The sequence below is a fragment of the Paraburkholderia caledonica NBRC 102488 genome, from assembly GCF_000685095.1.
GTDB lineage: Bacteria > Pseudomonadota > Gammaproteobacteria > Burkholderiales > Burkholderiaceae > Paraburkholderia > Paraburkholderia caledonica.
On the sequence record NZ_BAYE01000004.1, the window covers coordinates 1 to 115,343 of the forward strand.

Annotated in this window: 100 protein-coding genes, 1 tRNA gene and 2 pseudogenes (1 of these 103 running past the window's edge); 52 read left to right on the forward strand and 51 right to left on the reverse strand. The window is 61.8% G+C overall.

From position 1 onward, the window contains the following. Positions 1-35: 35 nt before the first annotated feature. Both BCA01S_RS09445 and BCA01S_RS09450 read right to left on the reverse strand, forming a co-directional pair. Positions 36-1,061 carry a sulfate ABC transporter substrate-binding protein gene (locus BCA01S_RS09445; protein WP_027776692.1) on the reverse strand — a complete coding sequence of 342 codons (1,026 nt, stop codon included), beginning with the start codon at positions 1,059-1,061 and terminating at the stop codon, positions 36-38. 189 nt (positions 1,062-1,250) lie between these two features. After that, on the reverse strand, positions 1,251-1,853 hold the full coding sequence (locus BCA01S_RS09450; RefSeq protein ID WP_027776693.1) for an RBBP9/YdeN family alpha/beta hydrolase: 603 nt from the start codon (positions 1,851-1,853) through the stop codon (positions 1,251-1,253). A gap of 309 nt (positions 1,854-2,162) precedes the next feature. Between BCA01S_RS09450 and BCA01S_RS09460 the strand changes: the two genes are divergently transcribed. The 6 genes from BCA01S_RS09460 to BCA01S_RS09485 all read left to right on the forward strand — a co-directional run bounded on the left by BCA01S_RS09460 (position 2,163) and on the right by BCA01S_RS09485 (position 6,339). Continuing rightward, on the forward strand, positions 2,163-3,104 hold the full coding sequence (locus BCA01S_RS09460; protein WP_027776694.1) for a 2-hydroxyacid dehydrogenase: 942 nt from the start codon (positions 2,163-2,165) through the stop codon (positions 3,102-3,104). A gap of 76 nt (positions 3,105-3,180) precedes the next feature. Further along, positions 3,181-4,107 (forward strand): hydroxymethylglutaryl-CoA lyase, encoded by a 927-nt coding sequence (locus BCA01S_RS09465; protein ID WP_027776695.1) that lies wholly within the window; start codon positions 3,181-3,183, stop codon positions 4,105-4,107. Positions 4,108-4,168: 61 nt separating this feature from the next. Then, entirely contained in the window at positions 4,169-4,690 is a 522-nt protein-coding gene (locus BCA01S_RS09470) for a YbaK/EbsC family protein (protein ID WP_027776696.1), read from the forward strand. Positions 4,691-4,694: 4 nt separating this feature from the next. Then, positions 4,695-4,922, forward strand: coding sequence for a DUF1289 domain-containing protein (locus BCA01S_RS09475; RefSeq protein ID WP_027776697.1), 228 nt, complete (start codon positions 4,695-4,697; stop codon positions 4,920-4,922). Beyond that, positions 4,919-5,404, forward strand: coding sequence for a MaoC family dehydratase (locus BCA01S_RS09480; protein ID WP_027776698.1), 486 nt, complete (start codon positions 4,919-4,921; stop codon positions 5,402-5,404). Before BCA01S_RS09475 ends, BCA01S_RS09480 begins: the two co-directional genes overlap by 4 nt. Before the next feature lie 5 nt (positions 5,405-5,409). After that, positions 5,410-6,339 carry an MBL fold metallo-hydrolase gene (locus tag BCA01S_RS09485; RefSeq protein WP_027776699.1) on the forward strand — a complete coding sequence of 310 codons (930 nt, stop codon included), beginning with the start codon at positions 5,410-5,412 and terminating at the stop codon, positions 6,337-6,339. A 377-nt stretch (positions 6,340-6,716) separates the two neighbouring features. Here BCA01S_RS09485 and BCA01S_RS09490 read toward each other — a convergent pair whose 3' ends face one another. Continuing rightward, positions 6,717-7,616 carry a DMT family transporter gene (locus tag BCA01S_RS09490; RefSeq protein ID WP_027776700.1) on the reverse strand — a complete coding sequence of 300 codons (900 nt, stop codon included), beginning with the start codon at positions 7,614-7,616 and terminating at the stop codon, positions 6,717-6,719. Positions 7,617-7,729: 113 nt separating this feature from the next. Between BCA01S_RS09490 and BCA01S_RS09495 the strand changes: the two genes are divergently transcribed. Further along, positions 7,730-8,200, forward strand: a complete 471-nt coding sequence (locus BCA01S_RS09495) for an Lrp/AsnC family transcriptional regulator (RefSeq protein WP_027776701.1) — start codon at positions 7,730-7,732, stop codon at positions 8,198-8,200. A gap of 10 nt (positions 8,201-8,210) precedes the next feature. Here the strand turns inward: BCA01S_RS09495 and BCA01S_RS09500 are convergent, their stop codons facing one another. After that, positions 8,211-9,101, reverse strand: a complete 891-nt coding sequence (locus tag BCA01S_RS09500) for an alpha/beta fold hydrolase (protein WP_027776702.1) — start codon at positions 9,099-9,101, stop codon at positions 8,211-8,213. 290 nt (positions 9,102-9,391) lie between these two features. Here BCA01S_RS09500 and BCA01S_RS09505 point away from each other — a divergent pair, with 290 nt between their 5' ends. After that, the gene (locus tag BCA01S_RS09505; RefSeq protein ID WP_027776703.1) at positions 9,392-10,351 is read left to right on the forward strand and encodes an NAD(P)H-dependent flavin oxidoreductase; all 960 of its coding nucleotides are present in this window, start codon (positions 9,392-9,394) and stop codon (positions 10,349-10,351) included. Positions 10,352-10,391: 40 nt separating this feature from the next. Here the strand turns inward: BCA01S_RS09505 and icmF are convergent, their stop codons facing one another. The 4 genes from icmF to BCA01S_RS09530 form a co-directional block, all read right to left on the reverse strand. Further along, the gene (gene icmF, locus BCA01S_RS09510) at positions 10,392-13,790 is read right to left on the reverse strand and encodes a fused isobutyryl-CoA mutase/GTPase IcmF (protein ID WP_027776704.1); all 3,399 of its coding nucleotides are present in this window, start codon (positions 13,788-13,790) and stop codon (positions 10,392-10,394) included. Positions 13,791-13,911: 121 nt separating this feature from the next. Further along, positions 13,912-14,847 carry a LysR family transcriptional regulator gene (locus BCA01S_RS09515; protein ID WP_027776705.1) on the reverse strand — a complete coding sequence of 312 codons (936 nt, stop codon included), beginning with the start codon at positions 14,845-14,847 and terminating at the stop codon, positions 13,912-13,914. 208 nt (positions 14,848-15,055) lie between these two features. Then, positions 15,056-16,141, reverse strand: a complete 1,086-nt coding sequence (locus tag BCA01S_RS09520) for a porin (RefSeq protein ID WP_027776706.1) — start codon at positions 16,139-16,141, stop codon at positions 15,056-15,058. A gap of 588 nt (positions 16,142-16,729) precedes the next feature. Continuing rightward, positions 16,730-17,185, reverse strand: a complete 456-nt coding sequence (locus BCA01S_RS09530; protein WP_027776708.1) for a hypothetical protein — start codon at positions 17,183-17,185, stop codon at positions 16,730-16,732. Positions 17,186-17,747: 562 nt separating this feature from the next. Here BCA01S_RS09530 and BCA01S_RS09535 point away from each other — a divergent pair. From BCA01S_RS09535 to BCA01S_RS09575, 9 genes are all read left to right on the forward strand, one after another. Next, positions 17,748-18,773 carry a bile acid:sodium symporter family protein gene (locus BCA01S_RS09535; RefSeq protein WP_027776709.1) on the forward strand — a complete coding sequence of 342 codons (1,026 nt, stop codon included), beginning with the start codon at positions 17,748-17,750 and terminating at the stop codon, positions 18,771-18,773. 311 nt (positions 18,774-19,084) lie between these two features. Further along, complete coding sequence (locus tag BCA01S_RS09540; RefSeq protein ID WP_027776710.1) at positions 19,085-20,941, forward strand: EAL domain-containing protein; 1,857 nt, start codon at positions 19,085-19,087, stop codon at positions 20,939-20,941. Between the two features lie 259 nt (positions 20,942-21,200). Beyond that, positions 21,201-22,187 (forward strand): LacI family DNA-binding transcriptional regulator, encoded by a 987-nt coding sequence (locus BCA01S_RS09545; protein ID WP_027776711.1) that lies wholly within the window; start codon positions 21,201-21,203, stop codon positions 22,185-22,187. Next, positions 22,184-23,467: an AGE family epimerase/isomerase gene (locus BCA01S_RS09550; protein ID WP_027776712.1), complete on the forward strand. Its 1,284-nt coding sequence runs from the start codon at positions 22,184-22,186 to the stop codon at positions 23,465-23,467. The genes BCA01S_RS09545 and BCA01S_RS09550 overlap by 4 nt, the downstream gene beginning before the upstream one ends. Further along, a complete protein-coding gene (locus tag BCA01S_RS09555; protein WP_027776713.1) occupies positions 23,464-24,375 on the forward strand; it encodes a carbohydrate kinase family protein in 912 nt (303 codons plus the stop codon). The genes BCA01S_RS09550 and BCA01S_RS09555 overlap by 4 nt, the downstream gene beginning before the upstream one ends. Positions 24,376-24,506: 131 nt before the next feature. Further along, on the forward strand, positions 24,507-24,737 hold the full coding sequence (locus BCA01S_RS09560; protein WP_027776714.1) for a hypothetical protein: 231 nt from the start codon (positions 24,507-24,509) through the stop codon (positions 24,735-24,737). Between the two features lie 59 nt (positions 24,738-24,796). Continuing rightward, positions 24,797-25,042: a hypothetical protein gene (locus tag BCA01S_RS09565; protein ID WP_027776715.1), complete on the forward strand. Its 246-nt coding sequence runs from the start codon at positions 24,797-24,799 to the stop codon at positions 25,040-25,042. Between the two features lie 240 nt (positions 25,043-25,282). Further along, a complete protein-coding gene (locus tag BCA01S_RS09570) occupies positions 25,283-26,245 on the forward strand; it encodes an ion channel (protein WP_027776716.1) in 963 nt (320 codons plus the stop codon). Between the two features lie 262 nt (positions 26,246-26,507). After that, complete coding sequence (locus BCA01S_RS09575; protein WP_027776717.1) at positions 26,508-30,095, forward strand: indolepyruvate ferredoxin oxidoreductase family protein; 3,588 nt, start codon at positions 26,508-26,510, stop codon at positions 30,093-30,095. Between the two features lie 96 nt (positions 30,096-30,191). Here BCA01S_RS09575 and BCA01S_RS09580 read toward each other — a convergent pair whose 3' ends face one another. Together BCA01S_RS09580 and BCA01S_RS09585 are read right to left on the reverse strand one after the other, a co-directional pair. Next, positions 30,192-30,896 (reverse strand): copper homeostasis protein CutC, encoded by a 705-nt coding sequence (locus BCA01S_RS09580; protein WP_027776718.1) that lies wholly within the window; start codon positions 30,894-30,896, stop codon positions 30,192-30,194. A 44-nt stretch (positions 30,897-30,940) separates the two neighbouring features. Then, on the reverse strand, positions 30,941-32,209 hold the full coding sequence (locus BCA01S_RS09585) for a sensor domain-containing phosphodiesterase (protein ID WP_027776719.1): 1,269 nt from the start codon (positions 32,207-32,209) through the stop codon (positions 30,941-30,943). A 461-nt stretch (positions 32,210-32,670) separates the two neighbouring features. Here BCA01S_RS09585 and BCA01S_RS09595 point away from each other — a divergent pair, with 461 nt between their 5' ends. Continuing rightward, a complete protein-coding gene (locus BCA01S_RS09595; protein ID WP_027776720.1) occupies positions 32,671-34,320 on the forward strand; it encodes a Na+/H+ antiporter in 1,650 nt (549 codons plus the stop codon). Between the two features lie 66 nt (positions 34,321-34,386). Here BCA01S_RS09595 and BCA01S_RS09600 read toward each other — a convergent pair whose 3' ends face one another. The 4 genes from BCA01S_RS09600 to BCA01S_RS09615 all read right to left on the reverse strand — a co-directional run bounded on the left by BCA01S_RS09600 (position 34,387) and on the right by BCA01S_RS09615 (position 40,073). After that, the gene (locus BCA01S_RS09600) at positions 34,387-35,694 is read right to left on the reverse strand and encodes a solute carrier family 23 protein (protein ID WP_027776721.1); all 1,308 of its coding nucleotides are present in this window, start codon (positions 35,692-35,694) and stop codon (positions 34,387-34,389) included. A gap of 166 nt (positions 35,695-35,860) precedes the next feature. Continuing rightward, entirely contained in the window at positions 35,861-37,426 is a 1,566-nt protein-coding gene (locus BCA01S_RS09605) for a methyl-accepting chemotaxis protein (protein WP_027776722.1), read from the reverse strand. A gap of 397 nt (positions 37,427-37,823) precedes the next feature. Further along, positions 37,824-38,450, reverse strand: coding sequence for a DUF2239 family protein (locus tag BCA01S_RS09610; RefSeq protein ID WP_027776723.1), 627 nt, complete (start codon positions 38,448-38,450; stop codon positions 37,824-37,826). Positions 38,451-38,534: 84 nt separating this feature from the next. Then, positions 38,535-40,073 carry a sensor domain-containing diguanylate cyclase gene (locus tag BCA01S_RS09615; protein ID WP_084166838.1) on the reverse strand — a complete coding sequence of 513 codons (1,539 nt, stop codon included), beginning with the start codon at positions 40,071-40,073 and terminating at the stop codon, positions 38,535-38,537. A gap of 502 nt (positions 40,074-40,575) precedes the next feature. Here BCA01S_RS09615 and BCA01S_RS34710 point away from each other — a divergent pair. Next, positions 40,576-42,105, forward strand: a complete 1,530-nt coding sequence (locus tag BCA01S_RS34710) for a methyl-accepting chemotaxis protein (RefSeq protein WP_244145979.1) — start codon at positions 40,576-40,578, stop codon at positions 42,103-42,105. A gap of 224 nt (positions 42,106-42,329) precedes the next feature. Continuing rightward, a complete protein-coding gene (locus BCA01S_RS09625; protein ID WP_027776725.1) occupies positions 42,330-43,460 on the forward strand; it encodes a site-specific integrase in 1,131 nt (376 codons plus the stop codon). 84 nt (positions 43,461-43,544) lie between these two features. Here the strand turns inward: BCA01S_RS09625 and BCA01S_RS34715 are convergent. The 11 genes and pseudogenes from BCA01S_RS34715 to BCA01S_RS37000 all read right to left on the reverse strand — a co-directional run. Further along, positions 43,545-44,084 (reverse strand): annotated as a pseudogene (locus BCA01S_RS34715) (GIY-YIG nuclease family protein); the annotation flags it as partial. 162 nt (positions 44,085-44,246) lie between these two features. After that, positions 44,247-45,155, reverse strand: a complete 909-nt coding sequence (locus tag BCA01S_RS09635; protein ID WP_027776726.1) for a restriction endonuclease — start codon at positions 45,153-45,155, stop codon at positions 44,247-44,249. 22 nt (positions 45,156-45,177) lie between these two features. Further along, entirely contained in the window at positions 45,178-46,281 is a 1,104-nt protein-coding gene (locus BCA01S_RS09640) for an HNH endonuclease signature motif containing protein (protein WP_027776727.1), read from the reverse strand. Continuing rightward, positions 46,274-48,076: an AAA family ATPase gene (locus BCA01S_RS09645; RefSeq protein ID WP_027776728.1), complete on the reverse strand. Its 1,803-nt coding sequence runs from the start codon at positions 48,074-48,076 to the stop codon at positions 46,274-46,276. The genes BCA01S_RS09640 and BCA01S_RS09645 overlap by 8 nt, the downstream gene beginning before the upstream one ends. Then, on the reverse strand, positions 48,076-50,016 hold the full coding sequence (locus tag BCA01S_RS09650; protein WP_027776729.1) for a restriction endonuclease subunit S: 1,941 nt from the start codon (positions 50,014-50,016) through the stop codon (positions 48,076-48,078). The genes BCA01S_RS09645 and BCA01S_RS09650 overlap by 1 nt, the downstream gene beginning before the upstream one ends. Continuing rightward, positions 50,013-52,472, reverse strand: a complete 2,460-nt coding sequence (locus tag BCA01S_RS09655; protein ID WP_027776730.1) for a type I restriction-modification system subunit M — start codon at positions 52,470-52,472, stop codon at positions 50,013-50,015. Before BCA01S_RS09655 ends, BCA01S_RS09650 begins: the two co-directional genes overlap by 4 nt. A gap of 20 nt (positions 52,473-52,492) precedes the next feature. Next, entirely contained in the window at positions 52,493-55,231 is a 2,739-nt protein-coding gene (locus tag BCA01S_RS09660; protein ID WP_042318424.1) for a type I restriction endonuclease subunit R, read from the reverse strand. A 21-nt stretch (positions 55,232-55,252) separates the two neighbouring features. Beyond that, the gene (locus tag BCA01S_RS09665) at positions 55,253-55,639 is read right to left on the reverse strand and encodes a type II toxin-antitoxin system RelE/ParE family toxin (RefSeq protein ID WP_027776732.1); all 387 of its coding nucleotides are present in this window, start codon (positions 55,637-55,639) and stop codon (positions 55,253-55,255) included. Further along, the gene (locus BCA01S_RS09670; protein ID WP_027776733.1) at positions 55,632-55,955 is read right to left on the reverse strand and encodes a type II toxin-antitoxin system Phd/YefM family antitoxin; all 324 of its coding nucleotides are present in this window, start codon (positions 55,953-55,955) and stop codon (positions 55,632-55,634) included. Before BCA01S_RS09670 ends, BCA01S_RS09665 begins: the two co-directional genes overlap by 8 nt. A 528-nt stretch (positions 55,956-56,483) precedes the next feature. Further along, a complete protein-coding gene (locus BCA01S_RS09675) occupies positions 56,484-57,434 on the reverse strand; it encodes a tyrosine-type recombinase/integrase (RefSeq protein ID WP_027776734.1) in 951 nt (316 codons plus the stop codon). Continuing rightward, a complete protein-coding gene (locus BCA01S_RS37000; protein WP_084166842.1) occupies positions 57,431-58,210 on the reverse strand; it encodes a DUF29 domain-containing protein in 780 nt (259 codons plus the stop codon). Before BCA01S_RS37000 ends, BCA01S_RS09675 begins: the two co-directional genes overlap by 4 nt. A gap of 149 nt (positions 58,211-58,359) precedes the next feature. On the opposite strand from BCA01S_RS37000, the gene BCA01S_RS09685 reads away from it, so the two are divergent. The 3 genes from BCA01S_RS09685 to BCA01S_RS09695 are packed head-to-tail and all read left to right on the forward strand — an operon-like array spanning position 58,360 to position 60,635. Next, a complete protein-coding gene (locus BCA01S_RS09685; protein ID WP_027776736.1) occupies positions 58,360-59,475 on the forward strand; it encodes a hypothetical protein in 1,116 nt (371 codons plus the stop codon). Positions 59,476-59,530: 55 nt separating this feature from the next. Continuing rightward, positions 59,531-59,809, forward strand: coding sequence for a hypothetical protein (locus BCA01S_RS09690; RefSeq protein ID WP_027776737.1), 279 nt, complete (start codon positions 59,531-59,533; stop codon positions 59,807-59,809). Positions 59,810-59,852: 43 nt separating this feature from the next. Next, positions 59,853-60,635: a hypothetical protein gene (locus BCA01S_RS09695; RefSeq protein WP_027776738.1), complete on the forward strand. Its 783-nt coding sequence runs from the start codon at positions 59,853-59,855 to the stop codon at positions 60,633-60,635. Between the two features lie 174 nt (positions 60,636-60,809). Here BCA01S_RS09695 and BCA01S_RS09700 read toward each other — a convergent pair whose 3' ends face one another. From BCA01S_RS09700 to BCA01S_RS34720, 5 genes and pseudogenes are all read right to left on the reverse strand, one after another. Then, positions 60,810-61,106, reverse strand: a complete 297-nt coding sequence (locus BCA01S_RS09700) for a hypothetical protein (protein WP_156955042.1) — start codon at positions 61,104-61,106, stop codon at positions 60,810-60,812. Between the two features lie 221 nt (positions 61,107-61,327). Then, the gene (locus BCA01S_RS39630) at positions 61,328-61,552 is read right to left on the reverse strand and encodes a recombinase family protein (RefSeq protein WP_425176306.1); all 225 of its coding nucleotides are present in this window, start codon (positions 61,550-61,552) and stop codon (positions 61,328-61,330) included. 202 nt (positions 61,553-61,754) lie between these two features. Beyond that, complete coding sequence (locus BCA01S_RS09710) at positions 61,755-62,072, reverse strand: hypothetical protein (RefSeq protein ID WP_244145980.1); 318 nt, start codon at positions 62,070-62,072, stop codon at positions 61,755-61,757. A 206-nt stretch (positions 62,073-62,278) separates the two neighbouring features. Continuing rightward, entirely contained in the window at positions 62,279-64,756 is a 2,478-nt protein-coding gene (locus tag BCA01S_RS09715) for a DEAD/DEAH box helicase (protein WP_027776741.1), read from the reverse strand. 286 nt (positions 64,757-65,042) lie between these two features. Next, positions 65,043-65,702, reverse strand: a pseudogene (locus BCA01S_RS34720) (tyrosine-type recombinase/integrase); the annotation flags it as partial. Between the two features lie 123 nt (positions 65,703-65,825). On the opposite strand from BCA01S_RS34720, the gene BCA01S_RS09725 reads away from it, so the two are divergent. Beyond that, positions 65,826-65,978: a hypothetical protein gene (locus BCA01S_RS09725; protein ID WP_156955043.1), complete on the forward strand. Its 153-nt coding sequence runs from the start codon at positions 65,826-65,828 to the stop codon at positions 65,976-65,978. Positions 65,979-66,116: 138 nt separating this feature from the next. Here BCA01S_RS09725 and BCA01S_RS09730 read toward each other — a convergent pair whose 3' ends face one another. Then, complete coding sequence (locus tag BCA01S_RS09730; protein ID WP_027776743.1) at positions 66,117-67,931, reverse strand: ATP-binding protein; 1,815 nt, start codon at positions 67,929-67,931, stop codon at positions 66,117-66,119. Between the two features lie 856 nt (positions 67,932-68,787). Between BCA01S_RS09730 and BCA01S_RS38705 the strand changes: the two genes are divergently transcribed. Beyond that, the gene (locus BCA01S_RS38705; RefSeq protein WP_052369447.1) at positions 68,788-69,156 is read left to right on the forward strand and encodes a hypothetical protein; all 369 of its coding nucleotides are present in this window, start codon (positions 68,788-68,790) and stop codon (positions 69,154-69,156) included. 87 nt (positions 69,157-69,243) lie between these two features. Here BCA01S_RS38705 and BCA01S_RS09745 read toward each other — a convergent pair whose 3' ends face one another. Then, positions 69,244-69,675, reverse strand: coding sequence for a ribbon-helix-helix domain-containing protein (locus tag BCA01S_RS09745; protein ID WP_027776745.1), 432 nt, complete (start codon positions 69,673-69,675; stop codon positions 69,244-69,246). 374 nt (positions 69,676-70,049) lie between these two features. Between BCA01S_RS09745 and BCA01S_RS09750 the strand changes: the two genes are divergently transcribed. After that, positions 70,050-70,535, forward strand: coding sequence for a hypothetical protein (locus BCA01S_RS09750; RefSeq protein ID WP_027776746.1), 486 nt, complete (start codon positions 70,050-70,052; stop codon positions 70,533-70,535). A gap of 77 nt (positions 70,536-70,612) precedes the next feature. Here BCA01S_RS09750 and BCA01S_RS34730 read toward each other — a convergent pair whose 3' ends face one another. Together BCA01S_RS34730 and BCA01S_RS09760 are read right to left on the reverse strand one after the other, a co-directional pair. Continuing rightward, the gene (locus BCA01S_RS34730; protein ID WP_156955044.1) at positions 70,613-70,873 is read right to left on the reverse strand and encodes an antitoxin VbhA family protein; all 261 of its coding nucleotides are present in this window, start codon (positions 70,871-70,873) and stop codon (positions 70,613-70,615) included. Between the two features lie 23 nt (positions 70,874-70,896). Beyond that, positions 70,897-71,142 carry a hypothetical protein gene (locus BCA01S_RS09760; protein WP_027776747.1) on the reverse strand — a complete coding sequence of 82 codons (246 nt, stop codon included), beginning with the start codon at positions 71,140-71,142 and terminating at the stop codon, positions 70,897-70,899. 409 nt (positions 71,143-71,551) lie between these two features. Here BCA01S_RS09760 and BCA01S_RS09765 point away from each other — a divergent pair, with 409 nt between their 5' ends. After that, positions 71,552-72,499 (forward strand): hypothetical protein, encoded by a 948-nt coding sequence (locus BCA01S_RS09765; RefSeq protein WP_027776748.1) that lies wholly within the window; start codon positions 71,552-71,554, stop codon positions 72,497-72,499. A 166-nt stretch (positions 72,500-72,665) separates the two neighbouring features. Here BCA01S_RS09765 and BCA01S_RS34735 read toward each other — a convergent pair whose 3' ends face one another. The 6 genes from BCA01S_RS34735 to BCA01S_RS34740 form a co-directional block, all read right to left on the reverse strand. After that, a complete protein-coding gene (locus BCA01S_RS34735) occupies positions 72,666-73,580 on the reverse strand; it encodes a replication initiator protein A (protein WP_255218471.1) in 915 nt (304 codons plus the stop codon). Positions 73,581-74,153: 573 nt separating this feature from the next. Next, a tRNA-Ala gene (locus tag BCA01S_RS09780) sits at positions 74,154-74,229 on the reverse strand. 63 nt (positions 74,230-74,292) lie between these two features. Then, a complete protein-coding gene (locus BCA01S_RS09785) occupies positions 74,293-74,643 on the reverse strand; it encodes a c-type cytochrome (RefSeq protein ID WP_027776749.1) in 351 nt (116 codons plus the stop codon). Further along, complete coding sequence (locus tag BCA01S_RS09790; protein WP_027776750.1) at positions 74,640-75,431, reverse strand: BON domain-containing protein; 792 nt, start codon at positions 75,429-75,431, stop codon at positions 74,640-74,642. The genes BCA01S_RS09785 and BCA01S_RS09790 overlap by 4 nt, the downstream gene beginning before the upstream one ends. Positions 75,432-75,450: 19 nt before the next feature. Then, entirely contained in the window at positions 75,451-76,044 is a 594-nt protein-coding gene (locus BCA01S_RS09795) for a phosphoheptose isomerase (RefSeq protein ID WP_027776751.1), read from the reverse strand. Between the two features lie 237 nt (positions 76,045-76,281). Then, positions 76,282-76,752: a YraN family protein gene (locus BCA01S_RS34740; protein ID WP_408257476.1), complete on the reverse strand. Its 471-nt coding sequence runs from the start codon at positions 76,750-76,752 to the stop codon at positions 76,282-76,284. Positions 76,753-76,789: 37 nt separating this feature from the next. Between BCA01S_RS34740 and rsmI the strand changes: the two genes are divergently transcribed. Continuing rightward, the gene (gene rsmI, locus BCA01S_RS09805) at positions 76,790-77,668 is read left to right on the forward strand and encodes a 16S rRNA (cytidine(1402)-2'-O)-methyltransferase (protein ID WP_027776753.1); all 879 of its coding nucleotides are present in this window, start codon (positions 76,790-76,792) and stop codon (positions 77,666-77,668) included. Positions 77,669-77,806: 138 nt separating this feature from the next. On the opposite strand, the gene BCA01S_RS09810 is transcribed toward rsmI, so the two are convergent. After that, positions 77,807-78,412: a septal ring lytic transglycosylase RlpA family protein gene (locus BCA01S_RS09810; RefSeq protein ID WP_408257359.1), complete on the reverse strand. Its 606-nt coding sequence runs from the start codon at positions 78,410-78,412 to the stop codon at positions 77,807-77,809. Between the two features lie 644 nt (positions 78,413-79,056). Here BCA01S_RS09810 and BCA01S_RS09815 point away from each other — a divergent pair. The 3 genes from BCA01S_RS09815 (at position 79,057) to BCA01S_RS09825 (ending at position 80,876) form a co-directional block, all read left to right on the forward strand. After that, positions 79,057-79,701: an MBL fold metallo-hydrolase gene (locus tag BCA01S_RS09815; protein WP_027776755.1), complete on the forward strand. Its 645-nt coding sequence runs from the start codon at positions 79,057-79,059 to the stop codon at positions 79,699-79,701. Further along, positions 79,698-80,327: a 3'-5' exonuclease family protein gene (locus BCA01S_RS09820; RefSeq protein WP_027776756.1), complete on the forward strand. Its 630-nt coding sequence runs from the start codon at positions 79,698-79,700 to the stop codon at positions 80,325-80,327. The genes BCA01S_RS09815 and BCA01S_RS09820 overlap by 4 nt, the downstream gene beginning before the upstream one ends. Positions 80,328-80,417: 90 nt before the next feature. Continuing rightward, complete coding sequence (locus tag BCA01S_RS09825) at positions 80,418-80,876, forward strand: Lrp/AsnC family transcriptional regulator (protein WP_006050474.1); 459 nt, start codon at positions 80,418-80,420, stop codon at positions 80,874-80,876. A gap of 150 nt (positions 80,877-81,026) precedes the next feature. Here BCA01S_RS09825 and BCA01S_RS09830 read toward each other — a convergent pair whose 3' ends face one another. From BCA01S_RS09830 to BCA01S_RS09840, 3 genes are all read right to left on the reverse strand, one after another. Continuing rightward, the gene (locus tag BCA01S_RS09830; RefSeq protein WP_027776757.1) at positions 81,027-82,265 is read right to left on the reverse strand and encodes a cation diffusion facilitator family transporter; all 1,239 of its coding nucleotides are present in this window, start codon (positions 82,263-82,265) and stop codon (positions 81,027-81,029) included. A gap of 296 nt (positions 82,266-82,561) precedes the next feature. Next, on the reverse strand, positions 82,562-82,864 hold the full coding sequence (locus BCA01S_RS09835; RefSeq protein ID WP_020067195.1) for an H-NS histone family protein: 303 nt from the start codon (positions 82,862-82,864) through the stop codon (positions 82,562-82,564). Between the two features lie 396 nt (positions 82,865-83,260). Then, the gene (locus BCA01S_RS09840; protein WP_027776758.1) at positions 83,261-83,923 is read right to left on the reverse strand and encodes a HugZ family pyridoxamine 5'-phosphate oxidase; all 663 of its coding nucleotides are present in this window, start codon (positions 83,921-83,923) and stop codon (positions 83,261-83,263) included. A 233-nt stretch (positions 83,924-84,156) separates the two neighbouring features. Between BCA01S_RS09840 and BCA01S_RS09845 the strand changes: the two genes are divergently transcribed. Further along, on the forward strand, positions 84,157-85,368 hold the full coding sequence (locus tag BCA01S_RS09845) for an MFS transporter (protein ID WP_027776759.1): 1,212 nt from the start codon (positions 84,157-84,159) through the stop codon (positions 85,366-85,368). Between the two features lie 105 nt (positions 85,369-85,473). Here BCA01S_RS09845 and BCA01S_RS09850 read toward each other — a convergent pair whose 3' ends face one another. Further along, positions 85,474-86,619, reverse strand: coding sequence for a branched-chain amino acid ABC transporter substrate-binding protein (locus BCA01S_RS09850; RefSeq protein WP_020067198.1), 1,146 nt, complete (start codon positions 86,617-86,619; stop codon positions 85,474-85,476). Between the two features lie 444 nt (positions 86,620-87,063). Continuing rightward, positions 87,064-88,164, reverse strand: a complete 1,101-nt coding sequence (locus BCA01S_RS09860) for an NAD(P)H-dependent flavin oxidoreductase (protein WP_027776760.1) — start codon at positions 88,162-88,164, stop codon at positions 87,064-87,066. A gap of 305 nt (positions 88,165-88,469) precedes the next feature. On the opposite strand from BCA01S_RS09860, the gene BCA01S_RS09870 reads away from it, so the two are divergent. Both BCA01S_RS09870 and BCA01S_RS09875 read left to right on the forward strand, forming a co-directional pair. Further along, on the forward strand, positions 88,470-89,168 hold the full coding sequence (locus tag BCA01S_RS09870) for a dienelactone hydrolase family protein (protein ID WP_027776761.1): 699 nt from the start codon (positions 88,470-88,472) through the stop codon (positions 89,166-89,168). A gap of 207 nt (positions 89,169-89,375) precedes the next feature. Further along, entirely contained in the window at positions 89,376-90,914 is a 1,539-nt protein-coding gene (locus BCA01S_RS09875; protein WP_027776762.1) for an amidase, read from the forward strand. On the opposite strand, the gene BCA01S_RS09880 is transcribed toward BCA01S_RS09875, so the two are convergent. From BCA01S_RS09880 to BCA01S_RS09895, 4 genes are all read right to left on the reverse strand, one after another. Further along, positions 90,898-91,089 carry a hypothetical protein gene (locus tag BCA01S_RS09880; protein WP_027776763.1) on the reverse strand — a complete coding sequence of 64 codons (192 nt, stop codon included), beginning with the start codon at positions 91,087-91,089 and terminating at the stop codon, positions 90,898-90,900. The genes BCA01S_RS09875 and BCA01S_RS09880 overlap by 17 nt on opposite strands. 193 nt (positions 91,090-91,282) lie before the next feature. Further along, positions 91,283-91,594, reverse strand: a complete 312-nt coding sequence (locus BCA01S_RS09885; protein ID WP_020067203.1) for a high-potential iron-sulfur protein — start codon at positions 91,592-91,594, stop codon at positions 91,283-91,285. A 155-nt stretch (positions 91,595-91,749) separates the two neighbouring features. After that, positions 91,750-92,856, reverse strand: a complete 1,107-nt coding sequence (locus tag BCA01S_RS09890) for an NAD(P)/FAD-dependent oxidoreductase (RefSeq protein ID WP_027776764.1) — start codon at positions 92,854-92,856, stop codon at positions 91,750-91,752. Between the two features lie 233 nt (positions 92,857-93,089). Then, positions 93,090-94,067 (reverse strand): AAA family ATPase, encoded by a 978-nt coding sequence (locus BCA01S_RS09895; RefSeq protein ID WP_027776765.1) that lies wholly within the window; start codon positions 94,065-94,067, stop codon positions 93,090-93,092. Positions 94,068-94,358: 291 nt separating this feature from the next. On the opposite strand from BCA01S_RS09895, the gene BCA01S_RS09900 reads away from it, so the two are divergent. Together BCA01S_RS09900 and BCA01S_RS09905 are read left to right on the forward strand one after the other, a co-directional pair. Then, on the forward strand, positions 94,359-94,889 hold the full coding sequence (locus BCA01S_RS09900; protein WP_027776766.1) for a hypothetical protein: 531 nt from the start codon (positions 94,359-94,361) through the stop codon (positions 94,887-94,889). Between the two features lie 109 nt (positions 94,890-94,998). After that, positions 94,999-95,796: an endonuclease/exonuclease/phosphatase family protein gene (locus BCA01S_RS09905; protein WP_027776767.1), complete on the forward strand. Its 798-nt coding sequence runs from the start codon at positions 94,999-95,001 to the stop codon at positions 95,794-95,796. 103 nt (positions 95,797-95,899) lie between these two features. On the opposite strand, the gene BCA01S_RS09910 is transcribed toward BCA01S_RS09905, so the two are convergent. Next, positions 95,900-96,883 (reverse strand): aldose 1-epimerase, encoded by a 984-nt coding sequence (locus tag BCA01S_RS09910; protein WP_042318380.1) that lies wholly within the window; start codon positions 96,881-96,883, stop codon positions 95,900-95,902. A gap of 342 nt (positions 96,884-97,225) precedes the next feature. Here BCA01S_RS09910 and BCA01S_RS09915 point away from each other — a divergent pair, with 342 nt between their 5' ends. The 16 genes from BCA01S_RS09915 to BCA01S_RS09995 form a co-directional block, all read left to right on the forward strand. Further along, a complete protein-coding gene (locus BCA01S_RS09915) occupies positions 97,226-98,278 on the forward strand; it encodes a LacI family DNA-binding transcriptional regulator (RefSeq protein ID WP_027776769.1) in 1,053 nt (350 codons plus the stop codon). Positions 98,279-98,387: 109 nt separating this feature from the next. Then, positions 98,388-99,419 carry an ABC transporter substrate-binding protein gene (locus BCA01S_RS09920; RefSeq protein WP_027776770.1) on the forward strand — a complete coding sequence of 344 codons (1,032 nt, stop codon included), beginning with the start codon at positions 98,388-98,390 and terminating at the stop codon, positions 99,417-99,419. A 191-nt stretch (positions 99,420-99,610) separates the two neighbouring features. After that, positions 99,611-101,263, forward strand: coding sequence for a sugar ABC transporter ATP-binding protein (locus tag BCA01S_RS09925; RefSeq protein ID WP_027776771.1), 1,653 nt, complete (start codon positions 99,611-99,613; stop codon positions 101,261-101,263). Continuing rightward, entirely contained in the window at positions 101,253-102,314 is a 1,062-nt protein-coding gene (locus BCA01S_RS09930; RefSeq protein WP_027776772.1) for an ABC transporter permease, read from the forward strand. Before BCA01S_RS09925 ends, BCA01S_RS09930 begins: the two co-directional genes overlap by 11 nt. A gap of 19 nt (positions 102,315-102,333) precedes the next feature. Further along, a complete protein-coding gene (locus BCA01S_RS09935) occupies positions 102,334-103,299 on the forward strand; it encodes an ABC transporter permease (protein WP_027776773.1) in 966 nt (321 codons plus the stop codon). Between the two features lie 584 nt (positions 103,300-103,883). Then, positions 103,884-104,654, forward strand: coding sequence for a ferredoxin--NADP reductase (locus BCA01S_RS09940; protein WP_020067214.1), 771 nt, complete (start codon positions 103,884-103,886; stop codon positions 104,652-104,654). Positions 104,655-105,072: 418 nt separating this feature from the next. Then, positions 105,073-105,933 (forward strand): sensor histidine kinase, encoded by an 861-nt coding sequence (locus BCA01S_RS09945; RefSeq protein ID WP_027776774.1) that lies wholly within the window; start codon positions 105,073-105,075, stop codon positions 105,931-105,933. 10 nt (positions 105,934-105,943) lie between these two features. Then, positions 105,944-106,600 carry a response regulator transcription factor RqpR gene (rqpR, locus tag BCA01S_RS09950; protein ID WP_027776775.1) on the forward strand — a complete coding sequence of 219 codons (657 nt, stop codon included), beginning with the start codon at positions 105,944-105,946 and terminating at the stop codon, positions 106,598-106,600. A 195-nt stretch (positions 106,601-106,795) separates the two neighbouring features. Beyond that, positions 106,796-108,187: a branched-chain amino acid transporter BcaP gene (bcaP, locus tag BCA01S_RS09955; RefSeq protein ID WP_027776776.1), complete on the forward strand. Its 1,392-nt coding sequence runs from the start codon at positions 106,796-106,798 to the stop codon at positions 108,185-108,187. A gap of 168 nt (positions 108,188-108,355) precedes the next feature. Further along, positions 108,356-108,898, forward strand: a complete 543-nt coding sequence (locus BCA01S_RS09960) for a (2Fe-2S)-binding protein (protein ID WP_027776777.1) — start codon at positions 108,356-108,358, stop codon at positions 108,896-108,898. 10 nt (positions 108,899-108,908) lie between these two features. After that, positions 108,909-111,296: a xanthine dehydrogenase family protein molybdopterin-binding subunit gene (locus BCA01S_RS09965; protein ID WP_027776778.1), complete on the forward strand. Its 2,388-nt coding sequence runs from the start codon at positions 108,909-108,911 to the stop codon at positions 111,294-111,296. A 22-nt stretch (positions 111,297-111,318) separates the two neighbouring features. After that, the gene (locus tag BCA01S_RS09970; protein WP_027776779.1) at positions 111,319-112,116 is read left to right on the forward strand and encodes an FAD binding domain-containing protein; all 798 of its coding nucleotides are present in this window, start codon (positions 111,319-111,321) and stop codon (positions 112,114-112,116) included. A 156-nt stretch (positions 112,117-112,272) separates the two neighbouring features. Beyond that, positions 112,273-113,160 carry an AAA family ATPase gene (locus tag BCA01S_RS09980; RefSeq protein WP_027776780.1) on the forward strand — a complete coding sequence of 296 codons (888 nt, stop codon included), beginning with the start codon at positions 112,273-112,275 and terminating at the stop codon, positions 113,158-113,160. 5 nt (positions 113,161-113,165) lie between these two features. After that, complete coding sequence (locus BCA01S_RS09985) at positions 113,166-114,491, forward strand: vWA domain-containing protein (RefSeq protein ID WP_027776781.1); 1,326 nt, start codon at positions 113,166-113,168, stop codon at positions 114,489-114,491. Continuing rightward, a complete protein-coding gene (locus tag BCA01S_RS09990) occupies positions 114,482-115,090 on the forward strand; it encodes an SRPBCC family protein (protein WP_027776782.1) in 609 nt (202 codons plus the stop codon). Before BCA01S_RS09985 ends, BCA01S_RS09990 begins: the two co-directional genes overlap by 10 nt. Beyond that, on the forward strand, positions 115,063-115,343 hold the 5' portion of the coding sequence (locus BCA01S_RS09995; protein WP_027776783.1) for an XdhC family protein. It continues 742 nt past the right edge of the window; 281 of the gene's 1,023 nt are visible here — the first part of the coding sequence; its start codon is at positions 115,063-115,065; its stop codon lies off the right edge, out of view. The genes BCA01S_RS09990 and BCA01S_RS09995 overlap by 28 nt, the downstream gene beginning before the upstream one ends.

A 115,343-nucleotide genomic window follows, 5' to 3' on the forward strand; every position in this document is an offset into this window, starting at 1 on the left:
TATGAAGCGGCCTTTTTTATCTCCAGCCGAGCAAGTTACTTCTTGTCGACGATGATCTGATCGAACGTCCCACCGTCCGAGAAATGCGTTTGCTGCGCTTTCTGCCAGTTGCCGAACATTTCTTCGACGGTGAACGTCTTGATCGGCTTGAACTCGGCGGCGTGCTTCGCGAGTATGTTCTTGTCACGCGGACGCAGATGATGTTGCGCGATGATCTCCTGCGCGGCCGGCGACCACAGATAGTCCAGATAAGCCTGCGCCTCCTTGCGCGTGCCGCGCTTGTCGACCACCTTGTCGACGATCGATACCGGCGGCGCCGCAAGCAGGCTCACCGACGGATAAACCGCTTCGAAATTGCCCGCGCCCACGCCGGTATTCATCAACGCGACTTCGTTTTCGAATGTCACCAGCACATCGCCGATGCCGCGTTGCGTGAACGTCGTCGTTGCGCCGCGGCCACCCGTGTCGAGCACCGGCACATTCTTGAAGATCGCTTTTTCGAAGTCGAGCGCCTGTGCGTCGCTGCCGCCGTGCTGCTTGCGATAACCCCACGCGGCCAGATAGGTATAACGTCCGTTGCCCGAAGTTTTCGGATTCGCGATCACCACTTGCACGCCGGGCCTGGCCAGATCATCCCAGTCCTTGATGTGCTTCGGGTTGCCCTTGCGTACGAGGAACACCATCGTAGTCGTGTACGGTGCACTGTCGTCCGGCAGACGCGTGCGCCAGTTGGCAGGGACCAGTTGGCCTTTTTCCGCGAGCAGGTCGATGTCGTTCGGCTGGTTCATCGTCACGACGTCCGCCTGCAAACCCTGCAATACCGACAACGCCTGCGCGCTCGACGCGCCATGCGACTGGCGAATCGATACGCTCTCGCCGCTCTTCTGCTTGTACGCGGCGATGAAGCCGGCATTGATGTCCTTGTACAACTCGCGCGTCACGTCGTAAGACACGTTCATCAATGACGTCTCTGCGTGCGCTGCCGACACGCCGCCGAGCGCAAGCGCGGCTGCCGTAAAACCGGCCGCCAGCCAGCGCGTTGTCCCCGTCCTGTATGCCATGTTGTCCCCGCTATCGATGATAAAAACCTGTGGCCGCGCAATAGCGCAGCGTGAAGCGGGATTCTAGCGGATCGCCTGTGCGCGCCGCGGCCGAAGCGGGCTCGCGATAGTCGTCGCATGCCGGGCATCGAGCGGCGCACGATTAGAAGCCGAACAGATCTGCCGAACGAACGGGCCAGAACCAGCGCGTCAAACCAGCGCCTGCTGGCCAATCTCGAGTGCTTCGTCGCGAAAGCGCAGCGGCGCTGCGCAATGCACCAGTGTGTCGACGAAATACTTCGCCCTCGGCCACGGGCCGAACCCGGCTGCGGTGTTGATATGCCCTGCGTCGCCCAGATTGACGAACGCACTGCCGAAGCGCTGCGCGAGTTCGCGAGCGCCGGCGAGCGGCATCCACGGATCGGTTTCACTGCCGATCAGAATGGACGGAACGCCGACACGCCGCGCCTCGAACGGTCCCGCGAAAGCGAATTTGTGCGGGCTTGCGGGCGCGACGAACAGCACGCCGACTACCTCGTTTGCATACGACGCCTGCTGCAACGCGTGCGCAGCCGCGAGGCAGCCGAAGCTATGCGCGGCGAGCACGAACGGCCCCCGTTCACGCGCGAGCAGTTCGCGCAGCGAGTTCGCCCAACCTGCGACATCCGGTGCATCCCAGTCGGCCTGCTCGACGCGCAACGACCGCGCGAACTGGCGCTCGAGCCAGGTTTGCCAATGTGCGCCCTCACTGCCGTGCAGGCCGGGAACGGTCACGAGCCGCGGCGGCCACGGCGCTGTGGTGCATGAAAGCATGTCTGTCCCTCGCTACGGGAAACCGGGAGGCCATTGTCCCGCCGCGCGACGCGTGGACGAACCAAGTTTTTGTGCTTTGTTTATGGAGTGGATCGCAGCAACGGGCGGCGCATTGGCCCGCGACGCGCACGGTCGTGCGCAACCGCGCGGGATTGCCGGCGAAAAAGTAGAATGAAGCCTATCCATAAAAGGAGGAGCCCTCATGTTGCCAGCGTCGTGCGCCGCGCCGCAGCCGCCGGAAGCCTCGCAGCCATGCTGCCGCCCGTCTCGCGCGAAGCGGCGCGATCGCGCATTCAACGGCGAGGCCGCATGAAAATCCTCTTTTACATGCCGAACGCCGAAGCCGCCGCCTGGCTGCACGACTTCGCCCGTGCGCTGCCGGAGGCCGATTTGCGCGAATGGCAGTCCGGCGACACCGCGCCCGCCGATTTTGCCGTCGTATGGCGCCCGCCTCGCGACATGCTGGTCGGCCGCAGCGATCTGCGGGCGATTTTCAATCTGGGTGCGGGCGTCGACGCGATTCTCGCGCTCGAACGCGAGCAGCCCGGCACGTTGCCCGGCAACGCGCAGTTGGTCCGTCTCGAAGACAGCGGCATGGCGCCGCAAATGGCCGAATACGTAACGCACGCGGTGCTGCGCTATCTGCGGCGCTTCGACGAATATCAGACGCTGCAACGCGAGGGTCGCTGGCAAGTACTCGATCCGCATCCGCGCGAGACGTTCACGGTGGGTGTGCTCGGACTCGGCGTGCTCGGCGCACATGTCGCACAAGCTGTCGCCGCGCTCGGCATGCCGGTGCGCGGCTATAGCCGCAGCGCGCGGCACGTCGAAGGCATCACGACGTTTGCTGGCGCGGCGCAATTCGACGCGTTTCTCGACGGCGTGAAGGTGCTCGTGAATCTGCTGCCGCATACGCCGGATACCGCCGATGTGCTAGGCGCGCGCACGTTTTCGCGGCTTGAGCGTGGCGCGTATCTGATCAACGTTGCACGCGGCGCGCATCTCGTCGAAGCAGATCTGCTCGACGCGCTGGCAAGCGGTCAACTGGCCGCGGCCACGCTCGACGTGTTTCGCGAGGAACCGTTACCCGCCGATCACCCGTTCTGGCAGGAGCCGCGCATTACCATTACGCCGCACATCTCCGCGCTAACGTTGCGCGAAGAAAGCGTCGCGCAGATCGCGGAAAAAATGTTGGCATTGGAGCGTGGTGAAGCGGTCGGGGGCGTGGTGGACATCGAACGCGGATATTGACATCGTCGAATTGCATGAGCAGGAGCAGGTGCCAAACCGCCAACTCCGATCGACTACTGTGTATGAGGAGACAATCATGGCCGTACCGCAGCAAGTGAAAATCGTCGAAGTGGGCCCGCGCGACGGCCTCCAGAACGAGAAGGAGTTCGTGCCGACCGCCACGAAGATCGAACTGATCAACCGGCTCTCCGCAGCGGGTTTTCGCAACGTCGAAGCGGCGTCGTTCGTGTCGCCGAAATGGGTGCCGCAGATGGCCGACGGCGCGCAAGTCATGTCCGGCATCGAGCGCCGCCCCGGCACCATCTATTCGGTGCTCACGCCTAACCTGCGCGGCTTCGAAGGCGCGCTTGCCGCACGCGCGGACGAGATCGTGATCTTCGGCGCCGCGAGCGAGGCGTTCTCACAGAAGAACATCAACTGCAGCATCGCGGAAAGTATCGAACGATTCGCACCGGTCGCGCAGGCAGTCAAGGAGCACGGCCTGCGCATTCGCGGCAGCGTGTCGTGTGCGCTCGGTTGTCCGTATCAAGGCGAGGTGCCGGTCGCGTCGGTGGTCGACGTGGTGCAACGCTTTGCAGCGCTCGGCTGCGACGAAATCGACATCGCGGATACGATCGGCGTGGGCACGCCGAAGCGCACGCGCGAAGTCTTCGAAGCGGTGACGCAGGTGTTTCCGCGCGAGCGTCTGTCCGGGCACTTTCACGACACGTATGGCCAGGCGCTGGCCAACATCTACGCGGCGCTGCAGGAAGGCATCGAAATCTATCACGCGTCGGTGGCGGGGCTCGGCGGTTGTCCGTATGCCAAGGGCGCAACCGGCAACGTCGCGACCGAAGACGTGCTGTATCTGATGAACGGCCTCGGCATCGAGACCGGCATCGACCTTGCTCAAGTCGTGGCAATCGGCGATTTCATTTCCACGTCGATCGGTCGGCCGAACGTTTCGCGCGCGGGCAAGGCGCTGCTTGCGAAGGCGCGCAGCGAAGCGGCCAACTGCGTTTGAGCCCGCGTCGAAAATCTTCCTCAAGACATTGCCCGACACCAGACTATCAGGACCTGACACGATGACGCACCAAGCTTCTCTCGACCCGGACGATCTCACCGCATTACCGGACTCTGCACGCCGCGTTGCACTGCTGCTGCGCGAGCGCGGACACAGTGGCCGGATCGTCATGCTGCCGGAGACCGGCAAGACTTCCGCCGAAGCCGCCGCCGGCCTTGGCTGTTCAGTCGCGCAGATCGCAAAGTCGATACTGTTTCGCCGTCGCGAAGACGATGCGCCGGTGCTGGTGGTCGCAAGCGGCGCGAATCGCGTCGATGAAAAGAAGGTGGCGGCGCAGGTGGGCGACATCGGCCGCGCCGACGCGAAGTTCGTCCGCGAAAAGACCGGCTATGCAATTGGCGGCGTGTGTCCGGTCGGTCATGCGGTCGAGCCGGTCACGCTGATCGATGAAGACCTGCTCGCGCTGGACAGCCTGTGGGCGGCCGCCGGACACCCGCATGCGGTGTTCAATCTGAGCGCCCAGGAACTGGTTGCATTGACGGGCGCGCCGGTAGTCGACGTGGCGCTGCGCGAGACGGCCTGAAGCGATGACAGCGGTAATCGACAAAGCAACGGATGCCGGCGGCGTGCCGTCGCCGTGCATCAACGTGTGCCGGATGAATGCGTCGACCGGCTGGTGCGAAGGTTGCCTGCGCACCATCGACGAAATCGCCGGCTGGTCGATCTACGACGATCACGAGAAGCGCGCCGTGTGGAACGAACTGGATGCCCGGCGCGCCCGGTTGATCGCAGGCCAGGCAAAGGTGCAGCCATGAACGCGCCGCCGCGCATTGTCACCATCGGCGAGACGTTCAGCTCGACGCTCACGTTGTCGGTGGATTCGGTGAAGTCGTTCGCAACGCTCGTCAACGACATGAACCCGCTGCATCACGACGAAGCCTACGCGGCGCAAAGCCGCTTCGGCGGTCTCATCGCGTCGGGCACACAGCCCACTGCTCACTTCATGGCGCTGCTCGCGACGCATTTTTCGACCTATGCGCAGCCACTCGGACTCGACTTCGATATCAAGCTGAAAAAGGCCGCGCACGCAGGCGACACGCTCACCATGACCTGGCGCGTGCGCGATGCTTACTGGAAGCCGAGCCTGAACGGAGACCTGACGCATCTCGAGGGCTCGGTCAAGAATCAGCGTGGTGAGGTTGCAGTGGTCGGCACGTCGACTATTCTCGTGATGCCGAAAGCCGAGGCATCCGTGAGCGCAGGCGTAGCAGCCGACTCGGGCACGGGCACGCTATGAACGCATTGCCCGCATTGCCTGCGTCGATCCGCGTCTTCGAGCGCGGCTGGCTTTCGTCGAACAACGTGCTGCTCGTCGACGACGACTGCGCCGCTATCGTGGACACCGGTTACGCGACGCATGCGCATCAAACGTTGGCGCTCGTCCAGCAGGCGCTCGGCGAGCGGCCGCTCGATCTGATCGTCAACACGCATCTGCATTCCGACCATTGCGGCGGCAATGCGCTGCTGCAGTCTTCGTGGCCCTGCGGCACGCTCATCCCGGCCTCCGAAGCCGGCGCCGTGAGCGACTGGGACGATGCGCGGCTGAGCTTCCGCGCAACTGCGCAGACCTGCGAGCGCTTCGGCTTCACAGGCACAATCGCACCGGGCGCGACGCTGCGCCTGGGCGCACTCGACTGGCAGGTGCTAGGCGCGCCCGGTCACGATCCGCATTCGCTGATGCTGTACTGCGCTGACGAACGCGTCCTGATCAGCGCCGACGCGCTGTGGGAGAACGGCTTCGGCGTGATCTTTCCGGAGCTCGAGGGCGAAAGCGGCTTCGCGGAGGAGCAGGCGGTGCTCGAAGCTATTGCAGCGCTCGACGTGCGCCTTGTGATTCCCGGCCATGGCGCGCCGTTCACGAACGTGGGACAGGCGCTGGACCGGGCTTTCTCCCGCGTGGCGTGGTTGCGCGCCGACCCGGCACGCAATGCGAAGAATGCGCTCAAGGTGCTGATTGTCTTCAAGCTGCTCGACGTCCGCGCGATGAGCTTTGCGACGCTGCTGCAAATGCTCGACGACGCAGCGGTCATGCGTGCGGCCGCTTCAATGCTGATGCCGCGTGGCGAATGGCCCGCACTCGTCAAAACGCTTGTCGATGAACTGGCTGCCGGAAACGGACCGCTAATGGTGGATGGCGAGCGGATCGTCGCGCGTGCGGCTCAACGGGCGTAAGCGCCTACGTTGCCTGGAGTGATCGAAAGTCCGGCCACTGGTAGCCGGCGCATGCGCGTTGGCAAGCGCGCCAGCTTCGGCGGGTCGGCAAAAACGCCGCCACAAAAAGAAAGCCGCTCGACCTATGAAGGCGAGCGGCGGAAATTCTGTCGGACGTGATCAGCGTCTGGTCGAATGATACGCGCGCGCGATTTTTGACCGCATCAGTGATTTCCCTACAGACGCTTGACGGCGGCCGTTGACCCGCATGCGGTCGGAAAGCAACGGAACCGCGCCGAGCCTGGCGAAGTTTGATCCGCTTATATGAGCAAACGTCCGCGCATATGGTTTGCAATCCATAGCATTGCGGCTTACCCCGTTGGCCGGACGCGCGGCGCTCAGACGGACGGCACGCGCCTTTGCGGCACGATGCGCCAGCCGAGATTGACGCCGGCAGCCGCAACGAGGATCAGCACCGCGCCCAGCACCTGAATCCACGCTAGTGCCTGACCAAACGCGACGCGGTCGACGATGATCGCCACCACCGGATAAATGAATGACAGCGCTCCGGTCATGGAGGTCGGCAGCTTCTGAATAGCGCCGTACAGCAACACATACATGAGGCCGGTGTTCACAACGCCCAGCACGACCAGTTCGAGCCATTGCGCGCCGGTGGCGGGCAGCGCGTCGAAACGCACGAACGGCGCCAGCATGACCACGCCGAGCGAGACCTGGATCAGCGCAATCAGATGCGGCGGCGTGCCCTTCAACCGCTTCGTGATAATCGAGGAAACCGCATACATTGCCGCCGCGCCCACCGCATAGGCGATACCCACCAGATATTGCCCCGGCACCGCCAGTACCGCCGGTTCGACCTTGACGACAAACACGAGCCCGATAAATGCGATCAGCAGCCACACGACCGTGGACGCGCTGATGCGCTCACGAAACACCAGCGCGCCGAGCGCCACCAGCATGAACGGCTGCGTGTTGTAGACGGCAGTCGCCATCGAGATCGACGCGCGCGAATAGGCGGCGAACAGCAGCACCCAGTTCGCGACAATCGCCGCGCCGCCGAGCAACGCGAGCCCGAGCATCTTCCACGAGAACAGCTTGCGCCTGAAGAAACCGAGCACGGCGCACACCAGCGCGAGCGTTGCTCCGCCGAAAATGCAGCGGAAAAACACCACGTTGAACGGACTCTGCTGCGACGACACCACCAGCCAGCCAATCGTGCCCGACATCAGCATTGCGATGCTCATCTCCGCCGCGCCGCGCCGGATTTCGTTTGAAGCCATGATCCGATCCTCGATTCAATTCTGCCTGACGAGCAGTGTAGATAATCCGCTGTCACGAATACATGGCTAAACTTAAGCAATATCACGATCCAACCTAATAATCGAAGGCCGTCATGACAAAACGCCTCGCGCAGCCCACGCCTGCAGCGCTCGACGACACGGACCGCGCGCTCCTCGCCGCGCTCGCCGAAGACGCGCGCCGGCCAGTCAGTGAACTTGCTCGCCTCGTCGGACTATCGGCGCCGAGTACGGCCGAGCGCATTCGACGGCTGGAAGCGCAAGGCGTGATCGAACGCTTCACCGTCCAGCTGGATCCGCGCGCGTTGGGTTTCACGCTGCAAGCTATCGTGCGCGTGAAGCCTTTACCCGGCCAGTTGCATCTGGTGGAAGAAGTGATCCGGCGAATCCCGGAGTTCGTGGAATGCGACAAAGTGACGGGCGACGATTGCTTTATCTGCCGCCTCTATCTGCATTCGATCGAGCACCTCGACGAGATTCTGTCGAAGGTCGCCGAGCGGGCGGAGACCAGCAGCGCGATCGTCAAATCGACGCCCATCAAGCGGCGCCTGCCGCCACTCGGTTAAGCGAGCAACGCTACCTTTCGAGCGCTTCGAAGAAGGACAGCATTTCGGCGACCAGTTCGTCAGGCGCCTCTTCGGGTATGTAGTGGCCGCACGACAGCGAACGGCCGCTCACGTCGCGCGCCACGTGACGCCATTCGTCCAGCGCGTCGAAGCATTTTTCGATCACGCCCTTGTCGCCCCACAACACGCGCAACGGGCAGGCGATCTTCTGTCCGCGCTCAATGTCAGCGCGGTCGTGCTCAAGGTCGATACTCGCCGACGCGCGGTAGTCCTCGCACATTGCATGCACCGCACCGGGTTGCGCGAGCGCCGAGCGGTAAGCGTCGAGCGCGGCCGGGTCGAACGGCGCGAGACCTGCGTGACGGCTTCCCATGACCGCATCGACATAAGCAGCCGGGTTTGCGCCGATCAGCGTTTCGGGCAGCGGCTCCGGTTGAATCAGAAAGAACCAGTGGAAATAATGCGTGGCGAAGGTACGGTCGGTCGCTTCGTACATTGCCAGTGTCGGTGCTATGTCGAGCAGCATCAAACGTTCGACGGCGTCCGCATGATCGAGCGCCATGCGATGCGCGACGCGCGCGCCGCGGTCATGCGCGCAGACGAGAAAGCGCTCGAACCCGAAGTGCCGCATCACTGCGACCTGATCGGCGGCCATGGTGCGTTTCGAATACGGCGCATGCGTGGCGTCGCTCTGCGGTTTTCCCGATACGCCATAGCCGCGAAGATCGGTGGCAATGACCGTGAAGTGCTGAGCCAGCTGGTCCGCGCAGCGCGCCCAGATCAGATGCGATTGCGGATGGCCGTGCAGCAGTAGAAGCGGCGGCCCCGCTCCGCCCTTTACTCCGAAGATATCTGCATCGCCCGCGGCGACGCGAAAGGGCGTGAAATTTTCGAAGGCCATGGCCGGCATCTCTCGTCGTTTGAAGTCAGTGCATTGTAAAAGCTCAATGTGTCCGGACCGGGTGGGACAACCCACGCAAAGCATAGAACCCGAACACTCATTCGAACCGTTCTAAACGAACCGGCGAACGCAAAGCACACGCCTGCCTTATAATCGAACGATCGTTCTTAAACGTTCGAGCGGCCCTATGCGCGGGCTGTCAGCTTCGCCACGGCGCAAGCCGCATGCCGCTACACTCATCAACAGCCGGGCGCTTTGCGCACCGGTCAGTCAATCAGGAGACCCGCACTATGGCATTGCCCGCCGTTCTACAAAATCTGGCGTTGCCTGTCGTCGCCTCGCCGATGTTCATCGTCAGCTATCCGGAGCTCGTGCTGGCGCAGTGCAAGGCCGGCATCGTCGGTTCGTTCCCCGCGTTGAATGCGCGCCCCGCCGAACTGCTCGACGAATGGCTCACGCAACTGCAGGCGCAACTCGCCGAACATAAGGCGGCGAATCCCGACTCGGTAATCGGACCGATTGCCGTCAACCAGATCGTCCATCAATCGAATACGCGGCTCGAACATGACGTGCGGGTCTGCGTCGAGCACAAGGTGCCCATCTTCATTACGAGCCTGCGCGCGCCGGCGCGCGAGATTGTCGATGCAGTGCACAGCTACGGCGGAATCGTGCTGCATGACGTGATCAATCTGCGGCACGCGCAGAAGGCGCTGGAAGCGGGCGTAGACGGTCTGATTCTGGTTGCGTCGGGGGCGGGCGGTCATGCGGGCACTACCTCGCCGTTCGCGCTGGTCGGCGAAGTGCGGCGCATTTTCGACGGCCCGATCGTGCTGTCGGGATCGATTGCGAACGGCGGCTCGATTCTGGCCGCGCAAGCCATGGGCGCCGACCTTGCGTACATGGGAACGCGCTTCATCGCGACGAAAGAGGCGCATGCGGTGGACAGCTACAAGCAGGCTATCGTCAATTCCACCGCGTCGGACATCATCTACACGAACCTGTTCACGGGTGTGCACGGCAATTACATTCGCGAGAGCATCGTCAACGCCGGGCTCGATCCGGACGCGCTGCCCGAATCGGACAAAACCAAGATGAACTTCGCGAACGACAAGGCGAAGGCGTGGAAAGACATCTGGGGCGCGGGCCAGGGCGTCGGCCTGATGGACGACGTGCCGAGCGTGGGCGAGCTGGTCAAGCGTCTGTCGAAGGAATACGACGACGCAAAGGCGCGACTCGGTATCCTGCGCTGACTTCGCCGAGGGTTGCCGGGGGTTGCGGGGGTGGCTCCCGCTACATATTCCGACGATACTGCCCGCCCACTTCGAACAACGCGTGCGTGATTTGCCCAAGCGAACAGACGCGCACCACATCCATCAGCACCGCAAAGACGTTTTCGTCGTCGATCACTGCGCGTTGCAGACGCTCGAGCGCGGCCGGCGCGGCGTCGCGATGCCGCGCCTGGAAATCGCGCAGACGTTTCAACTGGCTTTGCTTCTCTTCTTCGGTGGAGCGGGCGAGCGCAATTGGCGTCGGCGCTACATGCGGCTTCGCGCTCACAAACGTATTCACGCCGACGATCGGATACGAGCCGTCATGCTTGCGATGCTCGTACAGCATCGACTCGTCCTGAATGCGCCCGCGCTGATAACCGGTCTCCATTGCGCCGAGCACGCCGCCGCGCTCGGTCAGCCGGTCAAATTCGGCGAGTACCGCTTCTTCGACGAGGTCGGTCAGTTCGTCGATCACGAAGCTGCCCTGATTCGGATTCTGATTCTTCGCCAGCCCCCATTCGCGGTTGATGATCAACTGAATCGCCACCGCGCGTCGAACCGACTCCTCGGTGGGTGTGGTGATCGCTTCGTCGAATGCATTCGTGTGCAGCGAGTTGCAGTTGTCGTAGATCGCGATCAGCGCTTGCAGCGTGGTGCGGATATCGTTGAAGTCGATCTCTTGCGCGTGCAGGCTACGGCCCGAGGTCTGCACGTGATACTTGAGCTTCTGGCTGCGTTCGTTCGCGCCGTAACGCTCGCGCATTGCGATCGCCCACACGCGCCGCGCAACGCGGCCGAGCACCGTGTATTCCGGGTCCATGCCGTTGGAAAAGAAGAACGACAGATTCGGCGCGAAGTCGTCAATCGACATGCCGCGCGCCAGATAAGCCTCGACGTACGTAAAGCCGTTAGCGAGCGTGTAGGCGAGTTGCGAGATCGGATTCGCGCCGGCTTCGGCAATGTGATAGCCGGAGATCGACACCGAGTAGAAGTTACGCACGCGGTGTTCGACAAAATATGCCTGAATATCGCCCATCACCTTGAGGCTGAACTCGGTCGAAAAAATACAGGTGTTCTGGCCTTGGTCCTCTTTCAGAATGTCGGCCTGCACCGTGCCGCGTACATTCTCCAACGCCATGCGGCGCGTCTCGGCGAGTTCGTCTTCGCTCAGCGCACGGCCCAGTTGCTGTGCCTGGCGCGCGATATGCTGATCGATCGCGACGTTGAAGAACATGGCGAGTATGGTCGGCGCGGGGCCGTTGATCGTCATCGACACCGACGTCTGCGGCGCGCACAGATCGAAGCCGTCGTAGAGCGCATGCATGTCGTCGAGCGTCGCGACCGATACGCCGGAGTTGCCCACCTTGCCGTAGATGTCGGGGCGCTCATCCGGCTCTTCGCCGTAGAGCGTGACCGAGTCGAACGCGGTCGAAAGACGCTTGGCCCGCATGCCCTCGGACAGCAGCTTGAACCTCCGGTTGGTGCGCGACGGATCGCCTTCTCCGGCGAACATTCGCGTCGGGTCTTCGTTCTCGCGACGGAAAGGAAAGACGCCTGCAGTGAACGGAAAGTAACCCGGCAGATTGTCGAGCATCAGCCAGCGCAGAATCTCGCCGTGGTCGACGAATTTCGGCAACGCGACTTTGCGCAGCTGTGTGCCCGATAAGGTCGTGGCCGTGAGCGCGGTGCGTATCTCGCGGTCACGAATGCGTACCACATGATCATCGCCCGAGTAGGCGGCGACAGTTTGCGGCCACGCGTCGAGCAGTTTGCGCTCGTGCTCGCCGAGTGCGGTGGTGCGTTGCTCGATGAGCGCGTCGAGCGAGGCTTGCGCATCGTCTGCATCGTGCGCGTCTGCGCTGGCTTCCCCGAGCATCCGGCGCGCTTCGACGAGTTGCCAGCGTTCGCGCGCAACGCCGGCTTGCTGATCGACCCGCTCGCGATAAGCGTGGATGGTCTGTGCGATTTCCGCGAGATAGCGCACGCGCGCAGGCGGCACGATCGCGTGACGGCCGCTCGAAAAGCGCACGTCGGCCGCAACCGACAAACGGCCGCCTCCTGAGCGCAGGCCGTGCTTGCGCAGCGCTTCGGCGATGTACTGGTAAAGCGCGGTCACGCCGTCGTCGTTGAAGTGCGAAGCGATCGTGCCGAACACCGGCATTGCCTCGGGCGATTTCGCAAAGTCGGCGCGGTTACGCTGCACCTGTTTCGCGACATCGCGCAACGCATCTGGCGCGCCCTTGCGGTCGAACTTGTTGATCGCGACGGCGTCGGCGAAGTCGAGCATGTCGATCTTCTCCAACTGGCTGGCCGCGCCGAATTCGGGCGTCATGACATACAGCGATTCGTCGACGAACGGCACGATGGCCGCGTTGCCCTGACCGATCCCTGACGTTTCCACGACGATCAGGTCGAAACCGGCCGCCTTGCACAGCATCAGCGCGTCGGGCAGCGCGTCGGAGATTTCGCTCGATGCCTCGCGCGTCGCCATCGAGCGCATATAGACGCGTGCTCCGCCGCCCCAGTCGCCGATTGCGTTCATGCGGATGCGATCGCCGAGTAGCGCGCCGCCGGACTTGCGGCGCGACGGGTCGATGGCGAGCACGGCGATGGTCAGCGTGTCGCCGTAATCCAGCCGGAAGCGGCGGATGAGTTCGTCGGTAAGCGACGATTTGCCCGCGCCGCCCGTGCCGGTAATGCCGAGCACGGGGATCTGCACTGCCTGAGTAAGAGCGGAGAGCTCCGCACGCTTCGACGACGCGACGCCGCTCGTTTCGAAGGCGCTGATCAGTTGAGCGAGCCGGCGGAACAGGAGCGAACTCGCGTCGCGCGAACCACCGCTGCTTGTCTCGCCCCTTACCTGCGCGCTCGAACGCAGGTGCGACAGCGGTTGACCAGTCACGCTGGCGAGCCAGTCGCCGACTGCGCCGGTCCGCGCTGTGGCGTCCTCGCGTGCCGCTGCTGCGCAGCGCGCGATCATGTCGTCGATCATTCCTTGCAGGCCAAGCCGCTGGCCGTCGCGCGGCGAATAGATCTTTTCGACTCCGTAGTTTTCCAGCGCGACGATTTCGTCGGATACGATCACCCCGCCGCCGCCGCCGAACACCTTGATGCGCTCACCGCCTCGCGCTCGCAGCAGATCGACCAGGTAGCGGAAGTATTCGTTATGGCCGCCCTGGTAGCTCGACACCGCGACGCCGTCCGCATCTTCCTGCAGCGCGGCGGTCGCGACTTCATCGACGGAGCGGTTATGGCCTAGATGGATGACCTCGACGCCGCTCGCTTGCAGGATGCGGCGCATGATGTTGATCGACGCATCGTGGCCGTCGAACAGGGCTGCAGCGGTGACGAAGCGCAAGCGCCGGCCGGCGGGCAGCTCGTGGCTGGCGGCGCGCTGCGGCGTGGACAGATCGGTCATGTCTCCCCCAGATCGTTACGCTGTTTGCGTGTGTGGGTGCTGGCAACCAGTATAACGAAACAGATGGGCGCGGCTCCGGCGGTTTGCGGCTTGGGGCGTACCAACGGGCTTTGCCAGAGCGCTATCTCACGGCCAGTGCCTCGATCTGTTCGAGCGACGGCCACAGCGACTCGTTCGCGAACCGGTCCGCGAGGAAGTCCACGAACGAGCGCACCTTCGCGGACAAATGGCGCCGGCTCGCGTACACCACATGAATCGGCAACTCGCGAGGCGGCACTTCATCGACGAGCACAGGCACGAGACGCCCTTCTGCCAGATCGGCGCCGATCACTTCGGTGCCGAGCAGCGCGATGCCCGCACCGTGCAGCACCATGACGCGCTGCGCCTCGAGATGATTGACGATCAGATTGCCGGACAGGCGCACGCGCGCGGCTTCGCCGGTGGCTTGCAGGACGTCGAGCGCCGACACGCCCGTGTATTGCAGAATGTTGTGGCGCGCGAGATCGGCGACCGTCTTCGGCGTGCCGCGCCGGCGCAGATACTCCGGCGACGCGCACAGCAGCAGATGCGCCATCGCGATCTGCCGCGCGATCAGCGACGACGACTTGAGGCCGCTCGGCGAAGCGCGGATCGCGACGTCGAAGCCTTCGTCGATCAGTTCGACGACGCGGTCCGACAACGTGATGTCGACCGTGACTTGCGGATACTGCGCGGCGTAGTCGGCGACCGCGGCCATCACGTGACTCAGCCCGAATGCCGACAGCGACGACACCCGCAAGCGCCCTTGCGGCACGACGCTCGCCGCCCCGACCACCTGCTCCGCTTCCTCGAGTTCGGTGAGCACCTGACTCAGGCGCTCGTAGTATTCGCGGCCGGCCTCGGTCGGCGCGACCCGGCGCGTGGTGCGGTTCAGCAGGCGCGCGCCGAGCTGTTGTTCGAGATGCATCACGTGCTTGCTCGCCATTGCCGCGGACATCTCCATCCGTTCAGCCGCGCCCACGAAGCTGCCCACCTCGACCACTTGCCGGAACACTTTCATGCTGACGAGGGTGTCCATCCGAATCGCTCGCTATAGGAATTAATCGGCGTTATTTTGCCCGGTTTATCAAAGGGCCGATGGCGAAACGACTATGGCCGGAGTCGCGTCAGAAGTCGGAAAAGACCAAAGCCCGCGTTCCGTGAGGAACGCGGGCTTTGGAGGTTGTGAGTGGGGCGCGGCTCGCGGCAGTCGCCGCGCCCCGGCCGGTTCAGCTACGCAGCGACGCCTAGAACTTCGCGCGCAAGCCGACGCCGTACGTATTGCCGCTCGACTGGCTGGTGATGTGGTCGTACAGGTAAGCCGCGTACACGTCGGTGCGCTTGGACAGCGGGTAGTCGTAGCCGATCGCCGCGGTCTGGCGCGTCTGGTCGAAGCCGCCGCCGTCGCGCGAATAAGCATACGACGCCATCACCGAGCCCGGACCCGCCGGCACCGTGACGCCGCCTTGCGCGGTGTTCACGTGCCAGCTCGTCAGCGTCTGGTCGTTGTGCGTGTACATGTACTGGCCGAACAGCTTCACATACTTGAGGTCATACGAGACGCCGACTTGCGCGACGCTCTGCGCCTTCAGGCCCGGCACGCCCGAGGAATCGAAGCTGCCCAGGTCTCCCGGCGTGTTGTTGAAGTTCACGTACTGATAGACCGCGGTCGCGGCAAACGGGCCGTGGAAATACAGAACCTGGCCGCTCCACTTCTTCGCGCCGTTCTGGGTCGTGTTACCCAGCGCATACATTGCGCTCGCCGACAGGCCGTTGAAGTTCGGCGACTGATATTGGACCGCGTTATTCCAGCCGGAGTCGCCGGTCACGCCTTGATCGGTCGAGTAAGTCGGGAACGTGCCGAGCCCGAGATACACGTGGTAGACCATCGGCGAGAAGACGTAGGAGTCGATGAATGGGTTGAACAGGATCGTCGACACGAACAGTTCGGTAGTCAGCCGGCCGGCCGTAACCGTGCCGTACGGCGATTCGATACCGACGTACGCGTTACGCGAAAACATCGTGTCGCCGGTGAAGCGGCCGTACTGGCCGTTCTGCGCGCGGAAGAAGCCTTCCAGCGTAAAGATCGCCTTGTAGCCGTTGCCCAGATCCTCAGCCCCTTTCAAGCCCCAGTACGACGTCGACATCCCGCCCCCGGACACCTGCACCGCCGTCTTGCCGCCGGGAAATTTCTGCGCGCCGACCCATTCGTCCACCTGACCGTAGAGTTGCACGCTCGACTGCGCGAAAGCAGACGATGCACTGGCCAGCAAAGCGGCACAAGCGGTTGCCTTAAGGGTGGTCTTCAGCGCACGGCTGATGCCTGTTTTCATGGATTCTCCAGTCTTTGTCAAAAGGGGTGTGGCTGTGCGAAAGGGCAAGCTCGCGCGAACCATTGTTGTTGTCCGTTCGATCGTCGAGCCAATCTGGGCGGGGACCATCTTTGCGGACCATTTTTATGAACAAAAATATCGCTGGTTATTGCGGGTATATCGGTCTGATTAGTTTTGTCACTTATCGGCCTGCTACAGACCTTCACGCGTTCATGTTCGCGGCGCCGCGACAGACACGTCGGCTCGCGCAAGCTGCGCGCGCTATGCGCAAGGCGCCCGATAACACTTCAAATGACATGCTGATGACGCGCTGCCGCATAACCGCCCAAATTTGACGATGGGAGACGACTCGCTGCCGAGTGTTTTCAAAAAAGTGTGGCGTCGAAACGTCACATTGCGCGCGCGGTTCTGAGGTGGGTTAAAGCGTAATGCGCGCGCCAAGCCAATTGAAAGGCGCGCAAATTAATAAAGCTTGGGCAGCGGGCGCTGCCAAGGATTGGACGCGATGCGAACCTGCGCCGTGGATCTGCTGGGAAATTGACTAACACGCGGATTAACGCGCGGCCCGGGCGGGCCTGGTTTCCGAGCTTAATTTCGGTAGGGAGAACTCTCGGGCGGGCGGCTGTCGTCGCCTTGGCGCTGAACGGCGCGCAGTGCACCGCGTTCTTCGTTATAACGCGCGACGTCGGCCCGGATCGATCCCGAGCGAACCGGCGCGTTGGGCTGCGGCCGTTGCCCGGGGCGCGACTCTGCGCTGACGGGTTGAATGACGCCGACGTACGGTATGCCGCCGCGGCCATCGCCAGGATAAGCGCCCGGTCCGGCGACGCGATGCATGCCTTCGCCTGGAGCGCCGGAGGGATCGAGATTACGCTCGACGTTGCGACCAACGTCGCGGTTTACGTAATTGCCGTGACCATAGCTGTCAGCACCGAAGCTCGCGCCACCGTGCGGCATGCCTGGCCCTTTTGCATAGGCGAACGAGCACAGCGCGACGATTACCGCGCCCCATGCCAGGTGCTTCGTTCTCGACAACCCGTCCACCAGTGACTCACTTGCCCGAAGACTTGCCTGAAGCCCACCGTTCGAGCTGCGATGGACTTGTTGAGGGACTTGGCGCGGGCGCTGCGAACAGGTCGCAGCGCAGAGCATCCCGACGGCCTTTGATCGGTAATCTATGGTCACGGGCACAGGGTGTCGAGCCAAAAAGTGTTAGGCCTCGCCCGCTCTTGTAACACGTTGTTACTGCGACGTTTTTCCACGACACAACCCTTGCTAAAACCGCCTTAAAAGCAGCACTTAGATAGAGAGCAACGCCTTCGCGAAAGGCGAAAGTGCAACGATGCAAAATGTCTCCGAATCACGATGAATAAGCGGGCAGCGCAGCGCACTTGCGGGATGCGGCTCCGAGTGCGTCCACCTATTCATAACCGCAATCACCGTTGCTGGCAGGAATGCACCGCACTCATTAATCAATTCGGTAAATGAATTTGCCGTTTCAATCGGTTTAGACGGACAATAGGGGTTTTCCATAGCATCGGCGCCGCAGCGCTTTCGCGCACGCGCCTTGCGTGCAATCCCGCATCACCGATTTCGAGAATTCGACATGGCCCGCCCGAAACTGCTTCCAGATAACTTCACCCTATGCCTGATCGGCACGGTGATACTCGCAAGCCTGCTGCCGGTTCACGGTCAGGCCGCCGCGGGGTTCGACTGGGTAACGAACATTGCGGTCGGCCTGCTGTTCTTCCTACACGGCGCGAAGCTTTCTCGGGAAGCGATTGTTGCGGGCGCGACGCACTGGCGTCTGCATGTGGTCGTACTGCTCAGCACGTTCGCGCTGTTTCCTCTGCTCGGCCTCGCGCTTAAACCGCTCCTGTCGCCACTTGTCACGCCTGCGCTCTACGCCGGGATCCTCTTCCTCTGCACGTTGCCGTCGACGGTTCAGTCCTCTATCGCCTTCACGTCCATCGCCAAAGGCAACGTTCCGGCCGCGGTTTGCAGCGCGTCGGCCTCGAGCCTGCTCGGCATCTTCATCACCCCCGCACTCGTCAGTGTCCTCGTCACGAATCAGGCGGCGGGCGCTAGCTCTCCTTGGCACACCGTGGGCAATATCGTGCTGCAGTTGCTGGTTCCGTTCGTGGCGGGGCAACTGCTGCGCCCGCTGATCGGCAAGTGGATCGAGCGGCATCGCGGCGTGCTGAAGTTCGTCGATCAAGGTTCCATTCTGCTGGTCGTGTATGGCGCGTTCAGCGAGTCCGTGACGGAAGGCCTGTGGCATCAGATCCCGCTCTCCGCTTTGGGCGGTGTGCTGCTCATCAGCGTGGTGCTGCTCGCGCTCGCGCTGGGCATGACGATCTTCGTGAGCAAGCGGCTCGGCTTCAGTCGCGCGGATCAGATCACCATCATCTTTTGCGGCTCGAAGAAAAGTCTTGCCGCCGGCGTGCCCATGGCCAAAGTCATCTTTGCCTCGCAGGCGGTCGGCGCGGTCGTTCTCCCGCTCATGCTGTTCCACCAGATCCAGTTGATGGTCTGCGCCGCGCTCGCGCAGCGCTGGGGCGCTCGCGACACTAGCGGAGAAACCCGCGCCGCCTCGCGCGAGCGGGCTGCTGCCGCCGTCGCCCGCCGTTGAATACGCGCGCAATGCGAATAGGACATTCATAAGCGCCCTCCCTGAGCGTCGTTTTCGAGAAAAGCCGCCTTGCGCGGCTTTTTGTTATTTCACGCTCATCGGCGACGGTTGTCGCCTCGGCCCGATGGCATAGGCGGCTTCCTAGGCGCCTCCTGGCCAACTCTTAAAGCGCCTCCACGCCGCGCACGACCGCGTGCGAAGACTCCCCGCAGTCGAACGCACCACACCAGTGCAACGCTTCACTAAAAGTTCACTTAATTCTCCGCAGCACAGGTCGATAAGCCGAAGGTCCATCGCTACGTCAACCTGCCATGCAACTTCGCTCGCCCTCCGGAATCGCTGCGCCGCGCATCGAGGACCTGATTGCCCGGCGTGATCTGTCCGCCGTATTCCAGCCGATCATCGACTTCGAGGACGGCGCGATTCTCGGCTACGAAGGCCTGATTCGCGGGCCGGCCGGCACATCGCTCGAGACGCCATTCGCGCTCTTTTCGCAAGCGCTCGTTGAAGGTTGCACGATCGAACTCGAACAGGCCGCCGCGCGCGCCTGTATCGACGCATTTGCGAGACTCGGCCACGACGGCAAGCTGTTCCTGAACTTCAGTGCAGGCGCGCTTCGGCGTCTGGCCGCCGTACCCGACGACACACTCGCGCTGCTGCGCCATCGCGGCGTCGATCCACAGCGAATCGTGATCGAGTTGACGGAGCAGAGCATGATCGCCGACGTCGGCAGTTTCCTGCCGGTGATCGCCTCGTTGCGCACGGCAGGCGCGCAGTTCGCACTCGACGATTACGGCACCGCGAACGCGAGCATGAATCTGTGGGTGCGACTCCAACCGGACGTCGTGAAAATCGACCGCTTCTTCATTCACGACATCGCCTGCGATCCATTGAAGTTCGAGGCCGTTCGCGCAATGCAGCACTTCGCGAGCGCGAGCGGCGCGCGCCTCGTGGCCGAAGGCATCGAGAACGAGGCCGATCTGATCGTCGTGCGCGACATGGGAATCGGCTGTGGGCAGGGCTTTTTCTTTGGCCGTCCGCATGCGCAGCCGCCAAGCAAAGTCACCGACGACGCCCGCGACGCCTTGCGCGCAGGCCACATCGCCGTATTCCCCGAGGCGACGCGTACGCTCGGCGGCGCGTCGCCATCGGGCGGCATGGCCTCGGAAAAGATGCTCGTGCACGCGCCCGCCTTGCCGCGCCAGGCAACCAATAACGACGTGCTGGAGCTCTTCAACCGTCTGCCCGATCTGCACGCCGTCGCCGTGGTTGAGCACGACGAACCGGTTGCGCTGATCAACCGCCGCAGCTTCATGGACCGTTACGCGTTGCCGTATCACCGCGAGTTGTTCGGCAAGCGGCCATGCCTGCTCTTCGCGAACGCCTCGCCGGTAGTGATAGAGAAATCGATGACCGTCGAGCAGATGGCCAAGCTCCTCGCAAGCGACGATCAGCGCTATCTCGCCGATGGCTTCGTCATCACCGAAAACGGCAAGTACGCGGGACTCGGCACTGGCGAGAACCTCGTGCGAGCGGTCACCGAGGTGCGCATCGAAGCGGCGCGTTACGCCAACCCGCTGACGTTCCTGCCGGGCAACATCCCGATCAGTTCGCACATTGTGCGGCTCGTCGGCAATCACGCCGGCTTCTACGCCTGCTATGTGGACCTGAACCACTTCAAGCCATTCAACGATCAGTACGGCTACTGGCAAGGCGACGAGGTACTGAAGTTCGCCGCTGCGGTGCTCGCCGACGTCTGCGATCCGACGCGCGACTTTCTTGGTCACGTGGGCGGCGACGACTTCCTCATCCTGTTCCAGAGCGACGACTGGCGCGAGCGCGTGCTGCGCGCGATTCACGTGTTCAACGAGGGCGCGCAGCGCTTCTACGCGCCAACCGACCGTCTGGCCGGCGGCATTCACGGCGAAGACCGGCGTGGCAATCCGACCTTCTTCGGCTTCGTCACGATGGCAATTGGTTGCGTGCGCGTGGAGCCGGAGCCGACCGGCGGCGCGTCGCTCTATAACAGCGAGGAAATCGCCACGGTCGCGGCGCTGGCCAAGCGGCGCGCGAAGCTCGAACCAAGCGGATTCGTGCTGATCGACGCCGAAGAAAGCGTGGCCTTGTTGCGCGGGCAGTCAGAAGCAGCGGCGACGCCCGCCGATTGACGAAGCGGCGCCGGCCGTTTGGGAAGGCCGCATTTCCAGCCTTGACTACCGTTATTGCGCAAGCTCACGGCACCATGAAACGCGTGTACCCCGCACGTGTTTAGCAATTTTACTAAACAAAAAAATACAAAAAAGGCCAACAACTACGGGTATTTACGGGTGCTATCCACGACGCTCTAACGCTGTTTGTCGGCCGTTTTACTATACAATCGCCCGGACCCAAACACATGCGGCCGCTCTACCACGGCCGCCTGCTTCGATGGCGATAACCATCCGCGACGTCGCGCGTGCGGCCAGCGTGTCGATCGGCACCGTCTCACGCGCACTGAAAAACCAGCCGGGCCTGTCCGAGGCCACACGCGTGCGCGTGGTCGAGGCCGCGCGCGAACTGGGCTATGACGCGGGCCAATTGCGTCCGCGCATCCGCCGTCTAACGTTTCTGCTGCACCGCCAGCACAACAACTTCGCCGTCAGCCCATTCTTTTCGCACGTCTTGCATGGCGTGGAAGACGCCTGCCGGGAGCGCGGAATCGTGCCGTCGGTGCTGACCGCCGGTCCCACTGAAGACGTCATCCAGCAGATGCGCCTGCATGCGCCCGACGCCGTAGCGATTGCCGGCTTCGTCGAACCGGAGACGCTTGCCACGCTCGTCGCCATGCAGCGTCCGCTCGTGCTGATCGATCTCTGGGCGCCCGGCTTGCGTTCGGTGAATCTCGACAACGCGGCCGGCGCCGCGCTTGCGATGCGGCATCTGTTCGAACAGGGTCGCAAGCGGGTGGCGTTCATCGGCGGATCGCTCGCGCACTTCAGCATCGCGCAGCGTGCGCTCGGTTATCGGCGTGCTTTTTTCGAAGCGGGACTTCTGTTCGACCCGTCGCTCGAAGTCACGATCGACGCCGGACTCGATCCCGACAGCGGCGCGGCCCGGGCGATGCAGCAACTCCTCGATGCGCCCGGCCCACGCCCAAACGCCGTGTTTGCCTACAACGACGCTGCCGCGCTCGCGGCGCTGCGCGCCTGTTTCGCGCGCGGTGTGCGCGTGCCGGAGGACATCGCCATTATCGGCTTCGACGACATTCCCGCCGCCGCTCACGCCACGCCGCCGCTGTCCACCGTTGCGGTCGACAAGGAAGCGCTCGGCCGCCGCGGCGTCGAGTTGCTGCTCGAAGACGCGCCGGCAGAAACAGAAGTCCGCTTGCCCGTTCATCTCATTGCCCGTGCCAGTACTTTGGTGAAAACGCCATGACGCTATCCGCTACGCCTCCTTCCGCCAACGGCGCGCCTGCCGTGCCGGCCGTCGCCAGCTTTCGCAGCCGCGAGTTTCTGCTCTCCCATGTCGAGGACACGCTGCGCTTTTACGCGCCCAATGTGTTCGATCCGAGCGGCGGCTTTTTCCATTTTTTCCGCGACGACGGTTCCGTCTACGACAAAACCACGCGACATCTGGTGAGCAGCTGCCGCTACGTCTTCAACTATGCGATGGCGTATCGGCAGTTCGGCGACCCGAAGCATCTGGAATACGCGCGCCACGGCCTGCAGTTTCTGCGCGACGCGCATTGGGACGCGCAGCAGGAAGGTTACGACTGGGAAATCGAATGGAGCGACGGCAGGAAGCGCACGCTCGACGCCACGCGCCACTGCTACGGCCTCGCGTTCGTGCTGCTCGCGTACTCGCATGCGGCGATGGCCGGCATCGAGGAAGCGAAGCCCATGATCGGCGCGACCTTCGAGTTGATGGAGCATCGCTTCTGGGACGCCGCCGCCGGTCTCTATGCCGACGAGGCATCGCCCGAATGGCATGTGAGTTCGTATCGCGGGCAAAACGCGAACATGCACACCACCGAGGCCTTGCTCGCCGCGCACGAAGCGACCGGCCACCTCGTGTATCTGGACCGCGCCGAGCGCGTGGCGTCGAACATCACGCTGCGTCAGGCGAAGCTCTCGCAAGGGCTCGTGTGGGAGCACTTTCACGCGGACTGGTCGGTCGACTGGCACTACAACGAGGAAGACAGCTCGAACATTTTCCGTCCGTGGGGTTTCCAGCCCGGGCATCAAACGGAATGGGCGAAGCTGCTGCTGATTCTCGAGCGCTATCGTCCGCTGCCCTGGCTCTTGCCGCGCGCAATCGAACTGTTCGACGCCGCAATGACGCACGCATGGGACGAAGACCATGGCGGCCTGTATTACGGCTTCGGCCCGGACGGCACCGTGTGCGACCACGACAAGTACTTCTGGGTGCAGGCGGAAACTTTCGCGACCGCCGCGCTGCTCGGCAAGCGCACCGGCAACGAGCGTTTCTGGGACTGGTACGACGAGATCTGGCGCTATAGCTGGGCGCACTTCGTCGATCACAAATACGGCGCGTGGTATCGCATCCTCACCTGCGACAACCGCAAATACAGCGACGAAAAGAGTCCGGCCGGCAAGACCGACTATCACACCATGGGCGCATGCTACGAGGTGCTGACGCATGCGCTGGCCGACGGCCCAACCGCCGCGGCCGTCGCCACGGAGCACGCAAAATGAGCCACGTGTCCAACGAACTACCCGTCTTCGTTTCGGCGGGCGATATCCTCACCGATCTCGTGCGCACGGGCGCCTCGCAATGGCTTTCGCGTCCCGGCGGCGCGGGCTGGAACGTGGCGCGTTGCGTCGCGCGGCTCGGCTTGCCGACCGCATGCGCGGGCTCGCTCGGCGTCGACAATTTCTCCGACGAACTGTGGGACGCGAGCGTCGCGGCAGGGCTCGATATGCGCTTCATGCAGCGCGTGGAGCGCCCGCCTTTGCTCGCGATCGTTCATCGCACGCATCCGCCTGCTTACTTTTTCATGGGCGAAAACGGCGCCGATCTCGCCTTCGATCCCGCGCATCTGCCGGCAGGCTGGATGCAGCAGGTGAAGTGGGCGCACTTCGGCTGCATCAGCCTCGTGCGGCAACCGCTCGGCGACACGCTCGCCGCGTTGGCCGCCGAACTGCGCTCGCGCGGCGTGAAGATCAGTTTCGACCCGAACTACAGGAATCTGATGGAGCACGGGTACGAGCCCACGCTACGCAAAATGGCGGCGCTCGCCGACCTCATCAAGGTATCGGACGAAGACCTGCGCCTGCTCTTCAAGACCGACGACGAAGCGCATGCGCTTGCCCAGTTGCGCGCGATGAATCCGGCCGCCACCGTACTCGTCACGCGTGGACCGGAAACGGCTCTGCTGATCGACGGCGCAGCGACTTTCGAGGCGCGACCGCCGCGCGTCGAGGTGGTGGATACGGTCGGCGCCGGCGATGCGTCCATCGGCGGCTTGCTGTTCAGTCTGATGACCGCTTCGCAGCGCGCGTGGCCGGAGCATCTGGCGTTCGCGCTGGCGGCCGGCGCGGCGGCCTGCCGGCACGCGGGCGCGCATGCACCGTCGCTCGATGAAGTCGTCGCGCTGCTGTAACGCGCGGGCGTTATCTTTCCGGTTGGACCAGCGCGCGTCGTCGCGAGGCGGCGCGCCATGGGGCTTCAGCCGAAGCGCCATCGCCGTGCTAGGATGAAATCACCGGAACCTTTGGAACAAGGAGCGACGCCATGGAGGACATCACCTACACCAAAGGCATCTACACGGCCACTGCGACGGTGAGAGAGGTCGACGCGGACACCTGGCAGGGCGTAGTCACACTCGCGCGCGACGAAGGCGAGGCGAGCCAGGACCAGGAAACCACGGTCTATGAAGTCGAAGCTACCTCGTCCACACCGGGCGAGGCGCTGGAAGAAGCGAAGGCGCTCGCTCATCGCATACTCGGGGAAATCGAACTCTAGGCAGACCGGCGCGGCGCATCTCGCGGCGCGCCACCTGAACGCAATGGTCGGAGGCGATCATGGTTGAGCAGCTGTTCCTCTACGGCGTGTACTCGATTCACGTCCGCCCAATCGAACTCAGCGGCGCGCGCTGGGACTCGGAGTACGAAATCAGGCATCGGGAGAAAGCGGTCAAGCCGTGGACGACCATCGGCGGCGACAACGGTTATGCCGACGAAGCAGAAGCCATCGCTGCGGCACACCAGCAAGCCGTCGACGACATCGAGCACGGCGCAGGCATTCCGAAGCCGCGAGCATTTCCGTAAAGCTGAGCGGCCGGCCGCCCGTGCCAGTCTTAGCGCTTGCGCCACCGCTAGCAGGCATCGCAAACGGCATTTGAATGCGGCATTCAGGCGCGTTCAAATGCCGCAGAAGCGCCCCCGCCGCACCGCCACGGCGTAGAAAACGCACACCTTCTTTCGCTCCAGTTCGACGCGCTGAAGATCGCGCTCCGCGAGCGAGGCCGCGTGCTACGCTTGCGCCGTTTTCATCTCCACGAGTACGCGATGGCTACTGAACCGTCGGACCGTTTTGCCCGCATCGGACGGGAGGAAGTCAGCGCAGAAAATAGCCCTTCGCGCGGCAGCCGTGAACTGCGTCTGGACGACCGCGTAGTGATCGCGCACGGCATGCCGACGCGATTCTGGCAGGACCTTTATCACCGCGCGCTGGTGGTGCGCTGGCCGATGTTTTTCGTCAGCCTCGCGGTGATCTTCCTGTTGCTGAACACCACATTCGCCGCGCTCTATATGCTCGGCAACGCGTCCATTGCCAACCAGTACCCGCCGGGCTTCGGCGGCGCGTTTTTCTTCAGCGTCGAAACACTGGCCACGGTCGGTTATGGCGACATGCATCCGCAAACGGTGTACGCGCACTGGATCGCGACGCTTGAAATCTTCGTGGGTATGTCGAGCATTGCGTTGGCAACGGGTCTGATTTTCGCGCGCTTCTCGCGTCCGCACGCGAAGATCATGTTCGCCCGCTACGCGATCATCCGGCCGCTCGACGGTCACATGACCTTGATGGTCCGCTCGGCCAACGGACGCCAGAACGTGATCGCCGAAGCACATGCACGGCTGCGCATTATGCGCCGGGAAACGACTCCAGAAGGTTATACGCTTCGCAAGCTTTATGACCTCACACTCGTGCGCGATCAGCATCCGGTCTTCAAGCTCGGCTGGAGCATCATGCATGTGATCGACGAAACAAGTCCGCTTTTCGGCGAGACCGCCGAGACGCTAAAAGCACGCGACACGTCGCTGCTGCTCACGCTGGAAGGCGTCGACGAATCGACGTCGCAGACCATGCAGGCACGCCACATGTGGACGTGCGATCAGATCTACTGGCAGCACCGGTTTGTCGACATCATGAGCGAACGGGACGGCGTGAGCCATATCGACTATTCGCATTTTGACGAGATCGTGCCGCTGGATGAAGCGCCTGTGACAGGCGCCGTATCGAACGTTTGATCGGGCAAATCACGGGCCGAGCCATCGCCCTTATCGCCCCAGGGCATACCCGTAGCCACCGTTCGCGTGGCATATCTATCTCAAAAGAGGCTTGAAACCGGGCGCTCCTCGCGCTCATTCGCCGACGCGCCAGCAAAGTAGAAAAAATCCACTCCGATTGGCGCTAAAAAATAGAGTCTCTTTCGCTGCGGCCCTCGTCGGCCTGAGGACGCGCGCCGAAGATACAACAGCATCCATCACGTATGGGATTGGAGACTCACCTATGACCGCTCGCCTGCCCATCGACGGCACGCCCGCTCTTTCCGACTACAAGCTGTCCGACAATCTCACCGCGACGCGCGGCCGGATTTTCCTGACCGGCACCCAGGCGCTCGTGCGCCTCGCGCTGATGCAACGCTCGCTCGACCGCACGCGCGGCATGAACACCGCGGGCTTCATCAGCGGCTATCGGGGCTCGCCGCTCGGCATGGTCGATCAGCAATTGTGGAAAGCGAAGAAACTGCTCAGCGCGAGCGATATTCGCTTCCTGCCCGCCATCAATGAAGAACTCGGCGGCACCGCCGTGCTCGGCACCCAACGCGTGGAGGCGGACCCGGAGCGCACCGTCGAAGGCGTGTTCGCCATGTGGTACGGCAAGGGTCCCGGCGTGGATCGCGCGGGCGACGCGCTGAAGCACGGCAACGCGTACGGCTCGTCGCCGCACGGCGGCGTACTGGTTGTAGCCGGCGACGATCACGGCTGCGTGTCTTCGTCGATGCCGCATCAGAGCGACTTTGCGATGATGGCGTGGCACATGCCGGTCGTGAATCCGTCGAACATTGCGGACATGCTCGAATTCGGGCTGTACGGCTGGGCGCTGTCGCGGTTTTCGGGCGCTTGGGTCGGCTACAAGGCGATCTCCGAGACAGTCGAATCCGGCTCGACCGTCGATCTCGATGCGTTGCGGACCGACTGGAGCGCGCCGGAGGATTTCGAAGCACCGTCGGGCGGCCTGCACAATCGCTGGCCCGATCTGCCGAGCCTCACTATCGAATCGCGCATGCACGCGAAGCTCGACGCTGTGCGTCACTTTGCTAGAACCAACAGCATCGACAAATGGATCGCGCCGAGCCCGCATGCGAACGTGGGCATCGTCACATGCGGCAAGGCGCATCTGGACCTGATGGAAACGTTGCGCCGCCTCGACCTGACCGTCGCCGATCTCGATGCGGCCGGTGTGCGCATCTACAAAGTCGGCCTGTCGTTCCCGCTGGAAATGACGCGCATCGACACGTTCGTCGAAGGTCTTTCCGAAGTGCTCGTGATCGAGGAGAAAGGCCCGGTCATCGAGCAGCAGATCAAGGACTATCTGTACAACCGCACGCAAGGTGCGCGGCCTGCCGTGATCGGCAAGCAGGCGCAAGACGGCAGCATGCTGCTCTCGTCGCTCGGCGAATTGCGGCCTTCGCGCATCTTGCCGGTGTTCGCCAACTGGCTCGCGAAGCACAAGCCCGCATTGGATCGCCGCGAACGTGTGGTCGATCTGGTCGCGCCGCAAATTCTCTCCAACGCCGCGGACAGCGTGAAGCGCACGCCGTATTTCTGCTCGGGCTGTCCGCACAACACGTCGACGAAAGTACCCGAAGGCTCGATTGCGCACGCAGGCATTGGCTGTCACTTCATGGCTTCGTGGATGGAGCGCGACACGACCGGCCTCATTCAGATGGGCGGAGAAGGCGTTGACTGGGCGTCGCATTCGATGTTCACGAAGACGCGCCACGTCTTCCAGAATCTCGGCGACGGTACCTACTTTCACTCCGGTATTCTCGCGATCCGTCAGGCGGTTGCGGCGAAAACCACCATCACGTACAAGATTCTCTACAACGACGCCGTCGCGATGACGGGCGGCCAGCCCGTGGACGGCAGCATCTCCGTGCCGCAGATCGCGCGTCAGGTGGAAGCCGAAGGCGTGTCGCGCTTCGTGGTGGTCAGCGACGAGCCGGAGAAATACGACGGCCATCACGATCTTTTCCCGAAGGGCACGACGTTCCATCACCGTAGCGAAATGGACACCGTGCAGCGCGAGTTGCGCGACACCGACGGCGTGACCGTGCTGATCTACGACCAGACGTGCGCCGCAGAAAAACGGCGTCGCCGCAAAAAGGGTGAATTCCCCGATCCCGACAAGCGCCTTTTCATCAACGAAGAGGTCTGCGAAGGCTGCGGCGATTGCGGCGTGCAGTCCAATTGCCTGTCGGTTGAACCCGTCGAAACAGCATTGGGACGCAAGCGTCGCATCGATCAATCGTCGTGCAATAAAGACTACTCGTGCGTGAACGGCTTTTGCCCGAGCTTCGTGACAGTCGAAGGCGGCAAGCTGAAAAAAGCCGCGGGCGCCGCGTTTGATCCGCAAGCTTTGGCTGAACGCATCAACGCCTTGCGGCTGCCGGCGACGCAGCTCGATGCCGCACCGTACGACATCCTGGTGACGGGCGTCGGCGGCACGGGCGTCGTGACGGTTGGCGCATTGATCAGCATGGCTGCGCATCTGGAAGGCAAGAGCGCGTCGGTGCTCGACTTCATGGGCTTTGCGCAAAAGGGCGGCTCGGTGTTGTCGTTCGTGCGCTTTGCCGCGCGCGACGAATGGCTCAACCAGGTTCGCATCGACACGCAGCAAGCGGACGTGCTGCTCGCCTGCGACATGGTGGTCGGCGCGAGTGCCGATGCATTGCAGACGGTGCGTCATGGCCGCACGCGCATCGTCGTCAACACGCATGCCATTCCGAACGCGACGTTCGTGCAGAACCCGGACGCCACGCTGCATGCCGACGCTTTGATCGACAAAATGCGCCATGCAGCCGGCGCTGAACGCATGTCGACTTGCGACGCGCAGGCGCTCGCCACGCGTTTTCTCGGCGACACCATCGGCGCTAACATTCTGATGCTCGGTTATGCGTGGCAGCTTGGTCTCGTGCCCGTGTCGTTCGGCGCGTTGATGCGCGCAATCGAATTGAACAACGTGGCCGTGCAGATGAATCAGCTGGCGTTTTCCATCGGCCGGCTCGCTGCGGAAGACCCGGCCGCACTCGAATCGCTGTGGCAGGCGCGACACGCCGCGAAGCAGACGGTGCGCGTCGATACGCTCGACGAACTGATTGCGCATCGCGAAGGCCGTCTGCAAATTTACGGCGGCGCAAGCTTTGTGAAGCGCTATCGTGCGCTGGTCGATGCTGCGCGTCGTGCGGAAAGCGCGGTCGACGCAAACAGCGAACGCGTGACGCGTGCGGTGGCTACGACGTTCTATCGTCTGCTGGCGGTGAAAGACGAATACGAAGTTGCGCGCCTGCATACCGATGCCGCGTTCCGCGAGGCACTCGAGGCGCAATTCGAAGGCGTGGCCGGCAAGGACTTCGGCATCAAGTTCAATCTCGCGCCGCCCGCACTCACGCGCGCGCATTCCGGTGCGAATCCGACGAAGAAAACCTTCGGCCAATGGATGTGGCCGGTCCTCGGCGTACTCGCAAAGGTGCGCGGCCTTCGCGGCACGATGCTTGATCCGTTTGGCCGCACGCTCGAGCGCAAAATGGAGCACGAACTCGCGGACGATTACGAAACCACGTTGCAGCGAGCGCTTGCCAAGCTTAACGCCGACAATCTCGACGACGTCGCGAAGCTCGCCGACCTGCATGCCCGTGTGCGCGGTTATGGCCATGTGAAGCTCGCGAATCTCGCGGGCGTGAAGCGGAGCGAGCGCGATCTCGCCGCGCGTCTTCAGATCGAAGCGGCGACAGGAGCGTCGGTTAAAAAATCGCTGGAGGAAGTGAAAGGCGCCGGGCAGTTGCGCGGCATTCCTGTGGTAGTGGCGAAGTAAGCGCTACGGCCGTCGGGCTTGCCCACGCCTACAACAAAGCCGCTCGTGCGCATGCACGTAGCGGCTTTTTTTCTGCCTGGCGATTCAGGCCGCGTGCTAGCTTTTCGTCCGGGCATCCAGCAATGCCCTCACCTGCGCGACCTTTTCGCTATCGACCGGGGCGAGCCCGTTACCGCCCGTGCGGACGCCCGACCCGAAATGCACCGCTTCGACTCGCGTCCTGCTCACGAAGCCCGCGACCGCATCGACAGTCAGACCCGCGCCTGCCAGCACCGTGCAGCGCGACCCTGCCGCCTGGCGCGCCAGTTCGCGAATCGTCGCTTCCGCATCGAGCACCGAAGGCTTGCCGCCCGAGGTCAGCACATTCGTCACCGCATCGAAACCGAGCAGCACGTCTAGCGCTTTTTGCTGATCGCGAGCTTCGTCGAACGCACGATGGAAAGTGATCGCCAGATCACCTGCGGCGCCGATCGCACGCGCAAGTTGTTCGCGGTCGATCTCGCCGTTCGCGTTCAACATGCCGATCACCACACCGTTCGCGCCCGCCGCCTTCACCGCCCGCACGTCGCGCAGCATCACCGCGAAGTCGTCGGCGTCGTAGACGAAAGAACGGCTGTGAGGGCGCACGATCACATTGACAGGAATGCTGACCGCATCGACCACCGCTTCGATCAAGCCGATGCTCGGCGTCAGCCCGCCCTCGCCCATCGCGGTCACGAGTTCGAGCCGGTCGGCGCCCGCTTGCGCGGCGAGCCGTGCGTCGGCAACAGTAGTGGCAATGACTTCGAGTAGAACGGACATGAGCGCAGCCGGGTGTCGTTGAAAACGACATCATCGCAGAAGCGCTATTCGTCGATCCAGTCGATGTCGCCGCACAGCACGCAGGTCTGCGCACCGACGCGCGTCGCCACCGACAACGTCACGCACGGCAACGCTTCGTTGATCGACAGATACGGACGCGTCACATGCACGCGCTCGGGCGAGTTGATTGCATCGCGAAAGTACGGACGGCGCAGCCAGTTCGCGCCTTGCGCATCGGCAAGCGGCAGGAAGCGCGTTTCATGCGCCGCGCGATCGGCCCGCAGCACGACGTTGCGCCCCGCCTGCCGCCCTTTCGAATCGAGCAGAAAGCAGCGCGCGGCGTGATCGAGCGCGAGAAAATTCCAGCACACTTCTTCGAGCGGCTCGCCGGCAGCAAGCCGCTCGGCCGCGCGTTCGAACGCGCGCAGATAGGGCGCGAGGCGGCTCGCGGTGCGGCGCTCGAGTGCTTCCGTCTGATCGCGATAGCGTTCGGTGAGCTCGCCGATGCAGGTCGCCGCGTGCGTGGCGTCGGCCGCCGCCGGGTTCGGGCGTCCGAAGAAAAACCCTTGGACGAAGTCGGCGTTGCAGGCAAGCGCCATTTGCGCCTCGTGTTCCGTTTCGACGCCTTCGACAAGCACGAGCTTGCCCGCTTCGTGCAGCAACGCGACGAGGCCCGGCAGAATCGTTCCCATGTCGGCCCGGTGCGCCGCGTGCGACAGCATGATGCGGTCGAGCTTCACAATGTCCGGATTCAATTGCCAGATACGCTCGACGTTCGAATGTCCCGCGCCGAAATCGTCGAGTGCGATCAGGAAGCCGCGCTCGCGGAACTGACGCACGGCATCCGCGAGACGTTCCAGATCTTCAGCGCGCTGCTCGAGCACTTCGAGCACGATGCGCCTTGGAGACAAGCCGAGGCGCTTGAGCGTAGCCAGTAATGCAGCGGACAGATACGGATCGGTGAGCGCGCCGGGGTGCACGTTGAGGAACAGCCATTCGCGTTCGGCGCCCAGCACCTTGAAGTTTTCCAGATGCAGCGTCTGCGCGAGACGGTCCAGCTGCAGCACATCGCCCACGCGCGCCGCCTCGCCGAACACGTCGAGCGGCGAAACCGGCCGGTCAAGCATGTCGTGCGCGCGCAGCAAGCCTTCGTAGCCGACCGCCCGCATATGCGACAGACTGAAGATGGGTTGAAACACGCTCGTGAGCGTCAGCTCGCCGTGCTGCACCGAGAAGCGTTCCAGGCCGGACGTCATTTCGACGTCGAAACCGTGGCGCGCGCTGGCCGTCCTTTCCTGTTGCGCAATCGTCATGCAATCCTCTCACGCGAGAGCCGGGCCGGTCGAACGCGGGTGCGAACAACCCACGGCGCCATTGCTCCAAAATGTGCGTCATCGACATGGCTTAAGCAAGCTCCATGCGCGCGCTCGCGCACATAGCCATGTAACTCGCGTGAAAGATTGCACCGACGGCATGGCACGTGCGCCACAGCAGGGCGCGGACGCACCTTTAGCGTGCAGCGAGGATTAGCCGCTTTGGCGGAGCGCCAAGCGGCCCTCGTGGAGTCGCCGAAGCACGCCGCGCGGCGCAGCCACGCTGCGCAGGTCAAACTCACAAGCTAAACTCGCGGTCTACACTTGGCGCTCGCGGCGCGCCGCGCCGCGCGACGCACGCCGACGCGCCACATGCCGCTTGCGCGCCGGCCTTGCGAGGTGCGACGCGCCGGCGCAAAAACCTTTGTCCACCTCTCCGTTATCTTCCAAGTGTCGTACCGATGGAAATTGTCTTCACCGTCTTGATTCTTCTGCTTGCCGTGGCCGGGTCGGGTGTCGTGACCCGCCTCGCGCCATTGCCGTTGCCGCTGGTTCAGATCGCAATCGGCGCCATGCTCGCCTGGCCGAAGCTCGGATTACACGTCACGTTCGATCCGGAAATCTTCATGATGCTGTTCATTCCGCCGCTGCTGTTCGCGGACGGTTGGCGCATTCCGAAGCGCGAATTTTTCATGGCGCGCCGCTCGATCCTGATGCTCGCGCTCGGCCTTGTGTTCATGACGGTGCTCGCCGTCGGCTACTTCGTGCATGCGCTGGTACCGTCGATGTCGCTGCCCGTCGCGTTCGCACTTGCCGCCGTGTTGTCGCCGACCGATGCGGTTGCGCTTTCCGGCATCGCGGGCAAGGGCAAGATTCCAGGCAGGCTCATGCACATCCTGGAAGGCGAAGCGTTGATGAACGACGCCTCCGGCCTCGTCGCGCTGAAGTTCGCGATCGCCGCCGCGCTTACCGGTGTCTTTTCATTGCGCGACGCGTCGATCAGCTTCGTGATCATCGCGGCGGGCGGTCTCGCGACGGGCGCGGCGGTGAGCTGGCTCTTCGGCTTTATCGCGGTGCGCTTTCTGAATCTCGCCGAAGAAGGCGACCCTGCGCCCGGCGTCATCATGACGTTGCTGATTCCATTCGCCGCATACCTGATCGCAGAACGCCTTGAACTCTCGGGAATTCTCGCGGCGGTCGCGGCCGGCATGATGATGAACTACACGACGCTTGCGACGTCCGGGCCGGTGGCATCGCGAGTGCGCGCGAGCAGTACGTGGACCATGATCGAGTTCGTCTTCAACGGGATGGTGTTCATTCTGCTGGGGCTCCAGTTCCCGCACATTCTCGGCCGCGCGCTGCTCGACGCGCATGAAACCAGCAACGTGCAAGTCGGGCTGCTGATCGGGTACATCGCGGCTGTTGCGGCGGCGCTCTACACGATGCGCTTCGTGTGGGTCTGGCTGCTGCGCTGGTTCGCGAGCCGCGGCGCGGCGCGGCAGGGCGTCGCGAACGCGGTGCCCGGATTGCGCACGGTGGGGGTCACGACGGTCGCGGGTGTGCGCGGCGCCGTGACATTGGCAGGCGTGTTGTCGCTGCCGGAGATGCTGCCGGACGGCGCACCGTTGCCTGGGCGCGACCTCGCGATATTCATCGCATCGGGCGTGATCCTGTTGTCGCTGCTCGTCGCTGTCTTCGCGTTGCCGCTGCTATTGCGCGGATGGCGCCGCGGCAAGGACCCGCATGCAGCGGAAGAAACGCTTGCACGTGTGATGGCCGCGCAAGCCGCCATTCGCGCTGTTGACGACGTGCATGACAAGGAGTGCGCGAATCTCGACGAATCCGCCTCGGCATATGCGGCCGATGTCACCGCGCGCGTGATGGACATTTATCGTCGCAGGCTCACCGCACTCGGCGAGGAGCGGAAACCGCGCGAGATGGCACGGCGCGCAGATGCATTGGAATTTCGCATGAAGCTCTCGGCGATGCGCGCGGAGCGTCAGGTGCTTCTTAGCTTGCGCAGCAGTCAGGCCATCAACGACGAGACGTTCAACAAGCTCATGCGCGAAGTCGATCTGTCGGAGACGGCGCTGACCGCGCGCAGGAAGTGAGCCGGCTACTGCTCGAGTTGCGGCGGCGGCCCTCGATTGAAGGTACGCGCGCCGCCGCCAAAACCGTCAGGCCACCGGGCCTTGCGCCGGCTTCCTTCTGAGCAGTGCGTAGAGAATGATCGCGCCGAAAGTCGCAGTGCCGATGCCGCCAAGACCGAAGCCGCCAAGCTTCAGCGAGAAGTCGCCTGCGCCGAGCACCAGCGTGACAGCTGCCACGATCAGATTGCGGTTGTCCGAGAAGTCGACCTTGTTGACGACCCAGATGCGCGCGCCCGTCACCGCGATAAGACCGAACACCACAATCGAAACGCCGCCGAGCACCGGCCCCGGAATGGTCTGGATGACCGCGCCGAACTTCGGCGAAAAGCCCAGCACCAGAGCAATCAAAGCGGCAATGACGAACACCAGCGTCGAATAGATTTTGGTCACCGCCATGACGCCGATGTTCTCAGCGTATGTCGTCACGCCCGTGCCGCCGGCGAAACCCGAGACGACTGTCGCGAGCCCGTCGCCGAGAAATGCGCGGCCGATATAGCGGTCGAGGTTCTTTCCCGTCATTGCACTTACCGCCTTGATATGGCCAAGGTTTTCAGCGACGAGAATCACCGCGATCGGCGCGAGCAACGTCATGGCCCGCATATCGAACACAGGCGCCGTGAAGTGCGGCATACCGAACCACGCAGCGTTAGCCACGATCGAAAAGTCGATCGGCTTGCCCATGCCGAGGCCGTTCGTCACGATTGCGTAGATCACATACGCCATCAGCAAGCCGACCAGAATCAGCAGACGCTGCAGCATGCCGCGCCCAAACACGGCAACGGCGCCGACGCACAGCACGGTGACCAACGCCATCCACGAATCGAAGTTGCTGCCGCTCACGCCGCGCACCGCGATAGGTGCGAGATTCAGACCGATCACGCAGACGATCGCACCGGTCACGACCGGCGGCATCAGCGTTTCGATCCAGCGCGTGCCGACCGCCGACACGATCAGCCCGATGATCGCGTACACCACGCCGCACGCGATGATGCCGCCCAGCGCGAGCGGAATGTTCATATTGGGCCCGTGGCCGCCGTAGCCCGTGACTGCAATCACGAGACCGATGAACGCGAAGCTCGAACCGAGATAGCTCGGTACGCGGCCGCCGACCAGCACGAAGAACAACAGCGTGCCGATGCCCGACATGAAGATGCAGAGGTTCGGATCGAAGCCCATCAGCAACGGCGCGAGCACCGTCGAGCCGAACATGGCGACGACGTGCTGAATGCCCATCGCGAACATCTGCGGCCACGCGAGGCGCTCGTCGGTGGCGACGATGCGCCCCTCGACGGCGTCTGGCTGTGCGCGCCAGCGGGGGAAATAGGAATCGGCCATCGCGGGGGTTCTCCTCTAGTCGGCGTTTTTCGTGACGACGGCGCAAAAAACAAACGCCGTGCGGGAATTACGCGCGAGTGTACGGAGTGCCATTGGAGGTGGCAAGCGTGAACAATATGGTGTGCAGTCAGTGGAAACGGCACGTCGCGCGATGACGTGAATCCGGTCACCCCCGCGTCGCTTCGAGCGAAAACACAGTCACCGCTTGCTGCAGCTGTCTCGCCTGATCCGCCATCGACGAGGCAGCAGCCGCAGCCTGCTCTACGAGCGCGGCGTTCTGCTGGGTCACGTCGTCCATTTGCGCGACGGCGCGATTCACGCCCTCGATGTCCGTGCTTTGCTCCTGCGACGCCGACGAGATCTCGCCCATCAGGTCCGTCACGCGTTTGATTGCCTGAGTCACTTCAGCCATCGTCTGTCCGGCCCGTTCGGCCAGTTCCGCGCCGCTGCCCACGCGTGCCGTGGAGCTCTCGATCAGTTCCTTGATCTCTTTCGCCGACACCGCGCTGCGCTGGGCGAGCGAGCGCACTTCGCCCGCGACGACCGCGAAGCCGCGCCCCTGTTCGCCGGCGCGTGCCGCTTCGACCGCGGCGTTGAGCGCCAGAATGTTGGTCTGAAACGCGATGCCTTCGATCACCGCGATGATATCGGTCATGCGCTTGGAGCCGGCCGCCAGTTCGCGCATCGTTTCGACGACATCGTCGACAAGACCGCTGCTGCGCGCGGCCACTTCCGATGCGCCGTGCGCGACGCCGCCCGCCTGCTGAGCGTTTTCGGCGTTCTGTTTCACCGTCGACGTCAGTTGCTGCATGCTCGACGCCGTTTGCTGCAAGGCCGCAGCCTGCTCTTCGGTGCGCTGCGAGAGGTCGGTGTTGCCTTGTGCAATCTCGCCTGACGCGGTCAGAATGGATTCGCTCGATTCGCTGATGCCCGACACAATCGTGGCGAGCCGCTCACGCATGTTGCGCAGCGCGTAGAGCATGCTGTGCGTGTCGCCGGCGCGGGTCTCGACGCGCACGCTGAGATCGCCGTCGGCGATACGGTTGGCGAGTTGCATTGCGTAGTCCGGCTCGCCGCCCAACTGACGCGACAGACGCCGCGCGATCATTGCAGCAAGCACGCCGCCCGCGGCGATCGCCCCCAGCACCAGCGCGACCATCGCAACGCGCATGCGCTGATATTCGCTGGCTGCTTCGGCCTGCGCGTCGTTGCCTTGTTGACGGCGATAGTCGATCAACGCCGTGATGCGCTCGCGCAATGCTTCGCTCGACGCAATCGCGCGGCGCACGAGTTCGTCGTTGTCGACGCCGGCAGGAATCGGCGCGAGGCCGATCTGCTGATGCACGATACCTTCCCACTCCGCCGACTTGCCCAGCACGTCGCCGAACATCTGGCGGCCTTTTGCGGTGACGATAGTCGCGCGATATTGATCGTAGCCCTGATGCATCATCTTGAGGGAGCCAACGATGCTGTCCTTCAGCTTCTGGCGCCCCGCATCGTCTTTCACGTAGCCGAGATTCGCGGCGGCGAGGTCGGCATCGATCTTGTGGCGATTCGCCTCTTCGAGCCAGTAGAGGCCGTCCATGTATTTGTCGCAGATCGCATCGGTGATGTCATGCATCGACGACAGCGTTTTCAGCGAAGTGCCACCGATCACCACGCAAAATCCAATCACAACGGCAAAGGCCAGCAGCAGTTTCCTGAACACGGTCATGCGGTCGAACCACTTCATTTGAACATCCTTCGGAAGTCACAACGGAATGCTCGCTGCTGCATCGGCGCAAGCATGTCACGACTCGTTGCGGTGAGTCATGCACGGAGGACGTGGAGGCATAGCAGCGCTTACCTTCCTTTTACGGCGCTGACGGTGCGGACCTGAAGCGATAAATGCCCGGAATAAGCGGGACAGGATAATGTAAGGAATGCCTGGAAGACGGAACCGTGACGAACGCACATGTATGGGTTTGAGATTAGTCCGATAGAAGCGTGCTCATTCGCCTCTTAGACTTCTCCTGCTGCGTAGACCTCATGTAGCGCATGCGATGTTGTTGTACCTCTCCGACTTTTCCGCTCACGCTCACCCGAGTGTGAGCGGTTTTTTTTCGCCTGGGCGCCGCGTTCGACGCGATTCACATGTGCGCTTCGAACGCGCTGCCGGCGAGCCGCAATGCGTAGGCGCGGACGTCTTCAGGCCATCCGGCGATTTTCTCTTCGAAGCGCGGTTGATCGCTCGCATAGAGCGCGCGAGTGGCGTCCTCGTAATCCGGCAGGTTGCCGGCTACCGCGGTCATGAAGCGATACGCCGCTTCTTGCGCCGCACGTTTGCGCTCGCGCTGCTCGCCAGTTGCGCGCGCCGTCTCCACGAGCTTGCGCAACGCAACCGACGCGCCGCCCGGTTGCGCGTTCAGCCAGTCCCAATGCCGCGGCAACAAGGTGACTTCGCGCGCGACGACGCCTAGCTTGGGGCGTCCGCGACCGCGTGGGGTGTCGGGCTCGGCGTCGTTGCTTGCATCGTTATGCGAATGAGCAGCGGACGACTCGCGAACCAGGCGCGCGACAATTTCCTCAGCAGTGCCGCGCAAATCGAATTCGACCGGGGCGGCCGTGGCGTCGTCGAAAACCAGAATGGGCGCTTGCTCACCTCGCTCAATTACTTCCTTGACGGCGAGCGCGACTGCGGGCAACTCACCCGAGGCGATGAGGCGATGGCCTTCGAAGGCAGTGCAGGTGGTGCTGGTGGTGCGATGCGTGGTCACGACAAACTCCATTTGAGAAGTTGTCGAATTATATCCGGGTTAAATTAGAAATCAACATATTACCCGGATAATATTCAGCCGAACTCAATGGCCGGCCACCACCATGAAAGCGCGGCCCGTTGCCGACGCGCCGGTTCCTACAGTTCGGTATGACATGACGCGGTTGCGGCCGCCGTCTTTGGCGGCGTACAAAGCCTGATCTGCCGCATTGACGAGCGCGCGGCTCATCGTGAAGGCCTCGCCTTGCGTAGTGGCTACGCCGATACTGACCGTCAACACGTGGTGGGAGCTCGCCACATGCCCGAGCGCGAGCGCCTGGACCGCCGCGCGGATTTTCTCTGCAATGCAGATGGCGCCCGCTTCGTCGGTGTCCGGCAGCAGAACGGCGAACTCTTCGCCGCCGTAGCGCGCCGCCGTGTCGCCGGGCCGCCGCACCTCTTGCGTGATGCAGCGAGCTACCGCGATCAGCGCGTCGTCGCCGGCCGAGTGACCGTACAGGTCATTGAAGCCCTTGAAACTGTCGACGTCGATTAGCAGCATGGCGAGCGATCCGTCGTTGCGCTGCGCGCGACGCCATTCCTTCTCCGCGGCTTCCTCGAAGGTGCGGCGGTTGTCCATTCCCGTGAGACCGTCCGTTCGCGCGAGCCTGTGCAACTCTTCTTCGGCGAGAAGACGGCGGCGCATCTGCTGCGCGAAAAGCACGGCCAGCGCGATCAGCGTAAGGTCGAGCGCGCCGATCAGCGAGCCAATGATCCATGCCCGCCGCCGCCAGCCCACGTAGATGTCGCGCGTGGACAGCGCGACATCGAGAATCAGCGGATACATGTCGATATGGCGAAACGCGTACCAGCGCTCGACGCCGTCGATCGCCGCAGTGCCGAAGAAGTCGCCGCTCGGCTGCGCGGTGAAGCGCGAATAGTTGGAAGTACCCGTCAGATTGATGCCAATCGTCTTTGGATCGTACGGACGCCGCATCAGCATCGTGCCGTCGCTTAGCATGAGAGCCATCGAACCGCCGGCGCCGAGATTCATCCCGTTGAAGAGGCTGCGGAAGTATTTGAGCCGCATGGTGCCGACCACCACGCCGCCGAAACTGCCGTCCGGCCGCGAGATGCGCCGGCTCAAGCCGATGCTCATGTCAGTGCCCGTTGCGCGCGGCATGAACGGGTGGCTCACGTACAGACCTATGTTGGGCGAATCGCGATGCACCTTGAAGTAGTCGCGGTCGGCGAGATAAACATGGCGTGGCGTAACGGACTGCGAATCGAACTTGATATAGCCGGTTTCGTCGATCACGAGAATCGAGCCCATGTCTTTCGCGGATGCCGAACCGTCGAACAACACCATTTGACGTAGCGAAGGCTCCAGTTGCAGCACGCGTGGCTGCTTGAGCCCTTCAATCACTGTGCGTATCGACAGGTCGTAGATTTCCAGATTGCGCGACACGTCGCGTTCCACGAGCAGCGAGACGTTGAACACAGAATCTTGCGCGCGCCGCAACGCGTCGTCGTGCATCTGCGCCAGCACCCACACTGCAATGGCAAGGATTGCGCTGGCCAGCACGCCACTGATCGCAATGATGATGTTTGGACGACGCGTGACCATTGAGTTCGGTTTGGGCATGCGCGGTCTTCACGCGCTAGAGAAGGAAAAGACGCGTCCATCGGGGATCGCGTATGGCGAACCCGTAGCGTAACAGGGGTCATCCTTACCCAAAGGATCGAAAAGACGGGTCTTTAGTGCTTAGTGCGCCGCTTGTGGACCGCTTGTGAATCACTTAGGTGGCGCGTTCATCGTACGTCAACGTGTTGCGCGACTGCGTTCGAACCCTGCGTCGCCGCGACGGACAGTTGCCGCGTTGTGCGCAGATTGCATAACGCTGCGGACGCGACGCTTATCTTCTATGCGGATTTCGTGAGAAGTCCGTAATGGATTGCCCCGCCGCCCTCAAGTCCGCTGGGCGCGACCCGATAACCAGTAGATAGAATGCCGGTTTCGTGCTTGCACGCAATCGCAACACTGCGCGGGACGGTCGGGATGTACGGCGGTTATATAGACGCTCCCATTCTGGACCTGAGAGTCCATTACGAAACGACCAGGTTTCTCCTTGAAGAAGTAGAGATATATGGCCGCCCTGAACCAGTTCAGTATCAAAGCGAAGCTGATAGCCGGCTTCGGTACGTTGTCCCTGATCGTCGTCGCGGTTGCGGGGCTTTCCCTCAAGTCGCTGAGCGATTCGACCGAAGGGTTCTCCAATTTCGTGCGAGGCATCAACGCGCGCGCCGACATGGCCGTACAGGTGCGGACAGCGGTCGACCGTCGGGCGATCGCCAAGATGGACGATCAATGCCGGCCTCTGCTAGCGGCGCTGATCCGTGCGACCGATGCGTATGCGGACTACGCGCATTCGCGGCAGGAGGAGATGATCGCCGGCTATGCGGCGCACTATGAGCACCAGCGAAACTTGCTCATCACGATTTCCCTGCTCGCGATTGCGCTCGCGGTGGGCGCATGCGTGGTACTTACGCGCGCGGTGAGCGGTCCGTTACATCTTGCAATCGACGTCGCGCGGACTGTGTCGCAAGGCGATTTGCGCACGCGCATCAACGTCAACGGCAAGGATGAAACGAGCAAGCTGCTCGGCGCATTGCGCGAGATGAACGAGCGCCTGACGACGATCGTCGGACGCGTGCGCGATGCCAGCACGAGCATCGCGGGCGCGGCTCGCGAGATCGCCGCGGGCAATATGGACCTGAGCCAGCGCACGGAACAGCAGGCGGCGTCGCTACAGGAGACGGCTTCGAGCATGGAGCAACTTACGTCGACGGTGAAGCAGAACGCCGATAACGCGCAGCAAGGCAGCACGCTGGCCGCGAACGCGTCGTGTGTTGCGCAAAAAGGCAGCGCGGTGGTGGGCCAGGTGGTGAGCACGATGCAGGACATCAGCGACAGCTCGACCAAGATCGCGGACATCACGGGCATCATCGAAGGAATTGCATTTCAGACAAACATTCTTGCTCTGAACGCGGCCGTGGAAGCGGCACGTGCGGGCGAACAGGGTCGCGGCTTCGCGGTGGTTGCAAGCGAGGTGCGCAGCCTGGCTCAGCGCTCGTCGAGCGCGGCCAAGGAGATCAAGGATCTGATTGCCAATTCGGTGGACAAGATCCGCGACGGTTCGTCGCTCGCCGGCGAAGCGGGCAAGACGATGAGCGAGGTGACGGAGGCGGTGGCGGGTGTCACTGACATCATGTCGGAGATCGCGGCGGCATCGAGCGAGCAAAGCCGCGGCATCGAGCAGGTGAACCTCGCGATCACGCAGATGGACAACGTCACGCAGCAGAATGCGGCGCTGGTGGAAGAGGCGGCGGCGGCTTCGCGGTCGATGGAGGAGCAGGGAGAGCAGTTGAATGAGGTTGTGGGGGTTTTTCGGGTTTTGGAGGGGGTGGGGCTCGTGTGGGTGCCGTCGCTGCAGGGGCTGCCGTGGCTTCTGGTGGTCGGGAGAAGGCGGTTGTTACAGGGCGTTCAGTTGTTGCTGCGGCGCCGCAGGTGGGCGCGTCGGCGGCGATGCGAACGCCGGTTAAGGTTGGAACGATGCCCGTCGTTTCTGCCGGCGACGGGGCGGGGTGGGATCAGTTCTGATTTGGTGGTTTGGTGAATAGCGCTTGATGCGCGAATGAAAATCCCGACAGATTGAGCTGCCGGGGGTTTTTGTTTCTAAGCTTGTGGTGTTGCTTGGGATACGTTTGGGAGGAGGAGGATCGAACTCCCGACCTTCGCATTGCGAATGTAAAAACCTCACCAATCAATCCAAGCCTTCTAGCGCTGCCTTCGATTATTTGCCACAATCTTGCCACACTCAGTTCGAGCAAGCATCGCGAAATGCCGACCATCCGAAAGCGTGGGCAGTACCAATGGGAGGCGCAGGTACGCCGGCGCGGCTACCCTGCGCAAAGCAAGACCTTTACTACCAAGGCCGAGGCGGAAGCTTGGGCCAACATGATCGAATCGGAGATGTCGCGCGGCATATGGGTCAGCCGCAGTGAAGCCGAGGCGACAACGCTCTACGAGGCGCTGAAACGCTATGAGGAAGAAGTCTCACAGTCAAAAAAGGGTGCGGCGCAAGAATCGTCCGTCCTAAAAGCCTGCAAGTCTGTGGAATTGGCAAGACGGCCGCTAGCCACAGTCCGTAGCGCAGACGTAGCGAAGCTCCGCGACGAATGGCTGAAGGACTACAAGCCCGCGACCGTCCTGCGCCGTTTGGCGGTCCTGTCTCATGTGTTCAATATTGCCCGCAAAGAATGGGGGATGGAAAGCCTTTCAAATCCGGTTGAACTGGTGCGCAAGCCGCAGCCCAACAACGCTCGCACACGACGCATTGCTGTCAGCGATTCAACTCTTGGCACTCCAAGCACGGACAACCCCGCATCGGAACGCGGCGCGCAAGACGGTGAGCTTGAACGCGTGGCAAAGGCTAGCGGCTCAGCGCTTCTGCCACCCATCATCTGGCTGGCTGTAGAGACCGCAATGCGCCGGGGCGAGATCGTGTCCATGTTGTGGGTCAACGTAGACCTCAATCGCTGCGTCGTACATTTACCGTCGACGAAGAACGGAGACGCCCGCGATGTCCCCCTGTCTTCGCGCGCCGTCGCGGTGTTTCAAGCGCTAGAAGACACACGGGATGACGCCAAAGATGATGCGACCGAAAGCGGCGAGGCCGACACCGGCCGCGTATTCGCGATTCGCAGCGATGCCGTTACCAGAGCCTTCGAGCGCGCAGTCGCGCGCGCCCGCAAGATTTACGTCGATGAATGCAAAGCGGCCAAGATAAGACCGGATGGTAAGTTTTTGACCGACCTTCGCTTTCACGACTTACGACACGAGGCGACTTCCCGGTTAGCGTCGATCTTCCCGATGCACGAGCTGACAAAGATAACGGGCCACAAGGACCCGCGCATGTTGATGCGTTACTACCATCCACGGGCGGAGGAGCTGGCAAAGAGGCTGGCGTAACCTACCGCCGCCACTTACAGAGAGTCATGCTCCCAAGAAATCCCCCAGATACCCAATCCTTCAAGCGTTGAGGCGCTCAAACGATCAGGCGGCAACGAGCGATGCCGTGGCCGGGTCATAGGTATAGGCTGTGATTGAACCGTCAATGATCCGCTGCACGGCTTCGTCTATCACCTGTAACGGCACCAGAAACCACTCTCGCGGCCTGACCGGATTGCCGAACCGGTCGGGAATGGTCAGGTCAAGGTGTCCAGCGGCGAACAGTCGGTGGAAAATGTTCTCCATCCTGCTGCATTTGATGTTGTGCAGCTTGTATTCAGCAATGACATCCACCCCGGCCAGTAGATAAGTCGCGTCATTCTCCGCGCCCGCGATGCGGGTCTCGACCTTGCCACCAGTGACGCCAATCTTGTGGGTCAGCTCCCGATGTTCTTCCACGAAGGGATGACTCGACTGACTGCGCAGCACATAAATCGTGCCGGTCTCGATGTCGTCCGGCTCCGCCGTACCACCAAACAATGGGCCGGCATCGACCTTCAATAAGCGGCGGCCCACTGGCGTGTTGCCATCGGGATAAAGCGAACGCGACAGCGAGCGCAGCAGCAAATCGGCCTCGGTGTGGTTGGGGGGTGGGTCAGTATTATTCTGGCGACTCGCAGCTGTCGACGGCGCATCCCGGCATCACGGCCGCAGATCTTCCGCGATCAAGACCATCGAGATGGTCTGCTCAGGCACGTGTCCCGATGGGGTTGGCGCGGTTTGACAATTGTTTGTCAGGAGCTCGATTCACCCACCCGGAGCTAGGAAACGGATGGACCGCAATGGCAGACGTCGCCTAGCCTGGTCCGTCAGTTTTTCGTGGTGCTCATCCCAAAGGTCAAATAGCTTCTCCAGACCAATCAGCGTAACGCGGCGCTTTTCCTGCGTGCGCGCCTCCGTCTCGGCGTCCTTCGTGAAGCCGCCCGTGCAAACGAAGAGGCCGACGTCGTCATCGCCCAGCAATGCCATGAAGGATCGCAGACCGTCAACGCTCACCGCTTGCTGCTGCCTCTTCACTTGCACCTTAATGCGCGGTGGCCGCGTACCCAACGCATCAGGCCACGCCAGAATGTCTATCCCACCGTCTTTTCCGGGCGGCGAGACCCAGGTCACGTGGTAGGACATTGCACGCAGCAGATCGGCCACTAGGTCCTGAAAGTCATAGGGATTCATCGCGCGGAGGTACGCCGAAATCTCCGCCCATGCTTGTTCTTCCGCTTCCTCGTAGGTCACGCTCACAGATTTGGCTGTTGTGTCTGGCTCGTCGACTCCCGCATCCGGTCCCGCTGTCGCTCCCACTTCAGCATCAGGCTGCGCAGCCTTCCACTCAGCGTAGAGCTTACACGCCCGTCGGTAAAACGCTTCGGGGTCGGGCAGCTCCAGATGGGCCTTACGGCCTTCCTCGGTAATGGTCCAGATGCCCTTGTCCTTAACCAACCAGCCGGCTTTGACGCAGTCCACTGTCGCGAAGCGCACGATCTTCTCGAACCGCCTGCCGCCCGATTCGTAGGAGTCAGCCTCATAGGGTGTCAAGGTGACGCGACTGGCCAAAGCCTGCAACGCCGCACTTGCTTGCACACCATCGGGCGCGGCCATCAGGATGCTGAACAGCTCCCGAAGCAATTCGCCGGTGCGGCGGCGGGTAATTTCGGCCATATCTGAGCTACTCCGATTCGGGTTATTGAATTGTCGCCAACTCAGCAAGCCAAGCTTGCATTCGGGCTGGCTCGATCATGGCTTGCCCAAGAGTGGTATGAACCTCATGATGCGGCTCGCTAGGCGAGAGGCCCTCCGCCCACTGCTGAACATAATCACCAATCTCTTGCAGTGTGTGCCTCGCCTGAGCCGCTTTAATCCGTCGGCCCTCACTGCGCCGAAGAACGTCCTGATGCTTGGCATATTCCGCCTTGAATTCGCGGGTCCATCGGCTTGACAAGTTGAGCAACCCGTCGATCTTTGACGCCTTCGGTTGATCGGCGGGCGCAAAGGCTGAGCAATGCACAGCCGCTGCATGGAGATCATAGCCGAGCTGCAAGGCACCGTTGCCCGGGCGCAAGTACGGGTGGAACCAGTCTGCAAAGCTGCCATTGCTATGCACAGGCTTGTCACCCTTGTTCGGAGCTTCGTTGCAGGTGCTGCAGATAAGTGTCAGGTTATCAGCGCACATGCTGAGCAATGGGAACGCGCTCTTGATAACCCAGTGGTCCACGTGCGGCGTATCGCCCAGCGGCCCACCACAGAATACGCAAACCTGGCGGGCGTGGGGGTCATGGTTCAGGCGGTGCGCAATACGAAAGGCGTCGACGAAGGAAGCGTAAGAGACCCCACCCACCGCGACTGGCGTCCCATCTGCCAGATAGGGCAAGCCAGCACGAAACCCCTTGTCGTAGAAAGCCTCCATCAAGTCCTTGAACTCCGCCCAGTTCACCGGGTCCACCTGCGGACCTGTCGTGGGCCATGGCGGCGGCGCAGCTTGAAACTGCGCCGAGAGTGCCGATACGGATAGTACCCAAGCGGCCAGCGCGCCTTTCTGTGCAGCAGACATCGCCACGACAACTTCTGCGCGGTCTAGGAGCGGTCGTCTGTCTTCCTTGCGCTGGAGAAACTCCCACAGCCAGTCCGCTTCTATGGCCGTAGGCATTGCGGGCGGTTGCAAGCCCGCTTGGGTCAGGTTCGCCGCCGTGGTGCCAGGGGCGCAAAGCCACAGCGCGAACCTCTGCATCAGTTGCTGGCACGCCACCAGCGCGGGGGAACATATCACGCGATGGATGGGCTTAAGCATCCCCACCCCGCCAGGTGTTCAGCAACGTACGTAGCTCGCTGCGGTAAAAGCCCGATCCCATGCGGGCAATCAGCCGTTCCAGGTCGGCGATCTCAGCCTGCGTTCCGGTTGTCTGCGCCAGCTTGCCTTCAATGAACTCCTGCGCTCTCTTGCCGATGCTGTCGTCGGCGCCAAACACCGTCATCATCAACGCACTCGGGTCGGTCCCGAATGTTGGCTCGTCGACGCTGCGCACATTGGAGCCATGCGGCGTCTTTTCCACCATCACGATCTCGTTGTTGAACACATCGGACAACACGATGGCCGAATGGGTAGAGATCAGCACGTCGTTGCTGGTGTGGCCGATAGCGTCGTCGATGATGTCGACGATCTCACGCTTCCACTTATCGTTGAAGTGGGTCTCGGGCTCGTCGAGAAGCAACAGGGCATCCTGCTGACCTTGCAGCAGATGAAAGAGTGCCATGCGACCCAAGACCATCTGTTCGCCATCCGACAGCTCCTCGTGGCGTAGCACGCCGGTGTCGTCCGCCTCGGTCATATCAACATCGCTGGGCACAGGTCCACGGCGCAGGCGGATCAGCACATCGTCGAAAAGCCCTACCTGGATCAGCTCCAGCAGGCGAGTGAACAAGTCGAAGGCGCTAGCATCCTTGACGCCACCCAACAATATCCAGAGGGCTTCACCTTGAGTCGAGCATGCCTGCAGCTCGTCTCGGGCGGCAGAAGCAAAGCTCAGTGCCTGCAAATCGAGCGGGCCCTTTAAATCAAACCAGAGGGCGCGACGTGCTTCCACCGGATGCGGTTCGGCAATCACTTCGCTGGCGCACAGCCACCAGTCGTGGGCGGTTTCGCAAAGCTTTTGGTCCCACTGTTCAGCCTGTAGGCGCGAGCGGAAGGCCACAGACACCAGGTGATGCCATCCGCCGCGCTCCAGCAGTTCTTGCAGCGCAGCCTTGTCGTCGGAGCGATGACGAAGCTGAGCCATTGCGGCATCGACTTCGGCGCGACTCGGGTAATCAGCGGTTTCAACGAAGGCCTGCGGCAAGGCCACCGCTAGTAGGGCGCACTTGAGCAAAGTGGCATCCAGCAGCAGGGGGCGCCGAAAACTTTCTGCTTCGGCGGTCGAGACGCTTCTGTCGACACTCTGAGTTGCGCGAAAGGCGGATCGGGCCGCGATCAAAGCACGCTCTTGGGCTGACGTCCATCCCGCGGGGCGCTCTTCAACGTTGTTGTCGTCATCCATTCGCTGTAAACCTTCTGCGTTCTGATTTCGGCTCCACACCGAACGCCACGGGCGCAAGTCACCCGTGGTGTACGCGAGCACCGCCGAGGGCAGCGCTATCTGAGGTGGCGTACTGTCGCGCTGCGGCCAGCGGCCAGGCTCAATCAACGCCGTGAAGCCAGGCACTGCAGGTTTGCCCTCGAGTGCTAAGTGCTCGATGCAATCCTCAAAAACTTCCTGCCCGTTCTTATCGTCGAACTCAAACCGCTCGTGCAGCCAGAGGCTGGCCAGTTGCCGGTCGCCTGGGCAATGCAGCAACAACGTGCGGTGGCTGGGTGAACCACGCACACCCAGTTCGTAGACTAGGCTCACCGGGAAAGCCGGCACACGCAGGTCGGCCAGAGCCAAGAACACTTCGGCCACTGCTCGCAACAGGTTGGACTTGCCGCTGCCGTTCACGCCCACCACAAACCGGATAGCGCATTCGCGGGCCAGTGGGGAGCCGCTGGCAAAGCACACCTTGATGTTCGAGATCGGCGGATAGTTCTGAAGGTGGAGGTAGCGCAGGCGCATCAGACCTCCTCCAAGTCCACTTGCGTCGCTGCCACACTGAGGGCGCTGGCAAGGTCAACTTTCAGATCATCGAGTGAAGCATAGTGCCGGCCTTGGTCCACCAAATGGGTGTAGTCCTTGCCTCCATCGTCTTCTATCGAGATGACCTGGAACACTCCGCCCGCGCCCGCCCGCTCGGAGGCCTTGTAGTCCAACTGAGCTTGCAAGTAGTAATGTTCCTGATCGACATCTGCCGACAAGGCCTTGCGCAGAGCCTGCACGTCCGCTAGTCGTGTGAACTCATCTTCTCGCAGCGGACGAAAGGCTTTGAGGTAGTCTCGCTCGCCGCTTTCCTGTCCAACCTTGAGCAAGGTGACTTTTGCAATCAGACCCAGGGCGGCCATCTGGCTAAGTGTGCGGCGGATGCGGTTGCCATGCGAGGTACCGAAGACTCGAAGCCGCTCGGTCACTGCGGTGTCGTCGCAGAAGCGCGCAAACACGTCTGGATCTTCGACCAACAGAGGTTCGCCGCTAGCTTGGCAGTACGCGGTGAAGGCGGCCAACACTTGACGCTGGAACTCACTCAGTTCGCCCTGCAGCCAATGGCGGGCGGGCCGTACAGTCAATTCAGCCTGGGCAGACGGCGTAGCAGTGATGGTGGCGCTAAGAGCGACCTTGGCGCCCCGCTCGCGAAGTAGCGTGTCGCGGGTCTGCAGGGCCTCCGCGATCTCGTTGGCGTGATCGTCGCGCCACGTGGAAGTCAGCTCACCGATCAATGCCTGTTGGCTCACGACTGTCTGCAGCTCAGCAAACGCATCTAGTTTGCTGAGCATTTGTGATCGCAGCGCTTCGACGGTACGCACAAACTTGGCAAACTCGTCCTGGATGGACAACGGTGGCAGCGGGACCGTGATTCGACCCAGGTCAGTCGGACTCACGTTGGCCATACTGACCGCCTGCTTGGCTGAATTTGTCAGTCGGTACTTGCCGTAAGCGCTGTTCAAGGTGGCCCACAGGTACTCAGGCAGCATCTCGCTTTTCAAGCGCAGCCGGATCAGGTAAGAAGCGAAGCTGAATGCGCCAGCAACTGGGCGCCACACTGCGCACTTGCCAACAAGCTCTTTTGAGTTGGTTCGATTGAACAGCAGGTCGCCATCTTGCAATTCGGTCGATGCGATGTCCTTGGCGGACAAGCTGGCGTACTTCAGTTCAGACAAGTCCAGCCAACCACTGCTGGTGATGCTGTTCATGCGCAGCACTGCATGCGTGCCATGCGCCTCCATCGCCTCGGAAACGCCGTACTGCGAGCCGGCAATGCAGTCGCCGATCCGCACTGGGTCGATGAGGCCATCAGGGGTGTACCACGCGCCAAAGTGTTCCCAGTACGCGGTTTTCACCAACTGATCGACCTGCTCGCTGATCAAGTGCTTGGCCTTCGCTACCGCTTCCGTATGCCGCAACACATCGACGATGCGCTGTTGCTCGGGAAGGGTCGGGAGGGGGAGCCTGACCCGAGACAAAAAGTCGGGGGGGACTCTTTGTAGGCCGCCCGTACCGACAAATGCAGAGGCGGCACGGTCACGAAAGGCTTGTTGGCGAATGAAGCTGAAAATGAACTCAGGAAGCACGGCGGGCGTGGGGCGTAGAACATGGAATTCGGTAGAGCCGAATCCCAGCCCATTTACAAGCTGACCAGCAACGGCAGCCTTTCCGTTCTCCATACAAGGTGTGACCTTTGCGAACAGCACATCGCGTTCACGAAAGCTTGTATAGCCCTTCGCGACTTCGCCGAACGTGCGCTCCTCTGGTTTGTCGATCACCCCCGCAGATTCGTTCACTGCGGACATCGGCACAAAGGTCACCGGTAAATCGTCACTGGGCCGATCCTCGGCTAACAGCCGAGGGTTCAGTTCGCAAACATCAGTGAGCCGTACTTCTGCCCACGTCTCTGGCAGCCTCATTCCCGCCCCTCCACCATGGCCAGCAGCTTGTCGAGGCCGTTGATGATGTCCTGCTCTGTCGTCTTGAGTGCGCCGATCAGCTCAACGACACTCTTGTCGCTCTTGAGTTGGGTGAAGTCGAACGGCTTGTATTGCCCGGCAGACAGGTTCCACTCGCGTGCCTCGATGCAGTCGGGGTCGAGCAAACCGTCCTTGAGCCTGCCCTTATCGTCGTACAGACCTTCAGCCAGAAGGGCCTGCACGTAGGCGTGACGCACGAGGCCGTCAGCGTCGTGCGATCCGACGAGCGTGCCGTCCTCGCCGCGCCAATCGTCGTTGCGGGCCCAAGCGCGCACCGGCACCACCCAGTGTTTGGCCGCCTTGAGTTCCGTCGCTTGGTCGACGGCGAGGCTGCGCAGCGTCACATCGAAGCCGTCGAGCTTGGCCACCTCGCGGGCAATGGCTTCAAACGCGGCCTTGAGGTCAGGCACGGGCGTCTGTTGACTGAACTGCACGACGGGCGCCTGCTTGACGGCGGTCTCGTGGAATGACAGGCCGGCCTTGATAGCGTCCTTCACCAGGTCTTTCCACAAAGGCAAGGCAGGGCCATCCTCCGCGTCAAACAAGCGGTAAACCTCTCTCGCCGCCCGGTTGAAGTCTTGCTGTGGCACCCTCATGGCCTTTTGCCAATCGGCTAAGGCATGCTCAGCGTTCATGGGCCTATTGTCGCTGCCTGCCGTGCGCCATTGCTCCCAGATGGGCTGCGTTGGAGCCGCGAAGTACCTGATCACCAAGTCGTACAACTGCTGGCTGGCGGCATTGCATACTTGCGCTTCTGCCGCCTTGGGGTCAGCAGGCAGTTCGGGGAACAACTCGTGGATGCTCCAGACTTGTCCGTCCCACATACTGGTGTCGGACAAAGCCGCGAAAGCCTCACCGGCAGGCGTAAGTTGGTCGGCAGTGTCACGCAGCAGCGCTTGGCGCCATCGTTCGACGCGAAAGCGGGGTTGAAGCAGCACCTTTGCGTGGTGCTGCGAGCCTGTGCGGCCGTGCGCGAGCCAGGCTTTGAACTTCTCCAGTGCATCCCATAGGTCGTTCTGCTGGCCTGCACGGGGATTGCGCTTGGCATCTCTCGAGTACCCGTCTTCTTCCACCTCGTAAAACCAGACATGCTCGGTGCGCGGGGCCGCGCGGCTGGTGGAGGTCGGTCGTTCGTCGCGCCTGGTCTCCTTGCGGAAGATGAGAACCGAAGTCTTCACGCCAGTATAGGGTTGAAAAACACCGCCAGGCAGCGAGACCACACCCTCAACGACGTGCTCGGTCAGCAGCTCGCGGCGCAGGCGGGCGTGGGCATCAGTGTTGCCGAACAGCACTCCCTCGGGAACGATCACCGCGCAACGGCCGCCTACGCGCAGCAGGTCGAGCATCAGCCACAAGAAGAGCAGTTCGCTCTTGTTTGTGATGCTTTCATCCTTCTTCTTTCCACCACCGCCTACGCGTGGGAACAGCAAGGAATCGGGCTCCAGATCACCACTGTCGACCGTGCCGGTAAAGGGCGGGTTGGCCAACACGAAGTCGTAGGTTTCAGATTCAAGCAGTTGTTTGAGCTGGCCTTTGCCTTCGCGCTTGCTCAGCGAGTCGCCCTGCAATAGATGCGGGTCGGTCACGTCGTGCAGCACCAAATTCATCCAGCCGATGCGCGCCATGGTCCGGTCGTTGTCCAGGCCGACAAAGTTGGCGCCGTCATGGATTGCGGTGTACTGCTCGGGCGTGGCTGCGGCGCCGTCAGTGCGGTGCGGCGTGCCGTCCCATTCAAGCACCACATTCTCTTGCGCCGAGTACTTGCGCATCAGATGCTGCTGCGTGCTGAACAGAAAGCCGCCCGTGCCGGCCGCGGGGTCGATTACACGCTGGCCGGGCTCTGGACCGAGCAACTCGACCATGAAGCGGATCAAGTGGCGTGGCGTGCGGAACTGGCCGTTTTTACCTGCGGTAGCTACCTCACTGAGCAGGTACTCGAAGGTGTCACCCATGATGTCTTGAGCGGCGTTACCGTCACCGGCGCGGGCAAATAGCTGATCGATGGCGTCGATGGCGTCACTCAGCACCTTGCCTTTGTTGGGGTCAAGCTGAAAGTAGGCATCGGCCATGCGATTGTTGAGACTAGCCAGTTCGGTATCGTCGACGCTGGCTGTGCTGAAATGCTTGTCGAGCTCGCGCAGCCATGGGAACACCACATCAATTAGGTGGCCGGGGTTGGTCTTTTCCTGACGGATGTAGCTCCACTTGCACGACTCGGACCCTGCGTAGATCGACGGAAACCCGCGTTGTTGGCGCTTGAGGTCGATATCCTCCAGGCGCTTGAGAAACAGCAGGTACGTGATCTGCTCCACTGCCACCAAAGGGTTGGTGAGGCCTGCGGCCCAGAAGCGATTCCAGAGTTCGTCAACTTTTTTCTTAATGTGTGGAGCAAGCATTCAGGTTCGTCCTAGATTGATCATGCGGCCTCGTCCAACAAATGGTTGGTCAAGGCGATAAGTTCGTTGATTTCCTGCGGAGGGAACAGCGCTTCGACGCGCCCCACACGTGAGAGAGGTGGCTCGTTGAGCGCCGCAAGGGTGATGCGACCGCGGCGCAGCACGGCTGCTTTCACAGCACGCAAGAAGTTAAGTTGGTTGGCGCGCAGGTACCCATGTGCCGCAATGAAGGCATCAAACGCACCGTTGATGCGATCTTCTCGGTTCGGCAGGTGGGCGTCATTACACAGCATGTGACGCAGGAAGTCGGCCAATGACGCAGCTGGCGCTTCGAAGGCCTTGCGCAGAGTGTCTTCCGTGACAAAGAGGTCGGCTTGATTCAGCGTCGCACTGATGCGTTCCAATTCATCGGTGTTCAGGTCCTCGCCGTTTTTGAGTTTGGCCAACTCCGGTAGCTGCTCGGCCAGACGGCGTATCAGCGCCTCCACCTGCTCGCGATAGCTCTCGGCAAAGGCACCTTCGCCTGTGGGGCCGTAAATGATCCAGCTGCGTTGGGTGATGCTGTCAGGCAGATTGACTTCCACCGTATGCTCGGCAGTGCGCGTGCGGTATCGCATCAACGGCGCGAACACGGCTTGCAACTTGCCAAGTCGGTCCATGTCCAGGTGCTGCCAAAATCCGGCGGACTGAACCCAGGCCCGCTGCTCGGCCACTCGTTGCACCTCGGGAATGTTGTCGGCCAAGCTGGCCACCGCGCCTTGAATGCGCTCACGCACCTTGGCCTGCTCGTCAGAGTCTCCCTTGAGCCAGGCCACGGTGAGCCGTTCGCACCATACGCGGAACTGCAACTCATCCAGGCCCGCCAGCGGAGCCAGGCGCATCAGCGGTGCAATGCTTTTCGACAGGTGTTCAAGCATTGCCGGATTGGGCGCCGGCCATTGCCTTGTCAGGGCATCAAGCTCGTCCCAATACGGCCGGACATTGATGCTTTGGCGTGGCAAAGTCAGCAACATGGTTTGTAGCGTTTCAATCGCGTCGCGCGTGTCTTGCGCATCAGGCTGCAAGCCGTGCAGCAACTGCCAACCTTCAAGCCGCAGGCGGAATATGCGCACGGGCAAGGGCTCGCTCGGGTGATCGACCTCGCCGTCCGGTTTGAGCTTAAAGTACGCAAAATTCTTCCAGTGGTCGATGATCAAGAAGTCCTTTTTGATCTCACCAGTGGGCTTGTCTATGTGCAAGCGCGTACCGCGGCCGATCATCTGCCAAAACTTGACCTTGCTGAAGACGGGCTTGGCGAAGACCAGATTCTGGATGGCGGGAACATCGACACCGGTATCGAGCATGTCCACTGATATCGCCACGCGCGGCATCGCGCGGAATTTGAAATCATCCAGCGTGGCGTCGGCGCGTTCCATATGGCTGTCGATAATCTCGGCCATGCCTTGGCGTTGCAGTTCTGGGTAGAGACGATTGAAGCTCTCGTACAGGCGCTTGGCGTGGGCATGGCTCACCGCAAAGATGATGGACTTGTGGGGGAGCCCGCGCATGTCCTTGCGGCTCTTGTCCATGAATTCGCGCACCATCGCGTCGTTGGTGCCTTGGTTGGTAACGCCTTTCTCGATGTCGGTACCGTCGAAATTCAGCTCTTCGAGTTCCACCCCCTGATCAAGCGCCATCTGCTGCAATGGCTGCGGCAAAGCATCGCCTTGGATGCCCTTCAACTGGAAGTTGGTCTGCGCGTCCAGCACGCGGTAGTTCACCAGGTTCTGGTCGGCAATCGCCTGCTCGTAACTGTAGTAGTAGCTGGGCACCCCATCGCCGCAATCGAACAGGTCAAAGGTGTTGTGGTCGATGTAGTCGGTTGGCGTGGCAGTCAGACCAAGCTGAATTGCATCAAAGTGGTCAAAGACGGCCTTGTAGCGCTGGTAGATGGATCGGTGACTTTCGTCTGCCACAATCAGGTCGTAATAGCCCACCGACAAGCGCGAGTAAACCTGCATCATGCTAGGGTAGGTGGAAAACTGGATACGTGCGCCGGAGGTTTCGCCAGCCTCGATGCGGGCCAGACTCTCGTTGGGCAAGTGCGACTTGAACTCCGACATGGCCTGTCGGACCAGTTCGCGCCGGTCTGCCAAGAACAGCACGCGCTGCACGCGTTTGGCTCGCAGCAAGGTGTCAACCAGAGCGATCGTCGTCCGCGTCTTCCCGGTGCCGGTCGCCATTACCAGTAGGAATTTGCGCTTGGCGGTCGCTACGCCCTCTGTGACCCGTCGAATGGCCTCGTTTTGATAGTCGCGGCCGGCGATTTCTGCGTTGATGGCAATGCCAGCCAGCGGCTGAGCGAACTGGCGCTGGTGATGCAGTCGCTCCAGGTCGTCTCGCGTGTAGAAGCCCGACACCTTTCGAGGTGCGTAGCGTTCGCGATCCCAGAACTGAATCTCTTTGCCATTCGTTAGGAAAACGAATGGATCATGGCCAAACTTCGCTTTGATGACGTCAGCATAGTCTGCAGCCTGACGCTTGCCCGCCAATTCGTCTCGAGAAGTGCGCTTTGCTTCCACCACGGCCAGCGGCTTGCCGTCGCTCCCAAGTAGCACGTAGTCCGCGAACTGCTGGGCGTTGTAGCCCGCCTCAGTTTCCTGTGCCGTCAGAACGAATTCTTCGATAAGACTTCGTCTAGACTTGTTCCAACCGGCGTGCGCCAACTGAGCGTCAACAAGTTGAGCGCGTGTAATTGCCTCGCTGGAAGTCGGGGTCACCAAATTGCTTCTCCCCTGCGGTCAAGTTGACGCCGGCCAATGCCGAGCAAAGTCAAATGAAAGCTGACGATGGTGCCGAATGGACAGAAGATACATAGATGCATTGACCTCCACAGCCACATACAGCATCAGGTAGTCACCATGTAGGTATTCGCGCAGGGCGTTGGCTGAGCCTTCCGGCAGAGTGGCAAGTTGCGCAAGCGCCTCTGCCGATTGCGGTGGGTTGTCGACGTAGCGCCGACCAATGCGGGGGAACCGGGCCAGGTTAGGGATCATCGTCGCGCGAAGCTCGGCAAGCAGGTCGTCAAAAGCAAGGGCTGCATTCGCCTCCGACAAGAACGCCTCGATTGCTTCCAAGCGTTCCAGAAAGCTCGCCGTCAACTCAACCTGGTAGACATCCTCAACCACGCTTTTTGGCAGCCTTGCCGGTGGGAGCGCTGGCTCGGCGGTTTTGAATTTGGGCGAGGGCCGCATCCGCCACGCAGGTACGGCCTGCCTCGATATCGGCCAATCCACGCTTGGCATCGTCGACCAGCAGCAGGTGGATGCGCTCGCGTTCCAGCCGGTGGTAGTAGTCCAGCCGGTCTGCGTCGATTAGAGCGACATAGCTTTCGCCGTTTTTGGTGATGATTTTTTCTGCACCGGCCTTCGCTTGGTCAGCGAGTTCGGAGAGGTTGGCGCGCGCTTGGGTGAATGGCACCACATCACTGGCTGAAAAGCCCATGGCTGGTTCCCGGGAGGGTGATGACAGAATTCTGTGCAGTGTATCTCAATACAGCATGCGGGGCCAGGTCCGTCACTCGCCCCCTGGCCTGCGGTGGCGCCCTCGATCGACGCGCCATACAACGTAACAACGCGCTATGCCGCCTACGAGAAAGCCATCTTCAATGGCGACACTCCTCTGCGTGTGAAGCGGTGCGAGCGCCTGAGCGTTCGGCGCGGACTGACAGTAGGCAGCGGGGGGCTGCTTGCGCGGCGACCAGTGTCGACTGGCAGCTTTCAGCCGATACTGTTCAAAAAGTCGCTGCGTGTCTTTGTCAGCTCCGCCGCGAGAAAACGAAGCTCTCAGATCGGCCTACAAACCGCTTGTGCACGTCAGCCAAGGGTAAGGAGACCCCCGAAAACCTCGCGAGAGAGACGGCTAGCGACTTTTTCAAAAAGTATCAGCCTGATAGGGTCATCCATGAAAATGTGCTTGCTGGCGGCTTCTGGCCGACTTGAGCCGGTTATATTTGATATGGACTGCACATAGTCAAACGCGGATCCGCTCGACCTCGTCCAGGCTGATGTCATCGCGACGCCGGTCGTACAGCTGGGTGGTGCGAGTCGATGCGTGATTCGCCATCGCGGCGGCGTTTTCGAGCGTGCCGCCATTTTTCAGATAGGCGGTGATGCCGGTCGCGCGGAACGTATGGTTGCCGATATTTGTATTAATGCCGGCCGCGAGCGCGCGACGCCGCACCATCGCGTAGGCGTTGGCCTGCGGCAGTGGTGTGTCGCTGAGCTGGCCGGTACCGCGCCGGATCGTGCGAAACAGCGCCCCTTTCGGATCGGCGCCGATGTCGGTGCCATCGAGATACGCATGGAGGTACGCCTCGAGCGTGTGATGACACGGCATCTCGTGGCGCTTGCCGCCCTTTTCTCGCAGGCGCACCCACAGGCGCCGATGCTGCACATAGACGTCGTCGACCCGCATCGCCAGCGCCGCGCCCACCCGCGCGAACGAAAACACCATCAGCGCAATCAGCGCGCGGTCGCGCAGGCCGATCGGGGTCGTCACATCGATGCTGTCCAGCAGCTGCCGCGCCTCGGTCGCATCGAGCACCGGGGTTTTGCCCTTTTTCGTGGTGTGGCTGGGACCGCGTACCGAGGCGGCCGGGTTATGCGGCACGATCTGGCCCGTGACGAGCCAGTCGAACAGATGGCGGATCGCCGCCAGGCGCTGCTTGACGGTTGGCGCCGACCGGGTCTGCGTCTGCAGTTCGATCCAGGCGGCCACGTGCAGCGGCTGCACCGCAGTAATGGACGGCACGCCGGCGCCAGCGCACCACGCCAGAAAATCCCCCGCGGCGCGTGCATAGGCGCGCCGCGTGTGCGGATTGCGGATCGCCGACGCGAAGAATTCGAGGAAACGGATGCCAGCCCGATCACCTGCGGCGATCACCAGCGCGGGCGTGGAATCCAGTGCGACGAGCTGCATCATGGTTCGCCCGGTTTGCCAGGCCAGAACGCGGCATCGAGGATCTGCTCACCAGTAAACGGGCACGTCATCGGCAGCAGCGTACGGGCGAGGCCGGTGGCGTCGCACACGTCGTCCTGCGCGCGGCGCCACGCGCGGGCCAGCGTGTCTGGCCAGTGCTCGCGCAGGCTGGGCGCATCCGCCAGCAGGCGCGGGATCATGTCGCGCTCTTCCTGGATCGTCACGTACCACGCGGGTCGCCGGTCGCCCTCAAGTAGCGCCCACTGCAGCAGGGATTGCAGGAGTCGGGCAACGCGTTTGTCCAGTTCGCCGTGCAACGCCCGCGCGAGCGCGTCGAGCTCTTCCGCGATGTGGTCGCGATCGAGCGCATCGACGGCGCCCGCCCGCAGCCGGGCGGCCTGCTCGCGAGCCCACAGTGAAAAATCTGTGTCGTAGCCGGCCCCGACCGCGTCATCGGCACCCGGCGCCTCGACGGGCGCCACGGACGGCTCGCCCGCGTTACGGGCATCCCATTCGGACCGCAAGCGCTCCTGATATTTCTGGCCGTCATTGTCAGGTGGCGTGATGCGCAGCCATGCACCAAGCGTATCCCTGACGCATTCCTGGCACAGATCGAGGCCGACCTCACTGCCGTCGCCAAAGATCGAATCGAAGCCGCCCCGGAACGCCACCGACACCTTTTCGTGCCACCCGGCGTCATCCGGGGTCATCCGCCTCTGACACCGGTCGCAGATGCAGGCGGCCACCTGCTGAACCGTCCTCGCCTGATATTCCAGCATGCGCCGTCCCCATCGATCTATCTGATAAAGGACATTATCACATATAGAGGCCGCAGATTTAATTTTTCATGCACATCATCGATATAGATGATTGACATCGCCGTGCTGCTCGCTACAATAGGCGCACTCACATCAACTATATGCACGCTATGCACAACACCGCAGAAAAGGCGACCACCCCCTTCGAGCAGCAATTGATTACGAAATACCCCGTTGAAACGATCCGCGATGACATCGCCACGGTGTTCGGCCACTACATGCGAACCATTGCGCGAGTGATTGGCACCAACGATAGCCACTATCTGTGGCGTCTGCCGCAGATTGATGTGGAAATCGAAACCGGTGATCTGTTCAACCCCGATGAAGCCGTGACCGATTTGGGCCTGACGTACGAGCAGATCCACCACACCGATCTGGCTCGCTACATGGAAGCGCTTCATAACTTTGCCGTCCATGGCCGGCTTGATGCGAGCATCGAGGCGATGACCTATGAAAGCCAGTACACGTGGATTGCCGATCTGCTGATGGATGCCGCCGAGGGACATGTCGCGGACCAATGGGATTCGTATATCGGTGGTGGAGGCGCATTCATCAGCGAGAGCGCCGGTCGCTGTCTCCAAGTCGCTGAACTGGCGAACGCCCGACACATTCTGGAAAACGGCGAAGGGTTTTCCTACTTCTCGCGACGTCGCGGCAAGAAGGAAAGTAGCGATCTCGATCGCCTGACCGTTGGACAGCTGGCGCTGCTTGCCGATATGGAAGAAATGAGCGTGCGGGCCGCCGCCAATCCGAAGCGGGCCACGCCACTTCAGACAGAGGCCACGCCCGAGGGTACGCGCATCGCCCGCGATGTCGCAAAAGCCTGGCTGCAAGCTAAAGGACGCTACCTTCCTGTCGTGCAGTACTGGAGTGCCGGTGAAGTGGACCTGCAGAAACGCCGTTTCAAGGATCCTCACGACCTGCTGCGGGCGCTGGACCAGCGGCGCAAGGCACTGATCGCCCGTCTTGAGGCCAACACGCTCGATGCGGCGCTTCTCAATGCCGGCATTGTGTTGGAGAACGCTTTCGACGGGCAATCCCTTGCTTGGGAACTCATGACCCGCTTCGACGATGCGGCGTTCATGACAACGCTCGCCGGGCTGCTTGAACTGCCCGCTCCATGGCTGGTGCTCCGCGCCCGTGAAGCCACCACGCTGGCCCGCCTGGCAAAAATCGAGCGCGAACTGAAGGCACTGAGCCAGCCCCCGGACGACGGACAAGACTGAGGCTGGCCATCGAATCCCATCCATAAGAAAGCGATATTTATAGAAAGGAGTACTTATGAAAAGTCCGGAGCTGAGCAAGCACGCTGCGGTTCGCCTGCAACAGCGTGGCATCGCGCCGCTGGTCATCGATCTGCTTCTGCAGTTCGGTGCCACCGAAAAATCCGGCGATGGCACCACCAGGCACTATTTCGACAAACCCGCCCGGCGTCGTCTGCGGTCATACGCCGGCCGGCTGGCCTCCCTGCTGGAAGCCCATCTTGACTGCTACGCAGTGGTCGGCGCAGAAGGCAGGGTCGTGACCGCCGCCCATCGCACGACCCGCATCAAACACTGAAACTTTGATTTTTAAAACCCCACCACGTTACACACGAGAGACCATGGACAACAACAACCGCTTCGCCAATTTCGCTTCCGCCATCGAGACACTCGTCCTTGATCGCGTCAGTCAACCGTCCGAGATTCCGGCGTCGTTCCTGCTGGGCCAGGACGGCCCGCTGACCAGCCACTACATTCCGTTCGATTACGTGAATTCCACTGCCCGACTGGTGCTGGTCGGTATCACCCCGGGATTTACACAGTGGAAAAACGCGATGCGTGAAGCGCAGGTGCAGCTTCGCGCGGGCGTATCGGCACACGTCGCTCATCGGACTGCCAAGCAGACCGGCGCCTTCAGCGGCGCGATGCGGCCCAATCTGATCAGCCTGCTCGATCACATCGGATTGCACCGGTGGCTCGGGTTGACCAGCTGCGACGCGCTGTTCGGCTCGGCCGGACATCTGGTGCAGACAACCTCGATCCTGCGACACCCGGTCTTCGTCGACGGCAAGAACTACAACGGCACGCCGAGCATGGTCCGCACCCCGTTCCTGCAGCAGCAGATCGACGAGCATTTTGCGGCCGAAGCTAAGGCCCTGGACAAGGCCGTGTTCGTGCCGCTGGGACCCAAGGTCAGTGAAGGGCTGGACTGGCTTGCGCGGCGCGGCGTGATCCCGGCCGATCGCATCCTGCATGGGTTGCCCCATCCTTCCGGCGCCAATGCGGAACGGATCGCGTATTTTCTTGGCCGCAAGGACCGGGGCGCCCTGTCAGCGAAAACCAATGCAGAAAAACTCGATGCGGTGAGTCAGGATCTCAGGTCCCGGGTCCTTCAGCTCCGGTAAAAGTAGCGATGAAACGACCACTTGATATATCGCCCCTCACGCAACACCAAAAGGAAATCGAATGGAATTGGATCGCACAGTCGCGTCGACCGATGAAGCTCGCATGGCAATTGACTTGCTAAATCCCCCATTTATACAATAAATCCCGCGCGAACCGTTATCTCGTCCATCGCATTACTTATTGTCGCGAATCAGCCGCGCGGCGTGATCCACTGCCTGCGCCCACGTCCGCATAGTGGCGAACGGCCAGCGCGTCTTTTCATGTGCGTCAGGATTGCCTTCCAATCCGCGCACAAACGACCAATGGCTGAAATTTTCGTCGCGCGTTATTTTGACCCACTGAGACAGGCCGCGAACATACTGGATGCGCACGCTTCCATCTGTCTTAGGGTGACTTGCCGTTAAGTCGGCATCCAGCCGCACGGTGCGCTCTTTCGGCGTTTTGCGGGGTGATCTTGCCATGTCACTCATGCGGTATCGTCCTATTGGTTGCTGCCCTGCGCGAATGGGCTGATCAGTCAGGCGGAAAGGCCGCAAGATGACGCGCACTTCTTCAGGTAGTTCGCCGGGTTGCCGCCAAGTTAGCAGTCTTTGGGCGCACACGCATAATGGTCTGTCCGTAGTCGCTCGCGAGCTGCGCCACGGAGACGCCCGTCGCGAGCTTCTGCTGTGCCTCAGCTGTTGCGCATCGGTCAGTGCGGAGGGGCGGCCAAACGTCTTACCTTCGGCCCGTACGCGGGCGAGACCACAGCCTGCGTGCGCTCGATCAGCAGGTCGCGCGCGAACTCCGCCACGGCGTTTAGCACGCCCATCGTCATCTTGCCTGCCGCGCTTGTCAGGTCAACGCCTCCGAGCGCGAGGCAATGCGCACGCCCCCCACTCCAGCCAGCTGTTCGACGGTGGCGCGCACGCCCCATCGCATTACGGCCTAGCCAGTCCAGTTTCGTGACGATCTCCCGCTGAGACGTACGTTTCTATCTGTTCATAAATTGACCGTTTTCTTGACGAGCACTCGACACCCGCGTTTTCGGGTTGCCGGTGACGACCAACGGAAAATCGACAAGCTCAAAGGCTTGCAGGCGTATGTGCGCTCGATCCGGCCGGACCTGCCGGCGTGCGCTAACTAGCTTGCTGCGCTTTGCGTATCTTGCGGTCCAGCCGCCGGGCCTCCTTCTCCAGCGCGTCAATCTGCCGGAGGAACGGGCGCATCTCGTCCAGCAGCTGGGCCTCCCGCTCCTGAAGTTGCGGGACCACGTGCGTGTAATCCCACTCGTATTGTTTCAGGGCGAGCCGCGTATCGGACCACGCGCGATCAATCGGGCGCAGCTTGGCCCGCAGCTCGCGCAGCTCCTGCCAGATGGCTTTCTGCCGTCGCTGGTCGGCCTTGATAAGGGCCATCCGGCGCAGTTCTTCAGCCAGTTCGGGGCTTATGGTCATGAACCGTGTTTTGGCCAGTTGCTGACACTCGCTGCGGTACGCCTGCAGACGCTCGAAAGGCTGCTCTACTGCGCCAAGGGACCTCGGAGCGTTGAACAGAATATAGCGTCCGCATTGCAGGCGACACAAACTCCCGGTATAGCTTCGTACTGGAAGATTTGTCGGTCGAACGGCGCCTTTCAACCCCACCGGTGAGACTCGGCAGATCAGCGGCTCAAGCGTGCGTTGATCGCTTGCGGGGTGAGCTCGTGACGGGCCAACAGCTGGCTCATCTTCGCCTTATCGTTAAAAAGCGGTCCGTCGAACGACATGGCCGACAACATGGCCTTCAGCCGGTCGGCGATTGACAACACATCTGCCTCAAGAAGAAAGAGCGGCCCGAATGTCGCGTCCTCTTCCCGGTCGAATCGTTTCGAGTTCGTCGCGAAGACTGCCACGACATGGTCTGCTGGAACCTTCAACTGATCCGTGCACCACTGGCGGCTAAGGAGCAACTGCTCCGCGTCGCCCTTTGAGATTTTGGCGGTCTTCTCGTTTTTCGCTTCAATGCAGAAAGTAAAGGCATCGAACCGCCACAACACATCGGGTCCTCGCCCCGTTTCCTTCTCCGGTCTGCTGGCTTCTGCACCGAGCATATCGCCGAGATCACTTAACGCCTGTTCCACCCGCTGCGCATCGCCGGAGTACGCAAGACGGGACCGGATCTCCTCCACGCGCGCGATTGCCGCGTTGGCGGACGAGAATTCGCCAAGAATCGTGCTGAGCAGCGCCGCTTGCTGATCGACCTTGCCGTATCGCTTGTCGGCTAGTTCAACAGGCCTCGGAAAGTCGCTGTTGATCTGGAATGCAACCCGGAAGATTTCCAGTGCCCTGGTTGCATCAACGCTATTTGCATAGGTGGCTTGCCTGTACAGGAGTTCGGACTTCTGGCGCGCGTGGAGCTCCGCGCGGTCGGCCTGCGACTGAAGCAGCGAGACGGCGCTCTGATGGTTGCGCGCCTTCGCCTTGAGCCACGCTTGACGCTCGGCGTTAGCAATCTCCTCGTTCAGGGTCAGCTTGCCAGCATCCCTGACGACCCTGCGTGCGGCGGCGAGTCGCTCCCGGTGTGCTTCCTTCCACCCTTCGTCACGATCCAGAAGTGCGTTTAGCGCCGACGACACGCCGTCGATGGGATTGCCGCCTTGCTTCAGATCTTCCGCCAGTTCCTTTCCGAGCTCTATCTGCTCACGACTGTTCGCCTCAAGCAGATCCTTGACGTCCTTGCGCCCGATCAGGGCAGCCACATCATGTCCAACGAGCAGGATTGCTGCAAAGTCAGCGCTGGAGCGCACGGCACGACCAAGCGCCTGCTCGAACCGGTTAATCGTCCGCACGTTATGCCCAGGGGAGTTGCGTTGCCGCTCTCCGTCAACCTGGTCGGCCAGACGGTCGCCCGTGGGCGTTCCATCGATGACAAGAATCCGGCATGCGTCATCGGCAAGATCGACCCCGTCGAAGCGCTGCGGAAAGGCGTAAAAGCGACCCCTGGATACGCGGCGCAGGTCGGCAACGGCGTCATCGACCATGTCGCCTGAGCGAACGCTGGCGCCGAAGGCATTCCATGCCTCGGCCTGCTTGCGCGAGGAAGTGAGCACCACCACATTCGCGCGCGCGGAAAGCTTCTCGCAGATCGGGCCGATTTCCTTACGGCTCAACGCCGGATCGATCAGCGCGACAGGCAGAATCATGCGCTCGCCCGCGCCACGATCCGATGCGATCTCGATCACTTGTCGTAACGCGTCGGGATCACAATCCATATCGCGAATGAGGGCAGCCCCGTCCTTGACGCTGGCCGACATGAATAATCGATGTTTCGCGCCGGCGTAGCTCACATTGTCTTCGACGGGCGGCACATAGCAGGAGAGTTCGGCACCGACGCCGGAGATACACAGTCGGACGTACTCGAAATATCGCGCGATATTGCCGAAATGAAAACGGACCTCGTTGTCGTCGGCGTAGTCGTTCAGGATTCCTGCGACCGTTTCGTGCTGCTGTTTCCAGATCCAGAACGGCACTTCAAATACAGTCTCTGGTTCATTGTTGTGAATGCCGCGCCAGATCTTCGGATCCGACGGCTCGCATAGAGGGCTGAACAACGCCCGCAGCACTTGATAGGCATCGTCGGGCACGGACACGCTATAAGCGGCCCGGATCCGCTCGATGCCCGCATGCACGTCGTCAAAGATGACCGCTGCGGGCACCACGTTGTCGTTCTCGAAAATATTGCGCGCGTTGAACAGGCGGTCGTAGGTGCAGGCGAGGATGGCTCGACCTTCCAGCGCGCCGTGGGGCCGCCCTTTCGCCGGAAACGTTTCTACCGGGACGCCGATGAGCGGCCCATTCTCGACCACCTGGTCGACCAGCTGCTTCGTCGGGCACACGTAGACGATCGGTTCGCCGGGGTATCTGCGCCGCATGAATTCGGCGTAGACCAGTCCGACGAGCGTTTTTCCGGACCCCGTGCTCAGCTTCAGGACGACGTCCTTGTTCTGCAACTGCGTGTCCAGAGCGCCCAAGGCGTCGCTCTGAACGGTTCGCAGGCTTTGGTGCGTCGCTTTGCGGTCGAGCTGGTCAAAAAGTTCGGCCAGCGTGCCGGGAGTACCTGAGCCACCCGACTTTGCCATCTTTCCGAAGTTGATTTTCATAATTGTCTTCCTGGTTGCAGTGCGGGGCTAGACACGCTCCTGGCGCGCCTCTTCCGGCGAGGCGAACGAGTATACGCGTCCAAATGCAGACATAGAAGCACGCGTCCTACGGGTACCGAATGATCCGCCAGTCACCGGTGTTTTCGATCAAACGTTTGAACGTCGCTAAGCTCACGAGATCAGCTTTAGAGGACCGCGCGGGTCGACACACCGTTCAGGGTCGGTCAGCGACATTCGAGCCGCGTCAGCGTGCGTATAAATACGCCTTTGCGGCGATACCTCGCCGTTACACGCGGATCCGCTCCACCTCGTCCAGACCGATGTCGTCGCGTCGCCGGTCGTACAGCTGCGTGGTGCGCGTTGACGCATGGTTCGCCATCGCCGCGGCGTTCTCGAGCGTGCCGCCATTCTTCAGGTAGGCAGTGATGCCGGTCGCGGAACGTATGGTTGCCGATCTTCGTGGCGATATCCGTGGCGAGCGCCCGGCGCCGCACCATCGCGTACGCGTTGGCCTGCGGCAACGGTGCAGTGCTCAGCTGCCCGGTGCCGCGTGCGATTGTGCGAAAGAGTGGCCCTTTCGGGTCATTCGCGATGCCGGTGCCTTCGAGATACGCGTGCAGGTACGCCTCGAGTGTGTGGTGGCAGGGCATGGCGTGCGCCTTGCCGCCCTTTTCACGCAGACGCACCCACAGGTGCCGCTGCTGTACGTGGACGTCTTCTAGGCGCATGGCGAGCGCCGCGCCGACCCGCGCGAACGAAAACACCATCAGCGCAATCAGCGCGCGGTCCTTCAGCCCGATCGGCGTGGTCACATCGATGCGTCGAGCAGCTACCGCGCTTCCGTTGCATCGAGCACCGGCGTCTTGCCCTTTTTCTTGGTGTGACTGGGGCCGCGCACCGACGCGGCCGGGTTATGCCGCACGACCTGGCCGGTGACGAGCCCATCAGTTATTGGAAGTGAAATGCGCTCAGCCCGAAAGCAGCCCAAGGTCCCAGACTCAATCTGGACATGACGGTTGAGGTCAAGGAACAGCTCGAACTGATTCGCGACGAGGTTCATGCCGACAGCATGGGCGAGGTCATCCGGCGCGCGCTCGCTGTATACGATTACCTGCAAAGCGAGCAGGCCAATGGCGCGCATCTGCTGATCGGCACCAAGGACGGCGTCGAAAAGGGCTTGCCGCTTTTCTGTAGCCACTCACCGCATCGCCTGAAAAACTGAAAGCGTCCGGGCAGGCAACGATGCCATCGCCCACGGTATCGGCAGCGAGGAGTGAAAGCCGTCGGGTCCGAATCGTAGGTGAATTGATTCGGACCCTGTGCGGCGTTGTTCTAACGCGCGAGCGCGCCCGTTCATCAGCTAAGCGCTTTTCTTTACTGCTCCCAATTTCGAGCCCAAGCTCCTCTTGATGCTGAAATCGATGTGATACCGCGGTAACACTGCAGCGGTAAGTCCTTCCTCGGACAGAAGTTCATCGATCTTATCGTCGGTCCAATGCTGCGAGCCACGTAACGCATTGGCACTCAGGACAACCTCGACCAAGGACTGCTCAAACCATTCCCGGACAACCTCGTTGACGGTCCCGCTCGCACCCGGTGTCGATGCGAACTGTGCCGACCAACGCGTGATCATATCCTTGAAGATTCGGAAGTCCGAGTTCACGAGAATCAGATTTTCCTTCTTGAGGTACTTCGCGGCACGATCTTCCAGATCTCCCTGATTTCTCGTTCCCTCGGCTAGGCTGATCCATCGGATCCGTGGGAAAACGTCAGGCTTTGTCGGCTGACCGGGAACGCCCTTGTCGGAAAGAAAGAGCGCATACGCGGACGGCACCTTTCCAGCAACCTTTCCCGTGCTACCCGCGCTCTTGCGACCATGCTTGTCGGCCCCTTCAACTTGTCCGCCAGACAACGCGGTGGTTTCCCCATCAACCAAGACTGTGCCGCTCTCGCTGGGCCTATAGCGGCTCAAGTTGAACAGATCTTCCACTTGTTTGAGTCGATCCCGGATCGAATCAGAATGGTCGGTTTTTTCAGAGGTCGACGCGACATCTTCCATCAGCGCAATAATCTCCTTGGGCATGTTCGCGCGGAATTCATCTTGCCAGTCTGCCCATGGACAGGGACGCCCCGCGATCAGGAGATTGGTCCGGGCAGTGTTTGTGGTGATTTCGTCGCCCACCGGTTCGACGTAAATGACTACTCGGTTGTAGCCAAAGACGACGCCAAACCCTTGGAGTGCTGCCGTGCTTGAACGTCCGGAAGTGCTCTCGTAAAGCTCACCTTGCCATAGTGCCGCAGTATGTCCGCTCGACGCAATAAACCCCGAGTTCTGCGTCAGCGCGGGTTCCTGCTTCAGGATCCACCAATACGCGACTGCGGATTGGAGTGAAAGCGAACCCTTGTAAGTCGCATGCCCGTCCAGATAGCGCTTCTGACCGGTAATCGTGCGCAACAGGTTGCGATCCTTGTCGCTGCGATCGAACGTCCAGCCCTCGCGCGCCTTGATAGTGATACCTTCCGGAATGTCGTAGAAACGCGTGTTGAGATAGCGTGTAACCCATCGTGACGGGCTCGGTGCGCCCGGCGGCGCGTCCATGGTGTTGTGATCTTCCGACCGCCCCATCAGTACGACTTTGGTGCCATGTGTGCCGACCTGGTTTGGCTTTGCTTCGTCGGTGAGATAAGCCCAGTAACCAAATGTGCCGTCGGGTCGTACCATCTGCTGCAAACCATATTCACCCGTTTTCGGGTCTTTCCAAAGATTGATAATGGTGCCGACGCCGTTTTTCCACGAGATATATTGAAGACCAGCAGGGTTGCGCGTAGCGGCAGAAATTTTTGCACCGACCCCGTAATTCGTGACATGGGACTGAATGACGCTGGAGGAGGACAACTGGTTGATGTATTTAACCATCTCCTCTCCGTCCATACCGGTGCCGGTATCGGTGATGGACAAACGATAAACCCCGAGGAGTTCATGGTTGAGCCAATCAACATCCCAAACAATCTCTCCCTTCGTGTCGGACAATCGTTGAATGGCTTCGATCGAGTTCTTTGTCAATTCCCGGAGGAACTGCAGATCGTCACAGTCCATCCCAAGACGGTCGAGCATGAACCCGGTATTGGCAACCTTTAGCGCCAAGGTGTTGCCTGGCTTCAGTGTCGTACTCACAGCATGACTCCTTTGTTTCGAAAGATGGGGGGAACGACCTTTCGTTTCAGAGGTGTCTCATCCCAAACTCCATCATGCGAGCCGAAGCCAGGACGAAGAGAGTCGAGATTTCAACGACATAAAGATTCCGCTTCCGGTCTGGAAAAGTCAATGACGAGTGACCCTCTATTCTTTCGAGAATCCACATCGAATCGACTGAGGAATTCGGCTTCGCGCTGCATTCCGCCGAGGCGACGAGTGGGTGGCCATCGCTTCGGCGTTCTCGAGCGTGCCGCCGTTTTTCAGGTAGGCAGTGATGCCCGTTGCGCGAAATGTGTGCTTGCCGATCCCTATGCCGACGCCTGCCCCGCGCCGCACCATCGCATGCGCGTTCGCCTGTGGCAGCGGTGTGTAACTTAGTTTCCCGGTGCCTGCACGTCGTGCGGGACAGCGGATCTTTCGGCTCATCGCCCAGGCCGGTCTGTTTCAGATAGTCGTCCAGATACCCTGAACGGGTACGGCGACCCGTAATGCATGCCCGATTAGGTTGGAGTTATCGTCGCATATGCTAGCTTCTGCGGCTGGTATGTTCTTCATCGTCGCTGGCCCGTGATCGACGCGCCTGTGTAGCGTCGCGCCGAACATTGTGCGCGGCTTCGCAGGGGTGGACGCATACGTTTATCCTGGCGCATATCACAACGCACCGGCTCGGCAATCTGCTGCGCTTGACTATTATCCGATCATGAAAGCGCCGGAACTGGACATAACATCTGATCTCGTTTTGCGTGCGGCTTAGCACGACGGTCAAGCCGCGCCCTTTTGAATCGCGGTTCCGCCCCGCTACACTGTCCCTGTAGGTCTCCCACGAAGGCATCCCATGAGCACCAAGGCGACACTTGCACATCATCATTCCGAGTCGGGCGAGCCATCTTGGCACTTCTATGAAGAGGTGTTCGAGATGGGTGTCGTCTATCTAGAATTGCAAGGCGTGGCGGTCGAAATGCGCACGCGCATGGGAGAACAGGGCGGCGCCGATGTCGTGGTGCGTCTGCCCATTGAAACAGCGAGGCAGCTCGGGCTGCATACAAACGTGTCACCCGAGAAATGGGAGCGCGCTTGCGGCCACGACAAGTTTGACACGGCTGATAGCCCTAACGTCATGCCCATTGAACGGCTACGTGGTTCGGTTCTTCGCTATGACAACCCGACTGACCCGGCCTTGCCTCCTGAGCAGGAAACTGACTGAACGCGGAGTGCGGGAAGCATCTCCTCAGCGTCCGGATGGCCGTTTCGACTCCGCGGCTCGCCTCCCCCGCCGATGCAGTGTTAGCGATCAGTTACTGTCGCCGGCCATGGCATCCTCCACCTTTGCCGCGAATCCTGCCCGGCGTTTCCGGCTCACAAATTCCTTCGCGAACGACTCCAGAAAACCCGCATATCGGCGCGAGCCGACGATGGCTGCCGCGTCCTTGTCAAATACCTCTGGCGTGACTTGGAACATGAAGCGGATCAACTGATCGACCTGGGCGATCACCAGTTGCACGTCATCGCCCACGCGAGCGGTCTCACCTAAGCCGCGCACGATTGTCGCGGCGAGACGTTGCTCCATTCCCCGCAACTCGCCGACGACCGTTTCGTGCGCAAGAAATCGCTCGATGGCGAGGTCGATCAGCGCAGTCGCCGTCGTGGACCTCTCCTGAGCCATGTCCTTCAAACGGGCCAAAACGGCGGGATCCAATCGGATCGATGTGTGCTCTTTCTTCATGAAAACCGGCATTCCAAGAATGTGCCCCGTTTTGCGGCACGAAAACAGCCAAAACGGCGACAGCGTAGCACGCTCCAAAGCTAATAGTGAGAGGCTTCAGCACGAAAAAATGAGCGGCGCTGGCGCACGCTCTTTATGTTCCACTATCTGTGGATTTTCGAGGTTAGAACTAGGTTTTCGGGATAAAACCGCAGCTTCGTGATGCCTCGAACGGCAAGCACGGGAGCCATAGGTCAACTTTGGCGCCAAGAACACGGTAGTCTCGCTTCTCGAGGGCACCGCGAGGGCAGAAAAAGGGCGTTCTGGGGGCAGGAAAATTCGCGTACGATGTGGCGGGTGCAATTCGAGTGCAACACGTGGGCGCAACGGGGGCAATGCTGGATAACTGCCGTCGCGATAAGTCCACCGCCTATCGTCAAAAAACTGCCCACAAGATGACAGACTCCAAAAAAGCGACTGAAGAATTTCCGCGATTCACCGTCACGGCGGCGAGCCCGTGTCGAACGAAAGCGGGCCGATTGCGAACTCTGTTTAATGAAATTGAAACTGCCCAGTCGGAAGGATGGCGACTCGAGGCGATTATTCGCGGCCTAGCTGAGCAGCAGCTCGATGTCACGCTGGAAACGTTAAAGAGCGCAATGAAACGGATTCGCGCGGAGCGCAGGAAACGGGGCGCCGTCGATGATCTTCGTAGCTCACCAAAAAATGAGCGTATTCAGGCACCGCCCGCGAATACCGCAAAGTCCGAGTTTGAAAGTGTAGCGAGGCAGAAGCAAGTCACTTTCTCCCCCGAGGGGTACAGGGATCCCATGCCGATGTTCACCCGGGACATCCACCGGCGCATCAATTTGGACGAGTAGCACGGATCCCGATGGCCGGCCGCGCTTCGAGGACGATCATGCAGAGACAATCGCAGAGAAATCTCAGCCTGCCTGCTTTAGGTTGGCGATGAGCCTTTGTATTCGGCGCGCACCTCGTCGCCTGAGGGACGCGTCGTCTCTGCTTGCCGGCGCAGTCTGGCCGCTTCAATACGTCCCAAGGCTCGCTCACGTACCATCGTCAAATTGATTTCACCGTTCGCCCAGCTTTCGAGATCAGCGATTGTCTCGGAATTCACAACCAGCCCTTCAAGCCTCTGCGTGGCAATCGCATTGGCTACCGTGGCACGACGTTTAGCAAGTTCCCAGGCGGGGAGCATGACCATGTCCTAGCTATTGATGTTCATTTCATGAGGGGTGTCCGCTTGGCTGCTAGCTCGGCAAAGTAACGCGCCATCAGCGTCGTCATCGTGGCCCCGTCGATTACGTTCCGCCTGCGCAATGCAACAATCATCCTTTCCGTATCATCCCACCCAACCTCGCGCCGAAAAACGCGGTCAAAGACCCTGTCGAAGGTGGTGTAACGGACGCCATGCTGCTTTGCGAGGCCCGTCACAAATTCGCGCAGGCTATCGTTTGGGATCTGCATCGTCATAACTCCGGCCCACGAACGTCTTTTCGGGCTGCAATTTCGACCGGGGCGGTCGCGCACCGCTTCCAGAAGCAATCGCTGATGGCCGCATTGCATACTACCTCGACCATGGGGGCGCGCAAAGACCCCCTGCAGGGCCGCACTGAACCGATCTCCGTGTGTCTAGGGGGGCGATGCTGCGATGCCCTGTTGGACGACTCCGACGCGGTGGTGGCTTCGTTGTGGGCGCTGTTTCGTTGCCAACAACCGTCTCTCACGCGAGCTGTAGTCGTCGGCCTCGCGGTAAACTTCGTGACAAAACACATCGGCACTCATAGCTACGGGGCAAGTTCAAGATATGCAAATTGGTCTTCGGCCATCAGCCACAGAAGAAAAGCGGCGACGTTGCGTCAGAACGGTCGTACTGATGCATGAGTTGATGAGGCGGACAGGCTCCGCGAATCCGAATCAGTTTGCCCAGTGGTTTGATGAGGCAACCGCCTCATGGGCGGACGTGGATGTTCCGAGCCGCAAACCGAGCAAAAAGATCAAACAGGTTACGGCAACGAAGGACCAAAAAAAATGGTACCCAATCATTAGAGGGGAGCAAGCACTTTCTCCTAAAGGGTTGGCGCAATTGTCGAAGCTGTTTCCAGACGCGGGTCAATATTTCCTGGAGGGGCCGGGTCGACTGTGGGAGGCCCTTTGGGGACCTGTTCATCAACTTTGGTCCATCGCCGCTTCTATCGGTTATGACACGCCTTACCGACCAGATCCTGAAATCGACGCTGGTGAAGCATTCACCGGCCCCGACCTGTCGTTTGAAGAATCGCTATACAACTTCGAATGCAGCCTGCTGCTGCGAGACCGGCGGTTTCTTGACGAAGAAATTGAGTTACGGGACTTGGCTGATTCGATTGCGCTGTATCGCCTACATCAAGTCGTGAACTCGGTCGGCGCCACCGACGGTGTGGGGGCATACCGGTGTGTTCGCATGTGCATGGACGCCGCCGAACTGTGGGATCAGTTTGACGCCTTCAACACCTTCAGCGCATTTTGCGTATATGGCGCAATCAACCGCGAGCTCGTCGACATGGAGATTCGCCGCCTGAAGTATGAGCCTTCCTATCGCAAATCAGTCGGCGTTTCCGCAGCCGACATTGAACGCTATGCCAAGTGGCCGGGCGCTTTTTGCTCCGAGGAAGAAAGGATGGATGTCTTGCGCATCAGCAGGTCGCCATCAGATATCGAGTTGAAGGTGCTGGGTTACCTTGAGTGGCTTGAAAATTCCGCCAGTCCGACCCTTCGCGAAAGTATCGAAAGTCGAATTCCACATCTTGCGAGGCTAAGACGCGTTAAAGATTATAAAAGTTAAAAAATCGCGCGCGCGTTACGGACCGGTGCTAGGGCCCGAACATCAACTGCAGCGCGGCGCCGGCAAAACAACCGGTGGCCGAAATCACGATACATCGGTGGGCGATAACACGTGTCTGTCCACAGGAAAGAGTGGGCGATAACACGTGTATTTCGGCGGCATTTCGCTACTTGGTGGGTGATACCACGATAGGTACTCTGTTCGTCAAATGCCCCGAAAGCGCGCGCGCCAATTTACGATGATCCTTCGTGTAAATCGTGACGATATCGCTCTGGCTCAGTAGCAGCCGATATTCTGGCAACGAGTCAGCAATCATCACGTCGCGCACCATCCGCCGAAACTCTTTGGGACTTGCCTTGCTGCCGGCCTTCTGCCGCAGCAGCTCCAGTCCAATGCGAGCGGTCGCCTGACGCCCACAGTGCTTTCGCGCGAGTTCATAAAGGCGCCGCTCGATCGGCTTTCTCAGGCGGAAGTAGTCCTTGTGGAGCGTGAATACCTCGAAGGACCGTATAGCGCTGAACAGCCAGATCGACAAGGTGATCTCAACGGCAATCATCGTCCCCGGCCGGTCGTGGCTCGCGATAGTTCTCCAGCTATCAATCAGCCCAAATCCTTCGTCGATCTGCATCCCGCCGGTGGAGATGTTGGTCGTTATAGTGGTCCCGTGCAATCGCCTTAAAGACAGCTTCAGTGCCCTGTACTCTGCCCCGCTTGTCCCGCGACCAGTGGTCTTGAAGAAATCGTATGCCATGAAGCGAACCGTTCGATAGTTCGCGTCCGGCAACTTGCGATCCACCGCCGCGGTAAGTTGCGAAGTCACATAAATGAGGACGTCCTTGTCATGCTGCGTCGCACGCCCAAGCACGCTCGGCGTGACCGTTATCCGACGTTTGCCGTCTTGGCTCGCCCACTGCTGGATCGAAAGGTCCGGCCGCGTGGAAAGTGAGAAGATCGGCACTTCCATGCTGGTGGCGTCGGCTTTCAGCGCAAAGCCGACGATATCGGCGAGGAAAAAATCTCGAGAAGCGCGGGAACTCGTTAGTCGCTCTGTACGAGCGACTTCGTCGTGACGCGGGCACAAATTCTAGGCCCTCGACGCAGGCGGCAAATTCGAGAGCTTCGAATCCGCGTGCCGCTTCTCTCTTGCCACTTGCTCCGCCTTGGTAGGCCGCCCTCGCCGCAAACGCCCCGTGGCTGGCTGCATCGGCTGGGATGCGCCCTCGGTCGCAACGTGACTCGCCAACCAATTCTCGACATCTTCAACTCGCCATAGGAGCCGCTTCGTGCCTGGAATACGGCATATCGGAGGAAGGGCAGCCGGGTTGCGGGTGGCGTCGCTGCGAATGCTGGCGACAGATTTCCGCAGGTATTCAGACAGCTGATCGACGGTTAAAAGCGCTTGCATGTTGGCCGGGGTGGGCCAAGGCGATTCGTGCACTTGGCCGCAGTGGGTTGCGAATGCATGCAAGGTTCGTCGGTTCAACCGTGGCGATCACGGTAATTTCCGAGCAAATTTTTTCCACCCCATCGCTGCATCGCGAAGAACGACCGGTCCGCCACAAATTTGCCACAACGGGTATGCAAAAAACTGCGAAATAAAGCAAAACAACGCACTACATCGCAAGACGTAGTGCGTTGTTTTTATTGAAAATTTTGGTGGAGAGGAGGAGGATCGAACTCCCGACCTTCGCATTGCGAACGCGACGCTCTCCCAGCTGAGCTACCCCCCCAACGTGCAAATTATTCTAGCACAAGCATTTTCCGTTTTGCCAAGCCGCCAGCCCAGCAAAAACTCACTTCGAAGGCGCCCCAGCAAGCACCCAATCGACCACCGCGCGAATATCCGCATCGCTCATCGACTGATGCGCGGGCATTGGAATCATGCCCCACACACCCGAGCCGCCGTCCTTCACCTTACGCGCCAACTTCGCGGGAGCCTGGGCGTCGCCCTTGTATCTGGCGGCGATCTGCTGAAACGACGGACCGACCAGTTTGCGATCCACCGCATGGCATCCCATGCAGGCATTGGCGTTAGCGACCCGCTGACCGCTCGGCATATCGGCCGCGTAGGCCGTCGATACAAACAAGCTCGCCGCCCTGAACATCAAAGAAGCGATAACAACGCCAACAACTCCGAGCTTCATTGCGGCGCCTTCGGATTGCCAGGATGCACCGCGTTCGAGTTCGTGACCGGCGCCGGCGCCTGCTGCTCGAGCGGCCTCGCGCTGACCGATGAGTCCGGAATCGTCCCAACCGTCGCCGCGCCAGCATCCGGCTGCGACGCGGCAACAGGCGCTGTCGCCGCAGCCGCATTTGCCGCCGCGGCCTCTTGCGGCTGGATGTACTGGAATACCTTCACGACCTGCGTGACGCCCGGCACCCGGCTGGCGACGTCCGCGCCGCGATTGCCTTCGTCCATCGTGACGAGGCCCATCAGATAGACGGAACCGCGCTCGGCGACGACCTTGAAATCGTTCGCCGAGATATCCTTCTCGGCGATCAGCGCGGTTTTCACGCGCGTCTCGAGATACGTGTCGTTCGTGCGCGAGGAGAATGAACTCGCCGGCATGATCGTGAGTTCGTTGACGATCGTATTCACGTTGTTTAAACCACGCACGACACTTTCGGCGCGCTGCTTGGACGCATCGCCTGCCACTTCGCCGGTCAGCAGCACGCGGCGGTTGAACACCGTCACGTTGACGTGCGCCGAATCCGGCAGGTTCTGACTGATCTGCGAAAGCGCCTTCACCTGGATCTCGCGGTCCTCGGTCTGCGCGCCGATTGTGCGCCGGTCGGTCGCCATCAACGCGCCCCCGCCCGCCGCGCCCGCAACGGCGAGAAAACAACCCTGCAACGTCGCGGACAACCCCGCCGCAAACCCAACCACCAGCACGGTTCTCACCAGTGTCTTCTTGACGCGGAATACGCTCATCAACTAGCTCTCCTTCGGATCAATCTCGGTCTTCGCCCAGCAACATGGCATCGATGCCGTCGCATAGACAATGGATGGTCAGCAAATGCACTTCCTGGATGCGCGCGGTGCGATCTGACGGCACGCACACGTGGATGTCGGTATCGCTCAATACTTCCTGCATGCGTCCGCCGCCCTTTCCACTCAACGCGACGACAATCATCTCGCGCTCGTGCGCGGCTTCGATCGCGGCAATCACATTCGCGGAATTGCCCGACGTGCTGATCGCGAGCAGGACATCGCCCGGCTGACCCAATGCCCACACCTGCTTCGAGTAAATCTGCTCGAACGAATAATCGTTAGCGATGGCGGTGAGCACCGACGTATCGGTACTGAGTGCGACGGCCGGCAAGCCAGGCCGCTCGCGTTCGAAGCGGCCGATCAGTTCAGCGGCAAAATGCTGCGCGTCCGCTGCGGAACCGCCATTGCCGCACGCAAGAATACGGTTGCCGTTGGCAAGCGCGGCAAACATCGTGTCGATTGCTGCGGCAATCGGCATCGACAAGGTTTCCAAAGCTTCGAGTTTGACTGCCGCGCTATCGCGGAAGTGTTGTTGAATGCGTTCGACTGACATCGAGTCTCTATCTTCTACCGCAAGTAAGCCGCGACATGCGGCCGTGTTGTGAAGTTGTGTGAATGAAGTCTTGCTGCAAGCAATAGCGCTCCACTGAACTTTGAGCGCAACGAACTGTGTGCGTTTCGACACCTCGCAAAATGCGCTGTGAAGCACGCTGAAATCTCACCATTTCGCCCCGTAGCTCGCACGCGAGCGCAAGTTTATCGCACTAACCCTGTTTCTCCGCGCATTGCGTCACACTTCGTCTGCACGGAAAGCATCGCGTAACCAGACGAGGCGCCCCGCTTCGAACGCAATCACGTCGAAGCGGCAAGCGGGCTGATCCCGCGAATGCGAACGCTGGGTCGCAAGATAGTGCTGCGCGGCGCGTACGATTCGTTGCCGCTTCTGCCAACCGATGCTCGCAGCCGCGCCGCCATACTTGCGTTGCGCGCGCGCACGAACTTCGACGAATACAAGCGCGCCATCGCGCTCGCGCATCACGAGGTCGATTTCTCCGCCGCGGCAGCACACATTGCGCGCCACGAACCGCAAACGCTGACGCTGCAAAAACTCCTGCGCACGCACCTCGAATGCCGCGCCGACGAGTTTGGACCCCGCCTGCCCGGAAAAGTTGTTTGTTATGGCGGCGCTTGCGTTCGGCTTCTTGCCCGCCGCGTCGGCATTCCTCGCTCCGGCCGGAACGCGCGGCGCTGCGTGGCACAATGACGGCCTCATTCCGTCCGTTTGCGTTTTCTGCCTCATGACTCCTCTCTCTGAACTCGCGCAAGGACAGCAGTACCCCGCCGCCGCGCTGTATGTGGTGGCCACGCCGATCGGCAACGTCGCCGACATCACGCTGCGCGCGCTGCATGTGCTCGGACTCGTAGATCGCATCGCCGCGGAAGACACGCGCAACACTGGTCAGTTGCTTGCGCGCTATGGCATCTCAAAGCCGCTCATCGCGGTTCATCAACATAACGAGCGAGCCGCCGCGCAACGCATCGTCGAGCATTTGCAAGCAGGCGAGCGCGTCGCTTATGTGTCCGACGCGGGCACTCCCGGCATTTCCGATCCGGGCGCAAAACTCGTCGATGCAGCTCGCGAAGCGGGCTTCGCAGTGATTCCGCTGCCGGGCGCCAGTGCTCTTGCCACCGCGCTGAGCGCGGCGGGGGATTGGGTCTCGACGTTCTCGTTCCTCGGCTTTCTTCCGCCGAAACCTAAGGCCCGCGCCGCCGCGCTGCAAACGCTCGCGCAGCATCCGCACGCGATGGTCTTTTACGAAGCGCCGCACCGCATCGTCGAAACAGTGCAGGCGTTGGCCGATGCGTGGGGCGGCGAGCGCAAGCTGCTCATCGCGCGAGAACTGACGAAGTTACACGAAGCCTTGCACTGCGGCACCCTGGCCGAAGCGCCAACGTGGCTTGCGGCCGATCCAAACCGCCAACGCGGTGAGTTCGTCCTGGTGGTCGAAGGCGCGCAACAGGCAACGGCCGGCGAACACGATCACGACGCGTTGCTCGAGATGTTGCTGGAGGAGTTGACGGTGAGCAGCGCGGCCAGGATCGCGGCGTCGATCACCGGCGCGTCGCGCAACGCGCTGTACACGCGCGCATTGGCGCTCAAGAAAGAAGAGGATTGAGGGAAGCGGCAGAGCCCTCCACGCAGCAGCAAAGATCAAACAAAAAAGGGCCGCCCATGTGCATGAGCGGCCCTTTCGCTTTTTTGCAAGCAGGCGTCGTTCGCCATGCCGGTCGACGCAAACAGCGCCGTGCGCCTATTACTTCTGCGCGATGGAACCCGAATCGGAAGCCAGCGTTTCGTCACGCGCCTGGCGCGCTTCGTCCTGCGTCAAACCTTCAATCTTCACGCGCGCGGTGCCCGCATGGCGCATATCGAGAACATTCGCTGCCGCCATCGACAGATCGATCACGCGGCCGCGCGCATACGGACCGCGGTCGTTGATTCGGACGACGACGGAGCGCGAAGTAGCGGGATTCGTCACCCGCACGTACGAACCGAGCGGCAACGTGCGATGCGCTGCGGTCAGCGCGTGCATGTCGTAACGCTCGCCATTGGCGGTGCGGCGGCCATGAAAGCCGCGGCCGTACCAGGAGGCGCGTCCGGTCTGATGAAAGTCCGAAACACCGGTACTGTCATCCGAAAGCGGCTTTGCATCGGCCAGCGACTGCCCTTGCGCGGCAGCATCGGCGGACGCCGGCGCGCTGCCGTAGGCTTGCGGTCCGAAAGACGCTGCTTGCGCGGTCTTTGTGCGGAGCGGCACGGCGCTTGCGACGCTGCTGTCGGCGCCCGGCGGCGTGGCGCAACCGGCCAGCACAAAAAAGGCAAAAAGTGTCCCCAGACTACGGGATAACCGAGTTTTCATAAGACGTGCAATCAAATTGTCGAGCCGCATCACGCGTAGTTGAGCGTGTTGCCTGCGACTCCGGCGGCAAAGGACGACAACGCGCCGCGCAGACGAGCGCAGAACGTCAAAGCCCGGATGCGGCTCACTCAGCCGCTACCGCACGGTTAATTTTCACGTCTGGCGCAACCTGTCCCCGGCAGCCTGACCAGACCCCACATGCCGCCATCGAACGTGGCAAACACGTTCTTGCGCGCGAAACTCAGCGTGCAGGAACGGCGGCGTAGGCCCCACCCAGCGTCACGACCGTAAGAGTCGTAGCAGGCGCGCGGCGCCTGGCTGGACAAGACGTGTGCATCGAAAGCTCGATACCTGATGGCCGTCCAAAACCGCGACAGCCCATACTTGAGTGGCGATCCGCGCTCCTATTTTTGATAGGGACGCATCGCCTTGTGGCAGCACGATTCCTCGCGCATGGGGTCCATTATACCTAAAACAGAATGCTGTGTTGCTAAGCGACTGAAAACCTTGATGAATCTTCACCGTTGCTGCAAAAATCAACAGACAAAACGCTGCGCGGCAAGCATTCGCGGGCGCCGGCAAACCTCGGCGCGGCGCGTCGAGACGCCGGTACAATCAACGTTTTCCCCGCGGCGCCGTCATACATGAAAGTCACTTTGATCCCCGTCACGCCGTTCCAGCAAAACAGCTCGTTGCTCGTTTGTGAGGCAACCGGGCGTGCGGCCGTCGTCGATCCGGGCGGCGATCTGGACGTCATTCAGGCTGAGATCGCGCGCCAGAACGTGAGCGTCGAGAAAGTCTTCCTGACGCACGGTCACATCGACCACTGCGCAGGTGCGAAGACACTCGCCACGCATTACGGAGTGCCGATCGAAGGCCCGCATCCTGACGAACGCTTCTGGCTCGACAAACTGCCCGATCAAAGCACGCGATTCGGCTTTCCCGCAGCCGACGCGTTCGAGCCCGACCGTTGGCTCGACAATGGCGACACCGTGCAGTTCGGCGACGAGACGCTCGAGGTCTATCACTGCCCGGGACATACGCCCGGCCATGTGGTGTTCTTTAGCCGCGCGCATCGGCTAGCGCTGGTCGGCGACGTGCTGTTCGCAGGTTCGATCGGTCGCACGGATTTTCCGCGCGGCAATCATGCGGATCTGGTGCGCTCGATTCGCGAAAAGCTCTGGCCGCTCGGCGACGACGTCACCTTTGTCCCGGGCCACGGTCCCACGTCGACATTCGGCGCGGAGCGGCGTAGCAATCCCTATGTTGCCGACGGAGTCGTCGCATGAGCAGCGAAATCTATGTCAGCACCGACGTCGAAGCGGACGGTCCGATTCCCGGTCCGCATTCGATGCTGAGCTTCGCGTCGGCGGCCTATACGGAAGACAAGCAACTCATCGCCACTTTCTCCGCGAATCTGGAGTTGCTCGAGGGCGCCGCGCCGCATCCCGTGCAAGAAGCGTGGTGGAAGACACAGCCGGAAGCCTGGGCGGCGTGCCGCAAGGACTTGCAACGTCCGGAGGCGGCGCTCGCGGCGTATGTCGACTGGGTGGAGGCGCTGCCCGGCAAACCGGTGTTCGTCGCGATGCCAGCCGGCTTCGACTTCACGTACATGTTCTGGTACATGATGCGCTTTGTCGGCCGTTGCCCGTTCTCGTGGTCGGCGCTCGACATCAAGACACTCGCGTTCGCAATGACCGGCTTGCCGTATCGCAAGAACATCAAACCGCGCTTTCCGAAACACTGGTTCGACGAACATCCGCATACGCATGTGGCGCTCGACGACGCTATCGAGCAGGGCGCGCTTTTCTGCAACATGCTGAAGGATCTGCGCGCAATGCAGGCGGCAGGCTCGGCGGCCGACGTAGAAGGGGACGCGTCAGGACAAAATCCCGCTGAGGAACCGGCAAATTAGGTAATCTCCCTCGCTCAGGCCGTTTTGCATTGCGTTTCGTTTTCGCGCCCTCTACCATGCGGTGATACGGCGACGCCAACGGAGGCGCAGTTGACACTCGATACGTTCTCTCAAAAAATCCTGCGCCTTTTGCAGCTAGATGCACGCCGCTCGGTGCAAGAAATATCCGACCAGGTCGGTCTGTCGAGCACGCCTTGCTGGCGGCGCATCAAGGACATGGAGCAATCGGGCGTGATCCAGCGCTACACGGCGCTGCTGGATCGCGAAAAACTGGGGCTGCACGTGTGCGCTCTTGCACACATTCACCTTACGCGTCACACCGAGGGCGGCGTCGAACAGTTCGAGCGGGAAATCGCCACTTGCCCCGAAGTGACCGAGTGCTACAGCACCACCGGCGAGTCCGATTACATCCTCAAGATCGTCGCCCCGGACATCAAGGCATACGACACGTTCCTTCACGAACGCATCTTCAAGATTCCAGCGGTTGCTCAGGTACGCACGAGTGTCGTGCTGCGCGAAATCAAATTCGATACGCAACTACCGCTGTGATTCGTGCTGACGTGCGCTGTTAAATAGCCGTGGGCCGTTGGGATGCAACCCGAGCCGGTGCGGACGCGCGCGGTGGCTGGTGAACGCGGATTGCAGCGGCGTGCGACGCGACCGTGCGATGCGTCGCGTCGAATCGCATCCTCGCGCGGCCTAGCTGGTGCCGTGCGGGACCGTGCTCTCGTGACGATCCGCGCCCGCTCCGGCCTGCGTTGACGAACCGCTTTGTGTTGACGGCGTGTCGACTTCGCGCAGCACATCGAGCTTGCGCGCGCCAAGGCGGCGCTTGAGCGCAGCAAGGTCGACACGTTTAAGCGCCCCCGTGCTTTCGCTGTCGTCATCGCGCAAAGACTGCGCGGGCAGTACAACCTCGACGTCGAGCCCGGTGCTCAAATAATGAATGTTGACCGCCGCGGCCTTGAGACCGACGGTCGCCAACGCCGCGTTCACGTCGGCAACGATCCGCTCGCGCGAAGGCAACCCCACCGGCGGATGCGCGACCGCATCGTTCTCTGGATCGACGTGGATCAGCGCGTCGAGCACACGGTTGTCGCTCAACACACGCAGGCGTGCACTCTCAGCGATGTAATGCCCCTCGGACACCGAGATCAGCGGATCGACCAGAATATGTGCGTCGACTAGCGCGAAGTCGCCCATTTTTCGCGTTCGTAGTTCGTGCACGTCGCGCACGCCCGGCGTCGATAGCAGCAGTGCGCGCATGTCGGCAGTGGCGGCTTCGTCCAGCGCGCGGTCCGACAGATCCTGCAGCGCGTCCCACCCGAACATCCAGCCCATGCGCGCCACCATGAAACCGACGATTGCGGCGGCGATGGGATCGAGCAGCCGCACGCCGGCGAGACTTCCGAGAATACCCAGCGCGACCACCAGCGACGACGCCGCGTCCGACCGCGCATGCCACGCGTTTGCAATCAGCATGGCCGAGCGCACGCGCTGCGCTTCGCGCAGCATGTAGCGGAACAGTCCTTCTTTGGAAAAGAGCACGAGCACTGCCACGAACAGAGCGCTCAGATGAACAGCCGGAATGTTGTCGAGATCGGCGAGCCGAGTGCCGGCACGCCACAACATGCCGACGCCAACTGCAATGAGCAGCGCGCCAAGAAATAACGAAGCGACCGTTTCGTAACGGCTATGCCCGTAATTGTGATCCGCGTCCGGCTTTGCGCCGCTGTGCCTATTGGCGAACAGCACGACAAAATCTGAAATCAGATCGGCAAGAGAATGGATGCCGTCGGCCACAAGTGCCTGCGAGTGCGCGAACACGCCGATGGCGATTTGCAGCGCCATCAATACGGCATTCAGCGCAATGCTGACAAACGTACTTTTGCGCGCGACGCGGTGTTTCTCGGCGGACTCAACAGCGGCGGAAGGCATCTTGAAGGAGGCAGGAGTTCAATGCCTACATTCTACCCGCCGGGCCTTTTTAAACTGCACCGACTCGAAAAATATCCATAAAAATCAGCCGCTTATGAAAACGAAAAGCATTCGCATTCCAATTACGCGAAGTAGCGCATGCGGCAACTTTGGGCAAGTTAGGCGCGACAATGAAAAGGCCGCGTTCTGAACAGCACGCGACCTTTCATGACGAAGCAGCAGCGCTCGCGCGACCGACTAGTATTCGTATTACATTTAATGGGGCAGCCATTTACATCTGAGTAATTCCGAGGGAATTACTTTTGAATCAGAAACTTCTCACGATCCAAACCGGCAATCCACCGCGGCGGTTTGCCGCGCCCGGACCAAGTGCTGCCGGATTCCGGGTCACGATACTTCGGTGCAACGCCAGCGCGCGGACGCGCGGCTTTGGCGCCTTTAGGTGCGCGGCCGCCACCCAGTTCGCTAAGCGAGATGCCGTAGTCGGCCATTTTCTGTTTGATTTCGTTCAGCACTTCCGCGTATTCGCGCGACTTAGCCTCTTCGATCTGCTTTTCAAGCTTCTCTCGCTGCGCGAGTAGTTCCTTGTAGGAAGACATAGGTTACCTTGTGGTTTGAATTAACGACTGCCAGTCTTAAGCCAGCTTGCCCTTTGAAGGTGTTCATGCCTCGGAATTTGAACGCGAGATTAACACAAAATAGAAAGACTACAAATGCATCTGCGTGAAACTAATACTTCTTCGTTTCAAAAACTTTCCTTCCCGCGCCGAGTAAGCGCGGTCCCTTTCATTTGCCCACGTCCGCATTTTGCAGAGAAAGGCCGTGTGGTGTCGGTAATTATGGGATTAATTATCAGCAGATGAAAATTAGATATGCTTCACCGGCCAAACATCTCATTTCATGAAAGCTTTGATATGAGACCACGTAACATATTGCGATAGAACTTTTCCGCCGTTTTTTCTGCGATAAGGTCGTTCGCAATCGGCAATAAACGCCTAATTTGTTTGTCGTCGCATGCAATCTTCGAGCGCCGCGTGCAAGGTTTCCCGATCTGGCATTCCGCTGTCGAATGGAAAACGTTTGCGAAGCCCGTCTCTTCTTAAATCAGCTCCATACCGGTCCACGCCGATGAGCTGATAACCGGATCGGTTTGAAAACGCATCGGCGAATTCTCCTATGAGTGCTTCTTCCTGGTCGGCCTCCAGTGCAGGCAGCGGGTCCAGCTCATCGCCGCCAAGCCACCCCATCGCACCGAACCCGCCGATATACCGCAGGCGGTCGAGCGTCATGGTCCAGAACGTAAAGTCGCCCAGAACGAGATAGCGCTCCGCGTCAGGGTGATAGCGCAAATAACGCGCGACGAGTTCCGGCGCCGGATCGACCGGTTCAAACGTTCCCAACAAGGTGACGCGCTGACCATTGAGCACGTCGCCGTCGGGCGCGTCGACGACGAGAAAGCCGGCCCGCGGATCTGCATGCAGGTTATGCGTATGCTCGGCGAGCCGACTCACCAGAATCGTAGGCCGGTGGCGCGCGTCTGGCGCGAATGGCAGCACGGACGGATAAGGGAAACCTTCCGGTTGGCGGGCGTGCGTCGCGAGCGTACCGACGGCCGAGGTATGCAGCAGGTGCAATGGCGCTTGTGCGGGAATGTTCAATTGCTTTCCTTGATAAATAAGCTCTGCTCGCCGGATACCCCAAAGCCCAGTTACATCGGGGACGCCTAAGCTACCGCCCGCGGCCGGCGCTAGCGCTTGCAGTCGGCGCCGATCGCCTCAAGACGCAAGCTTTCATGGTCTCAAGCGCTTCAAGCATAAGACAGCGTGCCTGGTTAGAATCGGAAATTCGCTTTCAGTGCGCTTTCTCCCGCATCTTTCTCCACGAGACTTCCGTGTCCGATCGCTCTTCCGACTTCGCCGCCATCCCCGCCGCTCACCGAGACCTGTCCTACACAGTCCGTCAGCGAGCCCGCATTGCAACCATGGCAGTGTTTTTCATCGCCGGGATGGTGTACGGGTCGTGGGGCGTGCACGTGCCAACCGTGCGCGATCGTTTCCAGCTTAGTCCAGCATTGCTGTCGCTGGCGCTTCTCGCCGTCGCGGGCGGCTCGATCGGCGCGATGGCAGCCAATGCGTCGTGGATCGCGCGTGTCGGCACACGCCGCGCCTGCCTGACCGGCGGCCTCGTGATGGCGGTCTGCGCCGCCTTGATCCTGGTGGTGCCGTATTACTGGCTTCTGCTGATCGTGCTGGCAACGTTCGGCGCGGGCATGGCCACGCTCGATGTCGCCATGAACGCGGAGGCTAGCGCCGTCGAAAAAGCGCTGGGCAAGCCGATCATGTCGTCGTTGCACGGCATGTTCAGCGTCGGCGGGATGTTCGGTGCGGCGGCGGGCGGCGCGCTGCTCGCGCATGGCATGGCGCCGGCCGTGCATCTGGCGTTGGCGGCCACCGTCAGTGCACTGGTGCTGATCGCCGCGTGTCCGGCAGTGTTGCCGCATGTACCGCACGACGAGCATCCGGATTCCGCGACGCCGCGCGCCAACCGTTGGCGATCGCCGGCGTTGTGGGCACTCGGCACCATGGCGCTCGTCGCGCTGATCGCAGAAGGCGCAATGTACGACTGGGCGACCGTCTATATGCGCGACGTCGTCCTCGCCACGCCCGCGCTCGCGAGCGCTGCTTATGCGGCATTTTCCGGCGGCATGGCGGCGGCCCGTTTTGCCGGCGACGCCGTGCGCGCGCGCTTCGGCGCTCCGCAACTCGTAATGGGCAGCGCAACGCTCGCGCTCGCAGGAATGATCGGCGCGCTCCTGCTGCCGACGCCGGTCGCCGCGCTAGTCGGTTTCACTTTGATGGGCCTCGGCTTGGCCAACATGATGCCGGTTCTGTTCGCGGCCGCGGCGAGCGTAAAGGGCATTCACGCAGCCGAAGGCCTCGCGCACGTCGCGGGGCTCGCGTATTTCGGGCTGCTGTTCGGGCCAGTGGTGATCGGTGCGGTTGCGCAGGTGACCAATCTCTCGATCGGGCTTTCCGTTGTCGCCGTGTGTTGTGCGTTGATTGCGTTCGCGGGCCCGAAAGTACTGCGACGCCTGAAAATCTAGCAACAACGTGCTGCATCAATAGAAAAGGCACGCGACCTGACGGTACGCGTGCCTTTTTTAATCATGCGTTCACGGGCAGCGCAAGCTGCCCGCGTACATGCGCTCTTACATCTTCACGACGTCGAGCAGCGTCTTCTTGCCCGACTTGTAGTTGTACAGCGAGATCACGCCGTGCTTCAGGTCGCCCTTCGAATCGAAGGTCGTCTGGCCGATCACACCCTTGTAGTCGGTGTTCGGCATTGCAGCCAGGATCTTCGCCGGATCGGTCGAGCCAGCGCGCTTCATTGCGTCGACGATGATGTACACCGCGTCATACGTGAACGGAGCGTAAATCTGGATCGGCTGGCCAAAACGCTTCAGATACTTTGCCTGGAACGCCGGGCCGCCTTCCATCTTCTCGAGCGCCATGCCGGCTTCCGAGCAGACGATGTTGTCGGTTGCGTCGCCGGCCAGATCGGACAGCTTGTCGGTACACACGCCGTCACCTGCCAGCACCTTCGCACGCAGGCCGAGCTGCTTGGCTTGTTTCGCGAACGGGCCGCCGGTTGCGTCCATGCCGCCGTACATGATGGCGTCCGGATTCTCACCCTTGATCTTCGTCAGAATTGCGCGGAAGTCGACAGCCTTGTCGTTCGTCGCGTCATGCGACATCACGTTCAGGCCCAGCGACTTTGCGGTCTTTTCGAATTCGTTCGCCAGACCCTGGCCATAAGCGGTCGAGTCGTCGACGATCGCGACGCTCTTCACTTTCAGACCCTTGGCTGCGTAGTTAGCCAGTGCCGGACCTTGTTGCGCATCGGTTGCGACGACGCGATACGTCGTCTTGAAACCTTGTTGCGTGTAGGCCGGGTTCGTTGCCGACGGCGAGATCTGCACGATGCCTGCATCGCTGTAGATCTTCGAAGCCGGAATCGACGTACCCGAGTTCAGGTGGCCGACCACTGCGACGACCTTATCGTCGACCAGCTTCTGCGCGACCTGCGTAGCAGTACGCGGGTCGGCTGCGTCGTCTTGTGCGTCGAGTTGCAGCGTGATTTTCTGGCCGCCAATCGTCAGGCCCTTCGCGTTGATTTCTTCAACCGCGAGGCGAGCGCCGTTTTCGTTGTCTTTCCCCAGGTGAGCGATACCGCCAGTCAAAGGTGCAACGTGACCGATCTTGACGACCGTGTCAGCCGCAGCCGATGTTGCCAACGTCGCGAACAGCATCGCCGCAGCGCTGATCGGCAACAGCTTTTGAATCTTGATGTTCATGTAAGTCTCCAGTTTCGGTCCCAAAAACAACGTAATCGCCCTGTGCCCCCGCTTCCCCTTCACGTGTCGCTCAGTCCCGTGGACGACCACGCCGGTTGCATCGTTCATGCACTTGGCCAGCACGTTCGCCGGACTGTTTGTGGCAGGCGGCGACCCGTACTTGCGCGCAAGTGTAGGCTATCAAATTAATTTGTGGGACTTTTTTGAGGAAGTGGGATGAACACTAATAGCGTTTATCCAACAGCGACCGTTTCCGGCTTGCATGACGGCCCGCAGAACTCCAGCCCATGCGGGTTTCCGCTATGTAAAGCGATCATCGAGGAACCCGGCCTCAAGCTTTTAGCGGGTTAAACCGTTAATGGTTCGAATAAGCTTCGAGCGGCTTTTGATTGTGAAAACGACGTGCATCGCAAGCGGGGGCGATGCACGCCTGACTCATGCCGATCAGCGCCCGAATGCCGCAATACGTGCGCTTGCCGCACGCCATTCCTGCTCGAGTTGCTCCATTAGTTCAGCGGCGCCGAAGTCTTCGCGTCGCGCACGGCCCAACGGCGCGCCCTGCCCCGACCATAGCGAGAGATAGTCGCCGTTCTGCGCGCGGGCGGCCGTTTGACGCAACTCTTGCGTCAATGCGTTCTGGACCGGATACGGCGCGATGTTCTGCGGCGTGTCGCTCAAACGCTGCATCAGCGGGTTTCGTATGCCGCGGGCATGACGGCCTGTGATTGCGCGCGTCACCGAAGTCGATGTGTCCGTGATCGAACGCAGCCGCTCTTTCCATGCCTGCGGTATCGCGCTCTCGCGGCTCGTCAAAAACGCGGTGCCCATCACGGCGGCTTGTGCACCGAGCGCAAGCGCGGCGACGATCCCGCGTCCGTCCATGATGCCGCCCGCGGCCAGCACCGGCAGCCCGGTTGCATCGACGAGTTGCGGTACGAGCGCCATCGTGCCGACCAGCGCTTCTTCAAATGAGCCGATGAACGTACCGCGATGCGCGCCCGCCTCCGACCCTTGCGCGGCGATTGCATCGGCGCCGGCATCTCGCCACGCGACACCTTCGGCAACGTGCGTCGCCGTGCCGATTACATATTGACCGTTGGCATGAAGCCGCGCGACGTCCTCGCTCGACAGCACTCCGAAAGTGAAGCTCACCACCGGCACGCGCGACTCGATCAGCGCCTCCAGTTGCGCGCGAAAATCGGGCGCATAGCGTTCGAGCGGCCGGCCCGGCGGCAAGCCGAGATCCGCGCGCACCGGGTCGATTGCTTCGAGCGCGCGGCGCACTGTGGAGTCGTCCGGCGAGGCCGGCTCCAGTACAAACAGATTGACGCCGAACGGACGATCCGTGAGCGCGCGAATCGACGCGATATCGGTTGCAATCTTCTCCGGCGACAGCGCCGCGCCCGCCAGCGTCCCCAGGCCGCCGCTATTCGATACGGCGGCCACCAACTCCGGCGTGGTCGCGCCCGCCATCGGCGCCTGGACGACCGGCACCCGCAATGCAAAACGCTCGGCAAACGGCGTCACAAAATTGACTTCACCCATGATCGATTCTCCTTCGCGCGACCCGCTCTTCGTTACGGCAAACCACTACCGTGGACTCTACCGGCACCACGCGCAACGGAAAAATGAATTATCGAGAACGTTTCAATCGTCTTACGAGATTGCCTTCAGAAGGCGCGTCGCCCGGGCTTCCGAAGGCTGCACGAAAGGCTGCCGGACCCCTGCCTGCAGCGGCTTTCGTTTGATGGCAAACTGACCGCCCGCTTCAGGCATTCGAGCCTCTTGCGTTGACCTGGACTGAATCCGCAGACTCACCTCGCGCGCAACGCGCGACTATGGAGAACATCATGAGCACCACTTCCCGATGGATCGACATCCCTGCCGGCAACGACACGTTCGGCGGCTATCTGGCGTTGCCCAAAGGCGGCAAGGGACCGGCCGTCATCATCATCCAGGAAATTTTCGGCGTGAACAGCCATATTCGCTCGGTCGCCGATCAGTACGCACAAGACGGATATATCGCGCTCGCCCCGGACGTGTTCTGGCGGGTGCAGCCGCGCGTCGAATTGACGTATGAAGGCGCCGACCGCGCCAAGGGCATCGAACTGATGCAAAAGCTCGACGCGAACGAGGCCGCCGACGACATCGGCGCCGCTGCCGCGGCACTGCGCGCGATGCCCGAAGTCACCGGCAAGATCGCCGCCATTGGCTTCTGCTTCGGCGGACGCCTTGCATATATGGCGGCGGCGCGAGGCAGTGTGGACGCCGCAGTCGCCTATTACGGCGGCGGCATCCAGAACCAGCTCGACGAAGCCGCAAAAATCAAGGTGCCGATGCAATTTCATTACGGCGAACTCGACGAGCACATTCCGCTGTCAGCCGTCGGCCAGATTCAGGAGCGCTTTGCGGGCCGCACGGATACCGAATTCCACATCTATCCGAATGCCGATCACGGCTTCAACTGCTGGGACCGCGCGTCGTATAACCTGCGCGCTTCGGCGCTCGCGCATGGCCGCACGCTGACGTTCCTCGGCGAGCGTGCTTAAGTCAAGCCAATAGACGGCACGATGCGCGCGGCTTCTCACGTCTGCGCGTAAGTCGGCTACCCTGTCAAGAACGGCGCGTCGCCAGCGCGCCGTCTTCTTTTGTGCACGCCCATGAGCGGCTCGAATATCGCGGCGCCCTGGTTGCCGCAGCCGCTGGCGCGCATGAATATCCGGTATTCAACATTCGGCAACGAGGGCTCCACCGTCGTGCTATCAGACTATCTTGCCCATGACGCCATCGGCCTCGCCGAACTGGTGCGAACTCGAGAAGCGAGCGCGCGCGAGTTGATCGACACAGCGATCTCGCGCACCGAGGCGGTCAATCCTGCGATCAACGCGATCGTGCTGAAGGACTATGACGCGGCCCGCGAACGCGCGTCGCGTTACGACGCAAGCATGACAAACGGAGCGAATTCCGCGGACGCCGGTAGCAAAGGAACGACGCCGAGCGCGCAGACTGCGCTTGCCGGCGTGCCGTACCTGATCAAAGATCTCGGCGCTCCCGTTGCAGGACTGCGCATGACAATGGGCAGCCGCCACTACCGTCACTTCATTCCCGGCGACGACGCGCCAGTGGTCGCGCTTGCCAGAGCGGCAGGGTTGAACATCTTCGGCAAGACCAGCACTTCCGAGCTGGGCCAGATGCCTTATACGGAGCCCGAACTGTTTGGCGCATGCCGCAATCCGTGGAATCTCGACCATACGCCGGGCGGCTCCAGTGGCGGAGCGGCGGCAGCGGTCGCCGCCGGCATCGTGCCGCTTGCGCATGCGTCGGACGGCGGCGGTTCGATCCGCATCCCTGCATCGTGCTGCGGCCTCTTTGGACTGAAGCCGTCGCGCGGACGCGTGCCGCGCATGCCCGCCGCAGTCACGGCCGGCGAACTCGGCATCGATCACGGCGTATCGCGCAGCGTGCGCGACAGCGCGGTGTTGCTCGACCTTCTTGCTGGCAACGCCGACCGTCCGCTCGGCGCGCCCGGCACGTTTCTCGGCGCGAGTCGCGAGCCGTGCAAACCGCTGAACATCGCTTACGTAACCGAGCCGATGCTTGCGCCGTCCCTCTCCGCCGATGCGCGCGCCGCACTGGAGGACGCCGCGCAACTCGCGAGTTCGCTCGGTCATAACATCGAGCCGATTTCGCTTGGCATCGATTTCGCGGCCGTCAGACACGCATTTCTCACGCTTTGGTCCGTCACCGCGGAAGATCTCGTGCTGAACGCCGAGCGCATTACCGGGCGCAAACCGCTGCGCGACGAGTTCGAAATCTCGACATGGGTGATGGCGCACGTGGGCCGCAAGCTCGGTGAACGCGGCTTGCCTGCTGCGCTCGAAGAACAGCGCCGCATTACCGAACGTTTGACGGGTTTGCTGCAGCGTTACGACGTGATCTTGTGCGCGACGCTTGCGAGCGCGCCAATCAAGATCGGCGAGATGCAGCCGACTTCGACGGAACGCATGCAAATGCGCGCCGTCAGCGCGATGCCGCTTGAGCCGCTGCTAAAGAAGCTGCTTGCCGAAGCGTCGAATAAAGCATTTGCGTGGGCAGGCTGCACGGAGCTGTTCAATCTGAGCGGCCAGCCGGCCATGTCGATACCGCTTTACTGGAATGCACGTGGACTGCCGGTGGGCGTGCAGTTCGCCGCGCGCGACGGTGGCGAAGCGACGCTGTTGCGCCTCGCCGCGCAACTGGAAGCGGCGCGTCCCTGGTTCAACAAACGGCCGCCGCTTATCAAAGCGCGCAGCTAGGCGGCGCAGCTGCTGATTGACTCAGGCTCATCAGCTTCGACACGACTGGCGCTGGGGCGAGCCACGTGAAGAGCGGATAGATGATCGCGAGCGTGAGCAACAGCGATTGCAACGCATTGCCGACGACCGCCGCCACGTCCACGCGAATATTCGGGCCTCTCGACGCCGATGCCATGCGGATATCGAACCTTCGGAAAGTGTCCCGTGATGTTCTGTGTCAGCGTCAATGTGCGTCCGCGCGGCGAAGCCACAAAAAGGGCGTCTGCCGCGCATGGCGGCAGACGCCCAAGTGACAGGTCATTGAACGTGCGCCGCAATATTGCAGCGCTTTTCACGCTACAAGTCAGCGCAGCATGTGGGCCACGCGTTCACGCCTTCTTGTTATACGCGCTGCACCAACCCTTGGCCGCGACCTGCTTGCCGGCGAACATCGGGCACGGCGCGTATGGGTCTGCCGCCTTGCCCTGATAGAAGCTGCAATTGCCGCAGTCCTGGCCCGGCGCGTATTTGGCGAATTTCGCCTTGTCGACCTTGCTGGCGTCTTCCTTGTAGCCGAGCGCTTGTGCAGTCGGATCGCTTTCGGCGACCTTCGGCGCATCGGCGAGCGCCTGGCGGGACAGCGCGAGCGACGAGGCAACACCGATACTGGTGATCAAAAACGTACGACGGGAAGCTTTCATGGGGACTCACTCCATTTATATTGAACTGATCGCCGTTCTATCGACAGCGGTCCCCAAGCATAGCAATGAAGCCGCCGTGCGTGACGGCTCAAATGATAGAGATAAGCGAATCGGTACGAATTGACGCAGCATGGCGTGAGACGCAGCCGCCCTCCTCACGCCCGCCCGCTCAACTCGCAGACCCGTTGCGCGATCGCGAGCGAAGCAGTCAGTCCCGGCGATTCGATGCCGAACAGATTGACCAGTCCGCGCACGCCATGCGCGGCGGACCCTTGAATCACGAAGTCAGCGGCAGGTTCGCCCGGACCGGACAGCTTTGGACGGATGCCCGCATAGGCGGGCTGCAACGCATTGTCGGGAAGCGCGGGCCAGTAGGCGCGGATCGCCGCGTAGAAAGATTCGGCGCGCCGTGGATCGACATCGTAGTTGATTGCATCGACCCATTCGACGTCGGGACCAAAGCGCGCCTGGCCGCCCAGATCGATTGTCAAATGCACGCCGAGTCCCGCTTCATTGGGCATCGGATAAATCAGCCGGCTGAACGGTGCGCGCCCCGAGATACCGAAGTAGTTGCCGCGCGCGAGATAAAGCGACGGCACGTGCCGCGCGTCGAGTCCGCGAATCTTGCGGGCGAGCGCGTTCGCGTGGAGCCCGGCGCTGTTGATCACGCAAGCCGAACTGATGGTGGCAGGCGCGTCGCCGCCCACTTTGATGATGAAGCGGCCATTACTCGCTTCGATTGCCTCCACGGGCGAGTGAAACGCGAACACCGCGCCATCGCGCTCGGCGTCGCCCTGCAACGCAAGCATCAGCTGATGACTGTCGACAATGCCCGTCTGCGGTGAGAAGACCGCCGCCACACATTCTAGCGCCGGTTCGAGCGCCTGCGCCTGGTCGCCGGTAATACGCATCAGGTCGAGCACGCCGTTTTCGCGGCCCTTGTGCATGATGCTTTCCAGCTGCGGAATCTGATTAGACGACGTCGCCACAAGCAGTTTGCCGCAACGCGAATGCGGCACGTTATGCTCGACACAGTAGTCGTAGAGCATCTCGCGCCCTCGCACGCACAGCGTTGCCTTGAGCGAGCCACGTGGATAGTAGATGCCCGCGTGAATCACTTCACTGTTGCGTGAACTCGTGCCTACGCCAATGGCCTCGGCCGCTTCCAGCACGATCACTTCCCGCCCGCGCGCCGCGAGGGCGCGCGCTACCGCGAGCCCGACCACGCCCGCGCCGATTACGACACATTCGATTTGGTCCATGTCCCTCGACGCAGCCAACTTCGCCGCGCGCCGCCTCGTTCACCAATATAGATGACGCCAGCATGCAGCCAACGAGCGCCTTACACCGCTCGCTGGCGAACGCACTGCCGTTTCGCTACCCGCTGCGTGGAATTGTACGACGCCGCACAGAGCTTGATGCCCTTCTTGGTTCCCGAGGCGGCGTAACGCGGGCATCGGCGCCGGAACGAGCGCACAGGAGCGCGCAGGAACGCTCAGAAACCGATCGGTCTGCGACGGTTGCCGTAGTCGAGCCGGATATCGCCGCCGCCTATCTCGTCGCGCCCGTCGATCCGCGCGGCGCCGAAGCCGTTCAGAATCGCGCGGCGCATTTCGCGTGGCGACGCATTCTTCAACGCCTCGAGGGCGCCCTCTCCGATCTGCTCAGGAAAACGCAGACCCCAGTTGTGTGCGCCGCGAATTTCCGCGTAGATGGATTGCGCGATCCGGCGCGCGCCGTCACGGTCCGGCGGCGGAATTTCATACACATTCATCCGGTTCATGATCGGCTCGGGAATCGAGCGCTCGTCGTTGGCTGTGGCGATCCAGATCACATGGCCGGCGTTAATGGGAACTTCAGCGAATTCGTCGATGAAAGTCTGCGCCGTGTCGTGCTCCAGCAACGCGTACAGCGCGCCAAGCGGATCATATTGCGAGTCGCCGGTGGCCTTGTCGATTTCGTCGACCGTGATAACAGGGTTTGCATAGCTGCCGTTCACGAGCGCGTCGAACACTTTGCCCGGCTTCGCATTTTTCCATTGCGACGACGCACCGGAAAGAATCCACCCAGCTGTCAACGAACTCATCGCGACGTAGTGATAAGCCGTGCCGAGCAGGCGCGCTAACTGCTTCGCGAAATGCGTCTTGCCGATGCCGGGGTCGCCGAGCAGCAGAATCGGCATCAGTTCGAGCCGGTCTTCCGTCTCGAGACAGAGGGCGACCTGCTTGCGAATGTCGTCGAGCGGGTCGGCAAAGTTCGGCAGTGCGTCGATCAGATCGTCGATAGACGGCATGCGGTTCGGCTTGACGCAGAAGCGCAGATTGCCGGTTTTCAGCATCTTTTCGTAGGTTGTACGCAGCGCGTCGTTGGCGCCTTCGCCGAGATCGGTCAGAGCGGTCTCGACCTGATCGAGGTCGTACACCTGACTGAACGATGCGACGGCGATTTCCTGTTTGACCATTGCTGTTGTCATTGCTCACCCAGTTCTGGCTGGCCCTGCTCGGCGGCACCCAAGGCGAGCGCCGTTTCAGGTTCAGTTTAACGAGGACAGATCGGCACGCAAGCCAGCAGTCGTGCGGCTCTGCTGCTAACGGCCGGTCGTTTGAGACGGGCGCGGGAAGCGCCGTCCGGATCACCGGCCCAACAGGAAATGCATTGTTGCTGAACCCGGCCCCGTTTAACCTGTCAGAAAAGCGTTCTGCTCTTCAGGCGTAAGATGGCCATCTGACAACGCTGCCGGACGCAGTCACCGGAGATTTGCTTTATGTGGAAAACCAGTATCGTGGCCGTGCTGCTTGGCACTTCGTTGCTCGCACAGGCGCAACAACGGCCGCCGCAGCCGGTCGTTCAATGGGAGCTGCAAGTACTAAGCGACGGTCAACAGATCGACACGTTCGAAGGCACCACCACGGTCGGCCAGGCGCGCACGGATACGCATCACAAGGTGGTTCAGCATAACGTCGGCTGCAAGGATCGGCCGGCCGGCAGCATCGACCTCGCCCGGACGCTAACCGTGTCGCCGTTGCAGGCGGACAGTAACGAGGTCACGCTGTCCATCGAGGCGCAGGAAACTTTCGAGGACTCCGCCGCGCGGCAAACGGACACCGGCTGCAAACTGCCGCCGCAGCCACGTCAGGTGAGCGCGAGCCACCCGGGTCTGAAAGTGGCAGCGGGTCAAACGGCAAGCTGGACGATCGTCGCCAAAGATCCGAACTTGGTCTATCGCGTCCGCGCGAGCCTGACTAACGGGGCAAGCGGGGCGGCAGGCGCGAGTGGCGCGAACGCCACGAACTGAGCGGCAAGGCGAAGGGTCGAAAAGCGAAGCTGAAGAGCCAACCTGAACGTTGTGCGAACAACGCCCGAATAGTCAAAGCCCCGAAAACAGAACACGTGGATAACGCGGCATGCGAAACCCCGAAGAATTGATCCGCGAAAGCACAGCACCCAAAGATTTTGTGGCGGTGAGCTGGAACCTTCACAAAGGTAGAACGCCGCTCGGCTTTCAGGCCTGGCAGGCCATGCAGCGCTGGGTTCAGTCGACCCAGGCCGACGCCTATTTTCTCCAGGAAGCCATGGCGCGGCGCATGCCGTCGCCGGTGCTGGCGAGCGGTTTCGGCGCACCGGTTGCCGATCCGCTAAGCGATGTCTGGCATTGCCAGGCTACCGAGATCGCGCGGGCGCTCCAGCTCGAAATCGCGCTCGGGCCCAACGTCTTCAAGCCGTCGTGGCGACACGGAAATGCGATCCTGTCGCCGCATCCGCTCGATCTGGGCGGACGCTGGGACATCTCCGCGCATCGCTTTGAAAAACGCGGCCTGCTTGTCGCGCGCGCAACGTTCGGCGGGCACTCGGTCACCTTGTTGTGCGCGCACCTTGCCCTCACGCGCTCGGCGCGCTTGCGTCAGATGAACTGGATCGCCCACTGGATTGCGAAGGAAGCGCCGGACGGGCCGCTCGTGCTGGCCGGCGACTTCAACGACTGGCGCAATGATTCGGTGCCACTTTTCGGCGAACATGGCCTGCACGAAGTCGCGACGCTGCTCGGCGAATCCGGCCGAACCTTCCCGGCCTTTTCGCCGGCCCTCGCACTGGACAAGATGTTCATTCGCGGCATGAAACCGATCGAGTGGATTCAACCGACGCAGGAGACCGCGTGGCTCTCCGATCACCTGCCGTACATGGCGCGGTTGCGCGTCGAATGACGGCGTGAAAGTGAAATGGAAGTTGTAAGGGGCGGTGCGACCGCCCCTTTTCTTTACCGCAGCAGCGTGTAGAAGATCCCGGCAGACTCCACGCCCCAAGCGGCTACATCCGCTTAGGCGTCCAGGTCACCGTAGCGGCGAGCTCTTCGCCCGGTTGCAGCACGCAGCCGCCCACATGCTCCCGCGGACCCGAAGCGTTAAAGCAATCGGTCGTATTCGTCACCGGCTCCACACATAGCTGCGACTCGTCGCCGGGCGCAAAAATCACCATATGGTCGAACGGCGCCTCGGCGGTCATCGTCAATTGACGGCTTTCGTCGGGCCATGCAATCGTCGCTTCGCGCGCCCAGTTTGCGAAGTTGTTGTCCAGATCGAAAGCATCCGGAGAGAGACCGTCGCGGCGCAATGCATCGACAGCCGGATGCGGACCAAGATGCGTCGGCAACACGTGAGCGTCGGCGTGCCACATCGCCGCCACATCGGCGTAGATGCGCGTTTGCCGCGTGCGCGGATAGTACGGATGATGTCCCATGCCGAACGGCATCGCCCGCCCCGCCAGGTTTTGCGCCGACAGCGTGATGCGCAACGCCTGATCGCTGAGTTCTATCCGCTGCCGCGCGCGATACCGGAATGGCCAATCGCCGGCAATGCGCGAATCGGGTTCGTGCTCGAAATGCAGATCCACCGAATTTGGCGTGAGCGCGGCAACCTGCCACGGACGTCGCCACGCGTTGCCATGCAGCGCGTGCGCAAAGCGCGGGTCGTTACCGCTGAGATCGACTATGGCGCCGTCGAATCCGAAGCGCGCATCGCGAATCCGGTTGCAATACGGAAAGAGCGGAAAGCTCGCCATGCGCAACGGGTCTTGCCCGGTGAATGCGGCATGCGAAGCGGGCCGCAGCCAGTGCAGGGGACCGTTCGCCGTGCTCTCGTAGAAAGCAGCCAGCGCGCCGCCAATCGCAGGCGCGACCACGAGCCGTAGCGTGCCGGCCGTCAGCGTGACAAGCTGCGGCGCGATGGAAGGATCGTCGAGCCAGGCCAGTTCGGTTGCAGCAGGTAGCTTCGGATTGGCGTAAACGTCGGGCATGTGGAAAGAGAAAACGTGGCGTCGCGCGAAGACGGCTAACGGCTACAGCGCGGACGCTGTTGGCGTCGATGTTCCGCGCCCTCTGCGCGGTCCGTGCGGATCAAGGTCCGCGCGTCGCAGAATCGCACGCCATGGCGCGCCGGTCAATATTATTAGTAATAATCCCAGTTCCAGCCACAGCGAAACACCCCGCCGCCTGCGCAGACCGTGACGGGTTTGCGCGCGTTGCCGCGCGCATATTATTAGTGGTACCGTCAGCACGGAATGTTCAGCATGTCTTCGCTTTAGCGCCGCTGCAGCGCGGCCCGCACAATGAAAAAATCGACTCAACGCCGTCCCACCATGACCGACATCGCTAAATTCACTGGCGTGTCGCAATCGACTGTCTCACTGGTGCTCAACAACGCGACCGGCGCGAAGTTTTCCGAGAATACCCGCAAGAAGATTCTCAAGGCCGCGCACGACCTCGGCTACCGGCTTGCACCGCGCGCACCGGTCGCGGCTTCGAGCGACGAACGCAATCTGATCGTCTATCTCGCCGACGAAATCTCCACGAGCCCGCATCCGGTCGTCAATGTAGACGGCGCCCGCGACGCTGCCTACGCGAGCGGCAAGATGCTGGCGGTCTATTCGACCCACGGCAACGCCGACATCGAAAAGCAGGTGCTCGACACAACGTTGTCGAACCCGCATGTGCTCGGCGTGATTTACGCGACCGTCTATACGCGCAAGGTTTCGCCGCCTGCCGCGCTCTCCCGTGTGCCGACCGTGCTGCTGAACTGCTACACGGGCGACAGCGGCTTTTCGTCGGTCGTGCCGGCCGAAGTCGCGGGCGGTCATCTGGCCACCGACTATCTGCTGCAAGCGGGGCATCGGCGAATTGGCTATATCAACGGCGAGCCGTGGCAGGACGCGTCGAAAGACCGGCTCAAAGGTTACCGAACCGCGCTGGCAACGGCCGATCTGCCATACGCGCCCGAACTGGTGCGCGACGGCGACTGGAGCTCCGGACTCGGCTTCGAGTTGACGCTTTCGCTGATGCGCGAACCCAATCCGCCGACAGCGATTTTCTGCGCGAACGACCTGACCGCGATCGGCGCGATCGAAGCGCTAAAGCAGCTCGGCCTCCGCGTTCCCGATGACGTCTCCGTGCTGGGCTACGACGACCAGGAAATCGCTCGGCATACGCATCCGCCGCTCTCCACGGTGGTGCTGCCGAACTACGAACTGGGACGTTGGGCTGTCGAAACTCTGCTTCAGGAAGAACACAACAGGGCAGCCGGCGCACCGGTGCGGCACCGCATGGTGAAGCTCGACGGACCGCTGGTCGAACGTGCTTCAGTTCGGGTAATTACCGAGGCGAAAAAGCCCATGACTAATATTATTAGTGATTGACCGATAATAATTCTCAGTGAAATAATCGACGCGTCCGGTCGTGGCAAAGTTATCGGGCGAAAGCAAAATCAAAAAGCAAAATACACCTCACCAGGTACTGGAGGAAGACATGGCGTTGCTAAACAAAGAGGCGCGCATGAATGCGCGCACGCAGAAGACTCGTCCGCTGGCGGGTTCACTGCTGGCTCTGGCAGTCGGTCTCGGCGTGGGTCTTGGTGCGATCGCGGCGCACGCTGACGACGCGTTGCCGAAACTGCCCGGCAAGACTCCGCTCAAGGTCGGCTTCGCGCAGACCGAAAGCAATAACCCGTGGCGCCTCGCGGAAACACGCAGCTTCAAGGAAGTGGCCGCGAAATGCGGCTGGCAGCTCGTGATGACCGACGCCAACGGCTCCAACTCCAAGCAGGTGTCCGACATTCAAAGCATGATCGCGCAGCACGTCGATCTGCTGGTGTTCCCGCCGCGCGAAGAAAAGCCACTTGCACCCGTCGTGCTGCAGGCGAAAAAGGCCGGCATTCCGGTGATTCTGGTCGACCGTAACGTCGATCAATCGGTGGCCGTCGCGGGCCGCGACTACATCACGTTCATCGGCTCCGACTTCATCGATCAGGGTCATCGCGCCGCAGAGTGGCTCGTCAAAGCAACGGGCGGCAAGGCGAAGATCATCGAACTCGAAGGCACGACAGGCGCATCCGCAGCGAATGATCGCAAGAAGGGCTTCGACGAAATCATCGCGAAGAATCCGGGCATGACAATCATCGCGTCGCAAAGCGGCGACTTCGCGCGCGACAAAGGCCGTCAAGTGATGGAAACGTTGCTGCAGGCCCATCCGGACGTCACTGCCGTGTACGCGCACAACGACGAAATGGCGCTCGGCGCGATCGCCGCGATCAAGGCGGCGGGCAAGCAGCCAGGCAAAGACATCCAGATCGTCACCATCGACGGCACCAAGGGCGGACTCGACGCAATCGCCGCGGGCGAACTGGGCGCGAGCGTGCAGTCGAGCCCGTTCTTCGGGCCGCTCGCCTGCGACGTCGCTCAGCGTTATGCGAAAGGTGAAAAGATTCCGACCTGGGTCAAGGTGTCGGACCGTTTCTACGACAAGAGCAACGTGCAGCAGAGCATGCAATACGGCTATTGACCGTATTGCTGGCGAAGCTCGCAACCAGGCAGCAAGAAGTCTCCGCCTTGAAACAGTCTCCTCTGCAAGCGGATGACGGAAGGGTTCGAAGCGACGCGCCCGTGAACCACGGACCGTCGCTTCGCTTTTATGCAGCGTAAGATGGTCAGGCGCAAAACGTCGACCGCAGTACGCGCATCAGGAGGACACCTGTGACGCAATCCGGCATGCACACGCCGCACTCCCCGCAGCCTTCGCAGTCTCCAGCTACACGTCCGCTATTGCTCGAGATGCAGGACATCGGCATCAGCTTCGGTGGCGTGCCCGCGTTGCGCGGCGCGAATCTCAGCGTCGCGGCGGGCGAAGTGCACGCGCTGATCGGCCAGAACGGCGCAGGCAAATCCACCATGATCAAGATCCTGACCGGTGCTTATCGGCGCGGCTCGGGCAGCGTGCGCTTCGAGGGCCGCGAAGTCGATTTCCGCACGCCGAAGCAGGCGCGAGAAGCGGGTATCAGTACGATCTATCAGGAGATCAACCTGGTGCCGTTCCGCTCGGTGGCCGAGAACATTTTTCTTGGCCGCGAGCCGCGCCGCTTCGGTCTGATCGATTGGCGCACCGTGCAGCATCGCGCCGCCGCACTACTCGACTCGTTCGGTTTGCATATCGATGTGAAGAAACCGGTGGGTCGCTATTCGACCGCCATTCAGCAAATGGTGGCACTCGCGCGCGCCGTTTCTTCCGACGCGAAGATGGTCATCATGGACGAATCCACTTCGTCGCTCGACGAACGTGAAGTGGAGTTGCTGTTCACCGTGGTGCGCAAGCTGCGTGACGACGGGCGCGCCGTGATCTTCGTGTCGCATCGGCTGGACGAACTGTATGCGCTTTGCGACCGCGTCACGGTGATGCGCGACGGTCAGACCGTTGCGCAAAGCACGATGGCTGAGATGGACAAGCTGCAACTCGTGACGACGATGCTCGGCCGTACGCTTGCTGCCGTCGTCCACGACGATCCCGCAGCACGCGAAGCGAATCTCGCACGACGCGGCAAGCAGGCCATCGCCGCGCGCGATCTCGGCGCGCATCCGAAAGTGAGCGACGTCTCGCTCGAAGTGCATGCGGGCGAAGCCGTGGGTCTGGCGGGCCTGCTCGGTTCAGGGCGTACCGAAACCATGCGGCTGATGTTCGGCGCCGATCCGCTGGAGCGCGGGTCGGTTTCGATCGACGGTGCAACGGTAACGCTGAAATCGCCGCAAGACGCAATCGCGCGCGGTCTCGCGTATCTGACCGAAGACCGCAAGGCCGAAGGCATCGTTCCGGAACTGTCGGTGCGCGACAACCTCACGCTCGTCTGTCTGCGCACGTTGACGAGAAACGGCATCGTCGATGTGAAGAAACAGCAGGCGATTGTCGACCGCTTCATTGCGTCGCTCGGCATCAAGCTGCGCTCTGCCGATCAACCCATCCGCGAACTGTCGGGCGGCAATCAGCAGAAAGTGCTGCTCGCGCGTTGGCTCGCCGCCGAGCCGTCGCTTTTGCTGCTCGACGAACCGACGCGCGGCATCGACGTGGGTGCAAAGGCGGATGTCGCGAAGATCGTGCGCGAATTGCGCGACGCGGGACTCGCGGTGCTCATGTCCGCTTCTGAGCTGGAAGAGCTGACGGCGGTGGCCGACCGCGCGGTCGTGATTCGCGACGGCCGGACCGTCGCGGAACTGAACGGCGCCGAAATGAGCGAGAGCGCGATCATGGACGCCATCGCCTACGGCGGCGACAGCAGTTCGCAGCTGGCCGAAGCGGCGCAGTCGGCGAGTGCCGCTCATATCGAAGACGCGCTGGAGGGCGACCGTCATGGTGTTTAAGCTGGACACGGAGTCTATGCAAAGCGAGCCGCAGGCCGGGCAGGAAGCCAGACCGCAACCCGGCAGCGAAGCGTCGCCTCAGCGGACAAGTTCGCCGACTTCCCAAGCCACCGGCGTGCGCAACTGGCGGCGCCTCGCGATGCAACGAGAAGTGATCGTCCTGCTCGCGATGGTGCTGTTCAACCTGATCTTCACGCCGCATTTCTGGTCGCTACAGACGTTCAACGTGAATCTCACGCAGGTGGTGACGATCGTGATCGTCGGGATCGGCATGACGCTCGTGGTCGCGACAGGCGGCATCGATTTGTCGGTCGGCGCGTCGATGGCCATCTCGGGCGCGCTCGCACCGATGCTGTTCCTCAACATACCCGGACCCGGCGGCATCGCTCTGGCGTTTGTACTGCCGGTGCTGGCCGCGGCGTTGTGCGGTGTCTTCAACGGATTGCTGGTAACAAGGCTCGCCGTTCAACCGATTGTCGCGACGCTCGTACTCTTCATCGCCGGACGCGGCATTGCCCAGGTCGTCACCGACGGCAGCCTGCAGGCATTCAATACGCCGGCCTTCCAGTGGATTGCGCTTGGCAAGGTCGCGGGCGTGCCGTTCCAGGTGCTCCTCATGCTCGCGCTGGTGGTCGCATTCGCGTGGGTCGTGCGTAAGACGCTGTTCGGCCAGTATCTGCTGATCACCGGCGGCAACGAGAAGGCGGCTTATCTGTCGGGCGTGCCGACGGCGAGCGTCAAGCTGATCGCCTACACGCTGTGTGCGGCGCTGGCCGGACTCGCGGGGCTGATCTCGATCTCCGTTAATTCTTCGTCGGATGCGAACGTGGTCGGGCTCGGCATCGAACTCGATGCGATCGCAGCGGTCGCGGTGGGCGGCACGGCGCTGACCGGCGGCAAGGCGTTTATCGGCGGCACGCTGGTCGGCGCGTTGATCATCCAGTTGCTGCGATACACGTTGCTCGCGCACGGCATTCCCGATGCAGCCGCGCTCGTGGTGAAGGCCGGCATTATCGTCGCCGCGGTGTACGTGCAGCGGCGCTCGCGCTAACGTCAGGAACCTTATCGCGATGAAAAAGAATCTGCCTATCCTGCTCGCGCTGGTTGCGCTCGTCGTGCTCGGCCTCGTGCGCTACCAGCATTTCGCGTCGGCGTACAACATCACTTCGTTCTGGCGCTACAACTCGATGTTCGCACTGATCTCGGTCGGCATGGCGTTCGTGATCATCACGGGCGGCATCGACTTGTCTGTGGGAACGGTCGCGGCCATGTCGAGCGTCGTGGCCGCACTGGCGAGCGCGCACGGAGGCTGGGTCGCCGTGGTCGCGGGTTGCGCGGCCGGGCTTGCCGTCGGCGTGCTGAACGGAGTGATCATCACGCGGCTGAAAATCCTGCCCTTCATCGTGACGCTCGCGACGAGCCTCGGCGCACACGGCGTCGCGCTGCTGCTCGGCAAGAACGATGCAGTGTCGATCGCCTCGGATTCGAATTTCGCTAATTTCGGCCAAGGCGATCTGTTCGGCTTGCCCATTCCCGGCATCGTCGCCGCGCTGGTCGCCGTGGCCGGCTGGCTTGCGCTGCGCAGCACGCGCTTCGGGCGGCATTCGCTCGCCATCGGCGGAAGTGAGGAAGCGGCGCGGCTGATGGGCCTGAACGTGGACCGCACGCTCGTGATGGCCTATGCGGTCAGCGGCCTGCTCGCCGGCATGGCGGGCGTGATCCTGGCCGCGCAGTTCGGCGCTGGGCAGCCGAACGAGGGCGTCGGCTGGGAGTTGTTCGCGATCTCCGCAGTGGTGCTCGGCGGCACGTTGCTCACGGGCGGAGAAGGCTCGATTGCAATGACGATTGCCGGCGTGTTGTTGCTCGGCCTCGTGTTCAATCTGCTGAACTTCGAGAACGGCCTCGGGTTTATCAGCCTGTCGGCGTACTGGCAATCGGTGATTCGAGGCGTGTTTCTGCTGCTCGTCATCGTTTTGCAAGCAAGAGTGTTGAAGCAGCGGAGCAACAAGCGGATGGACGCAGCCGCGCAGAGTTAGGCGCGGTGGACTGGGTAGAGCGCGGCGCCCAGCCGCGCCGGGCTGCCGCCAGGCCGCTCCATGCGGCTTTTTCTGGCGCGTTTGCCTGCTTTATCGGCAGGGTCTATGCTGCGCCGCACGGCAGGTTTCGGTATTATCCCGAAAATGTTGGCCGCGGCGCACCTACCCGGCGCAAGCCGACAGCCAATGGCGACCGCCCGTCGCGGCTTTCGCCCATCGCCGTACCCATGGTGAAGCGCGGCTGCAATCACGCCAGGTTTTCCCGCCGCCGATCGCACTCGGATCGCACTCAGATCCGGCGCGGGCGCTTTCAAACCAGTGATCCGCTTGACGACCGCAGGCCGATAACCGTCGCCTGGACTGCTGTATCGGTGCCAGGCGCAGTGCTTTTGGCCGCGCTTCTGGCGGCGCTTGTCTCTGTATTTGTCGCGCCCTATCGCCCGCGCCACGGCCCACCGGCTGCGGGCGCGGTAAAATAATGGATTGCGCGCACTTCCCGTTCGCGGGTGAGCGCAGCATCGCCCTTGCCGTGCCGGCCGGCTTGAACGACTGGCCGCCTTTGTTTTCGCACTATCCAAGAAGCCATGAGCAACCTCAATTCACAAACCGTCCTGAGCGTCCATCACTGGACCGATACGCTTTTCAGCTTCACCTGCACGCGCGATCCGTCGTTCCGTTTCGAAAACGGCCAGTTCACGATGGTGGGCCTCGAAGTCGACGGCAAGCCGCTGATCCGCGCTTACAGCCTCGCAAGTGCGAACTACGAAGAACATCTCGAATTCCTGAGCATCAAGGTGCAGGACGGCCCGCTCACGTCGCGTTTGCAGCACCTGAAGGTGGGCGACCAGGTGCTGATCGGCAAAAAGCCGGTCGGCACGCTGATGGCCGACAACCTGCTGCCGGGCAAGACGCTGTGGCTGTTGTCCACCGGCACGGGCCTCGCGCCGTTCATGTCGATCATTAAAGATCCGGACATTTACGACCGTTACGAGCGCGTGGTTCTCACGCACACCTGCCGTTTCGTCGACGAACTGGCGTACAAGGAATACATCACCGACCACCTGCCGGCGCACGAGCATCTCGGCGAACTGGTGCAGGAAAAGCTTCTGTATTACCCAACCGTCACGCGTGAGCCGTTCCAGAACCGTGGCCGCATTACCGAACTGATCGAAACCGAAAAGCTGTTCGCCGACCTCGGCGTGCCCGGCTTCTCGCTCGAAGACGACCGCGTGATGCTCTGCGGCAGCCCGCACATGCTGCGCGACACGCGCAAACTGCTCGACGACCTGGGCTTCCAGGAAGGCAGCAACAATGCGCCGGGCCATTACGTGGTGGAAAAAGCGTTCGTCGGTTAAGCCGATTGTCGCGGCCCGCGCCGCAAGTCGCGTAAAAGGAGCCTTCTGGCTCCTTTTTTTTCGCAGTTACAATTGGGCGTCACATAATTGACGTTTAATGTTGGAATTCTTCCTACAAAAGCGCCAGTGACCGACGTCGATCATTGCTCCTGATATTCGCGCTAACCCTTGGTGCGCCTGTATTTTTCCTCTTTTTAAGATATGATCGCGGCGCACTGGCGGTCGATTTTGTTGTGGCTCCTGGTGCGCCGCGCTTGTTACTGAATGTAAATTTCGTTACGTTTGCGGTCGCGAATTTGCCTCGCGCTTTTTCCAATGCGGGCCGTCCGCGGTGTGCTGAGACCTTATGCATTCTTTCGTTTTCGCGGCGCCGATGCGCCACTCTGTCGTTGTCCGCGCCGCTTGCTGAGAGAAAGTCATGGATACGTCGACTGTTGTCCGATTAACCGCCCATTCGCCGACGCCGTTGCTGCGCGACGGTTTCGACGCGAGCGGTGTGACCGCTGCGTCGGCTGAGCGCGAACTCGCGCGGCTGCGCGCTCGGGTGCGTGAACTTTCCACGGAACTCCTCAGGGCGCAGGAAGCGGCTTGCCGCCATGTTGCGCGCGAACTGCACGACGGCGTGGGCGCCGAGTTGACCGCCACGCGCTTCGCGCTCGCCGGCGTTGAAACATGGTTACCCGCCGACGCTCCCGCACAATGCTCGGCGGCGCTCGCCGTCGCGAACCGCTCGCTCGACGCCGTCTGCACCGCGACGCGTCAGGCCGTGGCGGAACTGCACGCACCGGCGCTAGAAGCGGGCATCGTCGGCGCGCTTTCGCAATGGACCGGTGATTTCGCCGCGCGCACGCAGTTGCGCACGAGTTTCGTCTGCGCGGCCGACGTCCGTCTCACGCGGCTACCCGGCGACGCAGCGCTAGCCGTGTTTCGCGTCGCGCAGGAGGCGCTCAACAACATCGCCAAACATGCACGCGCCCAATCCGCCGACGTACGCATCGAGACAAGCCGCCGCCACCTCACGCTGATAGTCAGCGACGACGGAATCGGCGTTTCGCGCAACGCCCAGCGGCGCAATGGTCATTTCGGCTTGAGCGGAATGAAGGCGCGCTGCGCCGCCTTCGACGGCACGCTGCGCGTAGCTGCGCGGCGCGACAAGAACGACAGCCCGCGCGGTAACAGCGGCGAAGTCCCGCGCGGCACGCTCGTGCGCGCGCGCTTCGCGTGGGACGCGATGCTCGCCGACGGGCACGCCGCCGGACTGCGCGCGGTGCAATCGTGAGCGAGCCGTCATGAGTCTGCGCATCCTGCTCACCGACGATCACGCCGTGGTGCGCCAGGGCGTGCGTCAATTGCTGCTCGATCGCGGCGTGGCGCGCGAGGTCACCGAGGCGCAGACCGGCGCCGAAGCGCTCGACGCCGTCGCCGTCCAGAGCTACGACGTGGTGTTGCTCGACATTTCGCTGCCGGACATGAACGGCGTCGAAGTACTCAAGCGCCTGAAACGCAAGGCACCGCGTGTGGCGGTGCTGATGTTCTCGATGTACCGCGAGGATCAGTATGCGGTGCGCGCGCTGAAGGCCGGCGCCGCGGGCTATCTGTCGAAGACCGTCGACGCCGCCCAGATGATCGGCGCGATCCAGCAGGTCGCCGCGGGCCGCAAGTACGTGAGCCCGGCGATGGCGGAGGCGCTGGCCGATTACGTCTCTTTCGACGGCGAACAGTTGCCGCACGAAAAGCTCTCCGACCGTGAATACCAGACGCTGTGCATGCTCGCTTCGGGGAAACGGCTGACCGACATCGCCGAAGCACTGTCGCTGTCGGTGAAAACGGTGAGCGTGTATCGCACCCGTCTGCTCGAAAAGATGAAGCTGCGCAACAACGCAGAACTCACTTTCTACGTGATGAGCAACCGCCTCGTCGACCTGAATCCGGCGATGGCGGGCTGAACCGCCGCTTGCTATCGCTCTTGCTGCTTCTTTCTCGCTTTCGTCGCCGCCTTGCGACGTTGAGCAAATTATCCGGCGATCACGCCAGCCCAAAAGCGCGTCCCAAAAAGGTGCATAGGGCGCGCATCCGCTAAAATTGAGGGTTTCCCCGACATTCGGCGCGCGACGCGCGTGCACTACTGGAGACCCCCGCCAATGTCCCTCTTCCGCAAAAAGAGCGTCGAGCACATGATCGCGACGAGCGCTCAGAATGCCGGCCTGAAAAAAGCGCTCGGCGCGCTCGACCTCACGTTTCTCGGCGTCGGCGCCATCATCGGCACCGGCATTTTTGTGCTCACGGGCACGGGCGCTGTGCAGGCCGGCCCTGCGCTGATGGTCTCGTTTCTGATCGCCGCCGTGGCCTGCGGCTTTGCCGCACTGGCATATGCCGAGTTCGCGTCGACCATTCCTGTCGCGGGCTCTATCTATACCTATTCGTACGCGACGCTGGGCGAACTCGCCGCGTGGATCATCGGCTGGGATTTGATGCTCGAATATGGGCTCGCGACCTCGGCTGTGTCCGTTGGCTGGTCGGGGTACTTGCAATCGCTGCTGTCGGGCTTTGGCGTCTCGCTGCCGGTCGCGCTGACCGCGGCGCCCGGCGCGCTGCCGGGCCACGAAACGATCTTCAATCTGCCCGCGTTCCTCGTGATGATGGCGATTACCGCCCTGTTGTCGGTGGGCGTGCGGGAATCCGCGCGGATCAACAACATCATGGTCGCGATCAAGGTGGTCGTGGTGCTGCTGGTTATCGCCGTGGGCGTATTTCACGTGACGCCGGCCAACTGGCATCCGTTTATGCCGAACGGCTGGAACGGCGTGTTCGGCGCGGCGGCGGTGATGTTCTTCGCGTTCATCGGCTTCGACTCGGTGTCATCTGCCGCCGAAGAGGTCAAAAACCCGAAGCGCGATCTGCCCATCGGCATCATTGCGTCGCTCGGCGTGTGCGCGGTGTTGTACGTGGCGGTCGCGGCCGTCGTGACCGGCATCGTGCCGTCGGCGCAGTTCGCGAACATTTCACATCCGGTGTCGTACGCATTGCAGGTGGTGGGGCAAAAGTGGGTGGCGGGGTTTATCGACCTTGGTGCGGTGCTCGGCATGCTCACCGTGATTCTCGTGATGGCTTACGGCCAGACCCGCGTGATCTTCGCGATGTCGCGCGACGGCTTGCTGCCCGCGCGACTCTCGCGCGTGCATCCGCGCTTTGCGACGCCGTTTTTCACCACATGGCTCGTCGGCATTTTCTTCGGGCTGGTCGGAGCGCTGGTGCCGCTGAATGTGCTGGCCGAATTGATCAACATTGGCACGCTCGCCGCATTCTCGATGGTGTCGATTGCGGTTCTCGTCTTGCGTAAGACGCATCCTGAATTGCCGCGGGCGTTCCGCTGCCCGGGTGTGCCGGTGGTGCCGGTGCTTGCCGTCGCGTCATGCGTGTTTTTGATGGCGAATCTGCAAGCCGTGACGTGGGTTGCCTTTGTGGTGTGGCTTCTGATCGGGATGGTGATTTATTTCGGGTACTCGCGGCGTCGGTCGCATCTGGCCAGGTAGCGGGTGGTTGCTGAGGGCGGGCAAAAAACCCCTCATAGCGCGCCCGCCCGATTTGTGCTTTACTTTTCGGCAGACTCATAAAAACCGCAGCACCCTAATCGGGCCCATGAAGGCAGGCTGAAGGAAAAGACAAAACGGTCCGGTTTCACCCCATAAGGAGACGACTTCATGGCGATCAGCATCAGTCTGACGGTGAACGGCGCGCCCATCAGCGCTTCAGTCGAGCCCGGCACCCTGCTTGTGCAGTTCCTTCGCGATCAACTCCGGCTCACCGGCACGCACGTCGGCTGCGATACGGCCCAATGCGGCGCATGCACCGTCCACCTCGACGGCCGCGCAATCAAATCCTGCAATATCCTCGCGGCCCAAGCGGACGGCGCGCAGATCACCACCATTGAAGGCCTCGCCAAAGACGGCGCGCTGCATCCAATGCAAGCCGCCTTCAAACACTGTCACGGCCTGCAGTGCGGCTTCTGTACACCCGGCATGGTGATGAGCGCGATCTCCCTCGTGCAGCGTCAGCCAGATCTCACCGGCGAAGACGTCCGCACGCAACTGGACGGCAATCTATGCCGCTGCACTGGCTACCACAACATCGTCAAGGCAGTGCTCGAGGGCGCCGAAGGGATGAAGTCCTCCGGCACAGCCAACGCCACCGCAAATGCCGATGCGAATGCATCGGCAAACGCCAACGCAGCGGCCACCGCCTGAGGAGCCGACGATGAACGCACCCGAAACTCACAGCTTGATCGGCGCTTCCGTCGAACGTAAGGAAGACTACCGGTTTCTGACCGGCAACGGCCAGTACACCGACGACATCCTGCTACCTCAGCAAACCTACGCGGTGTTTCTGCGCTCGCCACACGCGCACGCGAAGATCAACAGCATCGACACGACCGCGGCGAAGCAGTCGCCGGGCGTGGTCGCGATCTTCACCGGCGCTGATATGGCCGCGGAGAACGTCGGCGGCCTGCCGTGCGGCTGGTTGATCCACAGCACCGACGGCAAGCCGATGAACGAGCCGCCGCATCCGATCATCGCGCATACGAAAGTGCGCCACGTCGGCGACCAGGTCGCAGTCGTGATCGCCGATTCGATCAAGGCCGCGAAAGATGCCGCCGAACTGATCGAAGTCGACTACGACGTTCTGCCCGCCGTGGTCGATACCGCGCATGCAGCCGACGCAGGCCAGCCGGCCGTTCACGACGAAGTGCCGGACAATGTCTGCTACAACTGGGGCCACGGCGACAAAGCCGCGACCGACGCCGCCTTCGCCAAAGCCGCGCACGTCACGACGCTCGACATCGTCAACAACCGCCTCGTGCCGAACGCGATCGAGCCGCGCGCCGTGAATGCCAGCTATTCGTCGCAGGACGACAGCTACACGCTTTACGTCGCCAATCAGAATCCGCACGTCGAGCGTCTACTCATGGCCGCTTTCGTGTTGTCATTGCCCGAGTCGAAACTGCGCGTGATCGCGCCGGACGTCGGCGGCGGCTTCGGTTCGAAAATTTTCCTTTATGCGGAAGACGTCGCGCTGACGTGGGCGTCGAAGAAAATTCGCCGCCCCGTGAAATGGACCGCCGAGCGATCGGAAGCTTTCCTGTCGGATGCGCATGGCCGCGACCACGTGACGAAAGCCGAGTTGGCAATGGATGCCGACGGCAAGTTCCTCGCCATGCGCATTCACACCATCGCGAATATGGGCGCGTATCTGTCCACGTTCGCTTCGAGCGTGCCGACCATCCTCTACGCGACGCTGCTCGCAGGCCAGTACGCCACCCCCGCGATCTACGCGGAAGTGAAAGCCGTTTTCACCAACACCGTTCCCGTCGATGCGTATCGCGGCGCGGGCCGTCCGGAAGCGACCTATGTGGTCGAGCGTCTGGTCGAGACCGCCGCGCGCGAGATGAAGCTCGATCCGGCAGAAATTCGCCGCCGTAATTTCATCCGCGAATTTCCTTATGCGACGCCGGTCGGCCTCACCTACGACACCGGCGACTACGAGACGATCCTCGCGCGCTCGCTCGAACTCGCCGATGTGAAAGGCTTCGAGGCGCGCAGGCAGGAATCCGAACAGAACGGCAAGCGGCGCGGCCTGGGTTACTCGTGCTACATCGAAGCGTGTGGACTCGCACCGTCGAATATTGCCGGCGCGTTGGGCGCTCGCGCGGGCCTGTTCGAAGTCGGGCAGATTCGCGTGCATCCGACCGGTTCGGTCACCGTGTTCACCGGCTCGCATAGTCACGGCCAGGGTCACGAAACGACCTTCGCGCAAGTGGTAGCTGATCGGCTCGGTCTTCCGCTCGAAAGCGTCGAGATCGTGCACGGCGACACCGGCCGGATTCCGTTCGGCATGGGCACGTATGGTTCACGCTCTATCGCGGTGGGCGGCTCGGCGATCATGAAGGCGCTCGACAAGATCGAAACCAAGGCGAAGAAAATCGCCGCGCATCTGCTCGAAGCCGCGGCGGAAGACATCGAGTTCAAAGACGGCGTGTTCCGAGTCGCGGGCACGGATCGCACCAAGGCATTCGCCGAAATTTCGCTCGCTGCTTACGTGCCGCACAACTATCCGCTCGACGTGCTCGAACCCGGCCTCGAAGAAAGCGCGTTCTACGATCCGAGCAATTTCACGTATCCGTCGGGCGCGTACATCTGCGAAGTCGAAGTCGATCCGGACACCGGCGTGTGCCGGATCCAGCAGTTCACCGCTGTGGACGACTTCGGCAACGTGATCAATCCGATGATCGTCGAAGGCCAGGTTCATGGCGGACTCGGTCAAGGCATCGGGCAAGCCATGCTCGAACGCTGCGTGTACGACAACGACAGCGGTCAACTGCTGTCGGGCTCGTATATGGACTACGCAATGCCGCATGCGTCGGACCTTCCCGACTTCACCGTGGAAACCGCGAAGGGCACGCCGTGCACACACAATCCGCTCGGCGTCAAAGGCTGTGGCGAAGCAGGCGCGATCGGTTCGCCGCCGGCGGTGATCAACGCGATCATCGACGCGCTCGCGCCCTTGGGCGTGACCGATCTGCAAATGCCGGCAACGCCACATCGCGTATGGTCGGCGATTCACGCGGCCAAGCAGGCAGCCCATTGAGACCCTGAGCGGAGCATTCGACATGTATTCATTCGAGTATCAACGCGCGACGGATCCGCAAGCGGCCGCCGCAGCCATTTCTGCCGACAGCGACGCCAAGTTTCTCGCCGGCGGTCAGAGCCTGTTGCCCACCATGCGGCTGCGTCTCGCGCAGCCCTCGCAACTGATCGACGTGACGCGCATTCCCGCGCTCAAGTCGATCGCCGTCGACGCAAATCTGGTCACAATCGGCGCGGCCGTCTGCCATGCGGACGTCGCCGATCACGCCGAGTTGCGGCGCGTGTCGCCGGCGCTCGCGGATCTCGCCGCGCATATCGGCGATCGCCAGGTGCGCGCGCTCGGCACGCTGGGTGGCTCACTTGCCAACAACGATCCCGCCGCGTGCTATCCGGCTGCCGCAATGGGATTGGACGCAACTATCGTCACGCAGCGCCGGCGCATTGCATCGAGCGACTTTTTCGTCGGCATGTACGAGACGGCGCTAGAGCCGGACGAGTTGATCGTCTCCGTCGAATTTCCGGTTCCCGAGCGCGCCGCCTACGAGAAATTCCGCAATCCCGCGTCGCATTTCGCGCTCGTCGGTGTGTTCGTCGCGAAGTTTGCAAGCGGTGTGCGCGTTGCGGTGACGGGCGCGGCGGCGTCTGTCTTTCGTGTGCCCGAACTGGAAAGCGCGTTGTCGGCGAACTTCACGCCGGAGTCGGCGCGAGCGGTCAGTGTGCCGTCGGCGAATCTGAACGACGACATGCATGCGAGCGCCGAGTATCGCGCGCATCTGATCCCCGTTCTGGCGGCGCGAGCGGTCGCGAAGGCGAACGCTTAGGCTTGCTTGCTATTGGCTGCTGACGTGTCGAGCGTGGAGCTCGCGCACGTCAGTCGCTCGCATTCGCCAGGGCATGCTGTATCGCGCAACGAACGCGCTTCACGTTTCATTGACGCTGCATTTGCCGAGCAGACAGCGCGCAGATTCAGGAACGCCATGCACCCCGTTTCAATCGACGACACCCTCGCGCAACTGGCCGTTCAGAACTACTTCGCGAGCCGCGAGCTTGCGACGGCGTTGTATCTCGCGCTGCGTATGGACCGGCCGTTGTTCGTCGAAGGCGAGCCGGGCGTCGGCAAGACGGAACTTGCCAAGGCCGCAGCCGGCATGCTCGATACGTCGATGCTGCGGCTGCAATGCTATGAAGGGCTCGACACGGCCAGCGCGCTATACGAATGGGACTATCCGCGGCAGATCATGGCGTTGCGTCTTGCGGAAGCCGCCGGTCAACGGCCCGATAACGACACCCTGTATCGCGGCGAATTCCTGCTCAAGCGTCCGTTGTTGCAAGCGCTGATGCCCGACGAAAATCATCCGGGTGCGCGGCGCGTGTTGCTGATCGACGAAATCGACCGCGCTGATGAACCGTTTGAAGCGTTCCTGCTGGAACTGCTCTCCGACTTCCAGGTGTCGATTCCCGAGTACGGCACCGTGCGCGCAACGCAGCCGCCGCTCGTCGTGATGACGTCGAACCGTACGCGCGAAGTGCACGACGCGTTGAAGCGCCGCTGTCTCTATCAGTGGATCGGTTATCCGGAACGCGATCGCGAGCTTGAAATTGTCGCGGCGCGTGCGCCGAAGACATCGGCGGAGTTGCAGCGGCGCGCGGTCGATTTCGTGCACCGTCTGCGCGGCATGGACCTGTTCAAGGCACCGGGCATCGCCGAAACAATCGACTGGTGCCGCGCGCTCGAAGCACTGTCGGTCACGGAACTCGATCCGCAATCGGTGCAGAACACGCTTGGTGTACTGCTCAAGTATCAGGACGATCTGGCGCGTGTCGACGCGGATCAGATCGCGCAGTGTCTCGCCGCGCCGGGATAGCGGGCATGACGACGCGACCCTCCGCAAACGAGACAGGCACAGGCGCCGACGACGCGACGCGCGCTCAGCGCGTGCCACACGCGGCGGCCGATCCAGCCGCGCCACTTCCTGCCGCGACGCCAACGCTCGCTCGCAACGTGGTGCATTTCGTGCGCGTGCTGCGCGGCGCGGGCCTGCCGATGTCGCCCGCGCATGCCGTCGATGCGCTCGCCGCGCTGCACTGGATCGACTTGAGCCGCCGCGACGACGTGCGCGCAGCGCTAGCCGCATCGCTCGTCTCCGCGCCCGACGAGCGCGAGCTTTTCAACGCCGCGTTCGATCTGTTCTGGCGAGATCCGGATTGGGAAGGGAAGCTGCGTGCACTGCTTCTGCCGAAGGTCCGCGACGGCCTTCCGCCGCCTAGACGCAACAACCGTCTCGCCGACGCGCTGGCGGTTCGCGCGCCGCCCTCGTCGAATACGCACAGCCCGCAGGAAACCGAGCGCCAGGAATTGCGCGCGCACGTCACCTTCAGCGCGGAAGAGCGGCTGCGTCATCGCGATTTCGACACCCTCTCCGCCGATGAATGGCGCACGCTGCGCCATCTGATCCGCGCTCAGCGTCTGCCCCTTGCGAAGGAGCCGACACGCCGCCTCAAGGCCGCGTCGCATGGCACGCATGCGGACCTGCGCGCGAGCGCGCGGCAGGCGGTGCGCGCGGGCGGCGACTGGACCGTGTGGAAATATCGCGCGGTGGTCGAGCGCAAGCCGCCGCTGGTTCTGATGCTCGACATATCCGGTTCGATGAGCAGTTATTCCCGCGCGGTGCTGTATTTCTGCCACGCGCTCGTGCAGTCGCGTGAACGCCTGCAGGTTTTTCTGTTCGGCACGCGCCTTACCAACGCGACCCGCGCATTGCGCGAGCGAGATCCGGATGTGGCGATTGCCGCGCTCACCGAACAGGTCGTCGACTGGTCGGGCGGCACGAGAATCGGCGCGGCGCTCGCTGAATTCAACCGGCGCTGGGCGCGGCGCGTGCTGACCGGTCGCGCAACGGTGCTGCTCGTGACCGACGGCCTCGATCACGAAGCGATCGACGTCCTCCAGCTGGAAATGGCCCGCCTGCGCCGCTTCGCGCACCGTATCGTATGGCTTAATCCGCTGCTGCGTTTCAGCGGCTTTTCTCCGAAGGCGCGCGGCGTGCAGGCAATCCTGCCCTACGTCGACGCGCATCGTCCGGTTCATAATCTAGACAGCCTGGCCGCATTCGGCCGCGACCTCGCGCAACTCACGCGCGCGCCGCGTCGGGACGTTGTTGCCATGTCAACCGCAGGAGCAAGTCCATGGAACTGACCGAAACTCATACGCTGCCGGTTTCGCAACAGCGTACGTGGGATGCGCTGAACGACACCGAGGTTTTGCGCGCCTGCATTCCGGGCTGCGAAAGCATCGACCCGGACGGCGAGAATGCGTACCTGGTGGCGTTGAGCGCCGCGGTCGGCCCGGTCAAGGCGCGCTTCAAAGGCCGCATGCAATTGACCGATATCGACGCGCCCAACGCGTACAACATCGTGTTCGAAGGCCAGGGCGGCGCGGCTGGCTTTGCCAAGGGCAACGCGCGTGTCACACTCGAAGCCGACGGCGAAGCAGCAACCAGGCTCAGCTATACCGCGAATGCGCAGGTCGGCGGGAAGCTCGCGCAGATCGGCTCGCGGCTCGTCGATGGTGCGGCGCGCAAGATCGCCGGCGAGTTCTTCAAGCGCTTCGGGGCACGATTCGATGGCGAAGGCGCCGGTGCCGTCAGCGATGAAAGCCCTGCAGATGCCGGCGGCGCTGCAGCCGCCGACGCGGAGGGGCACAATACGGCATCGACCGAGGCCGCGGACGGCGAGTCCGGCGGCGATGCAACGAAGAGGAAGAAATCATGGACAGCGTGGATCTCGAAGTCCTGAAGTCCAGTGCACGTTGGCTGGAAGAGGGACATCGCGCGCTACTGGTGACGGTGGTGAAAACGTGGGGCTCGTCGCCGCGCCCGGAGGGCGCGATGCTCGCGGTACGCGACGACGGACTCGTAGTCGGCTCGGTGTCGGGCGGCTGCATCGAAGACGACCTGATCGACCGCGTGCGGCAGCGGGGCATCGAGCAGGCGCACCCCGAGGCCGTGAAATACGGCATCTCGGCGGAAGAGGCGCATCGCTTCGGACT

What these genes read in the sequence shown, in the direction of transcription:
- BCA01S_RS34730 (WP_156955044.1), bottom strand. Translation starts at nt 70,873, where the DNA reads ATGCTCCCCGCCTGGGAACTTGCTAAACGTCGTGCCACGGTAGCCAAT.
- BCA01S_RS09695 (WP_027776738.1), top strand. Translation starts at nt 59,853, where the DNA reads ATGGACAACAACAACCGCTTCGCCAATTTCGCTTCCGCCATCGAGACA.
- BCA01S_RS09965 (WP_027776778.1), top strand. Translation starts at nt 108,909, where the DNA reads ATGAACGCACCCGAAACTCACAGCTTGATCGGCGCTTCCGTCGAACGT.
- BCA01S_RS39630 (WP_425176306.1), bottom strand. Translation starts at nt 61,552, where the DNA reads ATGGGGCGTGCGCGCCACCGTCGAACAGCTGGCTGGAGTGGGGGGCGT.
- BCA01S_RS37000 (WP_084166842.1), bottom strand. Translation starts at nt 58,210, where the DNA reads ATGCTGGAATATCAGGCGAGGACGGTTCAGCAGGTGGCCGCCTGCATC.
- BCA01S_RS09615 (WP_084166838.1), bottom strand. Translation starts at nt 40,073, where the DNA reads ATGCCCAAACCGAACTCAATGGTCACGCGTCGTCCAAACATCATCATT.
- BCA01S_RS09585 (WP_027776719.1), bottom strand. Translation starts at nt 32,209, where the DNA reads ATGACGATTGCGCAACAGGAAAGGACGGCCAGCGCGCGCCACGGTTTC.
- BCA01S_RS09450 (WP_027776693.1), bottom strand. Translation starts at nt 1,853, where the DNA reads ATGCTTTCATGCACCACAGCGCCGTGGCCGCCGCGGCTCGTGACCGTT.
- BCA01S_RS09535 (WP_027776709.1), top strand. Translation starts at nt 17,748, where the DNA reads ATGGCCCGCCCGAAACTGCTTCCAGATAACTTCACCCTATGCCTGATC.
- BCA01S_RS09915 (WP_027776769.1), top strand. Translation starts at nt 97,226, where the DNA reads ATGACCGACATCGCTAAATTCACTGGCGTGTCGCAATCGACTGTCTCA.
- BCA01S_RS09820 (WP_027776756.1), top strand. Translation starts at nt 79,698, where the DNA reads ATGAGCAGCGAAATCTATGTCAGCACCGACGTCGAAGCGGACGGTCCG.
- BCA01S_RS09910 (WP_042318380.1), bottom strand. Translation starts at nt 96,883, where the DNA reads ATGCCCGACGTTTACGCCAATCCGAAGCTACCTGCTGCAACCGAACTG.
- BCA01S_RS09570 (WP_027776716.1), top strand. Translation starts at nt 25,283, where the DNA reads ATGGCTACTGAACCGTCGGACCGTTTTGCCCGCATCGGACGGGAGGAA.
- BCA01S_RS09490 (WP_027776700.1), bottom strand. Translation starts at nt 7,616, where the DNA reads ATGGCTTCAAACGAAATCCGGCGCGGCGCGGCGGAGATGAGCATCGCA.
- BCA01S_RS09850 (WP_020067198.1), bottom strand. Translation starts at nt 86,619, where the DNA reads ATGAACATCAAGATTCAAAAGCTGTTGCCGATCAGCGCTGCGGCGATG.
- BCA01S_RS09970 (WP_027776779.1), top strand. Translation starts at nt 111,319, where the DNA reads ATGTATTCATTCGAGTATCAACGCGCGACGGATCCGCAAGCGGCCGCC.
- BCA01S_RS09890 (WP_027776764.1), bottom strand. Translation starts at nt 92,856, where the DNA reads ATGGACCAAATCGAATGTGTCGTAATCGGCGCGGGCGTGGTCGGGCTC.
- BCA01S_RS09710 (WP_244145980.1), bottom strand. Translation starts at nt 62,072, where the DNA reads ATGACCATAAGCCCCGAACTGGCTGAAGAACTGCGCCGGATGGCCCTT.
- BCA01S_RS09625 (WP_027776725.1), top strand. Translation starts at nt 42,330, where the DNA reads ATGCCGACCATCCGAAAGCGTGGGCAGTACCAATGGGAGGCGCAGGTA.
- BCA01S_RS09560 (WP_027776714.1), top strand. Translation starts at nt 24,507, where the DNA reads ATGGAGGACATCACCTACACCAAAGGCATCTACACGGCCACTGCGACG.
- BCA01S_RS09580 (WP_027776718.1), bottom strand. Translation starts at nt 30,896, where the DNA reads ATGTCCGTTCTACTCGAAGTCATTGCCACTACTGTTGCCGACGCACGG.
- BCA01S_RS09835 (WP_020067195.1), bottom strand. Translation starts at nt 82,864, where the DNA reads ATGTCTTCCTACAAGGAACTACTCGCGCAGCGAGAGAAGCTTGAAAAG.
- BCA01S_RS09475 (WP_027776697.1), top strand. Translation starts at nt 4,695, where the DNA reads ATGACAGCGGTAATCGACAAAGCAACGGATGCCGGCGGCGTGCCGTCG.
- BCA01S_RS09460 (WP_027776694.1), top strand. Translation starts at nt 2,163, where the DNA reads ATGAAAATCCTCTTTTACATGCCGAACGCCGAAGCCGCCGCCTGGCTG.
- BCA01S_RS34710 (WP_244145979.1), top strand. Translation starts at nt 40,576, where the DNA reads ATGGCCGCCCTGAACCAGTTCAGTATCAAAGCGAAGCTGATAGCCGGC.
- rsmI (WP_027776753.1), top strand. Translation starts at nt 76,790, where the DNA reads ATGACTCCTCTCTCTGAACTCGCGCAAGGACAGCAGTACCCCGCCGCC.
- BCA01S_RS09655 (WP_027776730.1), bottom strand. Translation starts at nt 52,472, where the DNA reads ATGCTTGCTCCACACATTAAGAAAAAAGTTGACGAACTCTGGAATCGC.
- BCA01S_RS09445 (WP_027776692.1), bottom strand. Translation starts at nt 1,061, where the DNA reads ATGGCATACAGGACGGGGACAACGCGCTGGCTGGCGGCCGGTTTTACG.
- BCA01S_RS09575 (WP_027776717.1), top strand. Translation starts at nt 26,508, where the DNA reads ATGACCGCTCGCCTGCCCATCGACGGCACGCCCGCTCTTTCCGACTAC.
- BCA01S_RS09605 (WP_027776722.1), bottom strand. Translation starts at nt 37,426, where the DNA reads ATGAAGTGGTTCGACCGCATGACCGTGTTCAGGAAACTGCTGCTGGCC.
- BCA01S_RS09640 (WP_027776727.1), bottom strand. Translation starts at nt 46,281, where the DNA reads ATGCTTAAGCCCATCCATCGCGTGATATGTTCCCCCGCGCTGGTGGCG.
- BCA01S_RS09650 (WP_027776729.1), bottom strand. Translation starts at nt 50,016, where the DNA reads ATGAGGCTGCCAGAGACGTGGGCAGAAGTACGGCTCACTGATGTTTGC.
- BCA01S_RS09980 (WP_027776780.1), top strand. Translation starts at nt 112,273, where the DNA reads ATGCACCCCGTTTCAATCGACGACACCCTCGCGCAACTGGCCGTTCAG.
- BCA01S_RS09595 (WP_027776720.1), top strand. Translation starts at nt 32,671, where the DNA reads ATGGAAATTGTCTTCACCGTCTTGATTCTTCTGCTTGCCGTGGCCGGG.
- BCA01S_RS09870 (WP_027776761.1), top strand. Translation starts at nt 88,470, where the DNA reads ATGAGCACCACTTCCCGATGGATCGACATCCCTGCCGGCAACGACACG.
- BCA01S_RS09795 (WP_027776751.1), bottom strand. Translation starts at nt 76,044, where the DNA reads ATGTCAGTCGAACGCATTCAACAACACTTCCGCGATAGCGCGGCAGTC.
- BCA01S_RS09985 (WP_027776781.1), top strand. Translation starts at nt 113,166, where the DNA reads ATGACGACGCGACCCTCCGCAAACGAGACAGGCACAGGCGCCGACGAC.
- BCA01S_RS09565 (WP_027776715.1), top strand. Translation starts at nt 24,797, where the DNA reads ATGGTTGAGCAGCTGTTCCTCTACGGCGTGTACTCGATTCACGTCCGC.
- BCA01S_RS09750 (WP_027776746.1), top strand. Translation starts at nt 70,050, where the DNA reads ATGCTGGATAACTGCCGTCGCGATAAGTCCACCGCCTATCGTCAAAAA.
- BCA01S_RS09900 (WP_027776766.1), top strand. Translation starts at nt 94,359, where the DNA reads ATGTGGAAAACCAGTATCGTGGCCGTGCTGCTTGGCACTTCGTTGCTC.
- BCA01S_RS09555 (WP_027776713.1), top strand. Translation starts at nt 23,464, where the DNA reads ATGAGCCACGTGTCCAACGAACTACCCGTCTTCGTTTCGGCGGGCGAT.
- BCA01S_RS09540 (WP_027776710.1), top strand. Translation starts at nt 19,085, where the DNA reads ATGCAACTTCGCTCGCCCTCCGGAATCGCTGCGCCGCGCATCGAGGAC.
- BCA01S_RS09895 (WP_027776765.1), bottom strand. Translation starts at nt 94,067, where the DNA reads ATGACAACAGCAATGGTCAAACAGGAAATCGCCGTCGCATCGTTCAGT.
- bcaP (WP_027776776.1), top strand. Translation starts at nt 106,796, where the DNA reads ATGTCCCTCTTCCGCAAAAAGAGCGTCGAGCACATGATCGCGACGAGC.
- BCA01S_RS09725 (WP_156955043.1), top strand. Translation starts at nt 65,826, where the DNA reads ATGGGCGAGGTCATCCGGCGCGCGCTCGCTGTATACGATTACCTGCAA.
- icmF (WP_027776704.1), bottom strand. Translation starts at nt 13,790, where the DNA reads ATGACCGATCTGTCCACGCCGCAGCGCGCCGCCAGCCACGAGCTGCCC.
- BCA01S_RS09715 (WP_027776741.1), bottom strand. Translation starts at nt 64,756, where the DNA reads ATGAAAATCAACTTCGGAAAGATGGCAAAGTCGGGTGGCTCAGGTACT.
- BCA01S_RS09940 (WP_020067214.1), top strand. Translation starts at nt 103,884, where the DNA reads ATGAGCAACCTCAATTCACAAACCGTCCTGAGCGTCCATCACTGGACC.
- rqpR (WP_027776775.1), top strand. Translation starts at nt 105,944, where the DNA reads ATGAGTCTGCGCATCCTGCTCACCGACGATCACGCCGTGGTGCGCCAG.
- BCA01S_RS09545 (WP_027776711.1), top strand. Translation starts at nt 21,201, where the DNA reads ATGGCGATAACCATCCGCGACGTCGCGCGTGCGGCCAGCGTGTCGATC.
- BCA01S_RS09790 (WP_027776750.1), bottom strand. Translation starts at nt 75,431, where the DNA reads ATGAGCGTATTCCGCGTCAAGAAGACACTGGTGAGAACCGTGCTGGTG.
- BCA01S_RS09935 (WP_027776773.1), top strand. Translation starts at nt 102,334, where the DNA reads ATGAAAAAGAATCTGCCTATCCTGCTCGCGCTGGTTGCGCTCGTCGTG.
- BCA01S_RS09520 (WP_027776706.1), bottom strand. Translation starts at nt 16,141, where the DNA reads ATGAAAACAGGCATCAGCCGTGCGCTGAAGACCACCCTTAAGGCAACC.
- BCA01S_RS09685 (WP_027776736.1), top strand. Translation starts at nt 58,360, where the DNA reads ATGCACAACACCGCAGAAAAGGCGACCACCCCCTTCGAGCAGCAATTG.
- BCA01S_RS09600 (WP_027776721.1), bottom strand. Translation starts at nt 35,694, where the DNA reads ATGGCCGATTCCTATTTCCCCCGCTGGCGCGCACAGCCAGACGCCGTC.
- BCA01S_RS38705 (WP_052369447.1), top strand. Translation starts at nt 68,788, where the DNA reads ATGAGCACCAAGGCGACACTTGCACATCATCATTCCGAGTCGGGCGAG.
- BCA01S_RS09930 (WP_027776772.1), top strand. Translation starts at nt 101,253, where the DNA reads ATGGTGTTTAAGCTGGACACGGAGTCTATGCAAAGCGAGCCGCAGGCC.
- BCA01S_RS09645 (WP_027776728.1), bottom strand. Translation starts at nt 48,076, where the DNA reads ATGCGCCTGCGCTACCTCCACCTTCAGAACTATCCGCCGATCTCGAAC.
- BCA01S_RS09690 (WP_027776737.1), top strand. Translation starts at nt 59,531, where the DNA reads ATGAAAAGTCCGGAGCTGAGCAAGCACGCTGCGGTTCGCCTGCAACAG.
- BCA01S_RS09860 (WP_027776760.1), bottom strand. Translation starts at nt 88,164, where the DNA reads ATGGGTGAAGTCAATTTTGTGACGCCGTTTGCCGAGCGTTTTGCATTG.
- BCA01S_RS09815 (WP_027776755.1), top strand. Translation starts at nt 79,057, where the DNA reads ATGAAAGTCACTTTGATCCCCGTCACGCCGTTCCAGCAAAACAGCTCG.
- BCA01S_RS09700 (WP_156955042.1), bottom strand. Translation starts at nt 61,106, where the DNA reads ATGAGTGACATGGCAAGATCACCCCGCAAAACGCCGAAAGAGCGCACC.
- BCA01S_RS09960 (WP_027776777.1), top strand. Translation starts at nt 108,356, where the DNA reads ATGGCGATCAGCATCAGTCTGACGGTGAACGGCGCGCCCATCAGCGCT.
- BCA01S_RS09480 (WP_027776698.1), top strand. Translation starts at nt 4,919, where the DNA reads ATGAACGCGCCGCCGCGCATTGTCACCATCGGCGAGACGTTCAGCTCG.
- BCA01S_RS09785 (WP_027776749.1), bottom strand. Translation starts at nt 74,643, where the DNA reads ATGAAGCTCGGAGTTGTTGGCGTTGTTATCGCTTCTTTGATGTTCAGG.
- BCA01S_RS09760 (WP_027776747.1), bottom strand. Translation starts at nt 71,142, where the DNA reads ATGCAGATCCCAAACGATAGCCTGCGCGAATTTGTGACGGGCCTCGCA.
- BCA01S_RS09550 (WP_027776712.1), top strand. Translation starts at nt 22,184, where the DNA reads ATGACGCTATCCGCTACGCCTCCTTCCGCCAACGGCGCGCCTGCCGTG.
- BCA01S_RS09515 (WP_027776705.1), bottom strand. Translation starts at nt 14,847, where the DNA reads ATGGACACCCTCGTCAGCATGAAAGTGTTCCGGCAAGTGGTCGAGGTG.
- BCA01S_RS09675 (WP_027776734.1), bottom strand. Translation starts at nt 57,434, where the DNA reads ATGATGCAGCTCGTCGCACTGGATTCCACGCCCGCGCTGGTGATCGCC.
- BCA01S_RS09505 (WP_027776703.1), top strand. Translation starts at nt 9,392, where the DNA reads ATGGCATTGCCCGCCGTTCTACAAAATCTGGCGTTGCCTGTCGTCGCC.
- BCA01S_RS09830 (WP_027776757.1), bottom strand. Translation starts at nt 82,265, where the DNA reads ATGCCTTCCGCCGCTGTTGAGTCCGCCGAGAAACACCGCGTCGCGCGC.
- BCA01S_RS09920 (WP_027776770.1), top strand. Translation starts at nt 98,388, where the DNA reads ATGGCGTTGCTAAACAAAGAGGCGCGCATGAATGCGCGCACGCAGAAG.
- BCA01S_RS09635 (WP_027776726.1), bottom strand. Translation starts at nt 45,155, where the DNA reads ATGGCCGAAATTACCCGCCGCCGCACCGGCGAATTGCTTCGGGAGCTG.
- BCA01S_RS09885 (WP_020067203.1), bottom strand. Translation starts at nt 91,594, where the DNA reads ATGAAAGCTTCCCGTCGTACGTTTTTGATCACCAGTATCGGTGTTGCC.
- BCA01S_RS09765 (WP_027776748.1), top strand. Translation starts at nt 71,552, where the DNA reads ATGCATGAGTTGATGAGGCGGACAGGCTCCGCGAATCCGAATCAGTTT.
- BCA01S_RS09470 (WP_027776696.1), top strand. Translation starts at nt 4,169, where the DNA reads ATGACGCACCAAGCTTCTCTCGACCCGGACGATCTCACCGCATTACCG.
- BCA01S_RS09905 (WP_027776767.1), top strand. Translation starts at nt 94,999, where the DNA reads ATGCGAAACCCCGAAGAATTGATCCGCGAAAGCACAGCACCCAAAGAT.
- BCA01S_RS09810 (WP_408257359.1), bottom strand. Translation starts at nt 78,412, where the DNA reads ATGAAAACTCGGTTATCCCGTAGTCTGGGGACACTTTTTGCCTTTTTT.
- BCA01S_RS09670 (WP_027776733.1), bottom strand. Translation starts at nt 55,955, where the DNA reads ATGGGCTTTTCAGCCAGTGATGTGGTGCCATTCACCCAAGCGCGCGCC.
- BCA01S_RS09465 (WP_027776695.1), top strand. Translation starts at nt 3,181, where the DNA reads ATGGCCGTACCGCAGCAAGTGAAAATCGTCGAAGTGGGCCCGCGCGAC.
- BCA01S_RS09500 (WP_027776702.1), bottom strand. Translation starts at nt 9,101, where the DNA reads ATGGCCTTCGAAAATTTCACGCCCTTTCGCGTCGCCGCGGGCGATGCA.
- BCA01S_RS09745 (WP_027776745.1), bottom strand. Translation starts at nt 69,675, where the DNA reads ATGAAGAAAGAGCACACATCGATCCGATTGGATCCCGCCGTTTTGGCC.
- BCA01S_RS09990 (WP_027776782.1), top strand. Translation starts at nt 114,482, where the DNA reads ATGGAACTGACCGAAACTCATACGCTGCCGGTTTCGCAACAGCGTACG.
- BCA01S_RS09945 (WP_027776774.1), top strand. Translation starts at nt 105,073, where the DNA reads ATGGATACGTCGACTGTTGTCCGATTAACCGCCCATTCGCCGACGCCG.
- BCA01S_RS09880 (WP_027776763.1), bottom strand. Translation starts at nt 91,089, where the DNA reads ATGGCATCGGCGTCGAGAGGCCCGAATATTCGCGTGGACGTGGCGGCG.
- BCA01S_RS09495 (WP_027776701.1), top strand. Translation starts at nt 7,730, where the DNA reads ATGACAAAACGCCTCGCGCAGCCCACGCCTGCAGCGCTCGACGACACG.